92 protein-coding genes and 4 pseudogenes (2 of these 96 only partly in view) are annotated in these 115,343 nt (G+C 69.8%); 44 read left to right on the top strand and 52 right to left on the bottom strand.

Features of this window, described 5'->3' with window-relative positions:
* The 4 genes from ACN28I_RS46265 to ACN28I_RS46250 all read left to right on the top strand — a co-directional run.
* A protein-coding gene (locus tag ACN28I_RS46265; protein ID WP_420948242.1) for a bifunctional metallophosphatase/5'-nucleotidase crosses the window boundary here: on the top strand, positions 1–3,166 show its 3' portion. Its footprint begins 1,205 nt before the window's first position; only the last 3,166 of its 4,371 coding nucleotides appear in the window; the start codon falls outside the window, past its left edge; it ends in the stop codon at positions 3,164–3,166.
* A gap of 96 nt (positions 3,167–3,262) precedes the next feature.
* Entirely contained in the window at positions 3,263–4,786 is a 1,524-nt protein-coding gene (locus ACN28I_RS46260; protein ID WP_420948854.1) for a hypothetical protein, read from the top strand.
* A 145-nt stretch (positions 4,787–4,931) separates the two neighbouring features.
* Positions 4,932–7,037 (top strand): neutral/alkaline non-lysosomal ceramidase N-terminal domain-containing protein, encoded by a 2,106-nt coding sequence (locus ACN28I_RS46255; RefSeq protein WP_420948241.1) that lies wholly within the window; start codon positions 4,932–4,934, stop codon positions 7,035–7,037.
* A 27-nt stretch (positions 7,038–7,064) separates the two neighbouring features.
* On the top strand, positions 7,065–7,436 hold the full coding sequence (locus tag ACN28I_RS46250) for a VOC family protein (RefSeq protein ID WP_420948240.1): 372 nt from the start codon (positions 7,065–7,067) through the stop codon (positions 7,434–7,436).
* Between the two features lie 69 nt (positions 7,437–7,505).
* Here ACN28I_RS46250 and ACN28I_RS46245 read toward each other — a convergent pair whose 3' ends face one another.
* From ACN28I_RS46245 to ACN28I_RS46215, 7 genes are all read right to left on the bottom strand, one after another.
* Positions 7,506–8,843 (bottom strand): TldD/PmbA family protein, encoded by a 1,338-nt coding sequence (locus tag ACN28I_RS46245; RefSeq protein WP_420948239.1) that lies wholly within the window; start codon positions 8,841–8,843, stop codon positions 7,506–7,508.
* Between the two features lie 11 nt (positions 8,844–8,854).
* Positions 8,855–10,411 carry a TldD/PmbA family protein gene (locus tag ACN28I_RS46240; RefSeq protein WP_420948238.1) on the bottom strand — a complete coding sequence of 519 codons (1,557 nt, stop codon included), beginning with the start codon at positions 10,409–10,411 and terminating at the stop codon, positions 8,855–8,857.
* Between the two features lie 179 nt (positions 10,412–10,590).
* Positions 10,591–12,438 carry a GspE/PulE family protein gene (locus ACN28I_RS46235; RefSeq protein ID WP_420948237.1) on the bottom strand — a complete coding sequence of 616 codons (1,848 nt, stop codon included), beginning with the start codon at positions 12,436–12,438 and terminating at the stop codon, positions 10,591–10,593.
* Positions 12,439–12,534: 96 nt separating this feature from the next.
* Positions 12,535–13,266, bottom strand: a complete 732-nt coding sequence (locus tag ACN28I_RS46230; protein ID WP_420948853.1) for a uroporphyrinogen-III synthase — start codon at positions 13,264–13,266, stop codon at positions 12,535–12,537.
* 133 nt (positions 13,267–13,399) lie between these two features.
* Positions 13,400–14,626, bottom strand: coding sequence for a DUF1624 domain-containing protein (locus tag ACN28I_RS46225; RefSeq protein WP_420948236.1), 1,227 nt, complete (start codon positions 14,624–14,626; stop codon positions 13,400–13,402).
* Between the two features lie 68 nt (positions 14,627–14,694).
* On the bottom strand, positions 14,695–15,735 hold the full coding sequence (locus ACN28I_RS46220) for a diiron oxygenase (RefSeq protein ID WP_420948235.1): 1,041 nt from the start codon (positions 15,733–15,735) through the stop codon (positions 14,695–14,697).
* Positions 15,736–15,824: 89 nt separating this feature from the next.
* On the bottom strand, positions 15,825–15,947 hold the full coding sequence (locus ACN28I_RS46215) for a hypothetical protein (RefSeq protein ID WP_420948234.1): 123 nt from the start codon (positions 15,945–15,947) through the stop codon (positions 15,825–15,827).
* 35 nt (positions 15,948–15,982) lie between these two features.
* On the opposite strand from ACN28I_RS46215, the gene ACN28I_RS46210 reads away from it, so the two are divergent.
* Positions 15,983–17,032 (top strand): MFS transporter, encoded by a 1,050-nt coding sequence (locus tag ACN28I_RS46210; RefSeq protein WP_420948233.1) that lies wholly within the window; start codon positions 15,983–15,985, stop codon positions 17,030–17,032.
* Between the two features lie 33 nt (positions 17,033–17,065).
* Here ACN28I_RS46210 and hemC read toward each other — a convergent pair whose 3' ends face one another.
* From hemC to ACN28I_RS46190, 4 genes are read right to left on the bottom strand one after another with little or no spacing between them, the layout of a single operon-like run.
* Positions 17,066–18,007, bottom strand: a complete 942-nt coding sequence (gene hemC / locus ACN28I_RS46205) for a hydroxymethylbilane synthase (RefSeq protein ID WP_420948232.1) — start codon at positions 18,005–18,007, stop codon at positions 17,066–17,068.
* Positions 18,004–19,314 carry a glutamyl-tRNA reductase gene (gene hemA / locus ACN28I_RS46200; protein WP_420948231.1) on the bottom strand — a complete coding sequence of 437 codons (1,311 nt, stop codon included), beginning with the start codon at positions 19,312–19,314 and terminating at the stop codon, positions 18,004–18,006. The genes hemC and hemA overlap by 4 nt, the downstream gene beginning before the upstream one ends.
* 2 nt (positions 19,315–19,316) lie before the next feature.
* Positions 19,317–20,126, bottom strand: coding sequence for a cytochrome C assembly family protein (locus ACN28I_RS46195; protein ID WP_420948230.1), 810 nt, complete (start codon positions 20,124–20,126; stop codon positions 19,317–19,319).
* A gap of 29 nt (positions 20,127–20,155) precedes the next feature.
* The gene (locus ACN28I_RS46190) at positions 20,156–20,530 is read right to left on the bottom strand and encodes a hypothetical protein (protein ID WP_420948229.1); all 375 of its coding nucleotides are present in this window, start codon (positions 20,528–20,530) and stop codon (positions 20,156–20,158) included.
* Positions 20,531–20,720: 190 nt separating this feature from the next.
* On the opposite strand from ACN28I_RS46190, the gene trxA reads away from it, so the two are divergent.
* Entirely contained in the window at positions 20,721–21,050 is a 330-nt protein-coding gene (gene trxA, locus ACN28I_RS46185; RefSeq protein WP_420948228.1) for a thioredoxin, read from the top strand.
* 67 nt (positions 21,051–21,117) lie between these two features.
* Here trxA and ACN28I_RS46180 read toward each other — a convergent pair whose 3' ends face one another.
* Entirely contained in the window at positions 21,118–21,798 is a 681-nt protein-coding gene (locus ACN28I_RS46180; protein WP_420948227.1) for a PilZ domain-containing protein, read from the bottom strand.
* Positions 21,799–21,890: 92 nt separating this feature from the next.
* Here ACN28I_RS46180 and mgtE point away from each other — a divergent pair, with 92 nt between their 5' ends.
* Complete coding sequence (gene mgtE / locus ACN28I_RS46175) at positions 21,891–23,270, top strand: magnesium transporter (protein ID WP_420948226.1); 1,380 nt, start codon at positions 21,891–21,893, stop codon at positions 23,268–23,270.
* 22 nt (positions 23,271–23,292) lie between these two features.
* Here mgtE and rodA read toward each other — a convergent pair whose 3' ends face one another.
* The 4 genes from rodA to mreC are packed head-to-tail and all read right to left on the bottom strand — an operon-like array spanning position 23,293 to position 27,798.
* The gene (gene rodA, locus ACN28I_RS46170) at positions 23,293–24,444 is read right to left on the bottom strand and encodes a rod shape-determining protein RodA (protein ID WP_420948852.1); all 1,152 of its coding nucleotides are present in this window, start codon (positions 24,442–24,444) and stop codon (positions 23,293–23,295) included.
* The gene (gene mrdA / locus ACN28I_RS46165; RefSeq protein ID WP_420948225.1) at positions 24,428–26,428 is read right to left on the bottom strand and encodes a penicillin-binding protein 2; all 2,001 of its coding nucleotides are present in this window, start codon (positions 26,426–26,428) and stop codon (positions 24,428–24,430) included. Before mrdA ends, rodA begins: the two co-directional genes overlap by 17 nt.
* Complete coding sequence (locus ACN28I_RS46160; RefSeq protein WP_420948224.1) at positions 26,425–26,934, bottom strand: hypothetical protein; 510 nt, start codon at positions 26,932–26,934, stop codon at positions 26,425–26,427. Before ACN28I_RS46160 ends, mrdA begins: the two co-directional genes overlap by 4 nt.
* Entirely contained in the window at positions 26,935–27,798 is an 864-nt protein-coding gene (mreC, locus tag ACN28I_RS46155) for a rod shape-determining protein MreC (RefSeq protein ID WP_420948223.1), read from the bottom strand.
* A 224-nt stretch (positions 27,799–28,022) separates the two neighbouring features.
* Between mreC and ACN28I_RS46150 the strand changes: the two genes are divergently transcribed.
* Complete coding sequence (locus ACN28I_RS46150) at positions 28,023–29,588, top strand: peptidylprolyl isomerase (RefSeq protein WP_420948222.1); 1,566 nt, start codon at positions 28,023–28,025, stop codon at positions 29,586–29,588.
* A gap of 39 nt (positions 29,589–29,627) precedes the next feature.
* Here ACN28I_RS46150 and ACN28I_RS46145 read toward each other — a convergent pair whose 3' ends face one another.
* Positions 29,628–30,503, bottom strand: a complete 876-nt coding sequence (locus ACN28I_RS46145) for a LysR family transcriptional regulator (RefSeq protein WP_420948221.1) — start codon at positions 30,501–30,503, stop codon at positions 29,628–29,630.
* An 84-nt stretch (positions 30,504–30,587) separates the two neighbouring features.
* Here ACN28I_RS46145 and ACN28I_RS46140 point away from each other — a divergent pair, with 84 nt between their 5' ends.
* Both ACN28I_RS46140 and ACN28I_RS46135 read left to right on the top strand, forming a co-directional pair.
* A complete protein-coding gene (locus ACN28I_RS46140; protein ID WP_420948220.1) occupies positions 30,588–31,190 on the top strand; it encodes a cysteine hydrolase family protein in 603 nt (200 codons plus the stop codon).
* Between the two features lie 187 nt (positions 31,191–31,377).
* Positions 31,378–31,893 carry a sigma-70 family RNA polymerase sigma factor gene (locus tag ACN28I_RS46135; RefSeq protein WP_420948219.1) on the top strand — a complete coding sequence of 172 codons (516 nt, stop codon included), beginning with the start codon at positions 31,378–31,380 and terminating at the stop codon, positions 31,891–31,893.
* Positions 31,894–32,772: 879 nt separating this feature from the next.
* Here the strand turns inward: ACN28I_RS46135 and ACN28I_RS46130 are convergent.
* Positions 32,773–34,041 carry a diguanylate cyclase gene (locus ACN28I_RS46130; RefSeq protein ID WP_420948218.1) on the bottom strand — a complete coding sequence of 423 codons (1,269 nt, stop codon included), beginning with the start codon at positions 34,039–34,041 and terminating at the stop codon, positions 32,773–32,775.
* A 46-nt stretch (positions 34,042–34,087) separates the two neighbouring features.
* On the opposite strand from ACN28I_RS46130, the gene ACN28I_RS46125 reads away from it, so the two are divergent.
* Both ACN28I_RS46125 and ACN28I_RS46120 read left to right on the top strand, forming a co-directional pair.
* Entirely contained in the window at positions 34,088–34,711 is a 624-nt protein-coding gene (locus tag ACN28I_RS46125; protein WP_420948217.1) for a Maf family protein, read from the top strand.
* Positions 34,708–35,373, top strand: a complete 666-nt coding sequence (locus tag ACN28I_RS46120; RefSeq protein ID WP_420948216.1) for a YggS family pyridoxal phosphate-dependent enzyme — start codon at positions 34,708–34,710, stop codon at positions 35,371–35,373. The genes ACN28I_RS46125 and ACN28I_RS46120 overlap by 4 nt, the downstream gene beginning before the upstream one ends.
* A 22-nt stretch (positions 35,374–35,395) precedes the next feature.
* On the opposite strand, the gene ACN28I_RS46115 is transcribed toward ACN28I_RS46120, so the two are convergent.
* A complete protein-coding gene (locus ACN28I_RS46115) occupies positions 35,396–35,602 on the bottom strand; it encodes a hypothetical protein (protein ID WP_420948215.1) in 207 nt (68 codons plus the stop codon).
* 301 nt (positions 35,603–35,903) lie between these two features.
* On the opposite strand from ACN28I_RS46115, the gene ACN28I_RS46110 reads away from it, so the two are divergent.
* From ACN28I_RS46110 to ACN28I_RS46100, 3 genes are read left to right on the top strand one after another with little or no spacing between them, the layout of a single operon-like run.
* Complete coding sequence (locus ACN28I_RS46110) at positions 35,904–36,713, top strand: DUF3108 domain-containing protein (protein WP_420948214.1); 810 nt, start codon at positions 35,904–35,906, stop codon at positions 36,711–36,713.
* Between the two features lie 29 nt (positions 36,714–36,742).
* A complete protein-coding gene (locus tag ACN28I_RS46105) occupies positions 36,743–38,425 on the top strand; it encodes a DUF4091 domain-containing protein (protein ID WP_420948213.1) in 1,683 nt (560 codons plus the stop codon).
* A gap of 28 nt (positions 38,426–38,453) precedes the next feature.
* Positions 38,454–39,347 carry a DUF3108 domain-containing protein gene (locus ACN28I_RS46100; protein WP_420948212.1) on the top strand — a complete coding sequence of 298 codons (894 nt, stop codon included), beginning with the start codon at positions 38,454–38,456 and terminating at the stop codon, positions 39,345–39,347.
* Here ACN28I_RS46100 and ACN28I_RS46095 read toward each other — a convergent pair.
* The gene (locus ACN28I_RS46095) at positions 39,337–39,705 is read right to left on the bottom strand and encodes a hypothetical protein (RefSeq protein WP_420948211.1); all 369 of its coding nucleotides are present in this window, start codon (positions 39,703–39,705) and stop codon (positions 39,337–39,339) included. The two genes, ACN28I_RS46100 and ACN28I_RS46095, sit on opposite strands and share 11 nt — an antisense overlap.
* Before the next feature lie 276 nt (positions 39,706–39,981).
* Here ACN28I_RS46095 and ACN28I_RS46090 point away from each other — a divergent pair, with 276 nt between their 5' ends.
* Entirely contained in the window at positions 39,982–40,602 is a 621-nt protein-coding gene (locus ACN28I_RS46090; protein ID WP_420948851.1) for a MarR family winged helix-turn-helix transcriptional regulator, read from the top strand.
* On the opposite strand, the gene ACN28I_RS46085 is transcribed toward ACN28I_RS46090, so the two are convergent.
* Entirely contained in the window at positions 40,488–40,988 is a 501-nt protein-coding gene (locus tag ACN28I_RS46085; protein ID WP_420948210.1) for a hypothetical protein, read from the bottom strand. The two genes, ACN28I_RS46090 and ACN28I_RS46085, sit on opposite strands and share 115 nt — an antisense overlap.
* Between ACN28I_RS46085 and ACN28I_RS46080 the strand changes: the two genes are divergently transcribed.
* Entirely contained in the window at positions 40,978–41,493 is a 516-nt protein-coding gene (locus ACN28I_RS46080; protein ID WP_420948209.1) for a hypothetical protein, read from the top strand. The two genes, ACN28I_RS46085 and ACN28I_RS46080, sit on opposite strands and share 11 nt — an antisense overlap.
* Positions 41,494–41,803: 310 nt before the next feature.
* Positions 41,804–42,085 (top strand): hypothetical protein, encoded by a 282-nt coding sequence (locus tag ACN28I_RS46075; protein ID WP_420948208.1) that lies wholly within the window; start codon positions 41,804–41,806, stop codon positions 42,083–42,085.
* A gap of 301 nt (positions 42,086–42,386) precedes the next feature.
* Here ACN28I_RS46075 and ACN28I_RS46070 read toward each other — a convergent pair whose 3' ends face one another.
* From ACN28I_RS46070 to ACN28I_RS46055, 4 genes and pseudogenes are all read right to left on the bottom strand, one after another.
* A complete protein-coding gene (locus ACN28I_RS46070; RefSeq protein WP_043403067.1) occupies positions 42,387–42,905 on the bottom strand; it encodes a DUF507 family protein in 519 nt (172 codons plus the stop codon).
* A 140-nt stretch (positions 42,906–43,045) separates the two neighbouring features.
* Positions 43,046–44,984 (bottom strand): annotated as a pseudogene (gene uvrC / locus ACN28I_RS46065) (excinuclease ABC subunit UvrC).
* A 9-nt stretch (positions 44,985–44,993) separates the two neighbouring features.
* Positions 44,994–47,135, bottom strand: coding sequence for an excinuclease ABC subunit UvrB (uvrB, locus tag ACN28I_RS46060; protein ID WP_420948207.1), 2,142 nt, complete (start codon positions 47,133–47,135; stop codon positions 44,994–44,996).
* 79 nt (positions 47,136–47,214) lie between these two features.
* Positions 47,215–48,519 carry a M20/M25/M40 family metallo-hydrolase gene (locus ACN28I_RS46055; RefSeq protein WP_420948206.1) on the bottom strand — a complete coding sequence of 435 codons (1,305 nt, stop codon included), beginning with the start codon at positions 48,517–48,519 and terminating at the stop codon, positions 47,215–47,217.
* A 79-nt stretch (positions 48,520–48,598) separates the two neighbouring features.
* Between ACN28I_RS46055 and ACN28I_RS46050 the strand changes: the two genes are divergently transcribed.
* Both ACN28I_RS46050 and ACN28I_RS46045 read left to right on the top strand, forming a co-directional pair.
* Positions 48,599–48,901, top strand: coding sequence for a hypothetical protein (locus ACN28I_RS46050; RefSeq protein WP_420948205.1), 303 nt, complete (start codon positions 48,599–48,601; stop codon positions 48,899–48,901).
* 111 nt (positions 48,902–49,012) lie between these two features.
* Positions 49,013–49,744, top strand: coding sequence for a class I SAM-dependent methyltransferase (locus tag ACN28I_RS46045; RefSeq protein ID WP_420948204.1), 732 nt, complete (start codon positions 49,013–49,015; stop codon positions 49,742–49,744).
* A gap of 72 nt (positions 49,745–49,816) precedes the next feature.
* Here ACN28I_RS46045 and ACN28I_RS46040 read toward each other — a convergent pair whose 3' ends face one another.
* Positions 49,817–51,277 carry a peptidoglycan DD-metalloendopeptidase family protein gene (locus ACN28I_RS46040; protein ID WP_420948203.1) on the bottom strand — a complete coding sequence of 487 codons (1,461 nt, stop codon included), beginning with the start codon at positions 51,275–51,277 and terminating at the stop codon, positions 49,817–49,819.
* A gap of 229 nt (positions 51,278–51,506) precedes the next feature.
* Positions 51,507–52,973 carry a cysteine--tRNA ligase gene (gene cysS / locus ACN28I_RS46035; RefSeq protein WP_420948202.1) on the bottom strand — a complete coding sequence of 489 codons (1,467 nt, stop codon included), beginning with the start codon at positions 52,971–52,973 and terminating at the stop codon, positions 51,507–51,509.
* Between the two features lie 306 nt (positions 52,974–53,279).
* Between cysS and ACN28I_RS46030 the strand changes: the two genes are divergently transcribed.
* Positions 53,280–54,536: an FHA domain-containing protein gene (locus tag ACN28I_RS46030; protein WP_420948201.1), complete on the top strand. Its 1,257-nt coding sequence runs from the start codon at positions 53,280–53,282 to the stop codon at positions 54,534–54,536.
* Between the two features lie 69 nt (positions 54,537–54,605).
* On the opposite strand, the gene ACN28I_RS46025 is transcribed toward ACN28I_RS46030, so the two are convergent.
* Both ACN28I_RS46025 and ACN28I_RS46020 read right to left on the bottom strand, forming a co-directional pair.
* The gene (locus tag ACN28I_RS46025; protein WP_420948200.1) at positions 54,606–55,289 is read right to left on the bottom strand and encodes a hypothetical protein; all 684 of its coding nucleotides are present in this window, start codon (positions 55,287–55,289) and stop codon (positions 54,606–54,608) included.
* Between the two features lie 60 nt (positions 55,290–55,349).
* The gene (locus ACN28I_RS46020) at positions 55,350–55,844 is read right to left on the bottom strand and encodes a CarD family transcriptional regulator (protein WP_011552697.1); all 495 of its coding nucleotides are present in this window, start codon (positions 55,842–55,844) and stop codon (positions 55,350–55,352) included.
* Positions 55,845–56,179: 335 nt separating this feature from the next.
* Here ACN28I_RS46020 and ACN28I_RS46015 point away from each other — a divergent pair, with 335 nt between their 5' ends.
* Together ACN28I_RS46015 and ACN28I_RS46010 are read left to right on the top strand one after the other, a co-directional pair.
* On the top strand, positions 56,180–58,528 hold the full coding sequence (locus ACN28I_RS46015; protein WP_420948199.1) for a DNA internalization-related competence protein ComEC/Rec2: 2,349 nt from the start codon (positions 56,180–56,182) through the stop codon (positions 58,526–58,528).
* 4 nt (positions 58,529–58,532) lie between these two features.
* A complete protein-coding gene (locus ACN28I_RS46010) occupies positions 58,533–58,787 on the top strand; it encodes a hypothetical protein (RefSeq protein WP_420948198.1) in 255 nt (84 codons plus the stop codon).
* A gap of 3 nt (positions 58,788–58,790) precedes the next feature.
* On the opposite strand, the gene ACN28I_RS46005 is transcribed toward ACN28I_RS46010, so the two are convergent.
* On the bottom strand, positions 58,791–59,804 hold the full coding sequence (locus ACN28I_RS46005) for a carbohydrate-binding family 9-like protein (RefSeq protein ID WP_420948197.1): 1,014 nt from the start codon (positions 59,802–59,804) through the stop codon (positions 58,791–58,793).
* A 351-nt stretch (positions 59,805–60,155) separates the two neighbouring features.
* On the opposite strand from ACN28I_RS46005, the gene ACN28I_RS46000 reads away from it, so the two are divergent.
* Positions 60,156–61,022: an FHA domain-containing protein gene (locus tag ACN28I_RS46000; RefSeq protein ID WP_420948196.1), complete on the top strand. Its 867-nt coding sequence runs from the start codon at positions 60,156–60,158 to the stop codon at positions 61,020–61,022.
* Positions 61,023–61,025: 3 nt separating this feature from the next.
* On the opposite strand, the gene ACN28I_RS45995 is transcribed toward ACN28I_RS46000, so the two are convergent.
* The 4 genes from ACN28I_RS45995 to ACN28I_RS45980 form a co-directional block, all read right to left on the bottom strand.
* Positions 61,026–61,388, bottom strand: coding sequence for a PH domain-containing protein (locus ACN28I_RS45995; protein ID WP_420948850.1), 363 nt, complete (start codon positions 61,386–61,388; stop codon positions 61,026–61,028).
* A 188-nt stretch (positions 61,389–61,576) separates the two neighbouring features.
* Positions 61,577–62,887 carry an adenylosuccinate synthase gene (locus tag ACN28I_RS45990; RefSeq protein ID WP_420948195.1) on the bottom strand — a complete coding sequence of 437 codons (1,311 nt, stop codon included), beginning with the start codon at positions 62,885–62,887 and terminating at the stop codon, positions 61,577–61,579.
* Between the two features lie 72 nt (positions 62,888–62,959).
* Entirely contained in the window at positions 62,960–66,559 is a 3,600-nt protein-coding gene (locus ACN28I_RS45985) for a UvrD-helicase domain-containing protein (RefSeq protein ID WP_420948849.1), read from the bottom strand.
* Between the two features lie 37 nt (positions 66,560–66,596).
* Positions 66,597–69,848, bottom strand: coding sequence for a PD-(D/E)XK nuclease family protein (locus tag ACN28I_RS45980; RefSeq protein WP_420948194.1), 3,252 nt, complete (start codon positions 69,846–69,848; stop codon positions 66,597–66,599).
* Positions 69,849–69,918: 70 nt separating this feature from the next.
* Here ACN28I_RS45980 and ACN28I_RS45975 point away from each other — a divergent pair, with 70 nt between their 5' ends.
* The 3 genes from ACN28I_RS45975 to ACN28I_RS45965 all read left to right on the top strand — a co-directional run bounded on the left by ACN28I_RS45975 (position 69,919) and on the right by ACN28I_RS45965 (position 72,017).
* Positions 69,919–70,809 carry a phosphatase PAP2 family protein gene (locus tag ACN28I_RS45975; protein ID WP_420948193.1) on the top strand — a complete coding sequence of 297 codons (891 nt, stop codon included), beginning with the start codon at positions 69,919–69,921 and terminating at the stop codon, positions 70,807–70,809.
* A 137-nt stretch (positions 70,810–70,946) separates the two neighbouring features.
* Positions 70,947–71,393 carry a hypothetical protein gene (locus tag ACN28I_RS45970; RefSeq protein WP_420948192.1) on the top strand — a complete coding sequence of 149 codons (447 nt, stop codon included), beginning with the start codon at positions 70,947–70,949 and terminating at the stop codon, positions 71,391–71,393.
* Positions 71,394–71,432: 39 nt separating this feature from the next.
* Positions 71,433–72,017, top strand: coding sequence for a hypothetical protein (locus ACN28I_RS45965; protein WP_420948191.1), 585 nt, complete (start codon positions 71,433–71,435; stop codon positions 72,015–72,017).
* A 34-nt stretch (positions 72,018–72,051) separates the two neighbouring features.
* Here ACN28I_RS45965 and ACN28I_RS45960 read toward each other — a convergent pair whose 3' ends face one another.
* The 5 genes from ACN28I_RS45960 to ACN28I_RS45940 all read right to left on the bottom strand — a co-directional run bounded on the left by ACN28I_RS45960 (position 72,052) and on the right by ACN28I_RS45940 (position 78,548).
* Entirely contained in the window at positions 72,052–72,402 is a 351-nt protein-coding gene (locus ACN28I_RS45960) for a glycosyltransferase (RefSeq protein WP_420948190.1), read from the bottom strand.
* Positions 72,395–73,360 (bottom strand): glycosyltransferase, encoded by a 966-nt coding sequence (locus ACN28I_RS45955; protein ID WP_420948189.1) that lies wholly within the window; start codon positions 73,358–73,360, stop codon positions 72,395–72,397. The genes ACN28I_RS45960 and ACN28I_RS45955 overlap by 8 nt, the downstream gene beginning before the upstream one ends.
* A gap of 8 nt (positions 73,361–73,368) precedes the next feature.
* Positions 73,369–74,280, bottom strand: coding sequence for a metallophosphoesterase family protein (locus ACN28I_RS45950; RefSeq protein ID WP_420948188.1), 912 nt, complete (start codon positions 74,278–74,280; stop codon positions 73,369–73,371).
* A 123-nt stretch (positions 74,281–74,403) separates the two neighbouring features.
* The gene (locus tag ACN28I_RS45945; RefSeq protein WP_420948187.1) at positions 74,404–77,370 is read right to left on the bottom strand and encodes a choice-of-anchor D domain-containing protein; all 2,967 of its coding nucleotides are present in this window, start codon (positions 77,368–77,370) and stop codon (positions 74,404–74,406) included.
* A gap of 281 nt (positions 77,371–77,651) precedes the next feature.
* Entirely contained in the window at positions 77,652–78,548 is an 897-nt protein-coding gene (locus ACN28I_RS45940) for a DMT family transporter (protein WP_420948186.1), read from the bottom strand.
* A gap of 185 nt (positions 78,549–78,733) precedes the next feature.
* Here ACN28I_RS45940 and uvrA point away from each other — a divergent pair.
* Both uvrA and ACN28I_RS45930 read left to right on the top strand, forming a co-directional pair.
* A pseudogene (gene uvrA / locus ACN28I_RS45935) lies at positions 78,734–81,618 on the top strand (excinuclease ABC subunit UvrA).
* 89 nt (positions 81,619–81,707) lie between these two features.
* A complete protein-coding gene (locus ACN28I_RS45930) occupies positions 81,708–82,394 on the top strand; it encodes a hypothetical protein (RefSeq protein WP_420948185.1) in 687 nt (228 codons plus the stop codon).
* 63 nt (positions 82,395–82,457) lie between these two features.
* Here ACN28I_RS45930 and ACN28I_RS45925 read toward each other — a convergent pair whose 3' ends face one another.
* Positions 82,458–82,586 (bottom strand): hypothetical protein, encoded by a 129-nt coding sequence (locus ACN28I_RS45925; RefSeq protein WP_420948921.1) that lies wholly within the window; start codon positions 82,584–82,586, stop codon positions 82,458–82,460.
* On the opposite strand from ACN28I_RS45925, the pseudogene ACN28I_RS45920 reads away from it, so the two are divergent.
* From ACN28I_RS45920 to ACN28I_RS45910, 3 genes and pseudogenes are all read left to right on the top strand, one after another.
* A pseudogene (locus tag ACN28I_RS45920) lies at positions 82,528–82,764 on the top strand (carboxypeptidase-like regulatory domain-containing protein); the annotation flags it as partial. The gene ACN28I_RS45925 and the pseudogene ACN28I_RS45920 sit on opposite strands and share 59 nt — an antisense overlap.
* Before the next feature lie 142 nt (positions 82,765–82,906).
* A complete protein-coding gene (locus ACN28I_RS45915) occupies positions 82,907–83,857 on the top strand; it encodes a hypothetical protein (RefSeq protein ID WP_420948920.1) in 951 nt (316 codons plus the stop codon).
* Between the two features lie 20 nt (positions 83,858–83,877).
* On the top strand, positions 83,878–85,362 hold the full coding sequence (locus ACN28I_RS45910) for a TonB-dependent receptor domain-containing protein (protein WP_420948848.1): 1,485 nt from the start codon (positions 83,878–83,880) through the stop codon (positions 85,360–85,362).
* Between the two features lie 30 nt (positions 85,363–85,392).
* Here ACN28I_RS45910 and ACN28I_RS45905 read toward each other — a convergent pair whose 3' ends face one another.
* Positions 85,393–86,679: a patatin-like phospholipase family protein gene (locus ACN28I_RS45905; protein WP_420948184.1), complete on the bottom strand. Its 1,287-nt coding sequence runs from the start codon at positions 86,677–86,679 to the stop codon at positions 85,393–85,395.
* A 197-nt stretch (positions 86,680–86,876) separates the two neighbouring features.
* On the opposite strand from ACN28I_RS45905, the gene ACN28I_RS45900 reads away from it, so the two are divergent.
* Positions 86,877–87,680, top strand: a complete 804-nt coding sequence (locus ACN28I_RS45900) for a hypothetical protein (RefSeq protein ID WP_420948183.1) — start codon at positions 86,877–86,879, stop codon at positions 87,678–87,680.
* A gap of 439 nt (positions 87,681–88,119) precedes the next feature.
* Positions 88,120–89,034: a hypothetical protein gene (locus ACN28I_RS45895; protein ID WP_420948182.1), complete on the top strand. Its 915-nt coding sequence runs from the start codon at positions 88,120–88,122 to the stop codon at positions 89,032–89,034.
* A gap of 64 nt (positions 89,035–89,098) precedes the next feature.
* On the opposite strand, the gene ACN28I_RS45890 is transcribed toward ACN28I_RS45895, so the two are convergent.
* The 5 genes from ACN28I_RS45890 to ACN28I_RS45870 all read right to left on the bottom strand — a co-directional run bounded on the left by ACN28I_RS45890 (position 89,099) and on the right by ACN28I_RS45870 (position 98,154).
* On the bottom strand, positions 89,099–91,090 hold the full coding sequence (locus tag ACN28I_RS45890; protein WP_420948181.1) for a hypothetical protein: 1,992 nt from the start codon (positions 91,088–91,090) through the stop codon (positions 89,099–89,101).
* A gap of 196 nt (positions 91,091–91,286) precedes the next feature.
* A complete protein-coding gene (locus ACN28I_RS45885) occupies positions 91,287–95,786 on the bottom strand; it encodes an ATP-binding cassette domain-containing protein (RefSeq protein ID WP_420948180.1) in 4,500 nt (1,499 codons plus the stop codon).
* A gap of 105 nt (positions 95,787–95,891) precedes the next feature.
* Positions 95,892–96,821 carry a hypothetical protein gene (locus ACN28I_RS45880; RefSeq protein ID WP_420948179.1) on the bottom strand — a complete coding sequence of 310 codons (930 nt, stop codon included), beginning with the start codon at positions 96,819–96,821 and terminating at the stop codon, positions 95,892–95,894.
* Positions 96,818–97,744, bottom strand: a complete 927-nt coding sequence (locus ACN28I_RS45875) for an ABC transporter ATP-binding protein (protein WP_420948178.1) — start codon at positions 97,742–97,744, stop codon at positions 96,818–96,820. The genes ACN28I_RS45880 and ACN28I_RS45875 overlap by 4 nt, the downstream gene beginning before the upstream one ends.
* Positions 97,741–98,154, bottom strand: coding sequence for a GntR family transcriptional regulator (locus ACN28I_RS45870; RefSeq protein WP_420948177.1), 414 nt, complete (start codon positions 98,152–98,154; stop codon positions 97,741–97,743). Before ACN28I_RS45870 ends, ACN28I_RS45875 begins: the two co-directional genes overlap by 4 nt.
* Positions 98,155–98,610: 456 nt before the next feature.
* Here ACN28I_RS45870 and ACN28I_RS45865 point away from each other — a divergent pair, with 456 nt between their 5' ends.
* From ACN28I_RS45865 to ACN28I_RS45850, 4 genes and pseudogenes are all read left to right on the top strand, one after another.
* On the top strand, positions 98,611–99,915 hold the full coding sequence (locus ACN28I_RS45865; RefSeq protein WP_420948176.1) for a hypothetical protein: 1,305 nt from the start codon (positions 98,611–98,613) through the stop codon (positions 99,913–99,915).
* Between the two features lie 167 nt (positions 99,916–100,082).
* Positions 100,083–100,217 (top strand): annotated as a pseudogene (locus ACN28I_RS45860) (helix-turn-helix domain-containing protein); the annotation flags it as partial.
* Between the two features lie 61 nt (positions 100,218–100,278).
* A complete protein-coding gene (locus ACN28I_RS45855; RefSeq protein WP_420948919.1) occupies positions 100,279–100,407 on the top strand; it encodes a hypothetical protein in 129 nt (42 codons plus the stop codon).
* Positions 100,404–100,805 (top strand): DUF4180 domain-containing protein, encoded by a 402-nt coding sequence (locus ACN28I_RS45850; RefSeq protein ID WP_420948175.1) that lies wholly within the window; start codon positions 100,404–100,406, stop codon positions 100,803–100,805. The genes ACN28I_RS45855 and ACN28I_RS45850 overlap by 4 nt, the downstream gene beginning before the upstream one ends.
* A 320-nt stretch (positions 100,806–101,125) precedes the next feature.
* Here the strand turns inward: ACN28I_RS45850 and ACN28I_RS45845 are convergent, their stop codons facing one another.
* Entirely contained in the window at positions 101,126–101,860 is a 735-nt protein-coding gene (locus ACN28I_RS45845) for an Imm52 family immunity protein (protein ID WP_420948174.1), read from the bottom strand.
* A 282-nt stretch (positions 101,861–102,142) separates the two neighbouring features.
* Between ACN28I_RS45845 and ACN28I_RS45840 the strand changes: the two genes are divergently transcribed.
* Entirely contained in the window at positions 102,143–102,946 is an 804-nt protein-coding gene (locus ACN28I_RS45840) for a hypothetical protein (RefSeq protein ID WP_420948173.1), read from the top strand.
* Positions 102,947–103,124: 178 nt separating this feature from the next.
* On the opposite strand, the gene ACN28I_RS45835 is transcribed toward ACN28I_RS45840, so the two are convergent.
* Positions 103,125–103,970, bottom strand: coding sequence for a hypothetical protein (locus tag ACN28I_RS45835; RefSeq protein ID WP_420948172.1), 846 nt, complete (start codon positions 103,968–103,970; stop codon positions 103,125–103,127).
* A 228-nt stretch (positions 103,971–104,198) separates the two neighbouring features.
* Here ACN28I_RS45835 and ACN28I_RS45830 point away from each other — a divergent pair, with 228 nt between their 5' ends.
* From ACN28I_RS45830 to ACN28I_RS45810, 5 genes are all read left to right on the top strand, one after another.
* Positions 104,199–105,092, top strand: a complete 894-nt coding sequence (locus ACN28I_RS45830; RefSeq protein ID WP_420948171.1) for a hypothetical protein — start codon at positions 104,199–104,201, stop codon at positions 105,090–105,092.
* A 476-nt stretch (positions 105,093–105,568) separates the two neighbouring features.
* Positions 105,569–106,345, top strand: coding sequence for a 2OG-Fe(II) oxygenase (locus ACN28I_RS45825; RefSeq protein WP_420948170.1), 777 nt, complete (start codon positions 105,569–105,571; stop codon positions 106,343–106,345).
* A gap of 257 nt (positions 106,346–106,602) precedes the next feature.
* Positions 106,603–107,019: a hypothetical protein gene (locus ACN28I_RS45820; RefSeq protein ID WP_420948169.1), complete on the top strand. Its 417-nt coding sequence runs from the start codon at positions 106,603–106,605 to the stop codon at positions 107,017–107,019.
* A 119-nt stretch (positions 107,020–107,138) separates the two neighbouring features.
* The gene (locus tag ACN28I_RS45815; protein ID WP_420948168.1) at positions 107,139–108,026 is read left to right on the top strand and encodes a hypothetical protein; all 888 of its coding nucleotides are present in this window, start codon (positions 107,139–107,141) and stop codon (positions 108,024–108,026) included.
* Positions 108,027–108,150: 124 nt separating this feature from the next.
* Positions 108,151–109,668 (top strand): POT family MFS transporter, encoded by a 1,518-nt coding sequence (locus ACN28I_RS45810; RefSeq protein WP_420948167.1) that lies wholly within the window; start codon positions 108,151–108,153, stop codon positions 109,666–109,668.
* A 93-nt stretch (positions 109,669–109,761) separates the two neighbouring features.
* Here the strand turns inward: ACN28I_RS45810 and ACN28I_RS45805 are convergent, their stop codons facing one another.
* The 4 genes from ACN28I_RS45805 to ACN28I_RS45790 form a co-directional block, all read right to left on the bottom strand.
* The gene (locus ACN28I_RS45805; protein WP_420948166.1) at positions 109,762–111,153 is read right to left on the bottom strand and encodes a peptide MFS transporter; all 1,392 of its coding nucleotides are present in this window, start codon (positions 111,151–111,153) and stop codon (positions 109,762–109,764) included.
* A 100-nt stretch (positions 111,154–111,253) separates the two neighbouring features.
* On the bottom strand, positions 111,254–114,169 hold the full coding sequence (locus ACN28I_RS45800; protein ID WP_420948847.1) for an ATP-binding protein: 2,916 nt from the start codon (positions 114,167–114,169) through the stop codon (positions 111,254–111,256).
* A gap of 5 nt (positions 114,170–114,174) precedes the next feature.
* Positions 114,175–114,966, bottom strand: a complete 792-nt coding sequence (locus tag ACN28I_RS45795; RefSeq protein WP_420948165.1) for a class I SAM-dependent methyltransferase — start codon at positions 114,964–114,966, stop codon at positions 114,175–114,177.
* On the bottom strand, positions 114,963–115,343 hold the 3' portion of the coding sequence (locus ACN28I_RS45790) for a hypothetical protein (protein WP_420948164.1). It continues 99 nt past the right edge of the window; the window shows 381 of its 480 coding nt (coding positions 100–480); the start codon falls outside the window, past its right edge; it ends in the stop codon at positions 114,963–114,965. Before ACN28I_RS45790 ends, ACN28I_RS45795 begins: the two co-directional genes overlap by 4 nt.

The raw sequence follows: 115,343 nt of genomic DNA, 5'->3' as shown, positions 1-115,343 counted from the left end.
CGCGAAGTGCCAGGAGCAGGAGGACCGGGAGACCACGCACCTGCTGCAGCCCTTCCTGCTGGGCATGGACTTCAACATGCAGCTCACGTCCATCTTCTCCTACGCGCCGCGCGACGTGGCCCGCCGCAACACCTCCACGGGCGGTGACTCGCCGCTGGGCAACATCTCCGCGGACTCCATGCGCAAGCGCCGCGCCGTCGAGGCGGAGATGGCGCTGACCAACTCGCTGGGCATCCGCGACAACCTCTACGCGGGCGTCGTCTCCCAGGAGTCCATGTTCAACGTCTTCCCGTTCGAGAACACCATCAACATCATGTACCTCTCGGGCGTGGAGATTCAGGAGATGCTCGACTTCGTCGCCGAGCGCTCCTCCGAACGCGGCTGCGTGAGCCAGGCGCAGATCTCCGGCGCGCGCTTCACCATGGACTGCGCCCAGGTGCAGCTCAACGACCTGCGCATTCCCTGCGAGCCCGCGAACGGGGGCGAGGACTGCCCGCAGACGGGCCGCGAGGGCCATGCGCCCTGGCAGTGCCTGCAGGACCAGGACGGCGCCCGCTGCTACGCGCGCCCCGCCACGGACGTGGTCATCAACGGCAACCCGCTCAACCCCAACGGCATGTACCGCGTGGCCGTCAACGACTACATCGCCAAGGGCGGCTCGGGCTTCAGCGTCCTCAAGCGCAACACCACCCGCCAGGAGACGGGCATCTCCCTGCGCGACTCGCTCATCGGCTACATGCAGGGCTTCTGCACCTGCGATGACATCAACGCGGGCCGCGAGACGTCCAAGACCGGCGAGCGCTGCGGCACGCTGACGAACGGCCGGTGGGTGGTGGACGATCAGCTCATCAACTTCTGCAAGCAGACGCAGGCCTTCGAGGACGCACTGGCCAGGAAGCTGGGCGACTGCACCTGCGGCGAGCTTCCTGAAGCTGCCCGCCGACGCGGCCAGCCGCTGCAACGTGGAGGGCCTCACGCCGGAGCTCATCCGCACCACGTGCAACGTGCCCCAGGGTCCGTACACCGGCCGCTGCTACTGCCGCGACGCGCTGGCCGGCGCCCAGGAGTGCGGCTCGGTCACCCGGCAGCTCGAGACCTTCTGCGCCAACCCCACCGAGATGCCCATCGCCAACGCCGCCGAGGACAACCGTATCGGCCGGAGGGTGAAGTAATGAAGAAGCAGTGGCTCCTCATGGCCGCGGCCGCGGCCTCCCTGTCCGGCTGCTACGACGTGGCCTCGAACCCGGCCCAGACCGTGGGCTCGTTCCGCGTGGTGGTGCAGAGCATCTCCGCGGTGAGCGCCGGCGGCAGCCTCCAGCCGCTCGACGTCCTGCCCTCCTGCACCGGCCCGCGCGGCACGAAGGACTGCCGCTATGCCATCCCCGGTGGCCAGGTGGAGCTGCTGCTGGACGTCATGGCCCTGGACAGGACGGGCAAGCCGTTCGACTTCAACGGGCCGGTGACCTTCAAGGTGGTGCCGGGCGATGTCTCCGACGACTACGCCTACACCTGGACGAAGCTCAACCGCGGCCGAGGCACCGGCAAGGTGCGGGCCCGGAACGTCTACGGTGAGGTGCGCGTCTGGGCCGTGGACGAGCCCGTGGTGCTGCACTACACCGATGGCGGCGTCGCGGGCACGCCCCCACCCGAGCCCGACGCGGGCCGCACCTATGCCGCCGGCTCCTCCGAGACGCTGTACTTCCAGGAGCCGACGCTCTCCGCCATCCAGTCGCCGCAGGGCTATGACAACCGCTCCTCGCCCTTCGTGGGGCAGTTCGTCACCATCGGCCGCGCCCCCGAGTCCGGCGCCGTGCAGTACCAGAACTGCCCGGCTCGCGACCTGGACGGCGATGGCCAGCCGGATCCGGAACCGGCCAAGCCCGTCACGCTGCTGGTGACGGGGACGGATCCCTCCGGCTTCTTCGTCACCGACATCACCGCCTGCCCCGTGCGCGAGGACACCAGCTCTGCCGCGCAGGTGCGCGCCCCCGAGCCCGGCGGCTACCTGCCCGGCTCGTTCGGCTCCATGTTCGTCTACAACTACAGCTTCCCCGAGGGTCTGGACCCGGGAGATCTGCTGTGGACGCTCTCCGGCTCCATCCAGGAGTTCACCTCCACCACCCAGCTCACCTTCCCCTCCTGGACGGTGCGCGAGCGCGTGCGCGAGCTGCCGCCGGATCAGTGGAACAAGTACCTGGATCTCAACCCGCCGGTGGAGCTCAACCTGCGCCACTGCGGCCTGGACAACACGCTGGCGCCCTTCGTCACCGACACCACGTGCGGCCACAACCGGCGCAACATGAAGATGGAGAGCCTGGAGTCGGGCCTGGTGAAGCTGCGCCGCATCCGTTTCCCGCAGGTCTTCAAGAACTGCGACCTCAACGGTGATGGCCAGCTCCCCATGTTCTGCGAGACGACGATCGACGGCGTGTGGACGTGGGCCGGCTGCGCCTTCCCGGCGCCCGCGGTGGATCCGGACGCCGAGGAGCGTCAGTGCAGCATCGACTGCACCACCGGCTCCGGCGCGTACCAGAACACCCGCTGCTCCGAGCGCTCCCAGTTCACGGGCTTCGGCCAGTTCGTCGTGGAGCTGGCCGGTCCCGGACCGCGGGAGGCCGGCCTGGATGACACGCTGGCCAGCCGCCAGCAGTCGGTCGTCCTGTCCGACACCACCTCGAAGAAGCTCGCCTCGGGCTACGAGCCGGGCGCCGCGGTGAGCATCTGGTGCGACGTGGACACCTACCTGGCCTTCGGCGAGGGCACCGTCACCGCCACCAACGAGGACGAGCTGCTGCCGGCCAAGACGCGCAAGGACGTCATCATGCGCTCCGGCGAGAGCCTCGTGGCCTTCCTGGCCGCGCAGCCGGTGGCGGTGACCCCGGCGCCGCGCTGCTCCGTGGCGCGCAACACCCATACCCGCGTGCTCCTCATGACGAAGGACGCCGTGCCGGACCTGAAGGTGGACTGCGACGAGAGCAACCCGGACGCGGCGGCGGCCCAGCAGTGCCGCTACCTGCACGGGGCCACCTTCGACGTGGTGGGCCACCTGCGCCACGTCCAGGCCGCCCGGCCGCGCTGGATGGTGCTGCCGCGCGACCAGGACGATCTCTGCTGCTACCCGGGCCCCGGCATGGAGTGCCCGCGGCCCATCAAGCCTTGTCAGTGATGTCGCTGTCTTGAACGAAGTGAGCGCCCCATTCCCAGGGGCGCTGGGAAGGAGCGGCGCCCCCACGCCGCGCCTGGAGGGAATTTGAGAACGCTGCTGCGCACGCTGGCCCTGACCGGGCTCACCCTTTCCGCGCCCGCATGGGCCGGAGACTTCGTCGACACCCGCTTGTCCTTCGCCTTCGCGGACGACAACGTCTTCGCCAATGCGGGCGAGACGACGCCCAACAGCCCCACGGCCCGGTTCGGCGGCGGACTGCAGAACACCCAGTTCTACGACAACTTCAACACCCGCTTCTCCGGCTTCGAGACGCTGTCCAACATCGTCCTCTACAAGCGGATGCCGGCCTTCTTCGAGGGCCTCACCACCGAGGCGGCCCTCACGGTGCTGATGCTCGAGCGGCCCTCGGGCGGCATCGAGCTGCGGGACAACTCCAGCTACATCCGCCTGCACTACCGGCCTCAGGGCTGGGGTGAGAACGAGGGCCTGTCGCTCACCGGCTTCCCGGTGTCCGCGGACCGCTTCCGGCTGGGCTACGCCTACCGCATCTCCTGGGGCGGCAGCGGCGTCTTCACCACCCGCGCCGCCGCGGCGGGCGTGCCGGGCGCCCGGCTCCAGCTCACGCGTGACCGGTGGTACGCGTACGCGGGCGCCAAGACGGCCCTGGTGCTCAACGATCTCATCAAGGAGCAGGAGACGCTCTACGGCTTCATGGCGGGCGCGGGCGTGGACGTGTTCGAGACGCTGCGCCTGGAGGCCGGCGGCGGCTACTTCCAGAAGGGCATCGTCCCGGGCCTGGCCGCGCTCGGTGTCGAGGCGCCGGTGAACTCGGCGGGCGTGTCCGCGCAGGCCGTCTACCATGTGGGCGTGCCGGTGGGCACGAGCATCGACTTCCGGCTGTACCGGAACGATCCCGAGGTCTACCAGCGCTTCTTCGCCCCGGAGCAGTACCCGGGCGGCCTGTCCTACTCGATGTCGCTCGAGGGCAGCTACCTGGTGCAGACGCTGTCGGATCCGGACGTGTTCGGCCGCACGGTGCCGCAGGAGGCCAAGGCGGTGGCGCTGCAGGCGCGCGCCAAGTGGAACTACTGGCGCTTCCACGTGCTGGGCCTCTACCGCGACCTGTCCTTCATCCAGTTCGAGGTGCCCGGCCTGCCGCCCTTCAACGACTTCCCGGATGGCACCGAGGTGAAGCCGGAGATGTTCGTCGCCGTGGGCGCGGACTACCACATCCCCGCGCTGCACTTCACGCCGGGCTTCATCGTCGGCGTGCAGCAGCCGGCGTCGTTCCGCAGCCCGGATCCGCTCTTCGGCGGCAACAACCCGCCCCCGGGCCTCACGGGCACGCGCACCGTGGTGGTGCGTGACGTCAACGTGCTGAGCATCCTCCCCACCACGTGCGGCGACGACAACGCCATCTGCCGCGCCGATCCCATCATCTCCGCCAAGGGCACCTTCCGGTGGGATCTCTCCGAGAGCGTCTCCGCCGTGGGCGAGGTCTATTACACCTACGACCGCAACCGGACGACCTTCCGGGACGACGTCTTCGGCGTCGCGCAGCCCAGCTTCGAGGATCCGCACGCGCTGGGCTTCAACATGCTGCTCCAGGCGCGCTTCTAGTCTCTGGCGCCTCTCCCGCCCCTCGCTCTCCCTCTCGGGGAGAGGGGTGGCGGGCGGCCGGGCCTCGGGGAGGCGCTCCCTCACATCCCGCGGCCCGCCTCTCCACCCCATTGTCATGGGCTCGGAACGAAACGACACGCCGCTGATGAACGCTCCCCCTCGGGTGATCGAGGTCCAGCGGCGCGCACCGGAGCCGCTCCCCTCCACGGGCATCCTCCAGGCGGGTGCCTCCCGGGTGGACCTCACGCCCGGCTTCCAGTCGTCGCTCGCGGGCTGGGGCCCCACCCTGCTGGGGTTGCGGCGCACACGGGGCGCGTGGGGCCGGCTCTTCGCGCGCGTGCTCGTGCTGGATGACGGACAGGGCGAGCGGGTGGCCCTCCTCGCGGTGGACCTCCATGCGGGCACGCGCTACCTCACCGAGCGGTTGGCAGAGCACACTGCGGCCCTGGGTCTGCACGTGGGCCGCCTCTTCCTCGCGGGCACGCATACGCACAGCGGGCCGGGGAACATCTACGCCAACACGTACTACGACACCTTCGCGCCCACCGAGCCGATCCTGAGGATACGGGGGCTGGATCAGGTCATGGTGGACTACCTCGTGGCGCGGATGGGGCTGGCCGTGCGCGAGGCCTGCGCGCGCCTGCGCCCGGCACGTGCCGGTCACGGCGCGGCCCGGCTCTGGGGGTACTCGCGCAACCGGAGCCTCGCGGCCCTGCGCGAGAACTTCCCCGGCCTGGACGAGGCGGCCCTCCGTCAGCGGGTCTCGGTGCTGGGCTTCCCCTCGGGCGCCTCGCCCTCCGTGCCCACGGGACTCCCGGTCGATCAGGTCTGTGTGGATCCGCGCATCCAGGTGCTCTGGGCCGAGGAGGCCGAGGCACCCCACCGTCCCATCGGCGCCTTCGGCATCTTCGGCGCCCATGCGTCGCTGCTCGCCAAGGAGCACCCCCTGTGCTCGCCGGATCTCTTCGGAGTGGCCACGCGTCACGCGGAGCAACTGCTGCGCGGCACGGCGGGAGGGAGCGGGCCGGTGGTGGGGCTCGCCGCTGGCGCCATCGGTGACGCCGATGCGATGCGGCCCGGCCTGACACTCGAGGCGCTGAAGAAGAAGCGCGAGGACCGGGCGGACAACCTGTCGCTGGTGGATGAGGTGGGCCATGAGGTGGGCCGCCAGCTCGCCCGGGCCTGTGAGGACGCGCGCGCCCACGTGAGCTCCTCGCTGCGCATCACCGCCCTCTTCGGCGAGCCCACGATTCGCGACGCGACGTTGAAGGATGGCAGGCGCCTGTCGCCAGGGGCCCTGATCGGCGCGCCGACGCTCCGGGGCTCGGAGCTGGGCGAGGGCGTGCCCTTGTTCAAGGAGGGGGATCGGCTGGAGGGGGTGCCTGCCGGCGATCCGCAGTGGCCGAAGGCTCCTCCCGGTGCGCTGGTGCGGCACATCCGGGACTTCCTCAAGTACCAGCCCCACACCCTGCCCCTGCGGCTGCTGAAGGTGGGCGGCCTGTGGCTGATGGGTTGTCCCGGAGAGCCGACCTCCTGGCTGGCGCATGAGCTGGCCCAGGCGATGCGCGCGCGCGGCGCCCAGGAAGTCATGGTCGCGGGCGTGTGCGGCGACTATGCCGGCTACTTCACCACCGAGCGCGAGTACAAGGCCCAGCACTACGAGGGCTCGAGCACCCTCTGGGGACGGAACACGGAGCACTGGCTCCTCGAGCACTTCGAGGCCCTGGCGATGAGCGCTTCGACGGCCATCCCGTCGGGTGCGGCTCGCTTCACGACGAACCCAGGCTCGCACCCGGCCCTCACGGAGCCCCGGCCGCCCAACGCCAGGCCCACTCCGCTCTGGCCCCGGACGCCGGAGATCGACCCGCCCCGGCTCAGCGACAATGGACGGCTGGTGCTCTCGGGCCGGTGGTTCGCCTGGGCCCCGCAGGAGCGGAGCGAGCTGGGATGGGGGGCGTGGATCCGGCTCGAGGACGCGGCCACCGGCGAGGTGCTCCGGAGCGCGAACCAGCCGCTCGATGATCAGCACCACACCTTCCTGCTGGAGTTCGTCAAGGCGCCCGGCGTCCTGGAGTGGCGGTGGCAGGTCGCGCTCGACGACTGGCGGCATCTGCTGGGCCGGAGGATCCGCTTCCGCACCCAGGGGCCCAGGGGAGTGAGCGTCCAACCCCCTCCTGGCAAGCAGTGGCCCGAGATACGCCTCAGCGCGGGCGAGGCGCGGCTGCCCGGCTCCATGTCCGTGGGCGGCTGAGGCGGCCGCATGTTACAGACGGCGCGTATGGATAACGAACAGCTGTTGTCGTCCTTCGTGAAGGTGCTCGTGTCGGACCCCGAGCGCTCGGCGAAGTTCTACGAGGCGCTCGGATTCAAGCGGACCCAGGCCGCCCCGCCCTTCATCCACCTGCAGTGGGAGAAGCAGGCGGAGGTGTACCTCGTCGCCCTGCCCCCCGTGGTGAAGCTGGAGGGCCAGCGAGGGCTGGGCGTGCTGCTGGGCTTCCGCATCGGCGCCGTGGAGCTGGAGGAGGTGGCCTCGCGGGCCCGGACCCAGGGGGCCCACGTCGAGGGCCCCACCGTGCAGCCGTGGTTCACGCGGGAGATCATCGTCACGGATCCCGACGGCTACCGGCTCAACTTCATCGAGCCCGCGTAGCCCGGGGACGCACCGCGCTCCCCGGCCATCCACCGGGGAGCGGGCGCTGTCCACCTCGGGGGCCCGCGGCTACATGCCCGCGAACTGCACGCCCTCGAAGACGAGGGTGGGCGTGCGCATCGCGCTGTTCACGTAGGCATCGTTCCCCACGGCGACCAGCCGCTTCCACAGGTCCATCTGGTTGCCGGAGATGTTCATCTCTCCGATGGGCTCGGCGACCTTCCCGCCGCGCACGCGGAAGCCCTGGACGCCGAACGAGAAGTCACCCGTGACGCCGTTCGAGTTTCCTCCGAGGAAGCTCGTCACGAGGATGCCCTCCTTCAGGTCCCCCAGGAGCGCGCCCTGGTCCTTGCTCCCGAGCTTCCAGGAGAGGTTCGAGGCACTGCCCGTCGTCGGACGCGCCTTGAGCTTGCGGCCGTAGTAGGTGTCGATGAAGTAGGTGCGGAGCTCGCCCGCCTCGAACAGCGGCATGGGCCGGGCGGTAATCCCCTCGCCGTCGAACAGGCGCGAGCCGAGGCCCCGCTTCACGTGCGGCTCATCGGTGAGCGAGAGCAGCTCGCTGCCCACCTTCTGACCGAGCTTCCCATCGAGGAAGGAGCGCTTCTGCTGGATGGCGCCGCCCGACATGGGCCCGAGGAGCATCGACACGAGCCGGCCCGCGGCCCGGTTGTCCACGGCCATGGTGAGCACGGCCGAGGCCCCCTTCGTGGAGCCGATGCGCCCCAGCGCCCGCTCTCCGGCACGGCGGCCCAGGGAGGCCGCGTCGGGCAGGTTCTCGAAGAAGCGCGCCACGGCGTAGTCGCTCTCCTCCGGCCGGCGCCCGTCCGGATCCTGCGCGCTCACCTCCGCGGAGGCGACGAACTGCGTCCCGCGCACCCCGCCCTCGAAACCGTTCGAGCTGACCCGGAAGATCTCCCGGTGCGAGTCCGCGAAGGCGGTGGTGACGGAGAGGATGACGCCCTTGCCATCCGCCGCGCGCGCGCCCGCCTCCAGCTCCCGGACGAACCGCTGCCGGTCATCGGAGGTGAGCGTCGCCTGGCGCGGATCCTCGATGGACAGGTCCACCGCGCTCCGGCCCGCGTAGAGCTCGGGCTCCGGCAGCCGGCGGTGCTCGTCCCGCGCCAGCACGCGCGTCATGGCGACGGAGTCGGAGATGAATTGCGCCAACGCCTCCGGACGCAGATCACTCGTGGAGACCGCGGAGTAGCGCCCGTCGACGTAGAGCTGCACCGAGAGGCCCCGGGTGGTGGCCTCGGAGACCTTGTCCAGCCGGCCATCGCGCCACTGCATCTCCACATCGCGCATGCGGCTGGCCGTGGCCGCCGCCTCGGAAGCGCCCTTCTGGCGCGCCAGGTCCACCGCCTGCCGCGCGACATCCGCCAGATTCGTGGTGTTCGTCGTGCTCATGCCCGCCTCCCTCAAGCGTTGCGTCCGCCCACGGTGATCGACGCGACCCGGACCGTCGGCATGCCCTGGGACACCGGCACGCCCTGGCCGTCCTTGCCGCACGTCCAGCCTCCCTCGTCGATGACGAGGTTGTCGGCCACCATGTCCACCTTCTCGAGCACCTTGGGCCCGTTGCCGATGATGTTCACGTCCTTGATGGGCCGGGTGAGCTTGCCGTCCTCGATGAGGTAGCCGTTCTTCACGTAGAAGGTGAAGTCGCCCGCGCCGATGTTCACCTGCCCGTTGCTGAAGTTGGAGCAGTAGATGCCCTTCTTCACCGAGGCGATGATCTCCTCGTGCTTGTGCGGGCCCGGGAGCATGTACGTGGAGCGCATGCGCGGCAGCGGCGCGTACCGGTAGCTCTCGCGGCGGCCGTTGCCCGTGGGCTTCACCTTGTAGTGCTTCGCGGAGATGGAGTCGTGCAGGTACGTGGTGAGGACGCCGTTCTCCACGACCGTCGTCTTGCCGGGCACGTTGCCCTCGTCGTCCACGTTGATGGCGCCGCGCGCGTACTCGTTCGTGCCGTCGTCGACGATGTTCACGAAGGGCTGGGCAATCGGCTTGTTGAGCTTGTCCGCGTAGATGGACGTGCCCTTGCGGTTGAAGTCCGCCTCCATGCCGTGGCCGATGGCCTCGTGCAGGAGGATGCCGGACGAGCCCGCCGCGAGCACCACGGGCAGCTCACCGGCGGGCGGCTGGGTGGCCTCGAAGAGGATGGTGGTGCGGCTCACCGCCTCGCGCACCACGCGCTCCAGCCGCTCGGGCGAGTAGAAGTCCAGCCCCGCGCGGCCCGCGACGCCGTAGGTGTTCTGCTCGCGCTTGCCGTTCTGCTCGGCCACGCAGGAGAGGTAGAGGCTCGTCATCGGCTGCACGTCCTCGACGAGCCGCCCGTTGCTGTCGGCCACGAGCACCGCGCCGTGCTCATCCGAGAACGAGAGCGTCACCTTGGAGACGCGCGGGTCGGCCTTGAAGGCCGCCGTGTTCAGCCCCTCGAGGATGGGCAGCTTCTGCTCGGGGCGCACGGCGTCCCAGCCCAGCTTGAGCACGTAGCGCTGCGGCAGCTCCTTGTAGATGTGGAGGCGCTGCGGGCCGGGCCGCGAGGGCCCATCCGCGATGGCCGCGGCCGTACGGGCGGCGCTGCGCATCGCCTCGAGCGTGAGCTCCTCGGTGTAGGCGTAGCCCGTCTGGTCGCCCTTGATGACGCGCACGCCCACGCCGAGCTCCACGGTGGTGAACGCCTTGTTCACCGCGCCGTCCTCGAGCGCCATGGAGGTGGACACCCGGTGCTGGAAGAAGAGATCGCTGTAGTCCCCGCCTCGCGACAGGGCGGCGGCCAGCGTCTCGCGGATGAGGGTCTCGTCCACGCCGAACCGCGCGAAGTACCCGATGGAGTGGGAGGGTCCGTCCGAGCCGCCCCCGGGGCCGCCCGGGCCCGCCCGCTGCGTCGTCGCACAGCCGGACAACAGCTCGCCAGCTCCCGCCATCGCCAATGCCGTCGTGCCGTAGCCGACGAAGTCACGTCGCGTCATTCCGGTCTTTCCTCCCGCCATGGCTCTCCCTCTTCAGTGAAGGTCACCGCGCATCCAGAGGGTAACCCCACGGCCAGGCGGGTATTCCGGAAATCCCACATGCCCCCCCATCCGTGGGCTACCCAACAGAGAACGGGCCGGGCGCTCGGTTGTCGCACCGGCCCTGGCGGGGGGGCGGCTCAGGCCACGGACGTCATGCGCACCACCTCGTCGAAGGAGGTGAGGCCCATGGCCAGCTTGCGCACCGCCGCCTCGCGCAGGGTGCGGGTGCCGCCCCGGCGCGCCGCGTCCAGCATCTGCTGGTGGTTGCCGCCGCGGGAGATCTGCTCGCGCAGATCGTTGTTGAGGTTGACGATCTCGAAGGCGCCCGTGCGGCCCCAGTACCCCGTGCCACGGCAGCGCGGGCACCCGGCGCCCTTGACGATGTTCACCCCGGTCGGCAGCAGCGGAATGGGCGCGCCCAGCAGGGTCAGCTCGTCCGGCGTGAGCGTGGTGGGCTGCGCGCAGTGCGGGCACACGCGCCGCAAGAGGCGCTGGGCCATCATGCCGATGAGGCTCTGCGCCAGCAGGAAGGGCGGCACCCCGAGGTCCTTCAAGCGCGCCACCGCGCCGATGGCGTCGTTGGTGTGCAGCGTGGAGAGCACCAGGTGGCCCGTGAGCGCGGCCTGGACGGCGTTCTCCGCCGTCTCCGCGTCACGGATTTCGCCCACCATGATGACGTCCGGGTCCTGGCGCAGGATGCTGCGCAGCGCGTTGGCGAAGTCCAGCCCCACCTTGGGCTGCACCTGCACCTGGTTGAAGCCGTCCCACACCATTTCGATGGGGTCTTCGATGGTGACGACGTTCACGTCCGGACCGGCCACCGCCTTGAGCGCCGAGTAGAGCGTGGTCGTCTTGCCGCTGCCCGTGGGGCCCGTGACGAGGATGATGCCGTGGGGCTGATCAATCCACGACTCGAAGACGCGCTTCTCGTCCGGGTCGAAGCCGAGCTGGGCGATGTCCTGCACCAGCGTCTCGGGGTCGAACACACGGATGACCACCTTCTCGCCGAAGGCGGTGGGCAGCGTGGAGACGCGGAGCTCCACCTCGCGGCCATCGCGCTCGGTCTTGATGCGGCCGTCCTGGGGCTTGCGCTTCTCGGAGATGTCGATGCGCGCCAGCGTCTTCACGCGCGAGACGATGGGCGGGTGCACGCCGGCCGGCAGCGTGTACACGGGGTGCAACACGCCGTCGATGCGCAGGCGCACCAGCGAGGTGTTGCGCTTGGGCTCGATGTGGATGTCCGAGGCGCGGTTGTCGAAGGCATACCGCAGCATGTAGTCCACGGCCTGCACCACGGGCTGGTCCGCCGCGTCCAGCTCCTGGCGGCCGCTGAGCGTGACGAGCTGCTCGAAGTTGCTGATCTGCGGCGAGTTGTGGGAGTTGGAGGTGAAGTCATCCGCGGCCTTCGCCAGCGTGCGCTTGAAGCCGTAGACGTCCGCGATGGCCTTGAGGATGTCCGCCTTCGAGGAGAACACCGGCTCGATGGGCATGCCGGTGAGCACGTGGATGCTCTCGAAGAGCTCCTTGTCGAAGGGGTTGGCCACCGCGACCAGCAGCCGGCCGTCCTGGGCCGTCTCCAGCGGCAGCAGCACGTGCTTGTGCGCGAAGGGGCGGGACACGGTGCGGGTGGCCAGGGCCATGTCCAGCTTGAGCGGATCAATCTTCTTGTAGGGCAGGCCGGCGGCGCGGGCGACGAGCTCGGTGACCCGGTCCTCGTCGAGCGACCCGCGGCCATCGGCCAGGGGCACCTGGAAGGCGGCGACGATCTCCACCGGCGAGACGTCGTAGCGGGCGGCGTCCGTGCCGACGATGCCCTTGTTCTTGAGGACGCGGGCGCGGGCGGCGGGCTCCTTGGTGGCGATGTTCTGCGCCTGATCAGCGGTGAGGACGCGCTGCGAGACGAGCGCCTGGAGCACGAAGGAGAGGGTGAAGTCGGTCTTGCTCCGGCTCGGCGGAGCAGCAGGCGGGGTCACAGGCGCTGACAACGGCGTCTCCTTGTTGCGGCCACGGGGGACAAAACGGAGGCGCCGGGCCATCCCGGCGGCTCCAGGGCGGAAGCCGTCCCCTCTGGAGGCGACAGTCTACCCGCGAATCGCCCGGACAGTGGCCTCGACAAAGGCCTCCGGGGTGGGCCGCTCGGCTACCGAGGCCACCGGCAGCCCCAGGTGCGTCAGGGCCGCCGCCGTGGTGGGACCGATGGCCACCAGCCGGGCCGAGCCGAGCCGCTCACGCCCCACGGCCTCCAGGAAGGCCTCGGCGGTGCGCGGCGAGGCGAACAGGGCCACATCCGGCGGGGCGCTCTCGAGCAGCGCCTGGGAGTCGGGCGGCAGCGGCGCGGGCCGGGAGCGGTACGCCGTCACCCGCGTCACCCGCGCGCCATGCTCGCGCAGCGCGTCCTCGATTTCGCGGCGTCCCTCCTCCGCGGCCGGCAGCAGCACCTCGTCCTCCGGATCCAGCCCGGGGCGCATCACCTCGTAGAGCGCGGCGCCCGTCCCCTCGGGGGACTCGACGGCCACGGTCAGTCCGTAGCCCTCCACGGTGCGCGCGGTGCGCGGCCCCACCACGGCGATGCGCACCCGCGACAGCATGTCCACCGTGCCCGCCTCGCGCAGCGCCTCCATCAGCGCCTCCACCCCCGAGGGGCTCGCGAACACCACCCACTTGTAGCGCTGGATGGCCTCCGCGGCCGCCACCAGCGGGCGGGGGTCCTCCGGAGGCAGCAGCTCCAGCAGCGGCACATGCAGCACTTCCGCGCCCTCGTCCTCCAGGAGGAAGCACAGCTCCTCCGAGCGTTCACGGGGTCGCGTCACCAGGATACGGATGCCTTCGAGTCGCCTTTCCACGGTCGCGCACTCTAGGCCATTTGAGCCGGTGTCATAGCGTCCTCTTCGAGTCCGATTCCGGAGACGGGTCATGCCCCCGGGCGCGACCTGGGAGGTCAACGGCTCACAGGTAGCTCATCCAGGGGCTGCGGGTCCGCGCCTTGAGCCGCATGAACCAGCGGCAGGCGAACCACAGCGGAAGCGAAACGAGCGCGGCCAGGGCCCAGAGCCAGGGAACGTCCGGGACGCTGAAGAGTGCCCCCTGGTTGGGACCGGCGAGGGCGAGCGCCACGCCGTTGAGTGCGTGCAGCAGATAGAGGTGGACCAGATAGAAGAACAGGGGGGCCGCGCCGAAGGTGGAGAGGAGCGTCAGGAGCTTGGACGGCACATGGTCCAGCGCGGCGAGCAGCAGCGCCCCCGCCCCGAGCGTCAGCAGCAGGAAGTCCAGCGACGGCGGGTACTTGGTCAGGTTCAGGAAGGAGATCAGGGTGAGGAGTGGCGTCGAGCCGCTCGTCCAGGGGACGGGCTCGCCATACCCATTGGCCAGCCGCACCAGGAGGAACAGCGCCAGCGCCGCGAGCCCCACGGCATACAGCCGGATGCGGCGGGCCTCCGGGCTCACGTGAGCGGCGAACCAGGGGCCGATTCCATAGCCGAGCGCGATCACCCCGATCCAGGGCAGGAGCGGATAGGACGTGCGCGCGCGGGCGCCCCAGGGCAGCTCGATGAAGCCGCGCTTGTGGAGGATGGCCCAGAGGGTGGCGCCGGGCGTCCCGGCCTCGAACGAGACGGAATCGAGCAGGTTGTGTCCGGACACGATGGCCAGACCCACCCCCAGCACCGCCGGCCCCGGCAGCCATAGGAGCCCGGCCAGGGCGATCATCGACAGGCCGATGGCCCAGATTACCTGGAGGAAATACGTGGGCGGGACGAGCGCGAACGTCCAGGCGAAGTTGACCAGCGTCAGTTCCAACAGGACGAGGAACAGGCCGCGCTTGAGCAGGAACTCGGAGGTGGCGCGCTTTCCGCCCCGGCGCTGGCCATGGAGCCATGCCGAAAGCCCGGTCAGCGCGACGAACACGGGCGCGCACAGGTGGGCGGAGAGCCGGGTGAAGAAGAGGCCCGGCGGCGTGGTGGCCACGTCGACAGGGTCGCTGACCTGCGCGTGCATGTAGAAGAACTCACGCGCGTGATCGACGAGCATGAGCAGCATGACGAAGCCGCGCAGGGCGTCGATGGTGGCGATCCGTCCCCCGGCCGCGCGCCTTCCTGGCAACTGGCCATCCACTGGAGCGGCCGCCGTCTGCTCCTTCGCTATCGCTCCTGTTGGCACGTCTCGCCCCTTCGGCATGGGAATGCATCGGCACTACCCATGTAACGAAGTTGCGTCAAGCAGCCGGGCCCGAGCATGACCGGGGCTTATCCGGGGCTTCTGTTCCTCTGGTACGGGGCGCCGCCAGTGCGGGCAGCGCTCCTCAGTGGCGCACTCGCGGTCAAACGATCCGCTTGCCGTTGACCAGGTCCATGGGCCTGTCTCAGTTGCAGTAGTACTGGGGGGCGAAGCTCGAGGACGCGCTGCTCGGCCACGGGGGAGAGAGCGCGCAGCCGGGAGAGGAAGAGCGGGGCCTTCATCCCCATGCCGATGAAGGACCAGACGTACGAGCGCTCCTGAGCCTTGAAGAGCTCATCGCGCTCGGCCTCCGTGAACGTCCGCCCCGAGGCCTTCTCCAGGGTCTGCAGATCCAACGTGAGCTGCGCGTTCAAGGTGCCCCGGAGCGCCTGGAGCAGCTCGGCGTACTCGGTCATGGCCGCATCCACGCCCCCGGGCTCCACGGCGAGGATCTTCTGGGCCTCCAGGAAGTCCAGACGGGTGTGCTGCGCCTCCTCGAGCCAGTGGTGCTTGAGCAGGTTGCAGAACAGCGGGTCGAGCGACTCGCGCTCGTTGTCGCGGATGGTCTCCACGTAGTGCTGCTGCGTCATCAACTCCATGTGGAGGTTGAAGATCAGCACGCCGAGGTTCGACTTCGCCATGATGGCCTTGGCCACCTGGACCTGGTTGTCGAGGAGGCCTGGGACGACCTTGAACCCGCGAGCGAACGCGGCGGTGTACCGAGCGAAGAGCTGCTGGTGCTTGATCTCCTCCTCGGTGAAGCGCAGGAGCGCGCGCATGTGGGTCGGGTTCTTGTGGAGCTCGAGGCCGGCGCGCTGCGCGGCCAGGGCCACGGCGTACTCCTCGAGGAACAAGAACAGGTGGGCGTAGCTGTTGGAGCGGATCTGATTGAGCATCAGCTTCTCCTCCGCGCTCAAGCAGTTGATGCCTTCAGTGCCCGTGAGCGAGTCCGAGAGAATGCGCCGGCTGAAGTCGATGACGGTGTCCTTGGGCAGCAGGTCGTCGAGCCGCCAGGAGACACGCTCGGAATTCTGGATGCAGGACTGGTACTCAGAGTCGTGTTGGGTCATGCGCTCGAGGTCACAATCATTCAACTACCCGTGTCAATGTAGGGTCCTGGAGGGATTGTGTTGAGTCAGACGAGACACGTCCAGCGCACCTATCTGCTGCTGACCCTGCTGTCGACGCTGGCGGCCTCCTTCATCTGGGGCATCAACACCTTGTTCCTTCTCGATGCGGGGCTCAGCAACGCCGAGGCCTTCGCCGCCAATGCGTTCTTCACCTTGGGACAGGTGCTCTTCGAGCTTCCCCACCGGGGTGGTGGCGGACACCTGGGGCAGACGCACCTCGTATCTGCTCGGCACCGCCACCTTGCTGGTGTCGACGCTGCTCTACCTCGCCATGTGGCAGGTCCATGCGCCGATGTGGGGCTGGGCCCTTGCTTCCATCCTCCTGGGCCTCGGCTTCACGTTCTTCTCGGGTGCCACCGAGGCCTGGCTGGTCGATGCGCTCACCTTCTGCGGGGTCAAGGACACGCTCGAGCCGGTGCTCGCCCGGGGCCAGATCGTGGCGGGTGCGGCCATGTTGGCCGGCTCGGTCGCGGGGGGCGTCGTCGCCCAATGGACCGACCTGGGAGTGCCCTACCTCCTCCGGTCGCTCCTGCTCGGTGTCACGCTGGCCGTGGCCTTCTTCTCGATGAAGGATCTCGGCTTCATCCCCGAGCGCGGCAAGGGCGCGTTGGACAGGGTGAGGACGGTGGTGCGCGGGTCGCTCGACCACGGCTTGCGCAACCCCCCGGCACGATGGCTGATGTTGTCGGCCCCCTTCACCATGGGGGTGGGAATGTTCGCCTTCTACGCCCTGCAGCCCTATCTGCTTCAGCTCTACGGCGACGAGCGCGCGTTCTGGATCGCCGGTCTGGCGGCGGCCATCGTCGCCGGGTGCGAGATCGTCGCGGGGTTGATTGCCCCTCATGTGCGCGGGTTGTTCAGCCGGCGCACGCACGCGCTGCTCATCGCCACGGTCATCGGCGTCGGCGGTCTGGCCCTCATCGGCTGGACGACGAGCTTCTGGGTGGCGATCTCGGCGCTGGTCGTCGCGGAGCTGGCCGAAGCGGCCAGCAGGCCCATGAGGCAGGCGTATCTGAACGGCGTCATCCCCTCCGGACAACGCGCGACCGTTCTGTCCTTCGACAACCTGATGGCCTCCGCCGGAGGGGTGGTGGTGCAACCCGCCCTGGGACGTGTGGCCGATGTCGGCGGCTACGCCTCGGCCTACGTCGTCGGCGCCGTCATCCAGGCCGTGTCCCTGCCCTTCCTGTTACTGGCCCGGCGAGAGGCCGCGCCCGCGGATCGCATCGAGCATTGATGGCCGAAGGCGGGTGCGGACCTCAAAGCCCCGTCAGGACTCCGGCACGGGCGAGGCGCGGCCGAAATCCCGGAGGATCTCCGCCGCGCCGCGCGAGAGCAGCTCCTCGGCGAGCGCCTCGCCCACCGCGAGCGCCGTCTCCACCGGGCCGCTGCGCTCGCCCTCCACCACCTTCGTGCCGTCCGGCCGTCCCACCAGCCCACGCATGTGGACGGTGCCGCCCTCCACGGTGGCGTGTCCGGCCAGCGGCACGGTGCACCCGCCCTCCAGGCGGGCCATGAAGGCGCGCTCGGCCGTCACCGCCACGCGCGTGGTGTCGTCCTCCAGCGCCGCCAGCAGCCCACGCACCCCGGCGTCCTCGGTGCGGCACTGGATGGCGAGCACCCCCTGCCCCACCGCCGGCAGGCTGAGGCTGGTGGGCAGCACCTCGGTGATCTCCGTCTCCAGCCCCAGGCGCTTGAGGCCCGCGTAGGCGAGCACCGCGCCGTGCAGCCCCAGCTCACGCGTGCGCGCCAGACGCGTCTGCACGTTGCCGCGCAGGCTGATGATCTCCAGGTCCGGCCGCCGGGCGCGCAGGATGCAACTGCGGCGCAGCGAGGACGTGCCCACGCGCGCCCCCTTGGGCAGCATCTCCAGCGAGAGCCCCGCCGGGCTGCAGAGGGCGTCGCGCGGATCCTCGCGCTTGGGAACGGCCGCCAGCAGCAGGCCCGCGGGCAGCACGGACGTCATGTCCTTGAGGCTGTGCACGGCCAGGTCCGCGCGGCCATCGAGCAGCGACTGCTCGATCTCCTTCACGAACAGTCCCTTGCCGCCCACGGTGGACAGGGGCGCGGAGAGGAACCGGTCCCCCGCGGTGGACATCTCCACCAGGGAGCACTCCAGTCCGGGGTGCAGCTGGGTGAGCAACGAGGCCACGTGCCGGGCCTGCCAGAGCGCCAGCGGGCTCTGCCGCGTGGCGATGCGTACGGCCTTCATCCCTTGCCTCCGTTGGCCACGACATTGGGACCGGCCGTCCCCGTGGACCCAGGTGCTTCCTCGAGCCCGAAGGCCTCGGCGGCGGCACCGGCGAGCCGGTTGCCCTCGTGCTCGGGACCCACCGCGCGCAGCCGGGCCGTGGGCTCGTGGAGCAGCTTGTTGACGATGGCACGCGCCATCGCCTCGACACTCTTGCGCTGCTTGTCCGTGAGGCCGTCACCGATGGTGGACAGCGTGCGCTCCACCTCGGCGCGGGCAATGGCCTCGCCGCGCTGGCGCAGCTGGGCGAGCACGGGCACGCCGTTGCGCACGGCCCGGTCCCGCACGAAGCGGGCTACTTCCTGGGCCACCAGCACGCCCGCCTTCTGCGCCTCCTCGGCGCGGGCGGCGGCGTTGTCCGCCACGAACTTCTGGATGTCGTCCACGTCGTAGGCGTGCACCCAGTCCAGCTCCCCCACCTCGGGGGCGATGTCGCGCGGCACCGCCAGGTCCACCATGAAGAGCGTCCGGTGCTTGCGCGCCTTGCCCACCGCGCTCACGTTCTCCTTGGTGAAGATGGGCACCGGCGAGGCCGTGCTGCACACCACCACGTCCGCCGCGGTGAGCAGCGTGAACAGCTCCTCGTAGGGACGCGCGGTGGCACCCACCTCGGCCGCGAGCGCCTCGGCGCGCGCCAGCGTGCGGTTGGCCACCAGCAGCTTCGTGGCGCCCGCCTGCTTCAGGTGACGCGCGGCCAGCTCCGCCATCTCGCCCGCGCCCACCAGCAGCACCGTCTTGTCCCGCAGCCCGTCGAACACCTTACTCGCCAGCGACACGGCCGCGCTGGCCATGGAGGTGGCGGCCCGGCCGATGGCCGTCTCCGTCCGCACCCGCTTGGCGCAGCCGAACGCCGCGGCGCACACCCGCGTCAGCTCGCCGCGCACCGCGCCCACGCCCTGCCCCTTCTCGAAGGCGTCCTTCACCTGGCCGAGAATCTGCGCCTCGCCCAGCACCATGGAGTCCAGGCTCGCCGCCACCCGGAAGAGGTGCACCAGCGCGTCCTCGCCGCGGTGCTCGTACAGGTGCTCCAGCGTCTCCGGGCCGCCCAGCGCCTGCAGCTCGTTGCGGGCGCTCTCCCGCACCCGGTTCATGTCCGGCGCGGCCAGGTACAGCTCCACCCGGTTGCAGGTGGACACGAGGAACGCCTCGTTGGGCGACTGGGCCAGCCGCTGCAGCAGCTCCACCTGCCGGGTCTCCGGCAGCGCGAGCCGCTCACGCACTCCGAGCGGCGCCGTCCGGTGCGATAGACCGATGCACAGGAACTCCATGGCTAGCGCCCCCCCCCGCTCGCCTGGAGGAAGTCATACGACGACAGGAAGGACACCAGCAGCAAACCAAACCCCGTCATGGTCAACAGCGCGACACGCCGGCCGCGCCACCCGCCAAAGGAGCGGGCGCCCACGAGCGCGGCGAAAACAGCCCAGGCCACCAGGGTGGCGATCTGCTTGGACGTCCACGTCCAGAAGAAGCCCGGCGCCGCGTTGGAAAAGAAGGCCCCGGTGACGAGCGTCACCGACAGGGCGATGAAGCCCAGCACCACCAGTTGGCGGTTGAGCGTGTCCAGGAACTCCAGCGAGGGCAGGCGCGCGAAGAGCAGGCCGAAGCGCTTGCCCTTCACCTGCCGCTCCATCAGCAGGTACATGCCCGCCACACCCGCGGCCAGCGCCGAGGCCGCCACGCCCAGCAGGGCGATGGTGATGTGCACCGGCAACAGGGGCCGCTGCACGTCCGGGCTCAGCACCTGTCCCCGGTCCAGCAGCAGGCCCGGCAGCAGCACCGCCACCGCCAGCGGGGTGATGAAGGCGCCGATCACCGGCCGGCGGTAGCGCACATCCACCACCAGGAAGATGGCCAGCAGCAGGAAGGCGAAGGTGGAGAACCCCTGGGCCAATCCCACCGGACGGCCTCCCTGGGCCCCGAAGAGGCCGAAGAGGGCCACCCCGTGCAGGCCCAGTCCCGTGCCCACCAGCACGCGGCCGGCGGTGGCGAGCGCGTCCAGTTGCCGGACGAGGTAGACGAGGTAGACCAACGCCGCGACGACATAGGCGTGGCAGGCGAGGGAGACCAGCGCGTGGTTCATGGCGGAGACAACCTACAGGACCGAGTGCGTCAGCCCATTTTGTTCAGAAGAAAGGCGGCGAGGAGATCCGCCTCGGAACCCGGCTTGCCGTCAGCCGACCCGGCATCCGAGGGAGAGAGGGGGACCTCGGCCACATAACCGGGGACGACCTCGTATGCCGTGTCACCGAGCAGGACCGAGTCGGCCATCTGCTCGGCCCCCAGGGATTGGAGCTGGGCCTCGGTCTTCACCCTGGCGACCAGATCGTTCGCGTCCTCTCCGGTGACGAGCTGCACGATGTGCACCGCGGGTGTCACCGGGTACACACCTTCCTCTCCGGCCACCACCAGCACACCGTCCTTCACGTCCGCTTTGTCTTCCAGTGCCCACTCTTCGAGCTGGGCCTGGGGAAGGAAGAGCTTCATCACCACTCCAGCTTACACCTCTCGGCTCCCGGCCGAAGCGTCATCTACAGAAGAGTGAGAACGGCTTGCGACACTCTCGCCCCGTCCGCATCTAAGCAAGCAAAGGACCAGGAAGCCGGTCCTTGCAGGCTCATCGGGCACGTACTAGAGCACGCGCCCCTCTGCTTGGCTGCACGCCGAAGGAGACACCATGGCAGGCGCTGACGTGATGAACATCGGGGATGCGGATTTCGACAAGGAAGTGCTCAAGTCCGACCAGCCGGTGCTGGTGGATTTCTGGGCCACGTGGTGCGCCCCGTGCCGGGCCATCGCTCCGGCTATCGAGGAGCTGGCCACCCAGTACAAGGGCAAGGTGAAGGTCGCGAAGATCGACATCGACAACAACCAGCAGGTCGCCGAGCAGTACGGCATCCGTTCCATCCCCACCCTTCTCATCTTCAAGAATGGTGCGGTGGCCGGGACGATCGTCGGCGCCCTGCCCAAGGCGAAGATCGAGGCGGCGATCCAGAAGGTGATGTAGGCCCCGCCCCGACCCGCGCGGAGTGCCCCTGGGGGACTCCGCGCGGGCGGCTCACTCGCCGCGCCAGCTATCCGTGGGGTTGTTGGCCTTGAGGAGCTTCCCACGCGGCCAGGGCGTCCACCACCCGCTCCAGCTCGTTGGGCAGGCCGCGGGCGCGGTTGGAGCGCAGGTACTCCTCGGCGAAGGTGCGCAGCCGCGTGTCCAGGAAGAGGCGCGCCAGCGACACCTCCGTTTGTCCGTAGAATTCCTCGAAGCGGATGCCGAAGCCGGTGGGGTCGTCCTCACGGCGTGGACGCTGCTCGCGCACGATGCGGGCCCGCGCCTCCACCGGCGCCGCCCCGGGCTCCAGCGAGAAGCGCACCCGCAGCTCGGTGTCCATGGGGAGGAAGAAGGAGCTCTCCAGGAAGGCCCCGCCCACGCTCACGTTGGACGAGCGCAGGGTGGCGGTGAAGCGCCGCTCCCCCTCCTCGTCGATCCACAGCTCGAAGCTGGTGGCGAGCCGCGCGCGCGGGAAGTGCCGGTGCTCGGATTCCTCCTCGGACCCCACCTCGATGATGGGGGAGAAGAAGCTCCGGGGAGCGGCCGGGGCCGCCGGAACCGGGGCACGCCCGGGCAGCCCGGGCGCGGGCCTGGAGGGCGTCACCGTGGGAATCGGCCGGCGGGCCGGCTCGGCACGCGGAGCCGTCTCCGTCCGCTCGGTGTCTTCTGCCTGGCCGGGAGCCTTCTTCCGAGGGTCCTTCCTGTCCATCTTCTCCTCCGGGGGAACGGACTCAGATTTCCATACCCCAACCGGCGGGTTTCATACACCATGCGCGCCCTCGTCCGCGCGCGGAGATTGTGATGCTGGGAAACCTCCTGAAGCCCGAGTTCGACGCGCTCATCGCCGCCAAGGACTGGAGCGCGCTGCGCGATGCCTTCTCGGACATGGACCCGGCGGACATGGCCGAGGTCATCGAGGATCTGCCGGCGGACGAGAGCGGCATCATCTTCCGGCTGCTGCCGCGAGACACGGCGGCGCTCGTCTTCGAGTACCTGCCGCCGCACCAGCAGTCGGAAATCGTCGTGACGCTGGGCCGGGAGCAGCTCAAGAACCTGCTGGACGAGATGGCGCCGGATGACCGTACGCGCCTGTTGGAGGAGCTGCCGGCCGAGGTGACGAAGCGGCTGCTCACCTCGTTGTCGCCGGAGGAGCTGAAGGTCGCCCGCAACCTGCTGGGCTACCCGGAGAAGAGCGCCGGCCGGTACATGACGCCGGAGTACCTCACCATCCCGGGCAACCTGACGGCGGGCGAGGCCCTCGCGTACGTGCGCTCCCACGGCCAGGGCCGCGAGACGATCCACGTGCTCTACATCGTGGACGAGAAGGGCCGGCTGCTGGACGACGTGCGGCTGGCGTCGCTGGTGCTGTCGGATCCGAACACGAAGGTGACGGACATCCACGACAGGCAACTGGTGAGCATCCCGGCCACGGCGGACCGCGAGGAGTTCATCAGCATGTTCGAGAAGTACGACCGGGTGGCGCTGCCGGTGACGGACTCGCAGGGCGTGCTGGTGGGCATCATCACCGTGGACGACGTGCTCGACGCGGCCGAGGAGGAGGCCACCGAGGACATCCAGCGCATCGGCGGTATGGAGGCCCTCGAGGCGCCCTACATGGACATCGGCATCACCGGCATGCTGCGCAAGCGCGTGGGCTGGCTGACGGTGCTCTTCGTGGGGCAGATGTTCACCGCCACGGCCATGGCCCACTACCAGGACGCCATCACCCAGGCGGTGTTCCTCAGCGCCTTCGTGCCGCTCATCATCTCCTCGGGAGGCAACTCGGGCTCCCAGGCCACCTCGCTCATCATCCGCGCGCTGGCGGTGCGCGACGTGGAGCTCAAGGACTGGTGGAAGGTGGCGGTGCGCGAAGCGGCCAGCGGCGTCGCGCTGGGCCTCTTCCTGGGACTGCTGGGCATCCTGCGCATCCTGATGTGGCCGCGGGCCGCGGACGTCTACGGCCCCCACTACGCGTGGGTGGGGCTGGCGGTGGGCCTGAGCGTGGTGGGCGTGGTGATGTTCGGCACGCTGTGCGGCTCGATGCTGCCCTTCCTGCTGCGGCGCCTGGGGCTGGATCCGGCCACCGCCTCGGCGCCCTTCGTGGCCACGCTGGTGGACGTCACCGGCGTGGTCATCTACTTCACCGTCGTCACCACCATCCTCACCGGCCGCGCGCTGTAGGCCACGGCCGGAGGACGGCGGCTCAGAACATGTGGCGGCGCATGCTGATGTTCACCAGCAGCCCGATGCTGAGCATCACGCTCACCAGCGAGGAGCCGCCGTAGCTGAGCAGCGGCAGGGTGATGCCCGTCACCGGCAGCAGGCCGATGACCATGCCGATGTTCTCGAACACCTGCCAGAAGAGCATGGCCACCACCCCCACCGCGGTGAAGGCCCCGAATCTGTCCCGGGCATTGAAGCCCACCCCCAATCCGAAGGTGAATATCAACCCGTAGAGCACCAGCAGGAGCACGCACAGGATGAAGCCCTGCTCCTCGGCCCACACGGAGAAGATGAAGTCCGTGTGCTGCTCGGGGAGGAAGGACAGACCCGTCTGCGTCCCCTCCTTCCATCCCTTGCCGGACATGCCTCCGGAGCCCACGGCGATCTTCGACTGGGCGGCGTGGTAGCCGCTGCCGCGCAGATCCGACTCCGGATCCAACCACCCGGAGATGCGCTTGCTCTGGTGGGGCTTGAGGTGGTGCCGGACGATGGTGGTGCGCGGCTCGGGCAGCTCCCGCACGTAGTCGTTCCAGATGACGATGGCTCCGGCGAGGATGCCCGCCACCATCACCGCCACCAGGTACCAGCGCACCTTGCCGAACAGGATGACCGTCAGCGAGGACAGGAAGATCATCAGCGCGGTGCCCAGGTCCGGCTGCACCAGCACCAGCGTGAAGGGCACCATGACGATCAGCACCGGCTTCACCAGGCGCTTGAGGCCGTAGGAGCCGTCTCCGGGCTTGAAGTCGTCGTGGTACACCTTGGCCAGCATCAGCAGCACGCCGATCTTCATGAACTCGGCGGGCTGGACACGGATGGGGCCCAGGACGAACCAGCTCTCGGCGCCCTTGGCCTTGTGGCCGATGAAGCGCAGCGCGATGAGCGCCAGGATGTTGGTGATGTAGATGGGCAGCGCCATCCGGTGCAGGACGCGGTAGTCCACCAGGCACACCACCATGCCAATGGCGAGGCTGACGCCCAGGTAGAGGGCCTGGCTCGTCCACACCGGATTGGACTGCGCGCGCGAGGCCGAGGCCAGGTTGTAGATGCCCAGCCCCGACACCGCGAGCACGCTCAGCAGGAGCCCCCACGGAATGTGGGGCACCATGCGGCGCTCAATCCGCAACTGCATCATCACCTCCAGCGGCCACCCGGGTGAGCACGTCCTGCACGCTCGGCGCGTCCGGCAGCGTCGAGACGTAGGGCGTGTTCTGACGCGGCGGCGGTTGGGCCGCGTCCTCCTTCTTCAGGTCGAAGTACTTCTTGATGACCGCCATCGCGGTGGGCGCGGCGTCCGCGCCACCGTGGCCACCGTGCTCGTTGATGACGACCACGGCGATCTCCGGATTGTCCGCGGGCGCGAACCCGGCGAACCACGCGTGGTCGCGCTGGAAGAAGTCCATCTGGTGCGTCTTGAGGCGCACCGCGCCCAGCGAGGCCACCTGCGCGGTGCCCGTCTTCCCCGCCACCGTGACGTCCTTCAGCCCCGACTGCACCATCGCCCTGTAGGCGGTACCACCCGGCACCATCGCCGTGGCGACCAGCCCCTCCAGCACCGCCTTGCGGTGCGCCTCCGGAATCTCCACCGTGTTCACCACCTGCGGGTCGAACTGCTGGAGGAACTCGCCATCCAGGCCCTCGATGCGCTCGACGAGCTGCGGCTTGTACAGCGTGCCGCCATTGGCGATGGCCGCGTACACCATGGCCATCTGCAGCGGCGTCACGTTGTCGTCGCCCTGGCCGATGGCGCTGTTGAGCGCCATGCCCTTGGTGTAGCCACCCGGGGAGGCCTTGTTGTGGTACTCGGTGCTGGGCATGATGCCCGGCACCTCGGCGAGCACGCCGATGCCCGTGGGCGACCCCAGGCCCAGCGCCTTGCCCATCTCGGCGATCGGATCCAACCCGAGCGTGTCCGCCACCTTGTAGTACCAGGTGTCACACGAGTACTGCAGCGCCGTCCTGCCATTCACCGGCCCATGGCCGCTGTCCTTGTGGCAGCGCCACACGCGCGAGCCCAGCCGGTAACCACCCGGGCACGTCACCACCGTCTCCGGCCGGAAGAGGCCCGACTTGTAGGCCGCCAGCGCGGTAACCACCTTGAAGGTGGAGCCCGGGCTGAAGTGGTCCGCGGAGATGCGGTTGATCATCGGCTGGAGCGGATCCTTCGCCAGCGAGGCCATCTGCGACGGGGTGATGCGGCCGGTGAGCAGGTTGGGATCGAACCCCGGGCGCGACACCACCGCGCGGATGAGGCCCGTCCTCACGTCCACCGCCACCACCGAACCGGCCGCGCCCGGGAAGGCGCGCTCGGCCTCTTCCTGCAGGCGCATGTCGATGGAGAGCACCAGGTTGTTGCCCGGCCTCGACGGCACCACCGCGTCCGCGCCCAGCTTGTCGCTGAACTCCTCGAGCACCCGGCCGCGCGCGTTGACGACTTCCTTGCGCACGCCGTCCGTCCCGCGCAGCGTCGACTCGAAGTAGCGCTCCAGGCCACGCCGGCCGATGTAGTCCCCCAGCGCGTAGCGGGCGCCTTCCGCCCTGAGGCGCTCCAGCTCCTCGGTGGTGATCTCGTTCATGTACCCGAGCACGTGCGACAGCACGCTCGAGGTGCGGTAGTTGCGGTGCGGCACGGGCACCACGTCCACACCGTCCAGGATGTCGCGCCGGGCGTTGATGCGGTCGTACTCGTCGCGCGTGAGATCGATGCGCACCGGCAACGGATGGAAGGGCGCCGTGCGGCGCGCCGCCTTCACCTGATCCTCCACCTTCTTGCGCGTGGAGTCGTCCCAGCCGAGCAGCTCGCCCAGGTGCGGCAGCACCTGGTCCGCGCAGTTGGTGCAGAAGGCCGGGGTGACGAAGGCGTCGAAGGACGGACGGCTGTCCACCAGGATGGTGCCGCGCCGGTCCTTGATGAGACCGCGGTCCGCGCGCAGGCGCACCTCCTTCACGAAGTTCGCCACGCTCTTGGCGGCGTACTCCTCGCCCTGGGTGATCTGCAGACGGTAGAGCTGGACGGCGAGCGCCACCATGCCGGCGACCATCGCCAGCCCCACCCACACGAAGCGGCGCTTGAGATCGCGCCCAGGAGTCGTCTCGGACAGCGTCTGAGGCGTCAACGCAGCAACCCCGCGGAAGAGGTACGATCCTGCGACGCCTCGAAGCGCCGCAGCAAGGGATACAGGAACACCGCGGCCACGCCCGTGAGCGCCACCTGCAGCGGCAGACCCGGCAGCAGCGCCGACACCGAGCCACCTTCCTTGGTGGTCATCCACGTGAAGAAGCTGGTGAGCAGCCCATGGCCCACGTCCGCGCCCATGGCGAAGAGGACGAAGGCCGCGCGGCCGCGCACTTCCACCAGGCTCACCACCAGCTTGCCCACCAGGAAGGTGAGCACGGCCAGGAAGGTGAAGAGGCCCGTGGGCTGGCCGCTCATCAAATCGAGCAGATAGCCCACCGAGAAGGAGGAGATGGACCCCTCCAGCGTCGTGGCGCGCACGGCCAGGAAGGCCACGAGCACCACCGTCACGTCGATACGGCTGATGGCGAGGCCCAGCTGCTGCACCACCACCGACTCCAGGGTGAGCAGCAGCAACGCCAGCCCGAGGGTGACCAGGAACTTCATCTAACGCTCACCTCCGGAACCACCCGCCGGCCCCTGAACCAGGGCCCCGAACGGGCTGCCCATCACGAGCACTTCCTCCAGCCGCGTGGTGTCCACCGCGGGCACCACATCGCCACCCAGGAACATGCCGTGCTCCGTCTTCTCCAGGCGCGTCACCTTCCCCACCACCAGCCCCGGCGGGTACACCCCGTCCGTGCCGGAGGTGATGATCAGGTCGCCCTCCTGGACGTCCTCGGTGCGCAGCATGTTCTCCAGCCGCAGCGGACCCTTGCCCGCCCCGGCCGCCGTGCCCCGCGCCCGCGAGCGCTGCACCCGCACGCCCACCCGGCTCTGGAGGTCCGTCACCAGGGCCACATCCGCCCACCCACCCGTGGTGCGCACCACCTGGCCGATGATGCCGTCCGGCGTCACCACGGACATGCCGCGGAACACCCCGTCCGACTCACCCCGGTTGATGCGGACCGACAGCAGCTTGGCCACCGGATTCACCCCGATGACCCGTGCCGGAATCTCCGGCCCCGGTGCCGCCTCGGCATAGCCGAGCAGGCCTCGCAGCCGCTCGTTCTCCGCCCGCGTTTCACCGAGGGCCTGCACGGTCGCCCGCAACTGCAGGTTCTCCGCGCGCAGCTCCTCGTTGGCCTGCCGCACCTCGCGCAGGTCGATGTAGCCGTACACCACGGCCTTGACCCCATCGATGAGGCCAATCAGTCCGCGTTGCAGGGGGGCGGACAAGCCAATGACCGCCCGGTCCACGAAATTGGGGTCCCGCCCGCGCCGGCCCGTCGTCAGGAAAGCCCCGAACGGGTAGAGCAGCAGCACACCCACGATAAGCAGCGTTCGGTAGCGCTTGAGAAGCGACAGCACTTCGTGAAGGTCCGTGTAGGAGAGAGGGAGCGGCAGCTACGACAGGGGGGCTCGCTAACTACTCTGAATCGCTTGCATTTTCCGGGGTGTTGCTCTACGCAGTCAAGGTCTTCACGGAGGGTGGCGATCCATCGTCCACCATCCGACCGGGCACCCAACACACGCGCGCCGAGAATCCTTCCACGGGAGGGAAACACCCGGCGCGCCGTAAGGCAAAAGGCATCATGAAGGACGCTCTCGAGCCGCGGAAGGTCTTCGTCTACCTCTTCATCATCGCGATCGCGGTGGTGTTCACCCTCCAGTTCGGACCTGGCAGCTCGGGGTTCGGCGCCGTTCCGGCGGGGGCCGCTCCCTCGGCCGCCGCGGTGGTCAACGGCAAGGAAATTCCGCTGATGGAGTTCCGCCGGGAGTACGTGAATCAGCTCCAGTACCTGCGCTCGCAGGGCCAGCCGGTCTCCGAGGCGATCGCCCGCCAGTTCGGCCTCCCCCAGTCGGTGCTGGAGCGGATGGTCAACACGGAGCTGCTGGCCCAGGCGGCCGAGCGGCACGGGCTGAAGGCCTCGGATGAGGAGATCGTGAAGATTCTCCAGAACCGGCCTGACTTCCAGAAGGACGGCCAGTTCGACCTGGCCACCTACCAGCAGATCCTCCGGGACTACTACCGGCAGACGCCGGCGGACTTCGAGGAGGACATCCGCCGCCAGCTCACCGCGCAGAAGATGCTCGGTGTGGTGCAGAGCGGCGCGGTGGTGTCGGACGACGAGGTCCGCACCCGCTTCGAGAAGGAGGGGAACACGGCGCGCATCGTGTTCGCCCGCTTCCTGCCGAGCATGTACGCCGCCAAGGTGCCGGCCCCGAGCGCCGCGGACTTGGCCGCCTTCCGGCAGGCCCATGAGAAGGAGATCAAGGAGTACTACGAGGCCAACCGCTTCGTGTACCAGCAGCCCGAGCGCATCCGCGCGCGGCAGATCCTGGTGAAGGTGGCCCCGGACGCGGCGCCGGAGGCGAAGGCCAAGGCGATGGAGCGCGCCCAGGCGCTGGCCAAGGAGATCGCGGGCGGCAAGGACTTCGCCGAGGTGGCGCGGGCCAGCAGCGAGGACGCGGCCACGAAGCCGGGCGGCGGAGACCTGGGCTGGGTGGAGCGCGGCAACTGGGATCCGGCGCTGGCCAACGCGGCCTTCGCGCTCGAGCCGGGCCAGGTGACGCAGCCCATCGAGACGAAGTTCGGCGTGCACCTGGTGAAGGTGGAGGAGAAGAGGCCGGCGCAGGACAAGACGCTGGAGCAGGTGCAGGACGAGATCGCCACCACGCTCTACAAGCAGGACAAGGCCAAGGAGATGGCGCGCGCCGAGGCCGAGAAGGCGCTGGCCACGGTGAAGGGCGGCAAGAGCATCACCGAGCTGTACCCGCCGGAGAAGGAGCAGCCGGCGCTGCTGCGCTTCGAGACGGAGACGCGTCCGGAGGCGGTGCAGACGGACACCTTCAACGCCGCCAGCATCAACGTGCCCCACCTGGGCCCGGCGCCGGACCTGCTCACGGCGGTGTTCGCCAGCAAGGGTCCGCAGGTGCTCGACAAGGCGTTCCCCGTGGGCGAGGGCTTCATCATCGCCCAGGTCACCGAGCGCCAGCTCGCGGATGACACCCACTTCGCCCAGAAGAAGGACGAGCTGCGCAAGCAGGCCGTGCAGGCCAAGCAGTACGAGGTGGCCGACTCCTTCGTGAAGTCGCTGCGCAAGAGCGGCAAGGTGGAGACCAACACCGCGGCGCTCGACCAGGTCACCGGCGGGTAGCCGTCCCGAGAGGCCCGGCCTCTCGTCCTGAGGGAGCCGTCATGGGCGGCCGGGGCCGAGCCGCTCCTGCTCCTCCTCGAACGCCGCCACCACGGCGTCGATGACGGCGCGCACGCGCGGGACATCCTTCAGGTCGGGGTGCACGACCAGCCACGCCTCACGCAGCGGAGGCGGGGCGGGTGGCGGCAGGGCGATGAGGCCGCCCTCCTCGTCGGCGAACCAGCGCGGCAGGAGCGCCTTGCCGAAACCGGCCCGGGCTGCCGCGAGCTGCCCTGTGAGCGTGTTGGCGCGCAGCACGAGACGCGCGCCGGCCGCGTGCCGGGCCAGCCATTGCGCCTCGGGGAGGTGGGCGAGTGAGTCGTCCAGGCCGATCCACGCGGACGTGTCCCCGTCCGGCGCCGCGTAGACGCCATAGGCAAGGCGAGCGAGGCGGCGGGTGACCAGCTCCCCCTCCCGCGGGCGCGCAATCCGGACGGCCAGGTCCGCCTCGCGCTTGGCGAGGCTGAGCGAGCGGGGGTCGCTCACCACCTCCAGGGAGATGCCGGGGTGACGCCGGTGGAGCGCGGCAAGGCGCGGGATGAGGAAGCGCTCGGCGAATGGCTCTGGAGCCGTCAGCCGCACCGTGCCCGTGAGCCCGGCCTCCTGGCCGGCGCGGCGCAGGATGCCCTGCGCGCGCTCCTCCATGTCCGCGGCCAGCTCCAGCACCCCCGCCCCTTCGGCGGTGAGCACGTAGCCGTCGGCGCGACGGTCGAACAGGGTGCGGCCGAGCGACTCTTCCAGGGCGGCGATGCGGCGGCCCACCGTGGCGTGGCTGACCCTCAGCTCCCGGGCCGCCGCCGACAGGCTGCCCGCGCGCGCCAGGGCCACGAAGACGCGCAGGTCGTCCCAGTCCAGCGGGCCTGACCGTTTTTGCACAGCCATTGCTCGAGGATAGCGGATGGATGCGCAGAAATGCGCGGGTTACCAAGGGGTCTGTCAGCAACCCCAACGGAGACCTCCATGAACACTCCCCGCACCCTGCTCTCCCTCGCCGGCGCCCCGGTCCACCCCTCCCCGTTCGACCGCGCGGCGCTCGTCATCGTCGACGCCCAGGCGGAGTACCTGCCCTCCGGAAACCTGCCGCTGCCCGGCGTCGACGCCGCAGTGGCCGAGACCGCGCGCCTGCTCGAGCTGGCCCGCCGCCACGGCACGCCCGTCTTCCACATCGTGCACCACGGCCCTGCTGGCAGCCCCATCTTCGACCCGCGGGGGCCGGGGAGCGCCATCGTTCCCGCGCTGACCCCCAGGGACGGCGAGGCGGTGGTGGCCAAGGCGCTGCCGAACTCCTTCGCCGGCACGGACCTGCACGCGCGCATCGCGGCGACCGGCCGGACGGGCTTCATCGTCGCCGGCTTCATGACGCACATGTGCATCTCGGCCACGGTCCGCGCGGCCCTCGACCTCGGCTACCGCAACACGGTGGTGGCCGCGGCGACCGCGACGCGCGACCTGCCCGACACGCTGGGTGGCGTGGTACCGGCCGCCGAGCTGCAGCGCAACGAACTCGCCGCGCTGGCCGACCTCTTCGCCGTGGTGGTGAAGGACAGCGGAGCCTGGGCGTAGGAGCAGGCCCCTCCTCGCCGGATGATTGCGGCGCACCGCCCGCCGTCGAAGCGGGCGCCCTCCTGGATGGCGGCTCCTCGCCGAAACACGACAACCGGCTCTACATCTCCTCCATATGAGCGCCTTTGAAAAGCAAAAGCCCTCGCACCCGGCTCCCGGCAGCCCCGCGGCCGATGGTCGCGTGGGCATGTTGCTGAGCAACCAGGCGGCCTTCCTCTCCTTTTTGGAGCGTCGCGTCGGCCGTCGCGACGTCGCGGAGGACCTTCTCCAGGAGGTGCTCGCGCGCAGTATCGAGCGCCTCAGCACCCTGCGAAGTGAAGAGGCCGCCGTGGCGTGGTTCTACCAGGCGCTGCGTAACGCGGTGGTGGACTACTACCGTCGGCAGGGCAGCTCCGCGCGGGCACTGGAGTCGCTTGCGCGCGAGCTGGAGGGCGGCGACGCGGCCACGCCCGAGGTGCAGCATGCGGTGTGCGAGTGCGTGGGCCGCCTCGTGGCTTCGCTGAAGCCGGAGTATGCCGCAGCGCTGCAAGGCATCGAGGTGGAGGGCACCTCGGTCAAGGGCTTCGCGGAGGAGGTGGGCATCACGGCCAATAATGCCGCGGTGCGCGTGCATCGGGCCCGCACAGCGCTCCGCCAGAAGGTAGAAGCCACGTGCGGCAAGTGCGCACAAGAGGGCTGTCGGGACTGCAGCTGCGGCAGGTAGCGGCGCTCCACCTGCCCAGCATCCAGGGTGACCTGAGGAAATGCGGGCCGCTGTAATGCCGCCCTCCCCTGCTGCGTCCTCACGGATGTCCCATACACGAGGATCTCCCATGAACCGCATCAAGCCCCGCCTCAGCCAGGCGCTCATTCACCTCACGCTGGTGGGCGCCGTCTGCGCCCCCGTCGGCGTCCTTGCCGGCACGACTGCCGCGCGCGCCGACGTCACCGCGAGCTCGCACGCGCACCACGCCCAGGAGGGCACAGACATGTACCGTACCCACTTGCAGATGCACCCGGCACCGGCCCAGGCCGGCCAGCCGGTGATGCTCACCCTCACCGTCCGGGATGGCGAGGGGCGAGCCGTGTCGCGGCTCACGCCGTCGCACGAAAAGCCCATGCACCTGTTCGTCGTCTCCAAGGACCTGCGCCACTTCGCGCACGTGCATCCCTCCCTGGCCGGCGACTCCTTCCGTGTCCAGCACACCTTCGCGGCGGCAGGGGAGTACACCCTCTTCGTCGACTACCAGCAGCCGGGACGTGGCCAGGTGGTGGACCGGCACAACGTGCACGTCGAGGGCACCGCGCGCCCGGTGGCCGCGGCGCTGACGGAGTCGCCCAGGACGCAGCGCGCGGATGGACTCGAGGTGACGCTGCACAGCGACGCGGAGATTCGCGCGGGCGAGGCCGCCATGCTGCACTTCGACGTCACCGATGCGGCGACGGGCAAGCCGGTGGTGGACTTGGAGCCCTACCTGGGCGCGATGGCGCACTTCATGGTGCTGAGCGCCGACGGGCAGGACTTCGTCCATGTGCATGCGCTCGACACCCGCAGCAGCGCCTCGCGAGTGTCGGCGCATGCGGTGTTTCCGCGCCCGGGCCTCTACAAGCTCTGGGCGCAGGTGCAGCGCCATGGCGCGGTGGCGACGGTGCCATTCGTCGTGCGTGTGGACGGCGCCGGGGCACGCCCCAAGGCTGGGTCCGCCTCGGGGCCAGGTGGGCACGCGCAGCACCAGCACTGAGCACGTTCCCGTCCGGGCCTGCAATCGTCCGGCACCGGCCTACTCTTGCGGGGCATCATGGCCGCGCCGCCCGGCAGGTCCGCGTGCGGCACGGCGAGGCACACGTCATCCCGGCCCCGCGCCTTGGCCGCGTACATGGCGAAGTCCGCCGCCCGCACCAGGTCCACCGACGACAGCGCGTGCTCCGGGTAGGTGGCCACCCCCAGGCTCGCCGTCACCTGCAGGTCCAACCCCGCCTCCTCCTGGAAGCGCCGGTTGCGGAAGGTGTCGCGGATGCGCGTGGCGCTCGTCATCGCCCCGTCCGTGCCCGTCTCCACCAGCAGCAGGGCGAACTCGTCCCCGCCGTACCTGAAGACGTAGTCGAGCTGCCGGCAGCAGGAGACGAGCAGCTCGCCCACCTCCTTGAGCACCGCGCTGCCCACCAGGTGGCCATGCGCGTCGTTGATGGCCTTGAAGCGGTCCAGGTCCAGGAAGATGAGCGACACCGGGTGGTGGAAGCGCTGCGAGCGCCGCACCTCGTGCTCCAACTGCGCCCGCAGGTGCCGGGCGTTGTAGACGCCCGTGTGCTCGTCGGTAATCGTGAGCTCCTGCACCCGCCGGAAGTTGCGCGCGTTCTCGATGGCGATGGCCGCGAAGTCCGAGATGGCCGTCAGCGCCATCAGGTCATCCTGTGTGAAGGGCCGGTCCGTGGCCCCGTTCACCAGCTCGATGACGCCCAGCACCCTGCCCCGGGCAATCAGCGGCACCGCCACGATGGAGCGGGTGCGGAAGGCCGAGACCTCATCGAAGCGGGAGGCGAACAGCGGGTCGCGCGTCACGTCCTCCACCAGCCGGGCCGTGCCCGTGGAGAAGACCGCCCCGGCGATGCCCTCGCCCGGGGTCAGTTGCAGCCCCTTGAGCACCTCGGCGCCCTCCCCCACGGCGATCTCGAAGTAGAGCTTGCCCGTGCGCTCGTCCTGCAGCAGCAGCGACCAGTTGCGGGGCCGGAGCAGGCTGCGCACCTTCTCCATCATCAGGTTCAGCACCTCGCGCAACTCAAGCGTCGAGGTCAGAGCCTTCGCGATGTCGTTGTAGGCGGCCAACTGCTCCACCGTGCGCGTCATGGCCGCGAGCAGGTCCGCGGGATTCATCCAGGGTCCACTCCAGGGCGCAGTTCTGCTAGAGGCGAGCCGTAACATGCACACCTCAGTGGGTCAAACCCGGCTCGTTCTCGCGTCCGCTTCGCCGCGGCGGCGCGAGTTGCTCGGCCAGCTCGGACTGGCTTTCGACGTGTCCGCGGCGGACATCGACGAAACCCCCCACCAGGGCGAGGCCGCTACAGCCTACGTGCTGAGGCTGGCCCGGGAAAAGGCCAGAACGGTGGCCGACCGCACTCCCGGGGCCTGGGTGTTGGCCGCCGACACCACCGTCGTCCTCGGCGAGGAGCTGCTCGGCAAGCCCCGCGACGAGGCCGAGGTCCGGGAAATGATGGGCCGACTGTCGGGTAGGACACACGAGGTCCAGACGGGCGTGGCCCTCGCCGGCCCTGGGGCCGAGCACCCTGGCGAGCTCCCTGGCGAGCTCTCCATGGTGGTCCGCACCCGCGTCACCTTCCGCCCCCTGAGCGCGGGGGAGATCGCCTGGTACGCCAGCACCGGCGAGTCCCTGGACAAGGCGGGCGGTTACGCCATCCAGGGCAAGGGCGGCTTCCTCGTGGCGGGCATCGAGGGCAGCCCCACCAACGTCATCGGTCTGCCCCTGGGCGAGACGCTGGAGCTGCTCGCCCGGGCCGGCGTCCCCCTTCCCTGGAGCAAGCCATGAGCGGTATCGCCGAGCGGTTGGCGGACATCCGGTCCCGGGTGGCCGCGGCGTGTGCCCGTGCGGGCCGGGAGCCCGGCTCCGTCACCCTGGTGGCCGTCTCCAAGCTGAAGCCGGCGGCCCTCATCCGCGAGGCGTACGCGGCGGGCCAGCGGGACTTCGGGGAGAACTACGCGCAGGAGCTGCGGGACAAGGCCGCGGAGCTGGTGGACCTGGAGGGCCTGCGCTGGCACGCCATCGGGCCCCTGCAGACGAACAAGGTGAAGTACGTGGCCAGGGCCGCTCTCTCCTTCCACGCGCTGGACCGGTTGGAGGTGGCGCAGGAGCTGTCGCGCCGCCGGCAGGACGCGCCCATTCCCTGCTACGTGGAGGTGAACGTGGGCGGCGAGGCCAGCAAGAGCGGGCTGGCCCCCGAGGCGCTCGGGCCCTTCCTGGAGGCCGTGCGCGCACTGCCGGGGCTGCGGGTGGAGGGCCTCATGTCGCTGCCCCCGCCCACCGAGGACGAGCAGGTGGCGCGCGGCTACTTCCGCACCCTGCGGGAGCTGGCCCGCCAGCACGCACTGACGGGCCTGTCCATGGGCACCACCCACGACTTCGAGCTGGCCATCGAGGAAGGGGCCACCCTGGTGCGCGTGGGCACCGCCATCTTCGGCGAGCGCACCTGAGCGCGGGGCCCCCGCCCGGGGCTCAAATCTCCTTGAACTTGAAGCGGCCGTTGTCCTGGGCCTTCACCGAGAACTCGCAGCCGCAGTAGTTGCAGAGCAGCTCCTGGCCATCCGCGAGCGCCTCCTCGAGCGGATTGTTGGCGTTGCACTCGGGGCAGTCGAAGTCCTTCCGGCCGTTTTTCGAGCCCGAGTCCTTCTCGTCGTCGTCGTCGTAGTAGTCCAGCGGCATCGCGTCCCTCCTGGGCCGGGCACGGGCTCCACGCCGGCCGGGCGCCACCCAGGCTAGCAGCCTCGCGGGGGGAAGGGCTCCCCCACTCCACCGCGCCTCCGCGGGACACCCACCCGCCCCTGGCCGCATGCCCACCAGCCGGGTTCCGGACGCTTCCCATCCGGGCGCGCACGACAGGGGGAATTCTGCTGTTGAATGGCGCCCACGGCCATCCGTCCATCAGGATGCAACCGGGGAATCGCGGGCTGGCGGTGCGGTTGGCACCCCAGGATGCGGCTGCCTACCTTGCCAGGAGCCATTGATGCGCATGCAGTCCAAGGGAATGTTCACCGGGATGCTGTTGAGCCTCCTGCTGTCAGGGGCTGCCCTCGCCCAGGGTGGGACGTCGTCCGCCTTTGGCCCCGGTGAGCAGTCGCGCTACCGCATCCAGTACCTCGGAGTGACGGCGGGCACGGCGCAGGTGACGGTGGGCGCCCCCATGAAGCAGTGGGGCAAGGAAGTGTGGCCCATCGTGTCGCTGGCGAAGTCGGATGCCATCGCGGGCGTGTGGCCGGTGAAGGACAAGTACGTCTCCTATTGGGACTTCGGCTCGCAGCGGGTGCTGGGCTCGGACATGCACGAGGACCAGAACAACAAGCGCCGCCGCGTGCGCGTGAAGCTGGGCGAGGATGGCAAGTCCGCCCACGTGGTGAAGCAGAAGGAGGGCGAGCAGCCCCGCGAGTACACCCATGAGCTGGCCGAGGGCACCCTCGACGTGGCCGGGGCCACCTTCGCGCTGCGCAACCGCGTGCTGGAGGTGGGCCAGGAGTACGCCTACCCCGTCTTCACCGGCTCGAAGAGCTTCATGATGAGGGCGAAGGTGGAGGCCCGCGAGACGCTGGACACGAAGCTGGGCAAGCAGGACGTGTACCGGATGCGCGTGTACACGGACTTCTCCGGCAAGCTGGCCTCCAAGCGGGACATGCTGGCCTGGTTCACCGCGGACGCGCGCCGCCTGCCGGTGCGCATCGAGGCGAGCTTCGCCCTGGGCTCGCTCGTCGCGGAGTTGATGGAGTACCAGCAGGGCAAGGTCATCGCGCAGGCCACGGCGACGGCCCGGAACGGAACCTAGAGCGGCCCGAGGCCGCGGAGGGGGGCGAGATGGGGGCGGGTTGGGCGATGGGGTGGTTGCTCGCGGAGCTGCTGGCCGCGGCACCCGAGCCCCGGGTGGTCTCCGCGCTGGAGAAGGTGCGGCCCGGAGTCGAGCTGAAGGGTGAGAAGGAAGCCCGGTTGAGCCTCGCGCGCGGTGAGTGCGAGGCCGCCCAGGTGGTGCTCCCCCCGGGCAGCACGCGCGTGCGGGTGAAGCCGCTGGCGCTGCGCGGGCCCGAGGGCAAGACGCTGGAGGCCTCGGTGTGGCGCGAGGCTTTCCTGGACGTGAAGACGCCCTCCAACTCCCAGGGCGGCACGGGGTTGTGGCCGGATCCGCTCGTGCCGGTGGAGTCCTCGCCGGGGCCGGAGGGTGCCCCCCACGTGCTCTACGTGGAGCTGTGCGCGCCGGAGGCCCAGGCGCCGGGCACGTACCAGGGCGCGCTGCACGTGGAAGCGGGAGGCAAGGCGCTGGCGCCCGTGCCCTTCACCGCGGAGGTGCAGCCCTTCGTCCTGCCCGCCACCTCCTCGCTGCCCAACAGCTTCGGCATCTCGCTCTACAGCATCGCCAAGGCGCACGGGCTCCAGCCCGAGTCCCCGGAGGCCCGCGAGCTGCTGCGCGACTACGTGGGCGCGCTGCTGGCCCACCGCGTCAGCGCCCACGGCATGAGCATGAGCCCGCCGCCGGTGCGCTTCGAGGGCGGCAAGGCGGTGGTGGACTTCAGCGCGTACGACGCGGAGCTGGGCCCCTTCCTGGAGGGCTCGGCGCTGAGCTCGGGGGCCCGCTTCACCACCGTGGACGTGCGCGACAGCAAGGCGGCCCGCACCGACGCGGAGAAGTCCGCGTACTACCGCGCCTTCGCCGAGCACTTCCGCCAGAAGGGTTGGAAGGCCCGCCTCTTCTTCTACGCCAAGGACGAGCCCAAGCCCGAGGACGTGGCCCTAGTGCGCTCCCAGGCCCTGCGCGTGCGCGCGGCCAAACAGGACGTGCCGGTGCTCGTCACCGCGCCGCTGGATGACGCGCTGCGTGGCTCGGCGGACATCCTCGCCCCCACCCTCAACTGCTTCTTCCCGCGTCCCGGGCCCCAGACGTGCCGCAACGTCGTCCCCTTGCAGAAGCTGCGCGGCAAGTTGGATCCCCACGTGAAGGTGTGGTGGTACCAGAGCTGCAACTCGCACGGCTGCAACGGCGGCCCCACCGAGGACGCCGCCGCCGAGAAGGTCTACAGCGGCTGGGCCTCCTACATGGTGGACCACCCCACCCCGCTCAACCGGGCCATGGGCCCGCTGGCCTTCGTCGCCGGGGTGGATGGCGAGCTCTATTTCGACACCGTCTTCGCCTACAACACGAAGGATCCCTGGAAGGACATCTTCGAGTTCGGCGGCAACGGCGACGGCACCCTCTTCTACCCGGGCACTCCGGCGCGGCCGGGCTTCTCCCGCCACCAGCCCGTGGTGTCCTTGCGCCTCAAGCACATCCGCGATGGGCTCGAGGACTACGAGTACCTGCGGCTGCTGGAATCGCTTGGTGAGCAGACCTTCGCCCGGGAGGCCGCGCGGCGGCTCACCCGCTCGGGCTATGAAGTGGAGACGGATGCCCGGAAGTGGGAGCAGGTGCGCCGGGAGATGACCCTCCGTCTGAGGAAGCGATGGGAAGCGTCCGAATACACGAAGCGTTCGGGCGTCCGTCCCAAGTGAATTGGAGACCTCTCACCTGGAATCAAGGATGACCGCCATGCGCACCGCCCTCGCAGCCCTCCTGCTCGGCTTCTCCTCCGCTGCCTGGGCGCAACTGCCCGACGCGGACGGGCCCGAGGACAACAAGGCCCCCGCTGCGGCCCAGGCTCCGGCCGCCAGGACGGCCGTGCCCGCCTGCCCCCAGCGCCTGCCTGGCCTGCGCACCCCGCTGGCCTTCGCTCCGGGCGAGGAGCTCGAGTTCGACCTCGATGCCATGGGCGCCACCGCCGGCAAGATGACCATGGCGGTGCAGAAGAAGCAGGACGGCTCGCTCCCAGTGCAGATCAAGGTGCAGACCAACTCCTTCTTCTCCAAGGTGCGCCGCGTCAACGCCACCGCGATGAGCTACATGCACCCCAAGACGCTGCGGCCCTCGCGCTACACCGAGGAGGCCACCGAGAACGAGCAGCACCGCACGGTGGACGTGGCCTTCAACGCCAAGGACCGCAGCGTCCGCATCAACTACGTCGTGAAGGGCAAGCCGGGCAGCAGCAACTACTCCTACGACCACGAGGGCATGGACGTGGCCGGCGCCATCTACATGCTGCGCCAGCTCCCCCTGAAGGAGGGCCTGCCCGTGTGCTTCGACGTCTACGGCGTGCGCCGCATGTGGCGCATGACGGGCACCGTGGTGAAGCGCGAGCACGTGTCGCTGCCGCTCGGCGAGTTCGACGCCTGGCACCTGGAAGGCACCGCCGTGCGCCTGGACAACCCCAAGATGAAGCGCGAGGTGCACGTGTGGATCACGGACGACGAGCGCCGGCTGCCGCTCGCGGCGGTGGGCACCATCGACCTGGGCGCCGTGCGCGCCACCCTCACCTCGTACTCCCGCCCCGGCGAGAAGGCCAGGCAGGCCCAGGGCAAGGAACAGCTCAAGTGGTAGTCGTCTGACGCATCAACCCCGCCGCCTGCGACAGCCGGCGGCGCACCCGCGTCACCACGTCCATCAGCAGCTCCAGCCGCTGAAGCACGAGCTGCTCGTCCCCCGCCTGCAGCATCCCCAGCGGGGAGAGCGCGTCCGGATGGAGGGCCTCGAGCACATCGGCGAAATGCGCCTCCACATCGCCCAGCGCGTCGAGCCCCTCGCGCAGGTCATCCTCCAGGAAGTCCAGGAGCACGGTGGAATCGGCACGCACTGGCAGCACGTGGCCGAGGTGCTCCATCGACTGGCGGAGCGGATCGGCCCCCGAGCGGCGCAGCGTCGCGGGAGCGGCAACGAGGGCGGCAGCGGGTGTTGTCATGTGCGACAAGCTACAGGCCAGTAGCAGGGGGTCAATTTTTCGCTCGGCCTCCGGCCCCGCGGCGGAAATGCACTGACAGCGGCATTTCGCAACGCGGGGACGTGCGCTTTGCCAGCCTCGGAGGCTTTGACGCACCATCCCATCCAGGGAAGCGGGAGCGGCACAGGCCTTGCTTATTTGGCGGTGCAACTGGTGCCGTGCACCACCCTCCCTCCCCCGAGGAATCCCCATGTTCCCCCTGCCCCGCGAACCGGCCCCGAGCGTCCCATGGTCTCCATGAAGGAGATGGGTGAGGCCGTCACGCCCTCCGCCGCGAACGAGAACGCGGCGCCACGGTTGGACGCGGTGATGGAGTTCCTGCGCCTGTTGTGGGCGGTGGACCAGGGCCTGCGGTCCACCTCCAAGTTCATGGAGACCACCATGGGGCTGACGGGCCCCCAGCGGCTGGTGGTACGGCTCGTGGGCCAGTACCCCGGCATCACCGCGGGCGGGCTCGCGGAGATCCTCCACGTGCACCCCAGCACGCTCACCGGCGTCATGAAGCGCCTGCAGAAGCGAGGGCTCGTCGAGCGCAAGTCGGATCCCCTCGACGCGCGCAAGGCGCTGCTCTTCCTCACCGCGGCGGGCAGTGCGGTGAACGTCCCCTCCGAGGGCACGGTGGAGGCCGCCGTACAGCGGGCGATCTCCCGCGTGCCCAGGGCGCGGCTGGAGGGGGCCCAGGAGGTGCTCCTCGTGCTCGCCGAGGAGCTGGGCGTCGGCAACTCGCCGCTCTCGTTCGACGGTCAGGGCGAGGGCGCGGCTCCCCCCGGCGCCGACACGGCCGGAGTGGTCACCGCGGGACTCCCGCCCGCGTTGGGGTTGGCGGGCACCAGGCCCGGCACCGAGCCGGCTCCCTGAGTCGTCGTCGGCGCGGTGGCGCCGGGCGGCGTGCCGGAGACGGGTTGCGAGTTGAGCGGCGGTGGCGCGGCGATGAGCGGCACCGCGGGCTGCGCGTTGAGCGGCTGCGGAGAGGCGACGAGCGGCACCGGCTGCTGCGCGTTGAGCGGCCGGGGCGTGGCGACGAGCGGCACCGCAGGCGACTGCACCTGCCCCGGGCTCGGCGTTTGAATCACCCCGGACGTCACCCGGGTCCCACCGAAGGCGAACTCCGGCCCGGCCACTCCGGGCACCAGCGGCACCACGGAGAACGAGCCCTGGGTGGACAGGAAGCCGGACTGCTGCGGTGACGTCGTCTGCGGCACGAAACCGTTGAGCTGGGGTTGGGGCAACTGGTTGCCGCTCAAGCGCGCGGGGTTGTTCTGGAAGGCCTCCGGGATGATGGGCGTCCGCTGGCCGGGAAACTGCGAGTCGAGCTGGCCGGGCGCCCCGGGCTCGTTCGCGTTGAGCGCGACCCGCCCCGGGAAGCTCCGGAGTCAGGAAGGCATTCGGAACGATGGGCGTGGTCGAGAACCCGGGCGACGTCACATCCGGCTGATTGGGATCCTGTGTGGCGGGCGACACCCGGCCCGCATCCAGGAAGGGATCGATGACGCCCCCCTGCTGGGTCGCGGGCCCCGGCAGGGTGGTGTCGGCCACCGGCGCCAACTGCTGGGTCCTCGATGGATCCGACAGGCCATCCACCGCACCGAATTGGGTCTGCCCGGCGCCGAACTGGGTCTGCCCGGCACCGAACTGATCCTGTCCGGCTCCGAACTGGCTTTGCCCCGCACCGAACTGGGCCTGTCCCGCACCGAACTGGCCCTGCCCCGTGCCGGCCACACCGGAGCCCCCCACGCCTTGCTGCTGTGACAGCGCGCTGTTGGGAACGGAGCCCAGCGAGGCGCCCCCCGGCACCGGCGAGCTCGGAGGCGCCACCCCGGCGAGGTTCCCCGCCGTGGGCACCACCGCGACCGCGGGCAGGTCCGTACCATTCACGGTGATGGCCACGTTGTCGAAGTCGAACTGGATGAAGCCACGGGGCTCGGCCTCGCGGGGCAGGTTCCACGCCAGCACGGTCAGCTCGGTGTCTCCCGGGCGCGCCACCGGCAGGGTGCGGAACGTCTCGTCATCCGCGTGAGCCCCCCGCTCCAGCGCGGCGGCATGAATGAGGGCCGCATCCGTGAGCAGCTCCCCGTTGCGCCAGACACGGCCCACGCCCCACACCGCCGCCGCCGCGTGCACCCGCGACGTGTTGGAGAAGCCGAGCACCGCGCCCCCGTGCATGTCCTGGCCGACCACCACCCCGCCCCCGATGGGCTGGGCCGGGGCTCCCGGCAACGGTCCCATCACGGGCCTCCCGGCCATGGCCTGGGCCGGCGGGAAGCCCGCCTGGTCCAGCTCCACCCGGTACGAGTCCCCCGCGATGTCGAAGGTGGCCACCAGGGTGCCGGCATCCCCGTAGGTCGCCCGCGGGTCCGCGATGCGGTCCCTCACGGACAGCTCGGCCCAGCCGGTGCCCCGTTCGAAGAGGTCCGTGAAGGGGATGGTGCCCTGTGTGAAGAAACCGACGTTCCCCGTCGTCCGCGCGGACACTTCGGGACCGTCGAAACTGAAGCTCCCCGGGCCGGCTGCGAGCAGCCCGGTGAGCACGAAGCTGGAGAGGAATCCCGCCATCGACGCTGCCTCCTCCAGGGAGGGTAGGCAGCGGAGGCGGTGGTTGGCTGCCCCAAGCGGACGGGCGGACGAGCGTCCGCCCTGCCCGCCTAGATGAGGCCCCGCGCGCGGCGGATCTGCTCCACCGTCTTGTTGTACTCGATGTCGAAAGCGCTGGTGCCCTCCTGCAGATGCTTCAGCCGGGAGCGCGCCTCCTTGTCGATCTCGTCATCCACGTCCAGGTGCTTCTTCATCACCACGTGGATCTTCTGCCGAAGCACGTTGTCGGCGGCATACACCTCCTCGACATTGCGGCTGATGAGGAGGAATTCGATCATCTGGTTGATGACGTACTCGATGCCCTCGTCCCCCATCTTGAAGCCGCGGACGTCGGCCATCTCACGCTTGACCTGGTTGAACTTGGAGTAGTCGTAGCCCCGGCGCTCCAGGGCCTCGCGCGTGGCTTGATTCACGCGCTCCTCGTTCGCCAGGTACTCCCGCATGATGGCGGACAGGTCCATCTCGGCATCAGCCACGCGCATCGGCTCTACCTCGATATCCCCGTCCTGCATCAGCCTCTGGACGACCTCCCGGGAGATGATCGGAATCACCTTCGGATAGAGCCTCATAATCGGTCCCTCGCCCCTTGAAGACGTCTCGACTGGACGTGTCCGCTATAAATCAGCGTCAAGCCCAGCCGCAATGAAAAACCCCAGGAACATCGCGGATTCAGCGCTCTTTGCCGCATCCGCTTTCGACCGGAAATTAATCACGGCGAGCCGGGTGGCGACCCTTCTTCTGACTTTTCGTCCACCAGGGCACCCGCATCCGCCAGGGAGGCTTCGCGGATGGGATCCTCCGGGTCCTCTTCGGGGTGGCCATGAAGGGCGGCGTGAACCCGCTCGGCCAGCGTGGGCCCGAGCACCTCGGCGAGCTCCTCGATGGTGGCCTCGCGCACCCGCTTGAGAGAGCCGAACTGGCGCAGGAGCTGCTTCTTGCGCGTGTCCCCCACTCCCGGAATCTCCTCCAGGACGGAGTGGAAGTTTCCCTTCCGCATGGATTTTTGTTGGAAGGTGATCGCGAAGCGGTGGGCCTCGTCGCGCAAGCGGGCGAGCAGGTAGAGCTCCGCCGAGTTCTGCCGCAGGACGATGGGATCCTTGCGGTGGGGGATGAAGACGCGCTCGGGGCTGCGGTTGCTCTCCTCGTCGCGGTCATGCACCTCGAGGTCCCGGCTCTTGGCCAGGGAGATGATGTCCACGCCCTCCACGCCCAGGTCCTTGGCGGCGGCGAGCGCGCTGGCGAGCTGTCCCTTGCCACCGTCGATGACCAACAAATCAGGCAGGTCCCCCTCCTCCTGGCCGCGTTTGAGCCGGCGGGAGATGACCTCGTGCATGCTGGCGAAGTCGTCCTGCTTCTCCAGCGTCTTGATGCGGTAGCGGCGGTAGCGCGACTTGTCGATCTCCCCGTCGGTGGCGGCCACCTGGGAGGCGACGATGCTGGAGCCCTGGAAGTGCGAGATGTCGAAGCATTCCACGCGGCGCGGCAGGTTGCGCAGGTGGAGCCGCTCCTGGAGGCGGCGCAGCACCACCTCGGTCTCGTCCTTGGTGCGGCGGCGCTCGATGACGGCCTGCTCGGCGTTCTTCTGCGCCATGTCCACCAGGTCACGCTTCTCGCCGCGCTTGGGCACCATCACGCGCACCCGCTCGCCCTTGCGCTCGGTGAGCAGCGCCTCGAGGCCCTCGCGCTCCTCGATGTCCAGCGGGAGGAGCACCTCCTCCGGCACGAAGTTGCCCTGGTCGTAATAGAGGTTGACGAAGGAGGGCAGCAGCTCCTCGTCGGGGAACTCCTGGCTGCCGAGCGGAAAGGCCTGGCCGCCGTTGAGCCGGCCCTGGCGCACATAGAGGACGTAGACGAGCAGCCGGTCCCCATCGCGGTGGGAGGCGAAGACGTCCTGGTCCTTGAAGTCGGTGGTGGCCACCTTCTGGCGCTCGAGACTGCGCTCGATGGCGAGCAACTGGTCGCGGATGCGCGCGGCCTCCTCGAACTTGAGCTCGCCGGCGGCCTGCTTCATGCGCGAGCGCAGCCCGTCCACCAGTTCTCCCGCCTTGCCCTCGAGGAAGAGGACCACCTCGTCCACGCTCTTGCGGTAGTCCTGCTCGGGGACGGGGTAGACGCAGGGCGCGGGGCAGCGGCCGATCTGATGGAGCAGACAGGGCCGCTTGCGGTTGGCGAGCACGTGGTCCGTGCAGGTGCGCAGGTGGAAGTAGCGGTTGATGATGCGCAGCGTCTCGCGGATGGCGCTGGCGCTGGAGTACGGGCCGAAGTAGCGCGCGCCGTCCTTCTGGTACCTGCGCACCACCTCCAGCCGGGGATAGGGCTGGGTCCGGTCGAGCCGCAGGGAGATGTACTGCTTGTCGTCCTTGAGGAGGACGTTGAAGCGCGGCTTGTGCTTCTTGATGAGCTCGTTCTCGAGGAGGAGGGCTTCCTTCTCGTTGTGGACGAGCACCGTCTCGATGTCGCCGAGGAACTGGTCGAGCAGCGAGACGAAGGCGCGGGTGTCCCCGGTGCGCGTGAAATAGGAGGCGCACGCGGTTGCGCAGGTTGACCGCCTTGCCCACGTAGATGATCTCACCGCGGCGGTCCTTCATCAGGTACACGCCGGGCTCGGTGGGCAGCGACTCCAGCTTGGCTTCGAGCTTCGCGTCCATACAGGGCTTCTAGCGGCTCTTCCTCGGTCCGATGCCCGTCTTGCCGTGAGGCGGGCCACCGCCGCCCTTGCCTCCGCGCCTGCCCTTGGGACCGGGGGTACCGGGCTTCCTCTCGTCGGACGGCTTCGGCGGGGCCTTGAGCAGCGAGCGGCTGGGCGGCTTGAGTCCCAGCTCCATGTCCTTGAGCAGGACGATCCGGTCGCGGATCTCCGCGGCCTTCTCGAACTGCATCTCGTCGGCGTAGTGCTGCATGTCCTTGGTGAACTCGCCGATGAGGCGCTTGATCTCCTTGGGCTCCAGCACGTCGCTGGCCGAGTCGGCCGCCATGGGCAGCGCGGACGGGTCCGCGTCGTAGAGGTGCTCGGACAGGTCGAGGATGTTGCTCTTCACCGCCTTGGGCGTAATGCCGTGCTCGGCGTTGTAGGCCTTCTGCACCTCGCGGCGGCGGTTGGTCTCCTCGATGGCGAGCTTCATCGAGTCCGTCAGCGACTCGGCGTACATGATGACGCGGCCGTTGAGGTTACGGGCGGCGCGGCCGATGGTCTGGATGAGGGACACGTGGCTGCGGAGGAAGCCCTCCTTGTCCGCGTCGAAGATGGCCACCAAGGACACCTCGGGGATGTCGAGGCCCTCGCGCAGCAGGTTGATGCCCACCAGCACGTCGAACTCGCCCTTGCGCAGGTCACGGATGATGGCCATGCGCTCGATGGCGCCGATGTCCGAGTGCAGGTAGCGCACCTTGACGCCCACCTCGGTGAGGTACTCGGTGAGATCCTCCGCCATGCGCTTGGTGAGGGTGGTGACGAGGACGCGCTCCTTCTTCGCCACGCGCTTGCGCACCTCCTCCAGCACGTCGTCCACCTGGTTGCGCGCCGGGCGGACCTCCACCTCGGGGTCGATCAGGCCCGTGGGGCGGATGATCTGCTCCACCACCACGCCCTTGGACTTCTGCAGCTCGTACTCGGCGGGAGTGGCCGAGACGAAGACGGCCTGCTGCACCATGTCCTCGAACTCGGTGAACTTGAGCGGGCGGTTGTCCAGGGCGCTGGGCAGACGGAAGCCGTGCCCCACCAGCGTCTCCTTGCGCGAACGGTCTCCCCGGTACATGGCGCCGATCTGCGGCACCGTCTGGTGGCTCTCGTCGATGAGCACCAGCATGTTGCGCGGGAAGTAGTCCAGCAGGCACGGCGGGGCCTCGCCCGGCATCCGCCCCGAGAAGTGCCGCGAGTAGTTCTCGATGCCGTTGCAGTACCCCACCTGCTCGATCATCTCGAGGTCGTACATCGTGCGCTGCTCCAGCCGCTGGGCCTCGAGCAGCTTGCCCTCGCGCTTGAACTCCTGGAGGCGCTCGGACAGCTCGTCGCGAATGGTCTGCAGCGCGCTCTTCCGGGTGTCCGACTGGGTGACGTAGTGGCTCGCGGGGAAGATGACGACCTTGTCCAGCGCGCCCAGCGTCTCGCCGCGCAGCGGATCGAACTCGGTGATCTTCTCCACCTCGTCGCCGAAGAAGCTCACGCGCACGGCGCGCTCCTCCTCGTAGGCGGGGAAGACTTCCACGGTGTCGCCGCGGGCGCGGAAGGTTCCGCGGTGGAAGTCGAGATCGTTCCGCTCGTACTGGCTCTCCACCAGCTTGCGGATGAAGCTGTCGCGGCCCAGCTCGGCGCCCACGTTCACGGTGACGGCCATGTCCACGTACGAGCGCGCGGTACCAAGGCCGTAGATGCAGGAGACGCTCGCCACGATGAGCACGTCGTCGCGCGTGCGCAGCGAGTGCGTGGCCGAGTGGCGCATGCGCTCGATCTCATCGTTCACGGAGGAGTCCTTCTCGATGAAGGTGTCCGTGGTGGGGATGTACGCCTCGGGCTGGTAGTAGTCGAAGTACGAGACGAAGTACTCGACGGCGTTGTGCGGGAGGAGGGACTTGAACTCCCCGTAGAGCTGGGCGGCGAGCGTCTTGTTGTGCGCGATGAGCAGGGTGGGACGCTTCACGTTGGCGATGACGTTCGCCATGGTGAACGTCTTGCCCGACCCCGTGACGCCCAGCAGCGTCTGGTAGCGATCCCCGCGCAGCAAGGCCTCGGTGAGCTCACCGATGGCGCGCGGTTGGTCGCCCTGGGGCTTGTAGTCGCTGACGATCTGGAACTCAGGCATGGCTCAGAGGTTTAACACCCGGAGTGCGGGGATGCCGGGTCCAAATCGTCCATCCGCCCGAGAGAGGACGGAGCGTGAGCTACTTCGCCCCCTCGCCCTTCAGGGCTTCGAGCGCCCTGAGGCGGGGGGCCTCGAACTCATCGCCCTTGTTCCAGCGGGGCAGCTCACGCGTCCGGGCCACGTGGGCGCCGAGGAAGAAGAAGAGCCGCACGTCCTCCACCGCGCCGGAGAAGTCCCAGTCGGGGCCCAGCTCGTCCGAGGGCTGGTGGTAGTGAAGGGCCTCCCACTTCTCGCGGCGCTCCTTGCCCCACCCCGCGGGCCGGCCGATGAAGTCCATGCCGCTGCTGAAGTAGGCGGCGGGGATGCCCAGCCGGGCGAAGTTGTACTGGTCCGAGCGGTAGAAGAAGCCCCGGTCCGGCAACTGGTCCGCCTTCACGATGCGGCCCTGGGCCCGGGCCAGCGCCGTCAGGGGCGCGTCCAGCGAGGACTTGCCCAGCCCGATGACCGTGATGTCCCGCGTGCGCCCGTGGATGTTGAGCCCGTCGATGTTGATGTTGGCCGCCACGCGCCCCGGGTGCACCGGCAGGTGCTCGGCGAGGTACTGCGAGCCCAGCAGCCCCTGCTCCTCGGCCGCCACCGCCGCGAAGAGGATGGAGCGCGGCGGCGCCTTGGCCAGCGCGGTGAAGGCCTCGGCCGCCTCGAGCATCGCCGCCACGCCGGACGCGTTGTCCACCGCCCCGTTGTAGATGGCGTCCTCGCCCGGCTTCGCGTCCTCCTTCATGCCCAGGTGATCATGGTGCGCCGTGTAGAGCACCACTTCCTTGGAGAGCTTGGGATCGCTCCCCGGCAGCAGGCCCAGCACGTTCGCCGTGGGACGGCGGCGCACCCGGTTGGCGAAGCGCGTGGAGACCCTCACCCCCAACGGCACCGGGCGGAACTCCCGCTTCTGGGCCGCCAGGCGCAGCGAGTCCAGCTCCTTGTCCGACAACCGCAGCACCCGGCGCGTGGCCTCGTCCGTCATCCAGGCCTTCATCTGCAGGCGCGGCGTGTCCTCCGAGGCCGGCAGCTCGAACTGCTCGCCCGACCAGGACGTTTGCACCACCTGCCACGCATACCCCGCGCTCGGCGTGGTGTGCAGGATGATGGCCCCCGCCGCCCCCACCTTCGCCGCCTGCTCGTACTTGTAGTCCCAGCGTCCGTACCGCAGCCGCGCCTTGCCTCCGAAGAGCTTCGGGTCGTCCTCCGGATCGTTGTTGAGGATGAGGAGCGTCTTGCCCTTCAGGTCCATCCCCTTGAAGTCGTCCCACTGGTACTCGGGCGCCTGGATGCCGTAGCCCACGAACACCAGCTCCGAGTCCTGCAGCACCGCCTCCGCCGTCTGCACGCCCGAGTTCGCGATGAAGTCGTCGTGGAACCGGAGCCTCCGTGTGGCCCGAGCCGCTGGTGAAGGTCAGGGTCTCGGGGTGGCCCGACATGCTCACCAGCTCGAAGGGCTGCAGGTAGCCGCCGTCCGCACCCGCGGGTTTCAGGCCCAGGAGCTGGAACTGGGTCGCCAGGTAGTGCTGGGCCAGCGCGTCGCCCCGCGTGCCCGGGCCCCGGCCCTCAAGCAGATCCGACGCCAGGAAGCCGATGTGGGCCCGGAGGTCTCCGGCCTCGATGGTCTGGGCGGCGGACTTCTCCGCCGGGGTCGTGAGCTGGGCCTGGGCGGCGAGCGGCAGGGAGAACAGGGCGGCGAGGTGCACCAGCGTTCGCTTCATGGCTCGTGAGCCCCTACCATGACCGGACCGCGGGGGCAGGAGTCTTCTTCGCCTGGATGGTTGAACGGTGGACCCTCTCCCCCCCTATCGTTCCGTCCGACCCGGGACCCGAGGACCCCCATGATCAACCAGTACGACGTGCTCGCGAAGATAACGGAAGCCACGGCGGAGGCGCCGCTCCGCAAGCACTTCGAGGAGTTCACCTTCTTCCAGGCCCTGGGAGACATCACGGGGCGCTCGGTGCTCGACGTGGCGTGTGGCACCGGGGTGTACAGCCGGCGCATCAAGCAGCGGGGGGCGGGCCGCGTTGTCGGCGTGGACTCCTCGGAGGGGATGATCGCCTACGCCCGCCACCTGGAGCACCAGGCGCCACTGGGCATCGAGTACGTCGTCCAGGACGCGGCCTCCGGCAGAGCGCTCGGCGTCTTCGACGTGGTGACGGCCACGTACCTGCTGCACTACGCATCCTCGATTCAGCAGATGCAGGGCATGTGCGCCACGCTGCGCCGCTCCCTGGCTCCGGGGGGCCGGTTGGTGTCCATCTGTCTGAACCCGGACGCCCGGGTGACGGAGCCCGCCTACTACCGGCCCTACGGCTTCGAGCTCCGCTCGCGGGGCCAGGAAGGGGATGAGGCGAAGCTGGTCAGCGTGCTGCCCGAAATGCCCTTCTCGGTCACCGCCTGGTACTGGTCGCGGCGCACCTACGAGGCCGCGCTCCAGTCGGCCGGATTCCGGGACATCGTGTGGTGCGCACCGGAGATCGCTCCCGAAGGACTCGCGGCCTTCGGCGCGGAGCACTGGCAGGACTATCTGCGCGCTCCCCACGCCGCCGTGTTCACCTGCACGGCCTGAGCCCGGCCCCAAAAACGAGGAGGGCCGAGCCCCGAGGCCCGGCCCTCCGTTCGCATGTTCCGCGCCGTGCGGCTACAGCTCGATGGCCTTGGCGTTGTCGACCTGGTAGGTCATCGCGCCTGCGGGCGTGTTCTTGACGGCGTACACGTAGATCTTGTTGATCGTCTTCGTGCTCGCCGCGACGGCCACCGGCATGACGATGCGCTTCCAGGCACCGCTCGAGAGCGTCGTCGCCGGGGCGACCGAGCCCCAGGTGGAGGTGCCATCGGTGTAGGAGATGCGGACGCGGACATAGTCGAGCGTACCCGCGCCATACACGTCGACCACGCCGCTGATGTAGCGCGCGCCGGTGAGGCTGAGGGCCGCACTCTCGTAACGGGCGCCCTCGGTCGACGTCGAGCCCGCGTTCGCCACCTTGACCGCGTAGTTACCGTTCACCGACACGCGGGAGAGCGTCGTGGACGTCTGGTTCGCGAGGATGCTGCTCAGGCTGGAGTCCGCCGTCGGGTTGGCGAGGCGGTTGGTGTACGCCGTGGTCTCGGCCATCCAGGTGGAGGCCGACCACCCGCGGCCGTAGCGCGTGTCCCACTGGTACCAGGTATAGCCGTCCGCCGACACCGGGCCGCCCACCATCACGCCCCGCGTGCCGTTCGGCAGGCCATCGTGGAGGATGGCGCCCGAGGCGCTCGCGGAGGCGCGCAGGCGCACGCCGATATTGTTCGTGTACAGCACATCGCCGATCACCCAACCCGAGCTCGGGATGGGCGTCGGGCCCGTGGAGGTCTTGCAGCCACCGGCCGCCACGAGGCTGCAGAAGTTGCCCGCGACCCAGCCGACCACGCCGTTGGCGTTGATCTGGTACCAGGTGTAGCCGTTGGCCGACTGCGGGCTGCCCGTCACGCACATCTGCGTGCCCGTGGCGAGCTCCGCCACGAGGGCCCCGGAGGTGCTCGGCTGGCTGCGCACGTTGAGCGGGCCATCGAACACCTGGATTTTGTCGCCCACCGCGAAGCCCGACGGCACCGGCGTTCCGGTGCCACTCAGCACGGAAACGGGATTGATCGCACAGGTGCCGGAGCGCCGCTCGAAGTGCAGGTGGGGACCCGTGCCATCCGGCGTCGAGCAGCTTCCGCTCACCGTCTGCTCGCCGGAGTGCCCCAGGAGCGTCCCGCGCTCGACGCGCTGGTTCAACACCACGGAGTTCGACTGCAGGTGGCCATAGATGTGGACCTCACCGCTGTCGGTCCGGACGTGGACGGGCCTGGGCCGGAAGTATTGGGAACAGCCCATCTGGATGACCGTGCCGCCCGTGGCCGCATAGATGGGCGTGCCGTTCGGCATACCGATGTCGATGCCGGGGTGGTGGTCGTACGCCATGCAGACATCGGCCGCGTAGGAGTAATAGCCCGGCGCGTACTCGTTGTAGGCCTGGGTGACGAGCCGCGAGCTGTTCCCCCAGACGACGCTCGAGAAGTAGGTGCCCGTCTCGCCGAGCCCCTCTTCACTCACTCCGATGTCCCCCTCGCCCTCCATCGAAACGTCTTCGTCGAGGCCCGGGCCGCAAGCAGCCAGGGCGAGGAGGGCCGAACTCAGGAGGGCCAATCTGGGGAAACGCCGGGGGCGGGGGGGCATGGGGGGCCTTTTGTTCAGAGTGACCGCGCACGTGCGGTACTCGGGGCCCCACCTATTACCTGGATTTTCCCATTTTCTCAACTCACCTGATTTCCGCAGCTTTCAATCTGGTGCGGTCTTCCCTCGCGAGCTACGCCTGCGGAGCCACCTTCCACACGGTGCCCGCCGCCGTGTCGAGGATCTCCACTCCCAGCGCCTTGAGCTCCTCGCGCAACCGGTCCCCCTCGGCGAAGTTCTTCGCCTTGCGGGCCTCGCCACGCGCCTGGATGAGCGACTCCACCTTCGCCACGTCGATGCCCCGCTCCTTCACCGCCCGCTCGCGCCGCCTCAGCAGCCACTGCGCCGGCTCGTCCTCGAACAGGCCCAGCACCCCCGACACCTTGCGCACGTCCTCGCGCAACGCCTGCAGCGTCCGGCCCACCTGCGCCTTGTCCTTCACCGGCGGCTTGTCCGTCAGCTCGTTGAGCTGCGCGAACAGCCCCGACAACGCGCCCAGTGCTCCCGCCGTGTTGAAGTCGTCGTCCATCTGCGACTCGAACTCGGTGAGGAACCTGCCCGGCTCGCCGTACAGCGGCCCCTTGCCGAAGTCCTTCCCGCCCACGCGCTCGTCCACCTTGCGCAGCGTCTCGTAGAAGTACTCCATCCGCTGCTCCGCGTCCGCCAGCCCCTTGTCCGCGAAGTTCAGCGGGTGCCGGTAGTGCGTCGACACGAAGAAGAAGCGCAGCGCCTCCGGGTCCACCTTCCCCAGCGCGTCCCTCAGCCGCACCACGTTCCCCAGGGACTTGGACATCTTCGCCCCCTCGAGATCCAGGAAGCCGCAGTGCATCCAGTAGCGCGAGAACGTCTTCCCGCTCGCGCCCTCGCTCTGGGCAATCTCGTTCTCGTGGTGCGGGAAGATCAGATCCAACCCGCCCCCGTGGATGTCGAAGGTCTCCCCGAGGTACTTCGCGCTCATCGCCGAGCACTCGATGTGCCAGCCCGGCCGGCCCTTGCCCCACGGGCTGTCCCACGCGGGCTCCCCCGGCTTCGCCGCCTTCCACAGCGCGAAGTCCAGCGGCTCGCGCTTCTGGTCGCCCGGCTGCACCCGCTCGCCCACGCACAGGTCGTCCACGTTGCGCTTGGACAGCTTCGCGTACTCCGGGTAGCGCTTCACCGAGAAGTACACGTCCCCCTGCGACTCGTACGCCAGCCCCTTGTCCACCAGCTTCCCGATGATGCCGATGATCTCCGCCAGGTGATCGCTCACCTTCGGTGACACGTCCGGCTCCAGCAGGTGCAGCGCCCGCGCGTCCTCCCGGAAGGCCTCCACGAAGCGCGCCGCCAGGGCCACCGCCTCCTCACCCGTCTCGTGCGCCGCCTTGATGATCTTGTCGTCCACGTCCGTGTAGTTGCGCACGTACCTCACCTCGAAGCCGCGGTAGCGCAGGTAGCGCACCACCACGTCGAACGAGGTGAACGTCCTCGCGTTGCCGATGTGGACGTAGCTGTAGACCGTCGGGCCGCAGACGTAGACCCCCAGCTTGCCCGGCACCGCCGGCTCCAGGGGCTCCTTCTGCATCGTCATCGTGTTGAAGAGGCGAATCGATGCTGCGGCCACGTGAACGAACCTCCGCTCGAGGATCCGGGGTTGGAAAGCCGGACTCTAGGACTTCCCCACGTCCCGGACCACAAATGCCTGACAGTGTGAGACAACTCTGATGCCCGGTGGGCACTCCAGGCCGCCGAAAAAGGACTATCCTTCCGCTCCCCTGCCCGCCCCCATCTCCGTCGGCCATCGAATCTGGGAGAATGCACCCCATGAGTCCTCCCAATCCCAAGCGCCCGCCCCGCTCGCCCCGCCCCCCGGGGGATCCGGCGTCGCGCCCGGAGCCGGAGGTCGAGCTTCCCCTTCGACGATGACGAGGTGGCTCCGCTCCAGGCGGATGACCCCCGCCCCCAGCGCGTCCCCCAGTTCCCCGCCGGCCCCCGCCGCCGGCCTCGCCGCGGCCCCGCTGGCTCCCCTCGCGAGGGCCGCGACCGCGAGCTGCCCGCCCGCTTCAGCTCCGGCGAGTACGAGGACCCCGGCCACTCCCCCGCCTTCCTCTACGTCGAGCGCGGCCCCGGCGTCGGCCAGCTTCTCCCCATCAAGCAGGGCGTGCTCGTGCTCGGCCGCGCGTCCACCTCGGACCTGCGCCTGCAGCACCCCTCCATCAGCCGCCGCCACGCCCAGCTCACCCGCCGCGGGGACCACCTCACCCTGAAGGACCTCGGCAGCCAGAACGGCACCTACGTCAACCGCGCCCGCCTCACCGGCGAGATTGAATTGCGCTCCGGGGATGAGCTCGCCCTCGGCAATGCCCTCCTCCAGCTCCGGGGGCCCGGTCCCACCCCCCAGCGCCCCCGCTCGGCCTCCAGCCGGCCCGCCACCTCCCTCCGGGTCGGCCTGGGCTCCCGCCGCCTCATCCTGCTCGCCGCCGCCACCGGCTCCCTCGTGGCCGTGTTCCTCACGCTCGCCGTGGTGCGCTTCACGCGCCTGCGCCAGGAGCCGGACCACTCCGGCGAGGTGGAGGCCGGGCAGCTCGCCGAGGCCCCGCCCGCCGTCGCCCCCGAGGAGGGGGCCGAGCCGCCCGTGCCGGTCGAGGCCGCTCCCCCTGTCGAAGAGGTTGCTCCCGCTCCCGTGCCCGTGGCTCCGGCCACGAAGGTGCGAGGTGCTTCGAGAGCGCAGCCGCTCAGCGCCCAGGCCATCGCCGAGTCCGGAGGGAGGACCGAGGCCCCTCGGGCGTCCGTGTCGAAGCCGCGGGAGCCCGGGGTCCGGGTGAAGGCCGGGGGTGGGAAGGCGACGGTGAAGCCCGCCGCCGCCGAGCCGATCTCCGCTGCCGCCTCCGACCCGGAGGCCGAAGCCGAGGCCATCGCCCGCTATGAGGCCGGTAACGTCGAATCCGCCCTCGCCCTCGCCCGGCGCGCGCACCTGGAGACCCTGGCCTCCACGCTCGCTCGCTTCCAGGAGGAGTGGCGCGCGGGCAATGCCGCCCTCGCCGAGGGAGAGTCCACCTCCGCCATCCGGCACCTCTCCGCCGCGCTCGAGCTCGATCAGCAGATTTCCAAGGGCTGGGGCTCTCTTGCGCCGAAGATCCGCAAGGCCCTCGCTCAGGCGCACCTGCAGGCGGGGAACAAGCCGTAGACCCTCACCCCAACCCTCTCCCAAAGGGAGAGGGGGCTTACACCGGCGCAACCCGGGACCCGGGCACCCTCACCCCGTCCCTCTCCCGGGGGGAGAGGGGAAATGTCTCTGGAAACGGCTCTTCTCGAGGCCCCGGTAGAGCAGCACGGCGTTTCCCACCATGAACAGCACCAGGACCAGCGCCGCCAATAGCACTCCCTTGTCCGCCCCCGGCCGCTCCCCTTCCACCACCAGCCACAGCCTCCCGTCCCTCGGCTGCACCTCCCCCATCTCCCTCAGCAGCTTGAAGCCCTCCCGGTAGCGCTCCGCGTCCTCCTCCGCCAACAGGCGGCCCCTGACCCCGAAGGGCCGCGGATCAGGCCTCGGCGGCACCCGCCCCGGAGACCACTCCTCTCCCGGTAAGGCCTTCCGGCGCACCAGGAACGGGGACTCGCGCAGCCCCACCACCACGTAGACGTCCTCGCCCTCGCGCCCGTAGGCCCCTCGCAGCGTGGGCACCCCGTGCAACTGCACGTAGCGGTTGGACTCCAGCGCCTCGTACCGGTACTCCCCCTCCGCCCCCAGCGTCAGCGGCGTGCGCGCGGAGAAGAAGTACGCGAGGTCCTTCCACAGCAGCCCCAGCAACACCCCGCCCACCACCAGCGCCAGCACCGCCACCGGCGCCTTCACCCCCACCCCGCGCCCCCGCAGCCGCTCCTCCAGCTCCGCGATGCGCTCGTCCCGCTCCTGCTGAAGCTCCGAGTCCTTGGACATGAAAAAACCCCGGCCCCCATCATCGGGGAACCGGGGCTTTCTACCTCTGCCTGAAACGGATCAGGCCAGGTTGAAGATCTTCTTGAGGTCCGACTCGATCTCGTCCTCGGAGCAGTCCTTGGCCAGCGACAGTTCCTTGATGAGCAGCGAGCGCGCCGTATCCAGCATCTTGCGCTCACCGAACGACAGATCCTTGTCTCCCTTCAGCAGATAGAGATCGCGAAGCACCTCGGCGATCTCGAACACGGAGCCAGTCTTGATCTTCTCCATGTACTCCCGGTAGCGACGGTTCCACGTCGTGGAGTCGACCGAGATGTCCTTCTCCTTCAGGATGGAGTAGACCTGCTTGACGTCCTCCTCGCTGATGATCTCCCGGAGGCCCACCGAGCCGACCTTGTTGATGGGGATCATGATCCGCATCCCATTCTCCAGGATGCGCAGCACATAGAAGGACTGCCGCTGCCCGGCGACCTCGGTGTGCTCAATCCCCATCACCTCGCCCACACCCTGCCCAGGGTACACAGCCTTGTCGCCGGTCTTGAAGCTCGTCTGCACTCTTACCGCCTCCTCTAGGATGGCTTGGCTCGACTCGACACCCGGCCCAGAAAGCCGCTCACAAATACCACGATTCACCCCTTACAGCAACATTGCAGTCTTGACCCGCCCGGAAATACCTGACTAGCCTGCGTGCCTTTTCGTGTGTGCCGTCGCCCGGTAGGGCGATGCAGCACGACGAGACGGATCGGGTTGCTGGGTGGTGGGGGTGGGGCGTGGGCCGTTATTCGTGGCGCGATCTGACCGGGCGTCCTCTGTTCTTCCCTGCTGTGAGCCTGATGCTCGGTGCGGGGTTGGGTCTCGGAACAGACGCCTTTACTGGATTATTTCAGCTAATGGCCGCGGCGTTCCTGGGAGCGGCCTCCCTGGCGCTCGCTCGCCTGCCCGGTGCCCATCTGGGCGTGCTGCTTTGTCTGGGTTTCACGGGTGCGGGCCTCGCCAGTCTGGAGGCGGGGACGGATGTGCCGCCCGCGCTCGTGCACGGAGGCGCCGCGGTGCTGGAGGGCGAGGTGGAGCGCGTGGACCGCTTCGAGGACTCCACCCGCGTCCTGCTCGCCGTGGCCCGCGTGGGACAGGGCGCCGGCAGCCCCGCGCGCTTCCACGCGAGTCTCTATGCCCACGGGGCCCCGCCCTCGCTGCTGCCCGGACAGCGCATCCGCGTGGAGGCCCGGCTCAAGCTGCTCGAGCCCGCGTCGAATCCCGGAGAAAAGGACTTCTCCGCAACGCGGCGGCGGCAGGGGCTCGCCTTCACCGGCAGCTTCCAGAGCGCGGGCATGCTGGTGCTCTCCCCTGCCCCTGGCTGGCGCCAGCAGTTGGTGCGTACGCAGGAAGGCCTCACCCAGGCGGTGCAGGCCGTGGCGCCCTCGGCCGAGGCCGCGGCCCTCTTCCTCACCCTGGCCGCCGGACAGCGCGCCGCGCTCGATGACGAACTGGAGGAGGACTTCTCGCGCAGCGGGCTGGCGCACGTCCTCAGCGTGAGCGGCCTGCATGTGGCGGCGCTCGCGCTCATGACGCTGGCGCTGCTGCGAAAGCTGCTCGTCCTGGCTGGCGCCCGCGTGCACGGCCTGCGGCGCGTGGATGCCCGGCGCCTGGCCGCCCCCTCCTCCGTGCCCTTCGTCTGGGCCTACGTCGTCTTCACCGGCAACCAGCCCCCGGCGGTGCGCTCGGCCGTCATGGCCACGGTGGTGCTGCTGGGGCTCGCGCTCTGGCGGCGGGCCGATGGGCTCAACAGCCTCGCCGCCGCCGCGGCCCTGCTCGTCGCCTGGGTGCCCTCCAGCGTCGCGGACCTGTCGCTGCAACTGTCCTTCCTCGCCGTCTTCAGCCTGCTGCTGCTCACCCCCGCGCTGCGCGAGGCCCTTCCCATCGCGCCGCCCGATCCCCAGGAGTCCCACAAGCTCAAGCGCCTGCTCGCGAGCACCCGGGAGACGGTGCTGGAGACGTTCTGCGCGAGCGCCGCGGTGACGGTGGCCAGCCTGCCCCTGGTGGCGGGGACCTTCGGACGCGCGAGCCTCGCGGGGCTCGTCTCCAACATCGTCTGCATGCCCCTGTGCGGCCTGCTCACCGGCTTCGCCGCGGGAGGGGCGGCCCTCTACGTCGTGGCGCCCGTGCTGGCCACCCCGCTGCTGTGGGGCGGCGCGTGGGCCTCCCAGGTGCTCCTGTGGCTCACCCGCTTCTTCGCGCACGTGCCCCTGGCCACGATGGACCTGCCCTCCTTCGGCCTCGCGGCCTCCCTGCTCTACGCCGCGGGGCTCGCGTGCTGGGCCCTGGGCGAGCGGCGCACGCGCCTGGGGGGCCTCCTCGTCCCCGTGGGGCTGGCGCTCGTCTTCCTCGTGCCACGGCTCGTCCCCGAGCCCGGCCTGCGCATCACCTTCCTCGCCGTGGGCCAGGGAGATGGGGTGGTGCTCAGCTCCCGCGGGCACCATGCGCTCATCGACGGCGGCGGTGTGCCCGGCGGCGCGGATCCGGGCCTCCGGGTCGTCGTCCCCTTCCTGCGCGCCTCCCGCATCGAGCGGCTCGACCTGGCCGTCCTCTCCCATCCCCACCCGGACCATGCGCTCGGGCTCATCTCCACGCTCGGGCAGGTGCCCACCGAGCGCCTCTGGCTCGCCGCGGACAGCGTGGATGGGCACCTGTCCAAGCAGCTCATCGCCGCGGCCACCGGCGCGCACGTGGAGCAGGTGCAACTCGGCCACCCGTCCTACCGGTTGGGCGAGGCGACCCTGGAGGTGCTCGGCCCGCCCGAGGACCGCGAGTTGATGGAGGGGGTGAACGACAAGAGCGTGGTGCTGCTCGTGCGCCATGGCGATGTCACCGTGCTGCTGCCCGGCGACGTGGAGGAAGAGGGCGAGGCCGCGCTGCTCGCCAGCGGGAAGCTCGGGCCGGTGACGGTGCTGAAGGCGGCGCACCACGGCTCGCGCACCTCGTCCACGGAGGACTTCCTCACGCGGCTCCGTCCCCGCTTCGCCGTCTTCTGCGTGGGCCGCCGCAACCGCTTCGGCTTCCCCCACCCGGAAGTGGAGGCGCGCTACCGCTCCCTGGGCACCGAGTGTCTGCGGACGGACGTGCACGGCGCCATCACCTTGGAGAGCGATGGGCGTGACGTCCGCCTGAGCACCTTCCTGCCCGCCGAGCCTACGATTCCTCCGGTCCCGGTTGCCCCGATGGCCACCCATCACCAGCCTTGAGGCGATGATTTCCGACGACCTGGACCTTCGTCAGCTCACCGTTGACCTCAAGCGCATGCTCGCCCCGGGTGAGCCCGTGGGCTACCTGCGTGGCAAGTCGCTCATGCGCAACCTGCTCGTGGAAACAAAGGGCTTCTCGGAGCTGGAGGCCGAGGAACTCATAGACACCCTCGAGATCCGCGGCTTCCTCCGCTTCCTCGGGGACCCCACCGAGCGTTCCGTCGCGGACGCCCAGTGGGAAATCTCCCCGCACTCGTAGCCGCTACTCGAAGACGAGCCAGCCGAAGCGCGGCAGCGCGTGGAAGTCCCCCACGAAGAGGGGTGAGAAGGACTGGCCTTCCACCTGCTGCCGCCTCACGTGCTCCAACCGGTAGAGGTTGAAGCGCCAGCGCTCCCCCTTCTTCGGCGGGACGTTCGGCACCTCGGCGAGCCGGGCGAAGGGAATGCGCATCTCCACCCGCCAGCCCTCGTCGCGATCCTCGGGATTGTCCAGCGTGCCGCGCACCTTCACGGCCGTCTGCATCCCCGAGTCCCAGCTCAGGTCCATGCCCTGCCGGCGCGCGGGGAAGTACGCGTCGAAGTTGACGTTGTGCGGCGACACCTGCATCTCGTTGTAGGTGCGCCCGTCCGCGTTGGCGTCGAGGAAGATCTCCACCACCTCCTGCTCGTAGATGGGCGCATCGCGCTCGCGCAGGGTGCCCCAGACGTCCGGGTCCTCCACATCGAAGGCCACGTAGAGGTACTGGTCGTCGTAGGCCAGGCGCGCCTCGGTGCGCAGCGACGGCTCACGGCCATCGAAGCTGCCACGCAGCACCACCGGGGCCGCGGCCTTCCACACCGCGTCGTCGAGCTCCCCGTCGATGACAGGCGCCTTGGCCGCGCGGCGGGCGGTGTACTCGGGCAGCGGCGGAGGGCCTCCACCGAGCTGCGGGCCCAGCACCCGGTTGTCCCCCAGGTGCGCGTTCGGGTCGTCCACCGCGAGGCGCTCGTCCCCCTGCCAGAAGCCGAGCACCACCCGGCCGGGCGCCGGAGGCATCGGCACCGTGTGGACGTCCTCCACCACCTTGCCCACGGGCCACGTGCCCAACGGGGCCGCGCCCCCCGCGAAGTCATGGTCCGCGTTGACCATCATCTGCCCGCTGGCGGGGTCCACCACGTGCACGAAGAACTTCCAGCCCCGGGGCACGGCGCGCACGGCCTCGAAGTAGTGCTCGAGCTTCACCGCCTGCCCGGGCACCGCCACCGGCGGGGTGACCCGCGTGCCGAGGTAGCGCACCGCGCCTCCGCCAAACGTGGCCCCGCTGCGGTACGTGCAGCTCCGCCGGTGCGGCGTCCAGCACACGCGCCTGGACGGGCGGAGGCAGGGCCTTGGCACGGGGTTTGGGACCGGCCTGCTCGTCGCGGCAGGCGGTGGCGAGCAGCGTGAGCGTCAACAGCGTCAGGAGGCGGGAGGCGGGGCGCATCGGGGCCGCGAATCCTAGGCCCCCCTCCCCCGGATGTCTCGGAGAAGGGCTCCGGGCCCGTCCGCTCACGTGGACGATGGGCCGGAGATGAGACGGCCCGGAGACGGCAACCCCCCGCGATCCCACCCGTCCGTCCCGGCACCCGGTTTGCCTCGGCCAGGGCCATGCACTTCGAATTCGAGCACCTGGGCACCGCCACCCCCTTCGAGCTTCCCGAGGGCGTCCACCTGCTGGGGGGCGCCGCCGGGGACCAGGTCCGGCTGGAGGGGCTCCCCCCGGGCCTGCTGACGCTGCGCATCGAGAGCCACCGGCTGATGGTGGAGGCCACCCACACCTTCACCGTGGGGGGCGTGATGGTGCCACCGGGAGTCCCGCGCCTCGTGCTGCCGGGAGAGGTGGTGGGCCTGTCCGAGGAGATGCGGCTGCGGGTGAGGGAGCCGGACGGAGACGCCGAGCGGCAGGTGGGCACCGTGGCCGTGCTCAAGCACCTCCTCATGGACCTGGAGGAGCCACCACCCTCGCGGGCCGCCACCCTGCGGTGCCTCATCGGGGCGGACGTGGGCCGCACCTTCGCCCTCGCCGAAGCGAGCACCGAGCTTGGCCGGGGCAAGGAGGTGTCCGTGCGCCTGCGGGACATCGCCGTGTCACGCCACCACGCCCGCATCCGCCACCAGGACGGCGCCTTCGTGCTGGAGGACCTGGACAGCCCCAACGGCGTCTATCTCAACGGCAAGCGGGTGGACGCCCCCTCCCCGCTCCACGAGGGCGACGTCATCGAGCTGGGCCGGACGCTGCTGCGCTTCCAAGCACCCATGGGCACACCCGAGCCGGAGACACCGCCGGAGCCATCCCCCACCCCGGTCGAGACACCCGCTCCGGCCGAAACACCCCCCGCGGACGAAACACCCGCGGCGCTCTCCGGCGAGGACATGCCGGAGCGCCCGCAGGTGCGGTGGGAAGGGTGGCTCATCGGCCTCGGGGCGGCACTGGCCCTGGTGGGGCTGCTCGCCACCTACGCCCTGACGCCCTGAGCCTCAGGCGCGCAGCGGCAGGAGACCGGCCCGCTCGACGAGGATCTTCGCCAGACGGCGGTGGTCCGCGAAGAGGCTGGTGAAGTGCACCAGACCCCGGCCGGCGCGCACGGCGTACACCGTCACCGGCCCGGGCAGCACGTCCACCTTGCGGATGTCCGCGAAGGTGAAGCGCCGCGTCCGCACCAGTCCCCGGTACGTGATGCCTCCCGAGTCCACGATGATCCGCGTGCGGCCGTAGTACGTCACCGACACGGCGAAGAAGAGGACGAAGAAGACCGCCGAGAGGAATGTCTGGATCGGCACCCCGTCGAACCGCAGGAGGTACACCAGGACGCCCAGCCAGAGCAGGGTCGCGGCCCCCATGATGGCCGCGAGCACCGCGTGTGGGCGGAACACCTGCCTGCCTGCCTTCGCATCGCCCCTGTCCATACGAAAAAACTAAGGCGGGGGCCTGACATCCGCCACCCGCTCCCTCGCTTTCCTGGCGGGGGAGTCTGGGGGCTCACTTCCGGGGAACTCCGAGTGTCCGGAGTTCCGCAGCTCCGGGCGGCTCAGCTCCGGAAGGGGTTCTGCAGCAGCACCGTCTCGCCGCGGTCGGCGCCCACGGAGATGCACACCACGGGCACGCCGGAGATCTCCTCCACGCGGCGCACGTAGCGCTTGGCGGCCTCCGGCAGCTCGTCGAAGGTGCGCACCCCGGCGATCTTCTCGTCCCAGCCCGGCATCGTCTCGTAGATGGGCTTGACGCGCGCCAGGTCCTCGTAGTCCCCGGGCAGCTCGGTGATGCGCTTGCCGTCCAGCTCGTAGGCGTTGCAGATCTGCAGCGTCTTGAGGCCGGAGAGCACGTCCAGCTTGGTGAGCGCCATGCCCCACAGCCCGTTGACGCGCACCGCGTAGCGCAGCACCACGCCATCCAGCCAGCCGCAGCGGCGCGGACGGCCCGTGGTGGCGCCGAACTCGTCACCCACCTTGCGCAGCTTGTCGCCCGTCTCGTCCGTCAGCTCCGTGGGGAACGGACCGCCGCCCACGCGCGTGGTGTAGGCCTTGCTGATACCCATCACCTTGTCGATGGTGGTGGGGCCCAGGCCCGAGCCCACCGCCGCGTTGCCCGCCACGCAGTTGGAGCTGGTGACGAACGGGTAGGTGCCATGGTCCACGTCCAGCAGCGTGCCCTGGGCGCCCTCGAAGAGGATGCGCGCCCCGCGCTGTACCTGGCCCGCGAGGTAGAGCGACACGTCCGTCACATGGACCCGCAGCCGCTCACCCAGCGCGGCGAACTCGTCCTGGTACTTCTGCGCGTCCAGCTCGGGAGCCGTCTCGTTGGCGGCGCGGCACAGCTCGCGCAGCTCGTCGCGCACACCCGGGAGCCGCTCGTCGATGCGCTTGCGCAGCCGCTCGGAGTTGAGCAGGTCGCGCACGCGGATGCCGCGGCGCGCCACCTTGTCCTCGTAGGCCGGGCCGATGCCACGCCCCGTGGTGCCGATGGCGCTCACGCCACGGGCCTTTTCCCGGTAGCTGTCCAGCAGCTTGTGCCACGGGAAGATGACGTGCGCGTTGTCCGAGATGAGGAAGTGCGAGTCGTCCTTGAGGAAGCCGCGCTCCTTGAGGGCGTCGAGCTCCTTCACCAGCACGGCGGGATCCAACACCACCCCGTTGCCGATGACACAGGTCTTCCCCGCATGGAGGATGCCCGAGGGGATCAGGTGCAACACCGTCTTCTGACCACCCACCACCAGGGTATGGCCCGCGTTGTTGCCGCCCTGGAAACGGACGACGACCTGGGCGTGCTCGGTGAGCAGGTCCACGACCTTGCCCTTACCCTCATCTCCCCACTGCGCTCCGATGACGACGACGTTCGGCATATTGCGGCCCGCTTAGCACGCTTCCCCACGGGCCGTCATCGGCTTGGAGTAGGAAGTGCCGCGAGAAGAACCCTACTGGCTCGAATGACAATGGCCGGCGTAGCCACAGGCCAGCGTCTGACACACGGACGGCTCCCGGCCCGGCCAGCGGCCCCGGACGTCCGCCTCCACCAGGCCCCGAGCCGCTTCCCGCAGGCGCTCGGTGATGGTGTCCATGTCCACGGCGGACGTGGGGAACTCCGGCTCCGGCAGGTCCTCGCCCAGGAAGGCCACTCCCACTTCCACGGGCACGCCCTCGCGCACCAGCCGCCGCGAGGCCAGCAGCACCGCCGCCAACGACCCGGCATGCGCCTCCACGCCCCGAGGCGACCGCTTGCCCGGCTTGAAGATGACCACCCGCGCCTCGCCCGCGGGTGTCTGCCACAGGAGATCCACCTCGCCCTCCAGGGCCGCGGGTGCATCCCCCGGCAGCGACAGCACGAAAGGCAACGCGCGGTGCACGCTCGACGCGGGAACGGTGGCCAGACGCCGGGCGAACGCCGTGCCCAGGAAACGCTCCACCGTGGCGAGCGCCTCCTCCACTCCGTCCTCTCCCACGTCCCAGCCCACCTCGCGCACCAACGCTTCCAGACGGCCCCGCCGCTCGGTGGCCGGAGTCCCGGCGAGCCGGAAGTCCACCACGCGCAGCAGCGCCAGCACCCGGTCCGAGGCACTCAGCGCCGGCGCGCCCCACGCATCCCGCTCGATGTACAGCGGTGACACGCGCGGCGGCGTCTCCCAGGGCGCTCCCTCCGCGCGCAGCCCGAGCTGGTGCACGTAGCGGTAGCGGCGCGGACACACCATGAAGTCCTGCATGGCCTCGGTCCCCACCTCCGCCACCTCGGGCATGGCCAGCGCCGGGGTCTCGTGCACCCGCTGCAACGCCGCCTCGAGGCGGGCCTCCTGCTCCGATGGGTCCACGGCCTCCGGCTCGTCCAGCTCCGGGGGCGCGGGCAACGTCTCCACGTCCAGATCCTCGACGAGCCCGCGCAGCCGCGTGTCTTCTCCCAACCGCTCGTCGAGCAGACACCACCACGAGTCGGACGCGCCGCGCTCCTCGCCTCCGGAGAGGATGAGCCGGTCCCGGGCGCGGGTGAGCGCGACGTACAGCACGCGCCGGTACTCGGCCGTCTCGCGCCGCTTCAGCTCGTCCTTCACCTCGTCGTAGCGGGGGGAGCGGTACTTGTCGAGGCTGTCCGGCAGCCACGGCCGCAGGCACAGGCCATGGGTGCGCTCGAAGAGGGCCCGTCCACTGGTGAACCGCCGCAGGCTGCCGAGCGCCGGCACCATCACCACCGGCCACTCCAGGCCCTTGGCCCGGTGGATGGTGAGCAGTTGCACCGCGCGAGGGTCTCCCGCTTCCAGCAGATCCGCCTGGGCCTCCGTGGGCTCCTCGTTGGCCAGCCGCTGCAGCTCACGGGCGAAGGTGACGCAGCCGCCCGTACCCCGCTCGTCACGCCGTCCCGCCAGCGAGAGCAGCTTCTCCACGTTGGCGCTCGCCTGCTCCGCGTACGGGGTGCCCGCCAGCGCCTCGCGGTAGCCCGTCACCTCCATCGCGGCTTGCAGCAGCGCACGCACGCCGAGCCGATCCCTCTCGCGCCGCAACGACGGCAGCGCCGTGAGGAAACGCTCCAACCGCACCCGCTCTCCCTCGGGCAACCCCTCCAGCGAGGAGGAGCCTCCGCGCTCCACGGTGGGCAACGACAGGCCCGCGGGCCCGGCGAGCCGGAAGAGCGAGGCGTCCGACAGGCCCACCAGCGGCGAGCGCAGCACCGCCGCGAAGCCGAGCGCGTCCTCGGGGTCCGCCAGCAGCGACAGCAGCGAGGCCAGGTCCAACACCTCCTGCGCGCCGTAGAAACCACGCCCGCGCAGCACCCGGTGCGGAATGCCGTGGCGGATGAGCGCCTGCCGGTACACCTCCAGGTGCGTGAAGGTCCGGAAGAGCATGGCCACATCGCCGCCACGCACCGGCCGCGGGCCTTCCTTGTCCTCACGCTCCACCAGGGGCTCCGCGCCCGGGGCCAGCATCACCTTCAGCCGCTTCGCCACCGATTCCGCGTCCGCCGCGCGCAGCTCGCCCGTGGAGAGTTCCTCGTCGTCCAGCACGAGCCGCTCCACCACCGGCGCGGGCACCAACTCCGGGCGCACCGCCGAGAGATCGTCCTCCTTCGGGACGTACACCACCTCGTACGGACGCGCGCCTCCCTCGCCTCCCACCAGCACGCCCGCGAAGGCGTGGTTGAAGAAGTCGAGCAGCGGCGGCACCGAGCGCCGGTTGTGCTGGAGGAAGTCCCGCACACCGCCCTCGGATTCAATCTTCTTCGCCAGCACCTCGAAGACGGACACGTCGGCGCCGCGGAACTCGTAGATGGACTGCTTGCGGTCACCCACCGCGCACAGGAAGGCGGGCTCCAAGGGGAGCGCGTCCACCAGGCTCTCGTCCGGACGCAGCGGGCGGGGGCCCCCATCGCGCTTCTCGGCCAGCAGCAGCACCAGCTCGAGCTGCAGACGGTTGGTGTCCTGGAATTCGTCCACCATCAGAGCGCCCAGGCGCTCCTGCACCTGGCGGCGGTAGTCCGGGATGTCCCGCAGCAGGTCCCGCGTCTTCACCAGCAACGCGGTGAAGTCCAGCGCGTTGCGCCGGGCGAACTCCTCCTCGTGGCGCGCCTCCACCTGCGAGAGCAACGCGCGGAACGAGGACTCGAAGGGCGCGGTGCGCCACCCGGCGTATGCATCCTCCAGGCGCATCACCGAGCCGTCGCTCTTCCCGAAGAAGGCCCAGTACAGCTCCTTCATCGAGTTGCCCGGCTCCTTCTTCAGCCGGCGCACGTCGCGGCCGTCCTCCAGGAAGGCCGCCTTGAGCAAGGGCAACCGCTCGGGCTCGAAACAGTTCTCCGGCGTGAGACCGTCCAGCGCGGCCTCCAGCTTCTCGCGCAGGACACGCCACTCGCCCTTCTTGTCCAGCTCGCTCACGGTGGCGCACAGGTCCCGGCACCGCCCGGCGAGCGCCTCGAAGCCCGCACGCATCTCCTCCGCGCTGGAGGTGCGCACCTCGGCCGCGCGTAGGCCCTCCTCGCGCAGCTTGCCGTAGGTGGCGGACAGCGAGGACACCAGGCCCTCGGTGAAGTCCGAGCCCGAGAACGTCAGCTCCTGGCACAGCTCGCGCACACCCGCGTCATTGGCCTCCAGCGCGTCCAGCACCACGCGCTCGCACACGTCCAACACCAGCGTGCGGGCCTCCAGCTCGTCGAGCACCTCGAAGGACGCGTCCACCCCCGAGCCCGGAGGCGCACGGCGCAGCAACTGGCCGCACAGCGAGTGGAAGGTGCCCACCGAGGCCGAGCCCAGCTCCTCGCGCAGGGCGCGCCAGGCGTCCTTCGTGGGGAAGGGCTGCCCCAGCCGCTCGAGCGAGGCCCGCAGCTCCGGCTCATCCGTGGCCTTGGGTTCCTCGTGGACGAGCTTGTCCAAGCGCACCCGGACACGCGCGCGCATCTCCGCGGCGGCCTTGTCGGTGAACGTCACCATGCACAGCCGCGAGGGACGCAGGGGCTTGGCCCCCTCGCGCGCCCCGGCCAGCAGGTGCAGCGTCATCGTCACCAGGCTGTACGTCTTGCCCGCGCCGGCACCCGCCATCAGGGCGAGGTTCTTCTCCAGCGCCAGGTGGAAGGGCCTACTCACGGGCACCCTCCTCCTCCACGAGCCGCCGCTCGGTGATGCGGCACACGGCGCGGTAGCCGCAGCTCCCGCAGTCCTTCGGTCTCATGGCGAACTGCCCTGCCCTCACGGTGTTCACCAGCGCCTCCACCGCATTGGCCAGATTGGGCTTCGCCTCCGCCGCCATCCGCGCCCGCACCTGCGGCTCGGTGGACAGCAGCTCCTCCAGCTCGACCGCGTCCTTCTCCAGCACGTCGGACAGGTAGATGACGTCTCCCGTGCGCAGCGAGAACCACGCGGCATTGCGCGTGTTGCGATGGCCACTCGCCCGCGCCGCGTACAGGTACAGCGGGAGCTGGAAGTCCGAGTCGAGCAGCTTCTTCTTCAGCTCCGACTTCGACAGCTTGCCGGACTTGTAGTCGATGACGCCCACCTCGCCGCCCGCCATGTCCAACCGGTCGATGGTGCCCTCGAAATGGATGACGTCCTCGCCCACCTGGAGCGTCACCTCGTTCCACCCCTCCGCCGGGTTGCGAGGCCCGAAACGCAGCTCGAAGCCCGCGGGCTCGAAGCGCTCGAACGGCAGGCCCCGCCGCTCGTCCATGAGGATGCGGCGCACCATGTTCTTCGCCCGCTCGCGCGCCAGGCGCCAAAGCGCCGGGTGGCCCACGTAGTGGCGTTGCTCGAAGTGCTCCCGCACCTCGTCCAGCACCGTGTCCAGCAGCGTCTCGGGCAACTCCTCGAGGCCCCGGCCCAGCAGCTTGCGCTCCTTGAGCCGCTTGAAGAACTCCTCCAGCACCCGGTGCCAGAAGACGCCCTGCCCCCGGCGATCGAACTCCTCGCCCGGCTGCTCCGGCTCGGGCACCTTGAGCCCGTAGGACAGGAACCCCTGGAAGCCGCAGTTGCCGAAGCGCGCCAGCGCCGAGGCCGACAACGGCCGCTCCTTGTCGAAACGGAACGCGTCGCGAATCGCCTCGCCCAGGGCCGGGTCCTCCACCGCGCCGGTGTAGCGGCCCGCGCGCTTGCGCGTGTCCCCGAAGAAGTGCAGGCGCTCGATCTCCACCTGCACCATCTCCTTCGCCGAGGCGAGCCACGGCGCCTCCTCGAAATGCCGCTGGAGCACGTTGCGGGCGGGGTCCGGCGTGGAGACGCGCAGCCTCGGAAGCGCGAGCGACTCCAGCACCACACGCCGGCGCAACTCCGCCTCGGTGAGCACCTCGTCGAGCGGCGCGATGGCCGGCAGCGAGCGTGCCTCCCACGTGGCCCCCGTCAACCGCCGCACCTCCTCCAGGAAGGTGGAAGGCGCCTGCTCCTGGCCTCCCTGCCCCTCCACCGCGAAGGACAGGCTCACCGTCTCCCCGGCGGCCGCCAGGACGCTGGCGAACAGGAGCCGGTCCTCGGTGAGGCGCCAGGGCGCGCGGTCCTCGAACTCGCCGCCCGTGAGACGGAAGATGTCCCGGCCCAGGTGCTTGTTGAGGGCGATGCGCTCGGTGTCACCCAGCAACGGATTGGGCGCCTCGCGGCCGGGGAAACGGCCCTCGGCCAGTCCTCCGAGGAAGACATGGGCGAAGGTGCGGCCCTCCAGCTCGTGGACGTCCAGCACCTCCACGGCCCCCGCCGCGGGCCCGCGCGCGGGCAGGTGCACGTCACGCATCATGTCCTGCAGCCAGCGGCCGAAGGTGCGCCGCTTCAGCCGGGGCCCTCCGCCCACCGCCGCGAGCGTCCGCTCCAGCTCCCGAACCCGCCCGGCGAGCGCCGCCCGCGCGGCATCGTCCCGGGCGCGGGCATCCAGCGCGAGCGCGCCGAGGCCATCCTCCGAGGCGGCATCCAGCGGCCCCTCCGAGTCCAGCAGCCCCAACCGCCGCACCACCTGCCACCACGCGGCGAGCAGCTCCGAGGCCCGCCCCTGCTCCGGAATGCGGCGGCAGGACTCCAGCAGGAAGAGGCACCGCTCGCGCAGCACCCGGGCGCCATGGGCGCGCTGCTCCTCCTTCTTGCGCACCTGGCCCGGCAACGGCTCCAGCCGCTTCGCCAGGGCCTCCAGGCGCAGATCGTACGCGCCCTTGCCCCGCGTCGCGCCCAGCCGGTCGTCCCGCACGGCCGCGAGCGTGAGGAGCGTCGCCGGAGCCTCGGGCGCCCCCCGGGAGAGCATGGGCGCATAGCGGCTGGAGACCAGCTCGGCCACGCGCTCGGCGGGGAAGCCGTCCTCCACCAGCAGCGGCAGGTCCAACGCCAGGCGCACCGGGCCGGCCAGCGCGAGCGGCTCACCCCAGGGCAGGCGCACGGGGACACCCAGCTCGCCGAGCGCGTCGGCCACCCAGCGGGCCTCGGGCCCCAGGTCGCGCCACGCCACGGCGATGCTCCCCGGCGGCACGCCGTCCGACACCTTGCGGCGCACGTCCCGGGCGATGAGCCGGGCCTCGTCCCGGGACGAGCCCGCGCTCCACATCCGCAGGCCGTCCACCGCGTCCTTCAGCACGTCCTTCGGCGCCTGGGGCGAGAAGAGATGGCGGCCGAGCTCCACCATGGGACGGGACTCGAAGGTGACGTCCGCCTTGAAGAGGTCCACGTGGGGCAGCGTCTCGCCGCGGTTCTCGAAGGCACGGAAGAGGGCCGCCAGGGCCGCGTCCGCCACCGGCGAGCCACCCACCGGCGTCTCCACCCGCAGGCCCACCCGGCGCGCGTCGCAGGCGGCCGCCAGGGCCATCAACAGCTCCAGCCCCGAGGGCCGCACGTCGTAGATGCCGTGCAGCACGATGCTGCCCACGTCTTCCCAGGCCGAGGGCCAGGCCTGGCGCTCCAGGGCCTCGCGAGCCCCGCGCACCACGTCCTCGCGGTCCGCCAAGGCCAGCTCGGCCATCTTCTGCTCGTAGGCGTGGTGCAGCAGGGCGAGCGTCCGCGCCCGGTTGCGCCGCTCGGGAGGGAGCACCTCCAGCGCATCCTGCAGCTCGCGCGGGGAGAGCCGGCCGGCCTTGAGGTCCAACAGCACCTCCAGCGCGGCCCGGGCGAAGGCGGGCTCGTGCACGAAGTCGCCGAAGGGGGTGTCGCTCAACCCCTGGGCGAGCGAGGCCACCACGGTGCGCGCCACGAGGGGTGGGCACGGGCGGCGGCCCAGCTCACGCGCCCCACCGAGGGCCTCGAGGAAGCCCTCCCAGGTGAGGTAGGAGTCTCCACGCACGACTCCCGCATGGCCGCGAGCCGCGCGCAGGGCGGCTTGACGGCGGCCATTGTCGGGGAAGACCTGGAGGGTACGGCGAGAATCGGTCATACGGGGGGGTGGAGTGTAGAACGGGGCGCGGGGCGTATTTATGCTCGCCGATATGCCAACCGCCCTTTGTTTGCTAGCGCTTGCTTCCCTGGCCGCCTCTTCTCCCGTCCCCACCGAGGCCCTGCCCTCGGCGGCGAGGCAGGGCTCGGACGCCCCCACGGTCCAGGCGCTCGACTTCAACTGGACGCGCGATGGAGCCATCACCGGCGTCGCCGGGCTGCTTTGGATTGGAAGCGAAGCCGTCTTCAAGAAGGACCTCGCCCCGAAGACCTGCCGCTGGTGCGACCGCTCGGCGGACGGTACGGACACCCTCAACGCGGTGGACCGGTGGGGCCGGGGCGTGATGGCGGACACGGCCGAGGGCCGCGAAACCTGGGACTTGTGGAGCAACATCGGGGGCTTCGGCGTGCTCCCGGTGGGCGTGCTCGGAGCGCAGTACCTGTTGGCCTCGGGGAGTGGCGCGCCGCTGCGCTACTACGCGCAGGACACCACCATCATCGTCGAGTCGGTGGTGGTGGCCTCGCTGGTGAACCAGTTGGTGAAGTTCTCCGTGGGCCGGGAGCGCCCCTTCGTCCACCTGCTGCCCGAGGATCAGAAGGGCCTCACCAGGCACCCCACCGACAACAACCTGTCCTTCTACAGCGGGCACACCAACATGGCCTTCGCGCTCGTCACGGCGGCGGGCACGGTGTCCGAGCTGCGCGGCTACAAGCACCGCTGGCTCATCTGGGCGGTGGGCCTGCCCGCGGCGGCTTCGGTGGGGCTGTTGCGCATGGGCGCGGGCAGGCACTACCTCACGGACGTGCTGGTGGGCGCGGCGGCGGGCACCCTCTTCGGCGTGGGCATGCCCCTGCTGCTCCACGGCCGCCAGGAGGAGTCGCAGGCCCAGTCGCGAGCCGCGCGCATGTCCATGAACGTGTCCGGTGGCCTCGGCGGCGTGATGTTCTCCGGGCAGTTCTGAGTCCGCCCACCCGCCGCAAGACCCTTTCACAGGCAATCGCCTCAAAGTAACAAAAGCACAAACATGTCGGACCTCCCCCTCAGCATGTCTGTCGAAGGGGAGGTCTCATACACATTCGACTCTCACTCACTGGACGAGTGGTCCTGCTGTGGCTGGCGGCCTTTGGCGCCTGTCAGCTTGCTTGTGTCGGCGGCCATATCCCGCCGTCCATGTTCCAGTTCACCAACATCGTGCCCTATACCGGTCCAAATGGTGGGGGATGGAAGGTCGCCCAGGTGCTCATCCTGCTGGGCAAGATTTCCCCCATGTTCTCTTCAGCCGCGACTTGCGACATCGAGGTGGGCGTTCCGGAAAGGAACATGAAAGGGTGGGTTCTGGATGAGTTCGCACAAGTGGAGGCCGCCAAGGCAGCGGACAAGGCCGCACGTCTCGTCCTGCGCGAGCAACAGCCGACGGCCATGGCGTGTGAGCAATTCAGGAAGCACATGCAGAGCATCCTGACGGAGCCGGTGTTCGGACCCATTCCTGGTGCCAAGGTCACCGGCTTTCGGGAAGTAGGAGTCCCCAGGGCGACGTTTCCGTAAAGACGGAGCCACCCACGAGTCTCGAACAAAGAAGAAAGCATGAATCCGGAATTGACGGCCGACGCACTCCTCCAACTCGTTCACCGCTACTACCCGGCTGGCCTCCGCAACGATGACCCTCGATACGATGCGTCAGAGGAAGGCCAGCGCCTCGAAGCGCTGATCCAAACCCACGTGAAGCCTTCGCCGGCCTGGAAGGGTTTCATCCAGCAGCTCGATGAGGAGTTCCCCGATTGCCATCTCTGGGACACGACCATCCCTCACCATGACCCCTGTTACAGCGTCCGCATCTCCCTCCCGGGGTTCGTGACGGGAGCCCCCCTCTACGACTGCATCGTATGCCTGCTGAGCCAGCTCGCCCCGGTGTATGCCCTCTACGCATCACACACGGAGAAGAAGGGCCCCGATCAGGGAGACTATTGGCTTCGTTTTCCGCCATTTCCCCCCGAGTTCCAGGCGCAGGAGGCGAAGCTCTCCGGCCTCATCGGGTCCACATTCGGCTTCACCCGCCTGTCCAACGACATTCTCTTCACCCCCGTGCCGGACCTCGTCCCGCGCACGGCCAATGACGGACCCGGCCACGCGCAGCTCATCGACTGCCTCTTCACCTGGCACCGCTGGTGACACGGAACGACCGGAGGCGCTGGCGCATCGCCGCTCAGCCGCGCGCTTCCTTCAGGTGCCGCTCGATCTCGTCCGCGGCGAGCACCTCGGCCCCCTCGTTGCTGGCGCGAGCTCCCAGCGCCCTGGCCCGCTCGGCCACGTGCGGCTGAGCCACCTCCCGGATCGCCGCGGCCAGGGAATCCACGCGCAGCTCGCGCCGGGACAGCATCGTCCCGATGCCCTTGCGGCGCACGATGTCTCCCCACACCTCCTGCGCGAAGAAGGCCGGGACAATCACAGAGGGCACGCCCGCCGTGGCCACGGCCCCCGTCGTCCCCGCCCCTCCGTGGTGCACCACCGCCTTCACCCGGGGAAAGAGCCAGTCGTGCGGCAGGTTGTCATCCACGTACACGTCCGCCGGAAACGTGCTCCGCCCGTCCACGGTGTTGCGGTGCAGGACTCCCCGGTGTCCCGTGACGCGCAGGGCCTCGAGCAGGAGGCTCCGTCACCACCGTCTTGTCGTGCACGCCCCAGCTTCCGAACCCGATGTAGACGGGGGGCGCTCCAGCGGCCATGAACTCCTTCAACCGCTCTCCCGGCTGCTGCTGCGCCGAGAGGCGCCACCGTCCGGTCTGCGCGAACCACTCCGGCCAGTCATCGGGCCGCTCCACCAGCTCCGGGCTCCACGCCACCAGCACCGGCAACCGGAAGAGGAGTCCGGGGCGGTGGGTCTCGCCGAGCAGATCCATCGGCAGGCGGTGCTCCCTCCGCCACGCGTTCACCAGGTCCCACGTGAACAGCCCGCTGGCGAGGTTCTTCACGCGTGTCGTGACGACATTGCGCAGCGCGTTCCCCTCGTGGATGCGGTTGTCCGAGACGCAATACCGCCGCGTCGGGATGAAGCCCGGATCGAAGAAGGCCTGGAAGATGGGCACGCCGCGCCGCTCGGCGACGTGGAGCGCGGGGCCCGTGAAGGCGGCGTTGTTGATGAGGACGTCGGCCCCCTCCGTGGCCTTCCAGAACTGCCGGAACTGTGACGGCACCATGCGCCGCTGCCACGTCACGAAGAGCTTCACCCCGTCCGGCCCGCCGTCGCTGCTCGCCAGGGAGTGCATCAACTCCTCGGTGCCGTCCTCCTCCAGCTCGAAGAAGTCGAGCCCGTGCTCCTCGACGAACGAGCGGAAGGGCGCTCTCGCCGCGAGCACGACCCTGTGCCCCCGGCGCACCAGCTCCGCTCCAAGCGAGACGAAGGGCTGCACGTCCCCTCGCGAGCCCCACGTGAGCGCCGCGAAGCGGAAGGACGGCTTGCGCTGGAACGAGCGCAGGAACTCCCGCGGCCAGGGATTCGTCTTCGGATGGTTCATACCCGCCGTCAGTACCCCGTCGTTTCGAGGGCCTCGGGTCCCGCGGGCGCCGGCAGCACGCCCAGGCCCCACGGCTGCCCGGCCCGCCATGACACCTGGCCGGAGAGGCCCCACCCGGCACACACCGCCTCGCGGCCCCGGAACTCCATCCAGAACACCGCTTCCTCGGGCCGCGCCGCCTGGTCCAGGCACGCCACGCGCGTGGGAGGCCTCGTCGCATTGCCCCCGAGCGTCACCGCGAAGGCCCGGTGCGAGTGCCCGCACAGCACCCACTTCGGGTGCACCGTCTCCACCAGCCGCCGGGTGATGGGGTTGCCAATCCAGTACGACGGCAGCGTCCGGCCCGGCGGCGGCACCTCCCGCTCCTGCGCCCGCTGCGGCAGGCCCCTCGGCCACTCGTGCACCAGCAGCAGATCCATGTCCCGCAGCGCCGCCACCTTCTCCACCTCGGGCGCGCGGAAGTACCCGGCCTGCTTCGCCGTGTCGAGCGAGCGGGGCCGCTTCAGCGGCTGCTCGTAGAAGCGCGGCGCGTGGATGCCCGACAGGTACCCCACCCGCAGCCCGTGCAGCTCCTTCAGGCCCGCACGCCCCAGGTAGTGCACGTTCGGCGCGAGCTGGAGGCCGTCCGGCGAGTCGTGCAGCGCCTCGAAGTCCTCGTTGTTGCCGCCAATGAAGTACAGCGGCCGCTTCATCTCCCGGACGCCGTCCGCGTACTCGGCGAACTCCGCGGGCATGGCGCGCTTGGCCGCCTTGCGCCGATGGTCATCCGCGTGACGGAAGGCCTCCACGTCCCCCACGGCCAGCACCATGTCCACCGGGCGGCCTCGCGCCTCCGCCAGCGCGTCGAGCCATGCCTCCACGCGGCGGAACCGGCCATGGATGTCTCCCACACCGGCGACCAGGAGGGATTCTGCAGCCATCGTGCCTACCAACCTGCCCCGCCCCTCTCGTCCTGTCGAGTGGGATGACCGCGCGGTGTGTCAAAAAGGAGAAGGGGCGCCCCTCGTTGGAGCGCCCCTCTCCGGCCCGTCACACTCCCAGTGCTAGCAGCCCACCGGGTAGGTGATCTCCACGGTCGCCCCGGGCGGCGGCGCCTTGTCCGCGTCGAAGATGACGGAGTTGGTGGCCGGATCGTACGTCCACCCGTCCGCCACCACCACGCCATCCACGCGCACCACGATGCGCGAGGTGTCCGCGGGCGTCTCGCTGAGCTTGAAGGCGCGGTTGGGACCGAAGGCGCTCTCCGAGATGCGCTCCAGCGAGGCGGCCCAGTTGGGCGTGCAGATGCTCTCCACCACGCCGCCCGTGGCCTGGGCGAGCTGGATGTAGCGGGTGCCGGAGCTGCTGGCGCGCGGGCAGGAGCTCAGGTCGCTCGGCCCGGCGATGGCGGAGAAGATGACCTTGGAGCGATCACCCCCCTTGAGGCCCAGCAGGAACGTCTCGTAGGCGGCCACCGGCTGCGGCGAGAAGTCCTCCTCGTCGGTGACGGCGATGATGGCCAGCTTGGCCTCCTCGCGCAGGAAGCCGGCGTTGCCGTCCATGGCCAGCGGCGTGCGCGGGTCATCCACGTCGAAGACGAGCGGAGCCGACAGGGCGCGGTACATGGCCTCCAGGCCCTGCTCGTTCCAGTGGCACACGCCCACCTGGGTGTTGCGCGCGAAGACGGACTCGGCCGCGGGCGTGGTGGGCGAGATGATGCGGGGCGCCGAGTTGTCCACGGGGAAGAAGCGCCCGTTCTCACCGCCCTCGGCGCCACCCGGGCACACCGCCCAGCCGCCCGAGGAGCGCTCCAGGCCCGTGGTGGTGACGGCGATGTGGTAGTCCACCCCGGCGGCGGCCGCGTGCGAGAGGAAGGCCGAGAAGTTCGCGCCCAGGCTCTGCTGCTCGTCCATCATCGAGCCCGAGTTATCCACCACGAAGAGCACGTCCACCTTGGCCTGCGACTGCTGGGTGAAGACGTCCGTCTGCTCGTTCTTGAGCACCGCCTTGCCGACCAGGCCCACCGTGTAGGGCGTGCCCGTGCCCAGGTTGAACCGGAGCGCGGCCGCGTCGTCCCCGCCGTCCACCGGCTCGTACGTCACCTTCACGGAGGTCTTGCTCCCAGGCGCGAGCGTCGCGGGGAACGTGAAGCCGTGCGCCACCTTGAAGTCGGCGGCGTCGCCCTCGAGGCCCAGGCCCACGAGCGTGGTGGGGCCGGCGCAGTCGTTGTAGACGATGAGCTCGCGCTCGCGCGGGCCGCAGGAGAGCCGGACGGTGCCGAAGTCCAGGGTGGTGGGCTGCACCGAGAAGCAGCCCTGCACGCCCTCGCCGTGCAGCGGCACCAGCACGTGGCCGGCGCTCGGGTGGTTCACCCAGCCCTCCGCCATGCCGGAGAACGTCCCTTCCGAGCCCGGCTTGAAGCGCACCAGCAGCCGGGCACGCTGCCCCGGCAGCAGCACCTGGTTGCCGAGCGCGTCCGCCGTGAAGGCGTCATCCGAGCCCTCGGCCACCGCCAGCCCCGTCAGGAAGCACTCGGAGGTGCCCACGTTGCGCACCGCCGCGCCGAGCGTCACCTCGGAGCCCACCGGCACGTTGCCGAACTCCACCACCGCCGGCTCCAGCGCGTACTTGCAGGGCGCGAACACCTTGCCCGAGCCCCGCACCTGCACCACCTCGGTGGAGGTGCTGGTGCCGTTGAGGATCTTCACGGACAGCTCCGCCTCCCCCGCCCCCATGCCGGCGCGCGGCATGAAGGTGATGGGCACGGCGGTGGACTGGCCCGCGGAGATGGGCAGGCTGGAGGGCGCCGTCGCCAGCAGGAAGTAGCCGCCCTTCTTCGTGGCGAGCTTCAGGTCGCTCAGCAGCACGTCGTTGCGGCAGCGGTTGATGACCTGCACGTCCCGGGTGGCGCTCATGCCCTCGGCCACCACGCCGAAGTCGAGCGGATCCGGCTGCAGCACCACGCACGAGCTACCGCCCTCGCCCTTGAGCGACACCTTGGGCCCCGGCTTCGTGGTGCCCACGGGCCGCACGTCCAGCTCCAGCCGCGCCTCGCGCACCGGGCCCACCACCGTGGGCGTGAAGGCCACGCGGATCTCCGCCACCGCGCCCGCGGGGAGCACGCCCCCCACCATCGGCGGCGCGCTCACCACGCGGAAGGCGTTGCTCGCGTTGTCCAGCAGCTTCACCCCGCCGTACGCCATGGGCTCCGTGCCCAGGTTGCGCACGATGACGCGCTCCTCGGCCGTGGCCCCCAACGCCACGCGGCCGAAGTCCACCCGCAGCGGCGTCACCTCCAGCAGCGTGGCGATGCCCGTCCCCGACAGCGCCACGACGGTGGGCTCGCACGTGGGGCACTCCACGCCCACGCGCAGCTGCACCAGGGCCGCGCCCAGCCGCTGCGGATTGAAGGACACCGGCAGCCGGCGCTCCTCCCCCGGCTTCAGCACGAAGGGCGCTCCCGCTTCGCTGGAACCGAACTGGTCCGCGTCCGCCCCGTCGAAGGCCACCCGCACCGGGCTCTCCACCTTCGTGGGGTTGCGCACGACGATCTCCCGCATCTCCACGTGGCCCAGCTCCACGTTGCCGAAGTCGAGGGTGCGCACCGGCACCTCCACCCACGCCTTCACGCCCTGCCCATCCAGGCCGAGCTTCGCCACGCCCTCCTTGCCCACGTTGTCGGCGTCGGTGAGCACCTCCAGCACGCCGGCCACCTCGCCCTCCACCTCGGCCCGGAAGCGCACCTCCACCTCGCGCTCACCGCCGGCCTTCAGCTCGAAGGAGTCGAAGGGCACCACCTCCACGTTGGGCAGGTTGGCCCGGGCCCCGTGAACCATGAACGGCGCGCGGCCCCGGTTGGACAGCCGCACCTTCATCGTCTTGGTCACGCCCACCGCCGAGAGGCCGAACTCCAGCTTCTCGGGCGATGCCCCCAACCCCGACGGAGCCCGATGCGACGACGGCCGATCGCAGCCCGCCCCGACCAGGGCCATCAGGCACGCGGCCACGCACACCCAGCGCATTCCCACCATTGAAGCCTCCCCGGACCGGCGGGCGCACGCACCGCCCGCGCGATCACCAGCCACACCTTGGGTGGGGGCTCTTGCAACCCCGGGGCCCGCGGCACCGCGCTACCCAGGGTTGTGACAAGTCGAGGGACTACGGGGAAAAGTATTGGACTCCAGTGGGCACACACCTGCCCTACCGGTCCCCCCTTGCTGAAAAGATTTCCAGAGTGCTCGGCAGGTGACGGGAAAAAACAGGAAGACACCGGGGCAAGAAAGGGAAACACGAACTCCCCCGGACTCCCCGCTCAGGGTGAGGGTTTGGCGGCCGGGATGAGCAGGCGAGGAACCAGCCCCGTCCCCCACAACACACCACCCATACACACCAGGGAGCCCACCATGGCGAGCGGGAGGAGGGGCTCGCCCAACAGCAGCGCGCCGAGCAGCCAGGAGAAGGCCGGGGTGAGCTGGGTGGTGATGCCACCGGCGGCGGCCGTCACGTAGCCCATGGCGTAGGTGAAGATCATCTGCCCCGCGACGGAGGCCAGGCCCACGCCGAGCAGCGGCAGCATCATGTCCGCGCTCACGGGCCGCCAGTCCTGCACGGCGAAGGGCACGCCGACGAGCAGCCCGAAGAAGCAGAAGGAGAGGAAGATGGAGGCGGCGTCGGTGTCCCCGCGCAGGGCGCGCAGGGCGATGACGGCCGCGCCACTGAGGACGGCGGAGAGCGCCCCGGCCCACGCCCCCACGCCCAGCGTGAGGCCCAGGCCTCCCTGCACCGTGCTCCAGATGACGAGCCCCGCGCCGAAGGTGGTGGCCATGAGCCCGGTGGCCAGGTAGCCGTTCACCCGCTCGCCGAGGATGAAGATGCCGAGGATGGCGGCGCAGATGGGCCAGCAGGAGTTGAGCAGCGTGGCGGGCCCCACCGCCAACCGGTCGATGGCCACGAAATAGAAGTAGACGGAGCCGCCGCCGAAGATGCCGCGCAGCGCCCACAGCCCGGGCCGTCCCATGCGTGGACGGGTGCCGGTGAGAGGGAAGTAGAAGGCGAGAAAGACGAGGCCGATGACGAAGCGGGCGCACACCACCTGCCCCACCGACAGCCGGCCCGCCACCGTGCGCGCGCAAAAGGCCATCACGGCGAACATGAAGCTGGAGACGACGAGCAGCGGCGAGCCGCGCAGGCGCTCGGGGATGGGGGGCATGGGAGCGGCACCCTAACGCGGAACCGCTCGCCTCGCAGTCTCCCTCGCCTGCCCGCCCACCGCCCGGGCGTCGGAGGGATTCGCATTGAAAATCCGGGCGTTCAGGATCATTCAACCCCCCGGCAACCCGTGCGCGCCCACAATCCCCCTACCTGCGCGCCCTTTCAGTGGTAGATCGCGCCCCCATGTCCGAGCCCGACGTCATCTCCATCCGCGGAGCCAAGGAGCACAACCTCAAGAACATCTCCCTGGAGATTCCGAAGAAGAAGCTGGTGGTGTTCACCGGCGTCTCCGGCTCGGGGAAGAGCTCGCTGGCGTTCGACACGCTCTACGCCGAGGGACAGCGGCGCTACGTGGAGAGCCTCTCCGCGTACGCGCGGCAGTTCCTCGGGCAGATGGAGAAGCCCAAGTACGACACCATCCGGGGCCTGTCGCCCACCATCTCCATCGAGCAGAAGGCGGCCAGCAACAACCCGCGCTCGACGGTGGGCACCGTCACCGAGGTGCATGACTACCTGCGCGTGCTCTTCGCCTCGGTGGGCGTGCAGCACTGCCCCCAGTGCGGCAAGCGCGTGGGCAAGCAGAGCGCCCAGCAGATCGTCGACACGCTGATGGAGTCGCCCGCGGGCACCAAGGTGATGGTGCTGGCGCCCGTGGTCACCAACCGCAAGGGCGAGCACAAGGACATCCTCACCGAGGCGCAGAAGCGCGGCTTCTCCCGCGCGCGCGTGGACGGCAAGGTGAAGAGCCTGGAGGAGCGCATCGAGCTGGACAAGAAGTCCAAGCACGACATCGCGCTCATCATCGACCGGCTGGTGCTCAAGCCGGAGATCCGCACGCGGCTCACCGACGCGGTGGAGACGGCGCTGCGCGAGGGCAAGGGCATGCTCATCCTCACGGATGAGACGGGCAGCCCCGCGAGCGATCGCATCATGAGCGAACTCAACGCCTGCCACGCGTGCGGCCTGTCCTTCGGCGAGCTGAGCCCGTCCTCGTTCTCCTTCAACAACCCGCTGGGCATGTGCTCGGACTGCAACGGCCTGGGCACCAAGGCGGAGATGGATCCGGAGCGGATCGTCCCGGACCCCACGCGCAGCCTGCGGGACGGAGCGGTGGAGCCGTGGGCCAGCGGCATGAACAAGGGCGAGGGCTGGACGGCGGACTTCGTGGAGAGCCTGGCCGAGACCTTCGACATCGACCTGGACGCGCCGTACGGGAAGCTGCCGGCGAAGGCGAAGAAGGTGCTGATGTACGGCGCCGAGGGCAAGCGCTTCACCGTGAAGTGGGGCGACGGCGGCCGCTACGAGATGGAGTGGGAGGGTCTGGTCAACAGGCTGATGCGCGGCTTCAAGACGACCACGTCCGAGGCGATGCGCACCTACTACCAGAAGTTCTTCAGCGACAAGCCGTGCCCCACGTGCGACGGGGCGCGCCTGAAGCCGGAGAGCCGGGCGGTGAAGGTGCACGGGCGCTCCATCGTGGAGCTGAGCCGGCAGACGATCGGCGAGGCGCTGCGCTGGCTCAACGGCCTGCAGCTCACCACGACGGAGCGGAAGATCGCCACCGAGCTGCTCAAGGAGATCCGCAGCCGCCTGGGCTTCCTGGAGGACGTGGGCCTGGCGTACCTGACGTTGGATCGCACGGCGTCCACGCTGTCCGGCGGCGAGAGCCAGCGCATCCGGCTGGCGTCGCAGATGGGCAGCGAGCTCACGGGCGTCATCTACATCCTCGACGAGCCGTCCATCGGCCTGCACCAGCGGGACAACGGCAAGCTGCTGGCCACGCTCAAGCGGCTGAGAGATCTGGGCAACTCCGTCGTCGTGGTGGAGCACGACGAGGAGACGATGGAGGAGGCGGACTGGCTGGTGGACTTCGGGCCGGGCGCGGGTGAACTGGGCGGCCAGGTGGTGGCCGAGGGCACGCCGGCGCAGGTGATGGCCAACGAGAAGAGCTCCACGGGCGCGTACCTCTCCGGCCGCAAGGAGATCGAAATCCCCGAGCAGCGCCGCCCGCCCGGCAAGGCGAAGGTGGTCATCCAGGGGGCGAAGGAGAACAACCTCAAGGACGTCACGGCGGAGATTCCGCTGGGGCTCTTCGTGGCCGTCACGGGCGTGTCGGGAGCGGGCAAGTCCACGCTCATCAATGAGATCCTCTACCCCGCCGCGGCGCGCGCGCTGTACGAGAGCCGTGAGGTGCCGGGCAAGCACAAGGCCATCACCGGGCTGGAGCACCTGGACAAGGTCATCGACATCGACCAGCGGCCCATCGGGCGGACGCCGCGCAGCAACCCGGCCACGTACACGAAGCTGTTCGACTCCATCCGCGACGTGTTCGCGATGACGCCGGAGGCGCGGGCGTTCGGGTACACGCCGGGACGCTTCTCCTTCAACATCAAGGGCGGGCGCTGCGAGGCGTGCGAGGGCGATGGCGTGAAGCTGGTGGAGATGCACTTCCTCGCGGACGTGTACGTGCCGTGCGAGGTGTGCAACGGCAAGCGCTTCAACGAGGCCACGCTGCGGGTGAGGTACAAGGGGAAGAACATCGCCGAGGTGCTCGAGATGAGCGTGCGCGAGGCGATGCAGCACTTCGGCGCGCACAAGGACATCATGCGCGTGCTGCAGACGCTGGAGGACGTGGGACTGGGCTACATCCGGCTGGGGCAAGCTCGCCCACGCTGTCGGGAGGCGAGGCGCAGCGCATCAAGCTGGCGCGGGAGCTGGCGCGCGTGGCCACGGGCCGCACGCTCTACATCCTCGACGAGCCCACCACGGGTCTGCACTTCGAGGACATCCGCAAGCTGCTGCACGTGCTCAACCGGCTGGTGGAGGCGGGCAACACGGTGTTGGTCATCGAGCACAACCTGGACGTCATCAAGAGCGCGGACTGGGTGCTGGACATGGGGCCCGAGGGCGGCGCGGGTGGCGGCCAGCTCCTGGCCACGGGGACGCCCGAGGAGGTGGCGGAGGTGAAGGAGAGCCACACCGGGCGCTACCTCAAGCACGTGCTGACGAAGTCGCGGAAGAATCGCGTGGGCCGCAAGCCCCCCGAGACGGCGGCTCCCGCGGCGTGACGGGGTGCGGCACGGCGTTCTTCACTTGCGCCCCGCGCCCCTCCTGGGCTGGCATCACGGGCTCCACCACTCTCGCAGGGGGGAGCACCGTGTCCGAGCCATCTCTCGCCGCACCGCAGCTCGTCATCAACAGCCGCATGCTGTACTCGAGCTGGATTCCCGCGGATCCGCGGGCCGCCGCCGCCCTGCTGCCCAAGGGTCTCCAGCCCGCCGCCAACCGCGCCATCTACATGAACCAGTACGTCGTCGACTCCGAGGATCAGACCTCGAGCTTCGGCGCCTACTCGCTCACGTACCTGGGGCTGGACCTGGCGGGCCGCACCGCGCCGGATGGTGTGACGCCCGCACGCTTCTTCACGAACTACTTCAACTCCTCGGAGCGCGTGCGCGCCTACGTGCGTGAGCGCGGCGTACCCGCCTCCGCCGGGACCACGACGCTGGAGCTCAACGGCGGCGAGCTGGTGGCCACCACGCGCGTGGATGGCACCCCCATCATCCGCACCGTGGCCCGGGTGGGCCCGAAGATCGCCTCGGTGGCGCGCGGGCACCTCACCTACGTGACGCAGGTGAATGGCAAGCTCGTGGCTGGCAACTACCCCTACGTGGGTGAGCTCGCCTCGCCCTTCGAGCTGGTGTCGCTCGAGTTCCTCGCCAAGGACCACCCCGTCTACGCGCTGCGGCCCTCGAGCCCCCTGCAGAAGGTGGAGGGCTGGTGCTGGTACGCCCCGCGCGACTCCTTCGTCTACCCGGGCGGCGAGTACGAGTACAAGCAGTAGGCCCCCACCCAGAAGGCCGCATGAGGATGCCATGATGAAACCGTGAGCCAACGGGCCGCGGGCTCATGGCATCTTCTCCTCCATGAGGGGGATTTCCAGCATGTACCCGCAGTGGATGCGCCGGATGGCGGGAGTGGCCGTGGCCGTGGGCTTGTCGCTCGCGGCGGCGGCCCGGGCGGACACCGCCATCATCGGAACGGTGATCAACGCCCAGACGAAGGAGCCGATTCGGGATGCGGTCGTGACCGCGAACTCCGCGGCCCTCCAGGGCGAGCGGATCGTGGTGACGGACGCCCAGGGCCAGTACCGGATTCCCGAGCTGCCACCCGGTGTCTACACCCTGCGCTTCGACAAGGAGGACTTCGATCCGGTCTCGCGCTCGGACATCTCCCTGCGCCCGGATCGCACCGTCCGGGTGACCGTGGCACTGGTCCCCACTTTCCCCGAGAGTATCTTCGAAGTACCAATGTGCGGAGGACCCACCCTCGACGTGAGCCTCCTCGAGCACGGGGATGAGCGTCGAACAGGCGTTCATCCAGCACCTGGCGCTGAACCGGCCCACGGACAAACGAGGCGCGGCACGCTCCTTCGAGAGTCTCGTCGAGCTGGCCCCGGGTGCGCGGAACGAAGCGTATGGCGTGTCCATCAACGGGGCCTCCTCCTTCGAGAACGCGTATCAAGTGGACGGCCTCTCCACCAACGACCCGGTTCTCGGCGTCAATGCCCTGCCGCTGAGTGTCGAGTTCCTCCGGGACGTCTCGGTCCTCACCGGTGGATACATGCCGGAGCACGGCCGCGCCACGGGAGGCATCATCCGCGTCGAGACGCACTCGGGCTCCAACGAGTTCCACGGCTCGGTGTTCGGCAACTGGGTCCCGGGTTTCCTGGGAGGAACGCCCGCCCCCGCTTCCGGGCCCACCTGGACCATCACCGGGCAGAACGCGCTCCGGCTCCAGGCGGATGCCGGTGCCACCCTGGGAGGCCCGATTCTGAAGGACCGGCTGTGGTTCTTCGCTGGCGTGGCCCCGGCGCTCACCCGCGTGCAGCACACGCGCAACCTCAGTGCCCGCGTGCCCGGCCCGGACGGCGTCAACGTCAGCACGCCGATTCCTGGCACCTCACACCTGTTCTACGCCGAGGAGCGCGGCCTCCAGGCGATGGGCAAGCTGACCTGGCTGATCACCGAGCTGCACAACGTGTCGTTGTCGGTCATCACCACGCCCACCCGCTCGGGCGGAGAGGGCATGCTCACCGTGGACCCGCTGACCGGCGGCGTCCGGGAGTTCATCAACGCGAGCCCCACCTCCCTGCTCTATCGTGCAGCCTCGACGGCAACTTCACGACGGCCGCCTTCAAATACAGCGGCGCGCTCATGGACCGCCGGTTGCGCGTCGACGCCCACTTCGGCTGGTCCCGCCAGACGGCCTCCGACACGCCTTACAGCACGGGCCTCTCCCCCCTGATGTTCCCGCAGAGGAGGCCCGTGACGTACTACGAGCCCTCCGTGCCGGACGCGGCGCTCTACTGCGGCACCACCGAGGCCGAGCAGCTCGCGCGATGCCCCGTCCAGTTCTACGAGGTGGGCAGCGCGGGCATCGGGTCCCTCGGAACGGTGGACCGCTACCAGGCCAACGCCCAGGCCACCTGGGTGCTGGACCTCCCCAGCGTCCTCGGCTTCAACGTGTTGAAGGCCGGTGTGGACGCGGAGCACCTCGACTCCGAGCAGGTTCGAAGCCTCTTCCGGAACAGCGGGAACTCCCCCATCGAGCGAAAGTCCCAGTACGGCCGCGACACCCTTGGTGGCTTCGTGCAGGACAGTTGGACCCTCGCCAACCGGGTCACGCTGAACGCCGGTGTCCGCTACGACGCCCAGTGGCTGAACACGCCCATGGACCCCCGGACCTTCGTGCTGGGCCAGCAGTTCTCGCCGCGCGTGGGACTGGTCGTGGATCCGCTGGCCACCGGCTCCATGAAGTTCTTCGCGAACTACGGGAAGTACCGCGGACAGATGCCGCTCGACCTGCTGAACGGGATCTTCCCTACCTTCTCGGGCCTCGAGTCCGTGGACCCCGGCCTCCTTCCCCCCTCGTCCAGCGAGCTCGTCGTGGGCGCCGGATTCGAGGTGCGGCCACGCCTCCGGCTGTTCGCCACCTATACCCACCGCGAACTGGATTCGGTCATCGAGAACCTGGACCGCGGCGACGGCATCAGCCCCAGCTTCCTGGGCAACCCGGGTCTGGGACTCGCCAGGGACTTCCCGAAGGCGGAGCGCACCCATGATGCGGTAACGGTGGCGCTGAGCCGCACCTTCGCCGATGGGTGGTTCGCCCAGGCGAGCTACACCTGGTCGCGCCTGTACGGAAACTACGCGGGCACCTTCCGGCCCGGCCTCGGCTGGGGAGAACCGGTGCTCCGCTCCGACTTCGATTTCCCCTCCTCCCTGGCGAACCGCACGGGTCCGCTGCCCAACGACCGCACGCATGCCGTCGAGGTCTTCGGCGCCAGGCAGTTCTCCTTCACCCGCGAGCTGTCCGCCAGCCTCGGCCTGTCCTACCGGGGCCTGTCGGGCACTCCCATCAACTACCTCGGCGCCCACCCGCGCTCCGGCATGGGTGAGACCTTCGTGCTGCCGCGCGGCTCCACCGGGGAGCGCACCCCGTGGGTCCACACCGTCGACTCCAACCTCGGGGTGAGCTACCGGCTCGCCGGCCAGAAGGTGGTGTCCCTCACCCTGGAGGCGTTCAACGTCTTCAACTTCCAGGCGGTGACGCGCGTGAACGAGCACTACACCTACGCCCACGTGCTGCCGCTCGAGGCGCGGATGGCACCCGGCGCCCTCACCCCGGACAGGGTCCAACGCACCAACGGCACGCCGCTCACCGCGAGCGACGTCAACCCGGAGTTCCTGAAGCCCACCCAGTACCAGCCCCCGCGGCAGGTCCGCATCGGCCTGCGCTACACCTTCTGAGCCACGCGGGAGGCCCGCGGCGCCACGGGCTCAGGCGGCACTGGCCGCGCGGGGAATCGTGGCCCGCTCCGCCACCGTCTGCGGCTCGTCCGACCAGAAGCGCAGCCACTCGTCGCGCAGCACCCGGGCGTCCTGCCGCCCCAGCTCGATGAGGATGTCCGCGAAGCCGCCATCGAAGAGCAGGTAGGACGCGAGGTCCGCCTCGTGCGCGGCATCCCGGTCCACCAGCCGGAGGATCGCCTTGTGCGCCAGGCCATGGCTGCGGCGGCGGAACTCGGGCGTGCGGACGTACTCGGAGGCCAGTGCGCCGATGTCCTTCGAGGGCCGCACCAGCAGCTCCCGCACGTAGCGCAGGGGCTGGCTGCGGTGGTGCCCCAGCACTCCGCTGAGCGTTTGAGCGAAGTCCGGCCCGTAGGCCACCGTCCCCGCCTCGAGGATGCTGTTGAGCCGCCGCAGCCGGCCGAGGTCCTGGTCGGTGCGGTCCATCATCAACGTGTTGAGCATCTTGCCCGCGAGGAAGGGCGCGGTCGCCAGGGCCTGCTCGCGCTCCTGCTCGGTGATCCCCTGTGGGCCCGCGGGCTTCTGGGCGCGCAACGCCTCGTGCCGCAGCGAGATGACAATCACCCGCTGGGCTCCCAGCCGCAGCGCCGGGCTGAGTGGCACGTTGAGCCGCAGCCCTCCATCCACGTGCAGCCCGCCGCTCAGGCGCACCGCCGGAAAGACGACCGGGATGGCCGCCGAGGCCAACGCGTGGTGCGGGGTGATGCGCGTGGCCTCGGCCTGGTACGAGGGATCATTGCCCCACGTGGGGATTCCGCCCTCGCGCCGCTGGACGAACACCGAGGCCCGTCCGCTGCCCACGTGCGTGGCGCTCACCGCGAGCGCATCGATGTGGCCCTTGCGCATGTTCCGGGCGATCCCCAGCCAGGGAATGCCGCGGCTCACGATGGCGCGGAGCCCTCGGGGGTCCACCAGCCCGCCGTACTGGAGATCGCGCGGATGGGGCGCCGGTTTGCCGAGCGCCTCGCGCAGCACCCGGAAGACGTCTCCCACGCCCACCCGGAGCACCTCCTCCACCTTCATGCCCGTCCAGTGCGCCCGCATGCCCCGGCCCTGCGCGGCTGGCTGGTCACTCGTCGCGGCGAGGTAGCAGGCGTGGATGGCGCCCACCGACGTGCCCGCCAGGATGTCCAGCCTCAGCGGCCTGCCGAGCTCCGGCTCCAGCTCCTCGCGCAGATAGGAGAGGACTCCAGCCTCATAGGCGCCTCGCGCGGCACCACCCCCCAGCACCAGCCCCGTCTTCAGCCCGGACATCATCGCGCTCACCTCTCTCCGAGGGAGTCTACGGCGGATGACGCCGTGACAGCGAGGGCGCCCCCACCTACAGCGGCCCACAGCCCTGGCGTCGTGACGGTGGACGCCCATGTGCTCCGGTGGGGGGGCGTTGAGCACCCGATACCCACCGGCCTATCGTGGCGCCCTCTTTCCACTTCGGCATCCCGGGGGAACACACGGTGAGCAACGCACCCATGCAGGACGAGCAGATCCAGCCGTTGGACACGCGCCGCAGGGCGGCCGCCGCCGGAAAGCGCGGCTCGTTGCGTGCGATGGGCCCCATCACCGGGGCCATTGCCTCCGCCGCGGCCACCGTCGGCTCACGGGCGCTGGGGCTCGGAGCCGCCGGCTTCGTGCTCGGAATCGTGGCCTTCTTCGTCGAGAAGCTCACCGGGCTGCTCGAGTACCCGTCGGAGCACTGGGGCGTGATCGTCTACGGCCTGCTGCCCGTCTACATGGCCGCGGGCGCCATCGGGCTCGGGACCGCGGGGTTGTGGCGCGGCATTGGCCGCGTGGCGATGAACCTCGTGCAGCAGCACAAGCTCTGCCAGCGCATCGTCGAGCGCGTCTTCGAGCGGGCCGCCAGCCTCGCGGACGGCGCGAGCACGCCGGACATCCTCCACAAGCCCCTGCCCATCCAGAAGCTGCGGGAGCTGCTGAGCCAGGCCATCACCGCCTACGCCACGAGCGATGATGACGAGACGGGCCTCAAGGGCTTCTCCCGCTCCATCTTCCGGCGCCTCAAGCTCCGGGTGTGCCTCCAGATGGAGACGAAGCTCATCGAGCTCATCGGTGAGGAGGCTCGCGACCAGAGCACCGTGGAGCTGACGCTCGACAGGCTCCAGGAGCTCGCCGAGGAGAAGCTCGATGAGCGCGTGATGGACGCGCTGGATGGCGCCCGCAACCAGCAGGCGTTCGTGTGGGGCGGGCTGTTCGCCGCCGTGCTGGCGCTCCCGCCCATCGCGCTCGCGCTGCTGCGCTAAGCCAGGAGGGGTAAGTCCTGTCAGGGGGGAGGCTCCGGCCGCGATGGGGAGCAACTGGTCCGATTGTTGGACCAATCGCCAGGTGGCCTCGAGCCCCCGTGATTGACGGCCAGGTCATGGACCCCCTGTCATCTCGGGTTGTGCTCCCAGCGCGCAGGAGCCATGGCCAGAAGGATCCATATGCCGCGCTCGGCGGTCCTGTAGCAGGCCGCACTGTGGACGTGAAATTGATGGGTCAGGTTCGGCGCCTGATAGAGGATCTGGCGGCAGGGCGGTATGCGGAAGCTCGCAGCGGATGGCCGAGCAGGGCGCCTGACCGAGGCGGAGTTGAGAACTGCTGTCGAGCAGTACGGGCGGACTCTTGTTCCCTTACGAGTATGGTCTCCCTCCGGTCCACATGGGATGGTCGCGCGCTGCGCGCTGCCCAAGAGACGCTGAAATGAAGAACCCCCAGGAGCCGGCCCCAGCCGTCGTCTATAACGAGATGCCCACCAGGTGGTTGGCGCTCATCATCCTCAACCTCGTTTGCCTGGCCTGGATCGCGGCGGGTTTCGTCTGGGACTTCAGCCTGGGCGAGTTCGACGTCTTCCCCTGGGCCCTCCCCGTCACCACGCTGGTGCTGACGATCGCCGGCTGGAGGCGAATCGAGGTGGGCCCCTCGGGGATTCGGGTCTTCCGGCGCGGACGGCTGCACCTGGAGCGGCCGCTCGCGGACTTCTCCCACATCCAGCCGGGCATGTTCGGCATCTCGGCCATCGTCCTCCGCGGCGGCCCGAGGATCTGGGCCCCGGTCATGGGCGAGGGCTCCAGGCTGTTCGACTACCTGGCCACGTTGCCGCGGGAGTCCTCCTCCGGGCACGCGCACGGCGGTCAGGAGCGGCCCGATGAGCTGGAGCTGCTGATCACGGCCGTCCACCTGGACATGAAGTTCTGCGTGGGGTGCGGGATGGCGTCGGATGGACCTGTCGAGCTCGATGCGAGCCACGGGATTGATCTCTTCTTCGTGAGCTGGTCGCTCCACCGCTCCGTGATGCTTCCTGGCTGTGCTGCCTGCAGGCGGAGCCGCCGGCTGCTGACGTTCACGCTCTACGTCCTGTCCATCGTGACGTGCTTCCTGGGCATGATGGGTCCCATTGTGTTCAAGGGCTTCGGTGGCGCGCCCCTGTGGGGGACGGTGCTCCTCAGCTCCTTCGGGGCGTTGTACTTCCTGAACAACTGGGGCGCCCAACTCGTGGACGACTGCGTACTGGGAATCTCCGCGCGCTCCCTGTCGAAGGACGGAACGCGCGTCGTCCTGCGCGTGCGCAAGCCCGGCGTACTCCGCGAGCTCGAGCGGGGTCTTCACCCCGGCTGACGAGGAGCGGGGGGAGTGGAGGCGGCGGGAATCGAAGCCGCCGCCTCTTGGTCCCGGATAGGGATTATGGGCTGTTGTTGACGGCCGAGAGACCCCCGACCCACGCCAGCAGCGCGTCCTTCTTGTGGTCCGGCAGTCCCCGGAGCGCCTCGTTGATGAAGCTCCCGCTGATCTCTTCCATGGTGTCGAGATCCTCCTGGAGGTCGCCGTTGATGAAGTCCACGATCCACTTCTGGCCGGCGTCGAGCGCATGGCCCGCCACGAAGGACCCCGCGGGCCCGGTGAATTCGCCGGCCGCGTTGGTCGCCGGGCCCTTGATGGCGCCCCACGCCATGTTGACCAGTGCCTCGCGTGCTTCCTGGGTGTCCTTGTTCTCGGCCGCCGCGGCCTCGTAGCCCTCGCCGATCGCGCCGAGCAGGTAGCCGATGTGCCGACCAGCGTGGTCGTACACGGCCGGATCGTTGGACGACATCATCTCGCCCCTGTACTCGCTCATCAGGCGGTTCATCTCCATCACCACCTCCCCCTGCGGGTCGGGGTTCTCGAAGACCGCCTCCTGGAAGAAGATGCCCAGCGCCTTGCCCCGCGGATCCTCCGCCGGGTTGGGAATCTGGTGGGTGGGGTCATCCGGCCGCGTGCCGCTCGCCATCCACTCGGTGATGGCGCGCGAGTCGGACATGAATAGCTCCTCCATCCCGCTCACCAGGGCGGGGTTGTCGCCGCCCGACTCCTCGAGCGCGTACGCCGCGGTCTTGAAGACGTTGGTCTTGGTGAAGTCCGCGTCCGGCCCGTCGTAGTGGGCCATCATCCCCACGACCTGCTCGAGCCCCTCGTCCCGCATCGAGGACTGGGTCGAGTTCCACGCCGCCTGGGTGTAGTCCTGCTGGCTCAGGCCCGTGTCCAAGATGGTGGTGAAATCGGAGCCCCAGCCCCCGGCCGAGGTGGGCGCGGCATACCGGTTCACCAGCTCCTGGCTTCCCGCCAGCGCGTTGCCCACCGCACGGGCTGCCTCGGGATCCGTGAGCGCCTGCTGGTGCAGCGCCTCGGCGAAGGCCGCCCGCGCCGGATCCAGCGCGCCCGGAGCCGCCGCGCTGCCGGACGGCTGGCGGAACACCAGGGACATGTCCAACAGCCCCTCCTGCGCCGCGTGCGTGCCCACCTGCGTCTGGAAGTCCGCCGGCATGGCGGCGAGCGAGGTGCCCAGCGTGTTCAGGATGCTCGCGGACGACTCGTTGCTCTGGAAGGCCTGGTGGTTGTCGTTGTAGAGGCCGAGCTCCACCGTCTGCTCGATGAGCTGCGCCGACTCCTCGGGCCCGAGGGTCTCGTAGACCTGGGGCAGCTGCTCCGGGTGGTGGGCCGCCAGCCACACCATGTCCCGGGCGCGCTGTTCGGGGTTGAGCTGGTAGAGCTCGTTGTCCGGGTTGGTGATCCGGTCCACGGCCTCCTCGGGCGACTCCGGCACGGCACCCAGGTACTGGTCATCCACCCCCGTGGCGGGGGGGATGTCCGAGGCGGCCACCTGGCCTGTCCCGGAGCCGGTACCCGGCGTCCCGGTCGCGGTGACCGTCGCCCCATCGGCCGCGGTGACCGGCGCCTCACCGGCCGCGGTGGTGTCCGCGACCTGCTGCTGCTGAGCGCCGGCTACCAGCGGCGCACCGGAGGCCACGAAGCGCATCAGATCCCCCACGGACATGGACTGCCCCTGCGACGAGGCCACCGGGCCGCTCTCGCTCTCCGACGAGAGCGTGGAGGCGGCCGCCGGCGTGATGTCGAAGCCGTCCTGCACCGTCAGGGGCTGGGAGACCGCCTGGGTTACCGCCGGGGTCCCCGCGGCGTTGTTCCTCGCCGGGTTCTGGAGGGAGGTGGTCTGCTGCTGCTGAAGGGGTCCCCGAATGGAGGAATCCTGGTCGAACCCGTCCTGCACCGTCAGGGGCTGGGAGACCTCCTGGGTCACCGCCGGGGTCACCGCGGCGTTGTTCCTGGCCGGGTTCTCGGGGGGGGTGGTCTGCTGCTGCCGCACGGGACCCCGAATGGAGGAATTCAGCTTCACGGTCATGAAACGGACACCTTCCTCCCGCGGGACGCGGGGGCCTGGAATTGTTCTGCGGATTATCGGGCGGTCTCGAAAAAAGTTGTTCGAGGCCTTCTCGTCGGCTCGGAAGTCAGGAAGACGCCGAGCCACCGCGCCGGAGGCTTGCAAAGCGCGAGCGCGTATGCTTGCCGCGTGCGGAAGCCCATGACCCAGGAGCGGTTCAGTGCCGGCCAATCAAGACCGCGTCTTCGGTCTTCGTGTCCACGGTGTTGTCCTCGGGGTTCACGTCCATGAGGAGATGGCGCGGGTCGATGCCGGCGCGCGCGGGCCGCTTGGGCACCGTCACGGTGAGGCGCTGCTCTCCCGAGCGCACGCGGGTCATGCGCAGGTGCAGGGGCTCGCCCTGCCCTTCCCCCTCTGCCGCCGCGTAGACGCCGAGCTCGACGGGCTCGTCCATCGGCACCTCGGTGAGGTGGCCCACCTCGTCCACCACCACCTTGCGCGCCACCACGTCGAGGCTCACCCGCCAGGCGCCCCCCTCCGCGGGCTCCACCGTGGCCCGCTTCGTCTTCAGCTCCCAGTAGGTGTTGGCGGCGAAGAGGTCGTGCAGCAGTCCCTGCTGCTCCGGCGGGGTGACGGCCCGCAGCTCGCGGTACAGGTCGAGCGAGGTGGGCAGGGGCGGCTGCCCGGCGCCGTACTTCTCCAGCATCGTGCGCAGCGCCCCGTTCACCCGGGCCTCCCCCACGTACTCGCGCAGCGCGAACATGGCGAAGGGGCCCTTGCGGTACGCGTGGAACCACTCCACGGTCTGCAACAGCGGCACGCCGGCGCGCGCGCGGGGCGTGAGGTACTCGAGCCGCATCACCGCCAGCAGCCGCTCCAGGTGCGCGCGGCCGTAGGTGCGCTCCACCACCCCCAGGGCCGAGTACCAGGACAGGCTCTCGTTGAGCAACGGCGAGCCCACCACGGGCGCGGGCTTCAGCTGGTTGCCCCACCACTTGTGCGCCACCTCGTGTGCCGCGACCGCGAAGGGGAAGTCCACCTCGCGCGGGTCGGCCTCGGGCTGAAGCTGCGAGAAGCCCTCCCTGTACGAGACGTTCACCGGCGCGGAGTGCAGCCCGATGCCTTCGCCTGCGTGCTCCACGAAGCGCAGCTGGCGGTGCGGGTAGGGGCCGAACTGCTCGGTGTGGAAGTCGAGCGAGGCCTGCATGCTGTGCAGGATGCGCTCCACGTTGCCGGGGTGGCCCGGGTGGTGGAACACCTGCAGGGCCACGTCCCTCCAGCGCGCCTCGCGCACCGCGTACGCGGCCGAGTAGAGCGCGTAGTCGTGGGAGATGGGCACGTCGGTCACGTAGTGGAAGTAGCGGCGGCCGCCCTCCGTCCACTCCCGGCGCAGGGCCCCGGGGGCCACGGCCACCTGGCCCACGTCGGTTCCCACCACCGCGTCGAAGGCGATGCGCCCGGCCCCCTGCTCCCGCAGGCCTTCGCTGTCCTCCAGCGTGGGGATGGGGGGCCGCGGCGCGAGGCCGTGGGCACGGCGCACGCCTGCCTCGTTGAGCTCCCGGCTCTGCTGGTACCCGATGGACGGCAACCAGCGGCGCGGCAGGACGTAGGTGCCATTGCGCACGACGGACGCGTCGGCCTGGCCGTGGGTGAAGCCCCGGGGCGCGAAGCGCACCTCGAAGCCCAGCTCCAGGGCCTCCCCCGGCTGCAGCGGCGGCTGCAGCGTGTAGACCGAGTGGCCGAGCTCCGCGTCCACGTGTGAGGGCGTGGCGGCCCGGTCGAAGCGCAAGGGGCCCGTCTCCACGCCCTCGGCGAGGCCGACGTGCAGGGTGGCCATGGCCTCACGGCCGCGGTTGACGAGCGTATAGGTGCCGCGCAGCTCCGCCCGGCGGTGCTGAGGGTGCAGCTCCACGTGAAGCTTCACGGAGGTGAACTGCGGCTGCGGCAGGCGCGCGTACTGGCCGTAGCGCCGCTCGTACTCCGCGCGCGCCTCTTCGACCTGGGCGCGGGTGCGGAACGGGTGGAGGACGTGCGTGTTGTACGCGATGAAGCCGCCCACCCCGAGGACGGCCGCGCCGGCCAGCGCCCCGGTGAGGGCCACGGGCCGCGTGAGCCGGCGGCGCGCGAGCAGGAGCCGCTCGCGCGGGCCCGACACCCGGCCCCGCACCCACAAGAGCCGCGCGGCCACCGCGAGCAGCAGCGCCCACGCGGCCCAGTACGCCTTGAACCAGGCCCAGGCCGTCAGATGCGGGCCGAAGCCGCTCAGGTCGTTGTACTCCCAGCCCGGGTCGGACCCGTACACCCACAGGGGGTCCTCGAGCCCGAGCGCGGGCCCGAAGAAGCGCAGGCCGTAGACGATCAGCAGCACCGCGTGGCCGGCGTGCTTCTGGTCCACCAGCACGTGCACGCCCAGGCCGAGCAGCGCGAAGAGCAGGTGGTCGGCGAGCTTCAGGCCGAAGAGGACGGACAGGTACACCCGCGGCTCGAAGGCGGCATGACCCAGCCCCACCTGGATGAGCAAGGACGTCGCCGTCAGCGCCGCCTGCAGCAGCACGATCATCAGCGCGAGCCCCGCGAGCTTGCCGAGGAAGGGGACCCAGTCTGGCGTGGGCGCGGCGTCCGCCAGCTCGCTCACCCCCGCCTCCCGCTCGCGCCACACCAGGCCCCCGGCGCAGAAGATGACGAGCAGCGGCATCACCATGCCCAGCAGGTCCCCGTTGGCGCTGATGAACCCGGTGAGGAGCCGGGTGGAGGGCGCCTTCGGCACCCCCATGTGCTGCATGATCTCGGGAGCGACGAGCAGCAGGAACAGCGGCATGAGCACGAGCGCGACGCCGCCCGGGCCGGCCATCAGGGCGCGCAGCGACTGCGCCGCGACCGCCCACACCTGGCGCGTCCGGGCCACGGCACCCGGAGCGGGCCGCACCGGGGGCACGGTGATGGGACCGATGCGGGCCGGCGGCGGCAGGACGGCGGCTGCGCGCCGCCCGCGGCCCGCATCGACGCCCGGGTGGGCGAAGCGGAAGCGCAGGTGGGTGAAGGCGAGCGCCGCTGCCGCGAGGGCGAGCCACAGCAGGCGGTTGGCGGCCAGCGCCTCGGCGAGATCGAGCAGCCCCGTGTTCTTCTCCCCGGGCGTCCAGGACGTCGACAGCTCGTTGAGCACGGTGAAGCCGAGGGGGTCCACGAGCTTGCCGGCCCCCCAGTGCCGCAGCGCGCCTGCCACGTAGATGCGCCCCGCGAGGGTGGTGGCGAAGAGCAGCACCGCGACGAGGTAGGCCGTCATCGCGCGCCGGCTCAGCACCGCGAGGCTGAACATCAGCGCGCAGGCGACGAAGGCGTTGGGCAGGGTGATACAGAGGTAGACGCCGACGTACGCCGCGGGCCGCAAGGGCCCCATCAGCTCGGGCTCGGGGCCCGGCGCGTAGGCGGCGAGCAGCAGGCCCAGGGGCACCGCGAGCACCACGAGCGCCGTCAGGGCGAACGCGGCGAGGAAGCGCCCGCCGAGGTAGGCCGTCCTGCCCACCGGCGTGGTGTAGAGGAGCGGATGCATGCGCAGCTGCACGTCGCGCGCGGCCGCGTCGCCGGCGAGGGGTGCTGGGACCAGCAGGCCGATCAGGCTGCCCAGCACGGAGACGACGGCCAGCGCGAAGGGCGAGTTGAAGAGGTAGCCGCCATCACGCGCTTGCTCGATCTGGGCCTCGTTGGCCACCTGGTAGACGAACCCGAACAGCAGCACGAAGGAGAGCCAGGGCGTGACGCGGCGCGCCTGCAGGCCGAGCTCGTAGCGGAAGATTTCGCGCAGCATCATGACGCCACCTCGAGCCGGGGCTGCACGGCGCGGGAGCCTCCGTGGCCCCCCATCACGCGGAAGTAGACGTCCTCGAGGCCGGGCTCCGCCGGCTCGAACCCCGCGCCCGGCAGGGCCTCGGCGTACACGCGCACCACGGTGCGCCCGGCCAGCAGCCGGGTGGAGAGGACCGCATGGGTGCGCTCGAGCGCCTCGAGCCTCGCCGCGGGGCACGACCTTGCGCCAGATGCGCCCGCGCAGCTCCTCCACCGCGCGCAGCGGCTCACCCTCCAGGAGGATGGTGCCGCGGTCGATGATGGCCATGCGACTGCACAGCTCCGCCACGTCCTCCACGATGTGCGTGGAGAGGAGGACGACGCTGCGCTCGCCCAGGCCGCTCAGCAGGTTCAAGAAGCGCACCCGCTCGGCGGGGTCGAGGCCGGCGGTCGGCTCGTCGACGATGATGAGCCGCGGGTCGCCCAGCAGCGCGACGGCGACGCCGAAGCGCTGCCGCATGCCCCCCGAGAAGCCGCCCAGCTTCTGCTTGCGCACGTCGTGCAGGTTCACCTGGTGCAGCAGCGCGTCCACCGTCTCGCGCCGCACCCGCCGGTCGGTGAGGCCCTTGAGCACCGCGAAGTGCTCGAGCAGCCGCTCCGCGCTCTCCCGCGGGTACACGCCGAACTCCTGCGGCAGGTAGCCGAGCGACTCGCGCGCCCGCTCCTTGTCCTTCAGCACGTCCACGTCCCCCAGGTGGACGCTGCCGCGGTCGGGCTCCTGCAGCGTGGCCAGCGTGCGCATCAGTGTGGACTTGCCCGCGCCGTTGGGGCCCAGGAGCCCATACATCCCGGCGGGAATCGTCAGCGACACGTCCTTGAGCGCATGCACGCCGTTGGCGTACGTCTTGGAGAGGTTGCGAATCCGCAGGTCCATGGGTGCACCGGGGGTGAGGGGCAAGGCGGGGGCGGCGTCGTCCCCGCGAGCAGTGCGGGGACGGAAAGGAACAGGACGGTGCTGCGTCTCAGGGCGCGGCGGTGCTCAGCGGCGCCGCTGCTCCCGGTGGCGGGAGGCGGCGGCCCACAGGAGGGCGAGCGCCGCGCCCGTCCACAGCAGCGTGGCGAGGGCCCAGTCCCCGACGTCCGGCAGGCCCCACCATGCGTTGACGACCTCCCCGCCCGGCAGCCGCACCTCCCCGCTGAGGGACTCGGTGCGCGCGGAGAGGAGCGCGTCCAGTCCGTAGCGGCCGACGAAGAGCGGGGCGAGGTCGGGTGCGAATTCATCGAAGAACCAGTTCACCCTCAGCAACTGGGCCAGGGTGACGGTGAGGACGATGCCGGCGACGAACCCGACCACCCAGCGCAGCGGGTGGCGCAGGCCCAGCGCCATCGCGCTGCCGAAGAGATAGAGCGCGCTCGAGGAGGTGAAGGACACGAGCCACAGCACCGGCCGGGGCTTCCACTGCACCGTGCGCAGGGTCTGCGGGACTTCGCCCACTCCCGGGACGTCGAGGGTGCTGTCCACCAGGCGCAGCGTCACCTCGCCCAGCACGTTGCCGCCCGTCAGCAGCGTGAGGCCGAGCATCCAGAGGAGGAAGAGCGCGACGGCCGCCATCAGCCACAGCCAGCCCGCGAACACCTTGGTGAGGGCGTGCTGGCGGCGCTCCACCGGCAGCGTCCAGAAGAAGGCGGGGCCGAAGCGCGGCTCGCCCTTCCAGACGGCCAGGGGCAAGAGCAGCCCCGCGAGGCCCGGCAGGAGGGTGAGCTCGGGGCGGAAGTCGAGCGGCTCGCCCGTGTCCAGCCGGTGGCGCAGGGTGAGGGCGGTGGCCAGCAGGAGCAGCGCGAGCGCGCCGAGGGCGGGCACCCGCAGCGCCAGGCCCACCGCGGACACCTGCTCGCGCAGCACCGCGCCGGCGGCCGGCGTGGCGTGCAGCGTCGGAGCACTCGTCGGAGCACTCGTCGGAGCACTCATTGCGACACCTCCTCGGACAGGAAGGCGAGGGCCGCGTCCTCGAGGCCCAGCGCCGTCACCTCGCGCACGCGGGCGCCCGTGCCCGACAGTCGCTCCACCACCTCGCGCTCCTCGCCCACCAGCGTCCACTGCAGCTCACGCCCGGTGCCCGCGCGCCGCAGCGCGCCCGCCAGCAGCTCGGGCGGCGCGGTCCAGCGCTCGGGCACCTCCACCCGGTAGCGGCGCACGGTGCGCTGCAGCTCGTGGCGCGGCAGCTGCGCGACGAGCCTCCCGGCGCTCAGCACGCCCACGTGGTCGGCGAGGCTCTCCAGCTCGTGCAGGTGGTGGGTGGAGACGACGAGCGTGGTGGGCGAGTCGGCCAGGTGCTCGGCCAGCAAGGCGAGCGTGCGGTTGCGCACCACGGGATCCAGGCCGTCCGTCGGCTCGTCGAGCAGGAGCAGCGCGGGCCGGTGGGCCAGTGCGAGCACCAGCTGCAGCCGCCGCGCCTGGCCCTTGGAGAGGGCGGACACCTTCCGGTGGGGCTCGAGGCCGAGCGCCTGGCTCAGGCGCTCCGCGTACGCGGGCTCCCACGCCGGGTAGTAGGCGGCCGCGTGCCGCAGGAGGCGGCCGCACGTCATCCAGCCGTACGCGGGCGTGTGGTGCTCGGGCACGTAGCCCACCTGCGCGCGGACCCGCGGGCCGTGGCTCGCGGTGTCCAGGCCCAGCACCTCGGCGTGCCCCGCGTCCGGGCGCTCCAGGTTCATCAGCACCTTGAACGTGGTGCTCTTGCCCGCGCCGTTGGCGCCGACCAGGGCGTACACCGCGCCCTCCGGCACGCGCAGGTCCACACCGGCGAGCGCCGTCTCGCGCCCGTAGCGCTTGGTCAGCCCGCGGGTGGCGACCGCGGGGGCGCCACCTTCCGGCTCGGGGATGGTGCGGCTCATTCCTTCTCTCCCTGCCCTGCGGCGTCACCGGAGGGCTCACCCTCCTCCTGCGCCACCTCGCGGATGCTCTTCACCAGCTCCTCCATGCCCACCCCGTTGCGCCACGCTTCGCGCAGCGCCCGCCGGGCCACCTCGCGCGACAGCGCGCGGCGCTCCTTGCGGTCGGGCTGCGCGTCCGGGGACACGAAGGTCCCCTGCCCCCGCCGCACGTAGACGACGCCCTGGCGCTCCAGCTCCCCGTAGGCCTGAGACACCGTGCGCGGGTTCACCACCAGCTGCGCGGCCAGCTCCCGCACCGACGGCAGCGGGTCCTCCGGCCGCAAGCTCCCCACCACCAGCGCGCGGCGCACCTCGTCCACGATCTGCAGATAGAGCGGCCGCCCGTCCTTCGGGTCCAGGGTCACCACCATGGCGGCGTCTGTGTAGCGGTGTTGCGCACGACTACAACACTGCACCAGTTCGCGCGCCTCCGCAAGCGGGGGTGCGAAGTGGAGCCGGTCGATGTCGGCGCGCTCGATCTGCCCCTGTCTTGGCTCCAAAAGCGTGCGCGCGTACTTCCCCAAGCAGGAGAAGAGGGAGCGGGCCCGGCACCCCGGGCAGCCGTCAGCAAGGAGCCAAAGAAGGAGAGGACACCGCGAGTGGACTTTCGCGCAGTGGCTGCGCGGGGCGGAAAGCGTTGGTCGTCTTCACCGCCCCCTCGGTTCCTGCCCTCCTCCTCAACAGCTCCCCTCTCCCGCCTATCCGCCGCGCGTCCAGGGGCCCCCGCCTTATTCATTCTCGAGCACGAATCGTCTGCATCATTTTCCACATCGTCGGCTCCTACTCCGCGAGGGAATCATCCCTTTCGACTGAGTTGGAGAAACGTCATGCTTCGCCCCTCCTGGAAGACCTTCATGCTCACCACGAGCCTCGCCGCGCAGCTCGCCTGCGGGGGCGCGGGCTCCGACTCCACCGAGACCCCGGAGCAGACGAAGGGCACGGCCCTGGCGGGTCCTCACGCCGTCCGGCGGATCGACGCGGCCCCGCTCCTGAAGCACGTGGACGTCACGGCGCTCGTCGCGTCAGGAGTCCACGCGTTCGTGGGGGAGCCCACCCTGCAAGCCAATGCCCTGTACTCCGAGGGCAGTGCCAGTTCCATCATCCAGACGAGCGATGGGGGCTATGCCTTCACCGGCACCACCAACGTGCTGGGCGACAACGACATCCTCCTGGTGAAGACGGATGCCTTCATGAATGTCCAATGGGCCTACGCCTATGGCACCACCACCGACGACTCCGGGGTCGAGGTCCGCGCGACGAGTGATGGCGGGTTCATGCTCGCTGGACAGAACTACCAGAACAACAACTTCGACTACTTCGTCGTCAGGACCGATCCCACCGGCGCCATCTATTGGCAGGGGCCGTTCGGCTCGACGCTCCAGGAGTATCCCAGGGGCATGGAGGTCACCCCGGACGGAGGGTGCATCATCGTCGGCAAGACCCAGAGCAACCTGGGCTACCAGAACGCCCACATGATGAAGTTCTCCGCCACGGGAAGCGTGCAGTGGGAGAGGTCGTTCTCCAGCGGCGCGGATGGAACCTACGAGTTCAATGGCGTCGCCAACGCTCCGGGCGGAGGCTATGTCGCCGTCGGTTCCCGGCAGGTCAAGGTGTCCTCGACGACGTGGGAGAGCTATGGCTACGCCGCGAAGGTGAGCAGCACCGGCTCCACGCTCTTCCAGATCAGCTCAGGACGGTTCGCGGACCTCGAGGCCGTGGCCGCGACCTCCACCGGCTACGTGGCCGTGGGCTACATCTACACGAACACCTCGACGTTCGACGCCGACTTCTACGCGGTCCGCCTCAACCCCACCACCGGCGCCGTCACCACCGGGTGGCCCCGGACGTTCAGCGGGGGGACGCGCGGGGATTATCTGAGCGACGTCCAGGTCGCGACGGATGGCAACTACGTCATCACGGGCTCCATCACCCCGTCCGATACCCAGCGCAACATGCGCCTCATGAAGCTGAACACCAGCGGGACCGTGCTCTGGAATTACCCCCCCTATCCCAGCGACAACACGTATGGGTTGAGTCTGGCCCGAACCAGTGATGGGGGCTACATCGTCAGCGGCGGCTACACCAACCCCAGCAACACCACCTATCTGCTGCTCAGCAAGTTCTCGCCCTGAGCACACCCTCATTCCCTTCAACGGCGAGCGCTGAGCGGGTTCGAGGATGCGGGTCGGTATCACCGGGTCGAACTCGAACCTTCGGCTGCCGACCTTGAAGTTCTCTATCCCTCCCTGTTCTGGTTCCGGGCATGGGCTGAAAGGTTTGTTTGCGTCATGATGAGCCCATGTCCCAGGACCTCTATACGGCGGAACAGGTGGCCAGCATTCCGGACCTGCATGTCCGCACGGTCCGCGCCTACGTCCGCGAAGGGCGGCTGAAGGCAACGCGTATCGGCAAGCAGTACCGGCTCGCCCGCGAGGCCATCGAGGCGCTCACCGGCCGGCCGATGTCCCCGCCCGAGCCCGTGCGCCGCCGGAGCCATGTGCCTGCGCGTCGACACCCTCTACGACCCGAAGCGCGAGCGCTTGAAGCTCATCGTGACCGGACCGCTCGGGGCCAGCACCCGTCTGCTGCAACTCGTCGCCGTCTACCTGGAGAGTGAGCCATGACCGGAGTCAACGCGCCCGAAGCCTCGTCGACGGAGGCCCGTCCGATGACGGGGCGGACCCTGGAGGTGAACGGTGTGCGCATCCTCGAGCTGTCGCCGGAGGGGCCGCGGGTCCGGGATGCCGCCGAGCTGCTCAGCCTGGCGTGGGAGCATGAGGCGACGCTGGTCGCCATCCCCGCCGAGCGGCTGGGGGAAGCCTTCTTCAAGCTCGCCACGGGCGTGGCGGGCGAGTTGGCCCAGAAGTTCGTCAACTACCGCATGCGTCTGGCGATCCTGGGCGACATCTCAGCCCAGGTGGCGAACAGCAAGGCCCTGCACAGCTTCGTCTACGAGTCGAACCGCGGGGCCTCGCTCTGGTTCGTGAAGGACCGCGAGGCGCTCGTGGCGCGCCTGTCCTGACCTTCTTCGGCGTGCGTATAGGCGGGAGAGAGGCCATGTGGAGGGTGAGGGCTGGAGCGCAGGGGCCGAGGAGGGCCGCTGACGGGGGCCGCCCGAGCAGTGCGCCAGGCGGGTGGACAAGCCGCGCAGCCCCTTGAGGTACTCGCCTGCCCAGGCCGCCATCCCATGAGCTGCGCGGCAGGTGCCTGGCTCTCTTGCCTGGGGCGGCTCGAGCGTCTCCCCCATGGCCATGAAGGCCGCATGCGAGAAGCTCCAGGACCCGATCGAAGACCTGTAGCCGACCGCTCACCCCAGGCCATCGGACGAGTCGTGAGCCCGGCTCAGGCCTTCCGCCTGGAAGCTGGCGAAACCATCAACCGGAACAGCCCCCGCTCCTCAAGCGCCCTCTGCACGCGCCAGGCGAGCGCCACGTGCTCCGGGTTGCTTGGGGTGAGGCGCTCGGGGGTGAGGGTGACGAGCGTGCCCTTGTCACCCACGGGCTCAACGCGAGCCGGCGACGGCAGCTGTGGCACCTCACCCCGTTCCAGCGAGAAGTACGTCATCCATCCCACGAAGCAGCCGAGCCGACTGCCTCCGGAGAGCTCGTCCCACAGCCCGTCCGCCGTCGCGACTGCCCACTCAGGCTCCCACACCACCGCAATGGCACGCATCGCGCCGACGACAAGGGAAGCCGTCAGCACACGCTCCTCGCCCAGGGCCTCCCTGGGCAAGAAGAGCCCTAGGTTGTTGGGCGCCACCTCCCCCTTCGAGCCGCACCTGAGCATGACCATGGCGCCGTGGTCATCTGCCTCATGACCCGTCCATGCGCCGAACCTGAAGCCATCCTTCCCGCTCTGGTACTTCTCCCGGCCGAAGAATTTCAGGAACGTTTCGCGGGTGGGCTCAAAGCCGAGCTGCAGCGCCTCCCGTTCCGAGTTGATCTTCTCGTACCAGCGGGCGAAATCGGGGTGGCACGCCGCGAGGAGCCGGAAGAACAGCTCCGCCCGGCGCGCGCACTGCTCAGCCGACTCAGGCCTGTGGCCCCAGTAGGCTTTTATTCCGTACATCTCGCTCATGCGTCGTGGCCCTCACTACAGGGGCTGAGTGTAAACAACGTCCATGGGCTGGAGGCCGTTCGCGTCGAAATGCTTCCTGGGCTTGCACCTCTCGCGGCCGACGTGTGCGAGAGGGGCAGCGGGTGCCCTGCCAGTCGGTGGGGCGGACAAGTCGTATAGGGGAGCGTCCCCGTGAGTAGGCCCCCACCTGACGCACCGGGTACCTCCTGGAAGTCGGGTCCGGACCATGCCAACAAGAGCACCTCGCCACCCGCATTTGGGTAGGCCAGGTAAGGAGCACGCATGGACGAGGAGAAGAAGTCCGAGGCGAGCGGGGAGGAACCGGAGCGGTTGGGGCCGTACCTGCTCCAGGAACAGGTGGAGCAGTCCCATGACAGCCAGGTGGAGCTCTACCTGGCCACGCACGAGACGAGCGGAGCCACAGCCCTGGTGCGTAAGCACGCCGACGAGGAAGGCGCGGCACCGCGCAAGGACTGGCGGGTGTTCCTCGGCTCCTGGGCCTCACGAGGCTACTCCGCCATGGAAGTGGAGCACACCGGCTGGGCCAGGGCCCAGGACAGGCAGTCAGCGGAGTCGCTGCTGCTCACGTTGGAGAGTGTGCTCGAGGAAGTACGTCGCATGGCCCGCGCCGTCCCCGACCCCCACGAGCCCCGCCTCCGGTGGCGCCTGGGGATGGGCGTGGTGAATGCCGCCACGGTGTGCGCCCTGCTCCTCGCGCTGGTGCGTCTGGCCTCCGTGTCCCAACCCCCGAGCGCCCCGGAGCCTTGGGCGAGCACCCCTCCCGCGCCCATGCGCCACGAGGAGCCCACAGCGGGCGGCGAAAATCCGGACACGCCCACCCATGGCGGGCTCGTGAACACCGAGGACGCGGGACAATCCGTACTCGCCCGTCCGCTGCCGCGCGCGCCCTTCAAGGGGCAGAAGCGCCCGCCCTGCACGCGTTACGCCGAGGTCGAGCTCGTCGGTGCCTGCTGGTTGCCTCACGAGCTGAAGGCCCCGTGCCCGGACGTGCTCTACGAGCACCAGGGCAAGTGCTACTCGCCCGCCTTCAGCGCCAAACCCCCGCCCTCGTCGCTCGGGCAGTGAGTGACGCGAGCGCTCTCGGGCCTCACCTCTCCAAACGTCCACTGGAGCTGGTGGGGGAGCACGGGTGGGAGTACCCGAGATGGTGTCAATGGACTCGAACCGCCAAGAACAAGACTCGGCGTAGACGGGTAGCCGACGGCCCCGGCCCGAGCACCTCAAGCGCAGCCCGCGCGCTGGGTCACCGGCGTCGTGAGCGCGAGGGCGGATCTCGGTCGCCATAAAGGGCGAAGGAGGGGCTGAGGGGCAGGGGGGCGTGCGGGATGAGCGTCTCGACAAGGAAGCCATTGTCGCAGAACTCCGCGGCCTCGCCGCCGAACACCAGGCGCACTGCCTCCGCCTTCACGTCCCCGCTCAGGAACGAGGCGTCCTGGCCAGCCACCATCGCGAGCACCACGTGGGCCGGGTGGGCGCGCCACCGGGTGAGGAGCCCTCCAGGGTACTGGCGCGTGAATGTCTCTCCGCCCACGGCCGCGAGCCAGGCTCGGAGCGCCTCCTCCTCTGGCCCCGAAGAGGCTATCTCTGACACCCACAGCTCCGGCCAGCGCTCCCGAGCGAACCGGGCTGCGGGGCCCGGGTCGACGCGTCGGAAGCACACCTCCAGCCGCTCCATGGGCGGCTCCGCTCCTCGCCACAGGCGCTGCCAGTTGTGGCTGCCGCCCAGGCCCGACTGCTCGAAGCCCCCCTGCGCATCCGCCTCGAACAGGAACTCCGCGGTGCTATCGTAGAGGTTGTACTGGAAACCCACCGTGCCGAGCTGCTCGGTGAGGCGCGCGAGGAGCGGTGCCTCCCCTTCCATGAGCAGTTCGTAGGGCGCGCTTCGCAGGGCGCACCAGCTCGGCGAGGCGAGAAAGCCCGCGAGGCCCCAGCGGGGGACGTCCTCGCCATGCCCGTACTGCATCGGATCGTAGGGCTCGGGCGTGCGCGGCGGGGGACGCACCTGGTGGCGCCCGGCCTCCTCGAGCAGCCGCTCCACCGCCGCTTCGAGCCGCCCGAGATCCGCCGTCTGCACGAAGGCGACGTTCATCCATTTTCCCATGGGACACCTCGGCTTTCCCCGGCCGCCTCACCCGCCGGGCCGGGGACCAGGAGTCTGGCGTCAACAGACCGGAGAGTGGAAGAGGCTTGGGGGCTCAAGTCAGGTGAGGAACCGGTCGCGTCTGGGTGCACTCACCACCAATGACTGGACTGGCGAAGCTCCTCACCACCCGGCGGAAGGATCTCCTGCGACAGTTCGAGGAGCGCGTCCGCGCCCATGTGCTCTTCGGGGAGCCCGCCCACCCCGAGCTTCCTCGACACGATTCCGGGACTCCTCGAGGAGATACGGCGCTCGCTCCACAACCAGGCCGAGGGCCGGGAACATCCCGCGCCCCCAGCACCCGAGGTCCCGTCACCCGCAGCGCACCAGGCGCGGCGATTCCCTCCCGGCGTCAACCTGGACCGGCTCGTCCGCGAGTACGGTCTCCTCCGGGAGTGCATCCTGGAGCTCATGGCGGAGGGCAGCGCCACCATCGACGTCCAGGAGTCGCGGGTGCTCGGGCGTTGCCTCGACGCCGCCTTGAAAGACACGGTGACCCGGTACGAGCGCCAGCGGGACTTCGAGCACGAGGAACGGCAACGGCAGACGCAAGAGCTGGTGGGGAGCTTCTCGATCGCTTTCGATCACCTGCGCTCCCACCTGCGCATCATCCGCCTCATGGTCTCGCTGCCGCGGCCCGAGGAGGACCCTCCCGAGCGCGTCCAGAAGCGCTCCCAAAGTCTCCAACGGCTCGCGGAGGACATGGAGCGGGTGCTCGGGTGCGTGGCCGAGCTCGAGCGCATCGAAAGAGGCCTCGACCCCTCCAGGACCGCGGTGCCCTTCGACCTGGGCCCACTCCTCGACGCGATACTGGCGCAGCTGCGGGAGGACTTCCCGACACAACCCTTGCAGCTGGAAACGGCGGGCACCCTCCACGGGGAATGGGAGCCGGAGAGTCTTTCCGTGCTGCTCGACTCACTCTCCAGGCTCGCGTGCGCTCTCAACCCGCCAGGCAGTCCGCTGACAGTGGCCCTCCGGGAAGAAGGGGACCGCATCCGCATCGATGTGGGGAGGGGGGAGAGCTCCTGCTCAAGGAGCCGCTGTCCGAGTCGGCTTGCCTCTTCCGGATAGCGCCGGTCGATCGTTCAACCGACCGCATGTCGATGTTGCGGCTTCGCGTGGCTCAGCACCTCACCTCGGCCTACGGAGGTACGTTCGAGAGCCGCGCGAGCCGTCGGCAAGGGGTGGTGTTCACGGTGGGGTTGCCCAGGGCCCGCGCTACCAGGGTCCTCGCCACGCTGTAGCTGGCGGGTGGACAAGCCGCGCAGCCCCTTGGGGTACACGCCTGCCCAGGCCGCCCTCCCAGGAGGTGCGCGGCAGGGCTCTGGCTGTCCTTGTCTTCCGAGACGCTGGTGCTCCAATATGGCCCACGAGTTCCGCGGGGCAGCGAGGTGCGCCAGCACGCGGAGTCCACCGCCACAGGGGAGGCAGGCGAAGACGTCCAGCGCGAAAGCGCGCGGGCTCGAGTGGGTGCACACCCACCCGCCTGCTCCATCCCCTGGCCGACCGCCGACCCGACGCCTGCGCGTCAACCGAGGAAAGGGCCGATGAAAGAAGTTCTCTGCGATGACCAACTGCTGATCTGGGACGAGGTGCTTCCCGCGGCGGCTTTCGAGGAGCTCTGGAAGACGTTCACCAACGGCAGCTTCCGGCCGGTTCACAGCGAGGGGATGGAGGCCGTGTTCCGGCCCTCGGATGGCAATCCGTTGCTCGGGCACGCGTATGCGTGGACGCCCCGGCCGGTGGAGGAGCTGTTGCCGCCCGGCCTCGGCCGGGACGAGCTGGGGCTGAACTTCCACCCCACCCACGGCCCGGTGGATGCGGTGCTCGAGGCCATTGTCTCCGCGTCGGAGCGCGCCCCGCACCTGACCGGCACGGTGGGAAAGGACTGGCTGGCCCTGAACGGCTCGTTCTGGGCCTACCCCGCCGGAACCGGACTGTCCTGGCACACGGACGCCGTCCGCTACTCCTGCGCCTTCATCTACTACTGCCACCGGCATTGGGACGTGGCGTGGGGTGGCGAGCTGCTGGTCAGCTCCTCGACGCGGGACGCGGAGTCGCTGCGCGGTGCGAAGTACACCTTCGAGGCGTCCGAGTCCGAGAACCGGGTGCTGCAGCGTGAGGGCCTGGGACGGTACGTGATGCCCAAGCCCAACCGCCTGGTGATGCTCAAGGGGGGAATCCCCCATCGGATCTCCCCCGTACAGCCAGGCGCGGGCAACAGCGTGCGCGCCAGCCTGGCCGGCTTCTTCGTCAGCCCCAAGGGCGTCGAGCTGATGCTGGAGGCGCACCTGGCCCAGGGCACCTCCGGCAAGGGCCGCTGAGCGCGGTCTTCCCTCCCGGAGCGCCCGCGGCTACTCCCCGCGCTGCTGGCGCTCGTGGAGCACTTCCACGTCGTCGCGCAGCACGCGGAAGGAATCGCTGTCGTAGACCTGGGGGCCGACGGTGGAGACGTGCTCCTCCTGGGGGGCCCTCGCGCCGGGGCCAGCCCATCGCTGCCCTTCCTGGTGCTGGCCCGTCGAGAGCGCGCGCCCGCGGATCGTATTGAAGGAACATAGGTACCCGGAGCAGAGTCGCCGCGATGGACACCCTCTTCCCCCTGCTCGAAGTCGCGGCTCCGCTCATGGCCGGCGCGCTCACCGGAACGCTGTTCAAGACGTTCGTATTTCCGAAGGTGCTCTCGAGGCTGGGGCCATGGGCCGAGCTGGTGAACACCCCAGCCAACCGCCTGTTGAGCCTCTTCTTCGCCGCCGCGTTGCTGGGCCTAGCGGTGCTCTGCCATTCCTCGAACGCCGAGGAGGCGCTCGCGTGGCTCCGGGCGCATCCCGGGCGACTGCCCTTCCAGCCCACACCCTTCCTGCTCCAAGTCACATTCCACGGAGCCGCCTTCTTCTGTGCATACCAGCTCGCCGCCTTCCCGGACCCCTCTCCACAGGAGGACGGTGATGCCGGAGTGAAGCGCGAGGGAGCACCCGCCGGGAATCGCCGTTCCAGTTGATGGGCGTTGCCCCTGCATTCACGGCTCGCCGGGAGTATCTTGTCCCGGCGCGTGTTGCGCTCCGCGCAAGGGCAACCGGACCTCCCTCTCTTCACCGCCGGTTGCACGGGAGTAGGACCATGTGGAAACAAGGCTTCGCCGCACTGGCCGTGATCCTGATGGGACTCGGCTCCGGAAGTGCCGAGGCGCGCTTCGGCAAGCGCCCGCGCGACTCATCGCCGCCCCCGTCATCCCCCTCGTCGCCCTCGTCCCCGGGCCCCTCGCATCCGAGCAGCGGCGTGGGCAGGCCCCGTTACAACCCCTCCTACGGGTCTGGGTACTACGGGTTCTACAGAGACCCCTGGGTCCGCTACTACTACGACCCCGCGTGGGCCTGGCCGTACATGGGCCCGGGCCGTCCGTTCCTCTACGGCAGGTATTACGACCTGGCGTGGCGCCGCCGGCTGATGCCACCCCCGAGCACCGCGCCCACCGGGCCCACCCAGCCCACCCAGGTGAACCTCACGGCGGACGCGGGCTTCGTCTCGCGGGGCTACGCGATGGGGTTGGGGCTGCAGGTGGATGGAGATCAGCTCGCCTTCGGCTCGCGGCTGAACGTGTTCAACCTGGCCACGGATGATGGCTCGCCGGGCCGGGACACCATCTCGCTGCTGTCGCTCAAGCCGGGCGTGATGCTGGTATCGCGTGAGGATCTGCGCGTGCGCCTGCTGGCCGGAGTGGACGTGGCCTTCTCCCCGGATGCCATCTTCATCGGACCCGGGCTGGGCGCGAGCACCTTGATGCGCGTGACGGGTCCGCTCAAGCTGGAGGCCAGCGCCCACTGGACGCCCCTGCCCTTCACCCAGTTGAGCGCGGAGGCCGGGCTGGCGCTGGAGCTCGGCCCGGTGCGGATGCGGGGGGGCTACCGTGCCACCTACCTGGACGATCAGGGCCGCCTGGACCCCAACCGCGTGCCCAACCGTGACCTCTTCGCGGGCCCCTACGTCGGCGTGGCGCTGGTGCAGTGAGCGGTCCGCGGGCTGGGGCCGCGGCACCTCGCGGCCCCGCCTGCCCGCCCGTGGGTTGTGCTCGGGGCCACCCCTGGGATAGGCAAGCCGGTTGGAACCCCAACCGACGAGGATGTCCCCGTCCATGGCCAGCACCGCCCCCACGCGCGAACGGTACCCGCCGCAAATCAAGTACATCATCGGCAACGAGGCGTGTGAGCGCTTCAGCTTCTACGGGATGCGGAACATCCTCACGGTGTTCCTCATCCAGTACCTGCTGCTCAACCACGTCCCGGACGAGGCCGCGCGGCAGGCGGCGGCCAAGGCCGTGTTCCACGACTTCGTCTCGCTCGTCTACCTCTTCCCGCTGCTGGGCGGCATCATCGCGGACCGCTTCTTCGGCAAGTACCGCACCATCCTCTGGCTCTCGCTGCTCTACTGCGTGGGCCACCTGCTGCTCGCCCTCTACGAGGACAACCGCCAGGGCTTCTACGCGGGCCTCTTCCTCATCGCCCTGGGCTCCGGCGGCATCAAGCCGTGTGTCTCCTCCTTCGTCGGCGACCAGTTCACCGAGCAGAACAAGGGCCTGGTCAAGGGCGTGTTCTCGCTCTTCTACTGGATCATCAACTTCGGCTCGTTCTTCGCCTCGCTCTTCATCCCGCTCACCCTGCGCAACTTCGGGCCGGCGGTGGCCTTCGGCATCCCGGGCATCCTGATGTTCATCGCCACCGTCATCTTCTGGGTGGGCCGGCACCACTACACGGACGTGCCGCCCACGCGGTGTGATCGCGAGGGATTCACCGGCAAGCTGCTCTGGGCTGCTTTCGGCCCCCGGCACGGCTTCGTGTGGGTGGTGAGCGCCGCGCTCTTCCCCAAGCAGAAGGTGCCCGGCGCGAAGTCCTGGTTGGATCACGCCGCCTCGGCCGGCCACCCGCCCGAGGCCATCGAGAGCGCCCGCGCCGTGTTCCGCGTCATGGGCATCTTCGCGATGATCCCCGTCTTCTGGGCGCTCTTCGACCAGAAGGCCTCCACCTGGGTCATCCAGGCCACGAAGATGGACCTGATGGTGGGCAGCTTCGAGCTGGCGCCCTCGCAGCTCCAGGCGCTCAACCCCATCATGGTGATGATGCTCATCCCCCTGAACAACTTCGTCCTGTTCCCGTGGCTCGAGCGCAAGGGCGTCCAGATCACCCCGCTGCGCCGCATGGCCACGGGCATGTTCATCACCGGCTTCTCCTACGTGATGGTGGCGCTCATCCAGCTCCGCCTGGATGGCGGCGCGAAGCCCTCCGTGCTCTGGCAGGCGGGCCCGTATCTGGTGCTCACCCTCGGCGAGGTGCTCGTGTCCGCCACCGGCCTTGAGTTCGCCTACAGCCAGGCCCCCCGCCAGGCCAAGGGCACCATCATGAGCCTGTGGAACTTCACGGTGACCATCGGCAACCAGCTCGTCTCCCTGGTCGCCCGGCTCAACGTCTTCACGGGCATGGCCGCCACGCTCTTCTTCTACTCCGGCCTCGTGTTCGCCGCGGCGATCGTCTTCGCGCTCATCGCCTCGCGCTACAAGGTCCGCGACTACTACATGCCCGCCACGCCCGCACCTGCCGGTGCCGGCGAGCACGCCATTCCCCCCGTCTCCGGGCTGGGCGAGAAGAAGGCGCTGTAGGCACCAGGCGGAACCAAAAACAAAGGGCCCCGGGCGCGGACGCTCGGGGCCCTTCTGTCACCCTCTCCCAAAGGGAGAGGGAGTTGACTCGCTTCAGGCGAGCTGCGCCTTGGGCTCCGACTCCTCGGCCGGCTGCACGGGCGTCGTCTCGTCCGCGCCGTGCATCATCCGCTTGAGCATCGGCGCCAGGGCCAGCAGCACCACGCCCGCCACCGCCGTGGCGATGGTGATGGCCAGGAAGAGGTCGAACTCGCCCAGCTTCTCCGCGAAACCGCCGATGAGGCCCGCCAGGTAGTTGGCCACCGCGTTGGCGATGAACCACACGCCCATCAGCAGCGAGGCGAACCGCGTCGGCGCCAGCTTCGTCACCATCGAGAGGCCCACCGGAGACAGGCAGAGCTCACCCGCCGTGTGGAAGAAGTAGGCCGCCACCACCCACATCAGCGCCGCCTTGCCCGCCATCTCGCTCTGCTTGGACGCGCCCAGCATGAACACGAAGCCGAACGAGAGCAGCAGCAGGCCCATCGCCATCTTCGCCGGAATGGACGGGTCCTTGCCCTTGCGGCCCAGCCCCGTCCACATCTCCGCGAAGATGGGGCCCAGCAGCATGATGAAGAGCGGGTTCACGGCCTGGAACCACGTGGTGGGCACCTGCCAGCCGAACACCCCACGGTCCACCTTGGCGTCCGTGTAGAGGTTCATCAGACCACCGGCCTGCTCGAAGGCCGCCCAGAAGAAGACGACGAAGAGCGCCAGCACGAGGATGACCACGATGCGGTCCCACTCCTGACGCGTGAGCGCCACCGGCGCCGCGGCCGGGGAGGAAGCGGTCGCCTTGCTCTTCACATGCGTCGGCTCCTTGCCCACGTTGCCCAGGAACTTGTTGCCGAAGACCAGGAAGACGAGCACGCCCAGCGCCATGCCCACGCCCGCCGAGCCGAAGCCGTACATCCAGCCGTACTTCTCGCCCAGCGTGCCGCACACCGCCGAGGCCATGAACGCGCCCACGTTGATGCCGATGTAGAAGATGGTGAAGGCACCATCCCGGCGCGGATCTCCCGGCGCGTACAGCCCGCCCACCATGGTGGAGATGTTCGGCTTGAAGAAGCCGTTGCCCACCACCAGCAGGCCCAGGCCCGTGTAGAAGAGCGCCTCCGAGTTGCCGGGCATCGCCAGGACGAACTGGCCCAGCATCATCAGGATGCCGCCGAGCGTGACCGACAGCCGCTGCCCCAGGTACCGGTCCGCGAGGTACCCGCCGATCACCGGCGTGGCGTACACCAGGCCCGTGTAGAGGCCGTAGAGTTGCAGCGCCTTGGCCTGGCTCCAGCCAAAGCCGCCCTTGTCGGTGGCGCCCACCATGTAGAGCACCAGCAGGGCGCGCATGCCGTAATAGCTCATGCGCTCCCACATCTCGGTGGTGAACAGCAGGTAAAGGCCCTTGGGGTGACCCCTGGTCGGGGCCGCGGCCGGACTCTGTGCCATGCGAAGGTTTCCTCGCGGGTAGGGAGAAAAAGAAAAAAGGCTCCTGGTTGTACCAGAAGCCCGCCCTACCCGTAAGAACGGTGACGCCCGCCAGCCGAGCCTACGTGCGCCAATGCGGCTGCACCGGCTTCCCCCCGGAGAGCAGCGGCGGGAGGATGCGGTCCGGGTTGGCCTCCAGCGGCAGCCGCACCTCCACGCGCGTGCCCTTGCCCAGCTCGCTGAAGACGCGGATGCGTCCGCCCTGGCGCAGGATGATGCGCTGGCAGAGCGCCAGGCCCAGGCCCGTCCCCTCGCCCGCATCCCGGGTGGAGAAGAAGGGCTGGAAGAGCCGCTCCATGTGCTCGGGCTTGATGCCCACGCCGTTGTCGATGATGGACACCACGGCGTCCTCGCCGTCGCGCGACGTGGCCACCTTGACGACCCCGTCCGGCCCGAGGGCGCGCACCGCGTTGTCCAGCAGGTTCACCCACACCTGGTTGAGCGAGCCCGGGTCTCCCCACACCGGCTCGGGGAGCCGGTAGTCGCGCTCCACCTTCAGGCCGGGCGGCAGCCGCCACGAGAGCGCCTGCACGCTGGCATCCAGCGAGGCGCCCAGGTCCACCGCCACCGCCTTGCTGCTGGTGCGCACGAAGGACAGCAGGCCCTCGGCCAGGCCGCGGATGCGCTGCCCGCACTCCTCGATGAGATCCAACATCGCCACGGCCATGGCCGTGTCCGGCGTGCCGCTGGTGAGGCTCTCGCGCAGCGGCAGGAGCGCGTTCATCAGGCCGTTGAGGGGGTTGCGCACCTCGTGGGCGAAGCCCGAGGTGAGCAGGCCCGTGGCCGCCAGCCGCTCGTTCTCCGCCGCGCGCACCGCCGCGTCCCGCAGGCGCAGCTGCGCCTCGATGCGCGCCAGCATCTCGCGCGGCGAGAAGGGCTTGCCCAGGTAGTCGTTGGCGCCCATGGACAGGCCTTCCACCTTGGCGTCCACCTCCTGGCGCGCGGTGAGCATGATGATGGGCGTGTCCACCGTGTCCGGCGAGCTGCGCAGCGCCGCGAGCATCTGGATGCCCGACATCACCGGCATCATCACGTCCGAGACGATGAGGTCCGGCCGCTCCTTCTGCGCCGTCCTCAGGCCCTCCTCGCCGTTGGTGGCCTCCAGCAGCCGGTAGTAGGGCTTGAGCACCTGGCGCAGGAAGGCGCGGATCTCCGGCTCGTCCTCCACCACCAGCACGCGCGGCGCGTCCGGGCCGGCCTCGGCGTCCGGCGAGGTCAGCGGCAGCGCCTCCACCGCGGGCGTGGCGATGGCGCCCGGGCCCTCCGGCTCCGCCATCGCCGCCATGTCCGAGCGGCGCGTGGGCCGGAACGTCGGCTCCCCGTTGCCCTCGCGCAGCTCCTCGCGCACGTGCCCGGTGCCCTTGGGCAGCCGCGCGTGGAAGTTGGAGCCCTTGCCCAGCTCGCTGGACACCTCGATGCCACCCTTGTGCAGCTCCAGCGTCTCCTTCACCAGCGCCAGGCCGATGCCCGTGCCGCCAAAGCGCCGCGTGCCGCTCGAGTCCGCCTGGGCGAAGCGATCGAAGATGACCGACAAGTCCTGCGCGGCGATGCCCACGCCCGTGTCGATCACCTCCACGTGCACCCACTGCTCGTCCTCGCGCAGGCGCACCGTCACCTTGCCCTGCGTGGTGAACTTGAGGGCGTTGGAGATGAGGTTCTGGAAGACGCTCTCCAGGCGCACCACGTCCACGTGCACCGGCGTCTTGACGTCCCCCGCCAGCTCCAGCTCCACGCCCTTCTTGTCCGCCAGCACCTCGAAGGGCACCAGCAGCGAGGAGAGGAAGCCCTGGAGATCCAACGGCTCGTAGCGCAGCTTCGTCTTGCCCGCCTCGAGCTTGGTCAAGTCCAACAGGTTGTTGATGAGGCGCAGCAGGCGCGCGGCGCTGCGGTTCATCGTCTCCAGGTGCTGGCGCACCGGCGGGGCGAACTCCTCCGGGCCGCGCTGCAGCAGCGAGTCCAGCGTGAGGAGGATGAGCGTGAGCGGGGTGCGCAGCTCGTGGCTGACGTTGTCGAAGAACTCGCTCTTGAGCCGGTCCAGCTCCTTCTGCTTGGCGAGCGCCGCCTCCAGCCGCACGTTGGCCTCGGTCAGCTCGCGCGTGCGCGCGGCCACCCGGTCCTCCAGGGCGACGTTGATGCGGAACATCTCGTCGTAGCGCTGCTGGAGCTCCTCGAGCGAGCCCATCATTCCCTGGGCCTGCTCGTTGAGCGCCTCGTCCTTGCGGCGCATCTCGCGGCGCAGGTCCAACCAGCTCCCCAGCGACACGCCGGCCAGCGACATGGACGTCACCGTGAAGGCGGGATGGCCCAGGCCCAGCATGCTGGCCCCCACCCCACCCACCGCGCCCACCAGCAGGCCGGTGTAGCGGCCCCACATGGGCAGCGGATCCATCCAGCGCAGGTGGTAGCGGCAGCAGTCCGCGCCCTGCACCTGGCACTGGCTCTCGCTCACCTCCGCGGGCGGCAGCCCCCAGATGGTGGGAAACGAGGCGAACTGGCCCATGCGCAGCTCGCAGATGTGCCGGCCGCTCTCGGGCACGGTGCTGCGGTAGGCCAGCACCAGCCGCTCGCGCTCCAGCTTCTCGATCTCGAAGCTGCCCACCCGGTTGAAGCTGGCGCTGTGCTCCACCGTCTTGCGGAAGCAGATCTCCAGCGAGCCGAAGGCGCGGACCATGTAGTACACGAACCCGAGCGCCTCGGGGCTCGCGGCCAGGGAGATGCCCGCCCTGCGCATGAACTGCGGATCCCCCGACTCCTTCACCAGCACCTCGGAGAGCTGCTCCAGGAAGCGCAGGGAGATGAAGTTGGTGGGGGTGCGCAGGTACTCCAGCGACAGGCTGAAGGGGTTGTCGCGGAACACTTCCGAGAGACGGGACGCCCCGTACTGCCGCTCGAAATAGAGCAGCAGCGTGGACGTGGTGCGCACGCTGACTTCCGGAGCATTGTCCGGATGCGGCGCCGTCTCCTCTTCCGCGACCATCTGGTTCAAGGGCGGGTTCCTTCCGTCACCAACAGAACCGAGTACTTCAAAGCGTCCGGATCCGCCAGTAACTGGAGGTACTCGCGGCACATGGCCCGGTAGGAGTCCAGGCCGCCAAGCGCCGCGGCCACCACCGGCTCCAACGTGGAGAAGCGCGTCTCCCAGTCGAGCATCATCGCCATGTCGGCCGCGCCGGCGATGACGTGCTGCGGCAAGAGGTGCACCCGCACGTTGCCCAGGCCCATCCGGCGCATTTCCGTGAAAATCTTCCGTCCCACGAAAATGTCGAAGCCGGTGGTGCGCGTCACCACCTCGACGAAGCGCTCGCTCCACTGCCGCAGGCCCTCGGGGAAGGGCCAGTTGAGCAGCCCGAAGCCGTCGAACTCGGAGATGACCACCTTGCCGCCCGGACGGGTGACGCGCACCAGCTCCTGGAGCGCCGCCGGCCGGTCCGCCACGTACTGCAGGACGAACTGGCACCAGGTGAAGTCGAACGAGGCGTCCGCCAGCCCCGTGCGGCGCACGTCCCCCTGGCAGAAGCGCACCTGGGGACGGCGGCGGTTGATCTGCCGCGCCTCCGCCAGCCGCTCCTCGCTGAGATCCATCCCCGTGACCTGGCCGGACGGGCCCACCAGCTCGGCGATGGTCTCCGTGATGCCGCCGGGGCCGCACCCGGCATCCAGCACGCGATCCCCGGGCTTGAGGCCCGAGAGCAGCAACGCCTCGCGCGCATTGCCCGTCCTCTCCTGGACGAGCAGGCGGCGCGTCTCGTCGCTGGACTCCATGATGTATCTCACTCCCCAGCCTCCTCGGTTTCCCAGTCGGGAGCAGGTGTCCCGCCCAGGCGCTCGAATACGGAGCGCCACAGCTCACAGCCCCGGCGGATCATCGACCGGTGGAAGATCCACTCGGAGAAGCGGCCCAGGCTCTCGAAGCCCGCCTCCTGGAGCGGCTCGATCTCCTCGTCATCCACCAGGGCGATGGCGGACGGGCGGCCGCGCTCCCGGGCATGCTCGATGCAGCGCTGGATGAGGGCCTGGGTGGCCGCGCGCGCCTGGGGGTGGTTGCGGTTGGGGACGATGAGCCAGAAGGCGTTCGTCTTCTCGATGAGGTTGAGGCCCGGGGTGGCTTCCTCGGAGAGGGCCACGGCCAGCGGGGTGTACTCCCCATCCAC

The sequence above is a fragment of the Archangium gephyra genome (assembly GCF_049060025.1).
Lineage (GTDB): Bacteria > Myxococcota > Myxococcia > Myxococcales > Myxococcaceae > Archangium > Archangium gephyra_A.
Note: the sequence above shows the minus strand (reverse complement) of the source record. Positions and strands in the feature narration are given on the sequence as shown.

Bases quoted from the DNA above. Each gene is read 5' to 3' on its own strand.
- ACN28I_RS45855 (WP_420948919.1), top strand. From the start codon at position 100,279: ATGTGCCTGCGCGTCGACACCCTCTACGACCCGAAGCGCGAGCGCTTG.
- ACN28I_RS46180 (WP_420948227.1), bottom strand. From the start codon at position 21,798: ATGGACAGGAAGGACCCTCGGAAGAAGGCTCCCGGCCAGGCAGAAGAC.
- ACN28I_RS46140 (WP_420948220.1), top strand. From the start codon at position 30,588: ATGAACACTCCCCGCACCCTGCTCTCCCTCGCCGGCGCCCCGGTCCAC.
- ACN28I_RS45880 (WP_420948179.1), bottom strand. From the start codon at position 96,821: ATGAGTGCTCCGACGAGTGCTCCGACGAGTGCTCCGACGCTGCACGCC.
- ACN28I_RS45830 (WP_420948171.1), top strand. From the start codon at position 104,199: ATGTGCTCTTCGGGGAGCCCGCCCACCCCGAGCTTCCTCGACACGATT.
- ACN28I_RS46250 (WP_420948240.1), top strand. From the start codon at position 7,065: ATGGATAACGAACAGCTGTTGTCGTCCTTCGTGAAGGTGCTCGTGTCG.
- ACN28I_RS45985 (WP_420948849.1), bottom strand. From the start codon at position 66,559: ATGGCGGGTGCCGGCGCGGGCAAGACGTACAGCCTGGTGACGATGACG.
- ACN28I_RS45820 (WP_420948169.1), top strand. From the start codon at position 106,603: ATGGACACCCTCTTCCCCCTGCTCGAAGTCGCGGCTCCGCTCATGGCC.
- ACN28I_RS45850 (WP_420948175.1), top strand. From the start codon at position 100,404: ATGACCGGAGTCAACGCGCCCGAAGCCTCGTCGACGGAGGCCCGTCCG.
- ACN28I_RS45940 (WP_420948186.1), bottom strand. From the start codon at position 78,548: ATGCCCCCCATCCCCGAGCGCCTGCGCGGCTCGCCGCTGCTCGTCGTC.
- ACN28I_RS45885 (WP_420948180.1), bottom strand. From the start codon at position 95,786: ATGGACCTGCGGATTCGCAACCTCTCCAAGACGTACGCCAACGGCGTG.
- rodA (WP_420948852.1), bottom strand. From the start codon at position 24,444: ATGCAGTTGCGGATTGAGCGCCGCATGGTGCCCCACATTCCGTGGGGG.
- ACN28I_RS45925 (WP_420948921.1), bottom strand. From the start codon at position 82,586: ATGATGGCGGTGTCCGCCCGGGCCGCCGCCGCGAGCGACAAGCCCACG.
- ACN28I_RS46010 (WP_420948198.1), top strand. From the start codon at position 58,533: ATGATTTCCGACGACCTGGACCTTCGTCAGCTCACCGTTGACCTCAAG.
- ACN28I_RS46125 (WP_420948217.1), top strand. From the start codon at position 34,088: ATGCACACCTCAGTGGGTCAAACCCGGCTCGTTCTCGCGTCCGCTTCG.
- hemA (WP_420948231.1), bottom strand. From the start codon at position 19,314: ATGGAGTTCCTGTGCATCGGTCTATCGCACCGGACGGCGCCGCTCGGA.
- ACN28I_RS45805 (WP_420948166.1), bottom strand. From the start codon at position 111,153: ATGGCACAGAGTCCGGCCGCGGCCCCGACCAGGGGTCACCCCAAGGGC.
- ACN28I_RS46115 (WP_420948215.1), bottom strand. From the start codon at position 35,602: ATGCCGCTGGACTACTACGACGACGACGACGAGAAGGACTCGGGCTCG.
- ACN28I_RS46110 (WP_420948214.1), top strand. From the start codon at position 35,904: ATGCGCATGCAGTCCAAGGGAATGTTCACCGGGATGCTGTTGAGCCTC.
- ACN28I_RS46040 (WP_420948203.1), bottom strand. From the start codon at position 51,277: ATGGAGGGCGAGGGGGACATCGGAGTGAGTGAAGAGGGGCTCGGCGAG.
- ACN28I_RS46025 (WP_420948200.1), bottom strand. From the start codon at position 55,289: ATGTCCAAGGACTCGGAGCTTCAGCAGGAGCGGGACGAGCGCATCGCG.
- ACN28I_RS45865 (WP_420948176.1), top strand. From the start codon at position 98,611: ATGCTTCGCCCCTCCTGGAAGACCTTCATGCTCACCACGAGCCTCGCC.
- ACN28I_RS46095 (WP_420948211.1), bottom strand. From the start codon at position 39,705: ATGACAACACCCGCTGCCGCCCTCGTTGCCGCTCCCGCGACGCTGCGC.
- ACN28I_RS45845 (WP_420948174.1), bottom strand. From the start codon at position 101,860: ATGAGCGAGATGTACGGAATAAAAGCCTACTGGGGCCACAGGCCTGAG.
- ACN28I_RS46190 (WP_420948229.1), bottom strand. From the start codon at position 20,530: ATGAAGCTCTTCCTTCCCCAGGCCCAGCTCGAAGAGTGGGCACTGGAA.
- ACN28I_RS45980 (WP_420948194.1), bottom strand. From the start codon at position 69,848: ATGACCGATTCTCGCCGTACCCTCCAGGTCTTCCCCGACAATGGCCGC.
- ACN28I_RS46045 (WP_420948204.1), top strand. From the start codon at position 49,013: ATGATCAACCAGTACGACGTGCTCGCGAAGATAACGGAAGCCACGGCG.
- ACN28I_RS45995 (WP_420948850.1), bottom strand. From the start codon at position 61,388: ATGGGGGCCGCGACCCTGCTCTGGCTGGGCGTCCTGGTGTACCTCCTG.
- ACN28I_RS45810 (WP_420948167.1), top strand. From the start codon at position 108,151: ATGGCCAGCACCGCCCCCACGCGCGAACGGTACCCGCCGCAAATCAAG.
- ACN28I_RS46240 (WP_420948238.1), bottom strand. From the start codon at position 10,411: ATGACGCGACGTGACTTCGTCGGCTACGGCACGACGGCATTGGCGATG.
- ACN28I_RS46195 (WP_420948230.1), bottom strand. From the start codon at position 20,126: ATGAACCACGCGCTGGTCTCCCTCGCCTGCCACGCCTATGTCGTCGCG.
- ACN28I_RS46225 (WP_420948236.1), bottom strand. From the start codon at position 14,626: ATGCCGAAGGGGCGAGACGTGCCAACAGGAGCGATAGCGAAGGAGCAG.
- ACN28I_RS45870 (WP_420948177.1), bottom strand. From the start codon at position 98,154: ATGGTGGTGACCCTGGACCCGAAGGACGGGCGGCCGCTCTATCTGCAG.
- ACN28I_RS46090 (WP_420948851.1), top strand. From the start codon at position 39,982: ATGAAGGAGATGGGTGAGGCCGTCACGCCCTCCGCCGCGAACGAGAAC.
- ACN28I_RS46245 (WP_420948239.1), bottom strand. From the start codon at position 8,843: ATGAGCACGACGAACACCACGAATCTGGCGGATGTCGCGCGGCAGGCG.
- ACN28I_RS46100 (WP_420948212.1), top strand. From the start codon at position 38,454: ATGACCGCCATGCGCACCGCCCTCGCAGCCCTCCTGCTCGGCTTCTCC.
- ACN28I_RS45890 (WP_420948181.1), bottom strand. From the start codon at position 91,090: ATGACCGTGAAGCTGAATTCCTCCATTCGGGGTCCCGTGCGGCAGCAG.
- ACN28I_RS45815 (WP_420948168.1), top strand. From the start codon at position 107,139: ATGTGGAAACAAGGCTTCGCCGCACTGGCCGTGATCCTGATGGGACTC.
- ACN28I_RS46105 (WP_420948213.1), top strand. From the start codon at position 36,743: ATGGGGGCGGGTTGGGCGATGGGGTGGTTGCTCGCGGAGCTGCTGGCC.
- ACN28I_RS45990 (WP_420948195.1), bottom strand. From the start codon at position 62,887: ATGCCGAACGTCGTCGTCATCGGAGCGCAGTGGGGAGATGAGGGTAAG.
- ACN28I_RS46255 (WP_420948241.1), top strand. From the start codon at position 4,932: ATGAACGCTCCCCCTCGGGTGATCGAGGTCCAGCGGCGCGCACCGGAG.
- ACN28I_RS46130 (WP_420948218.1), bottom strand. From the start codon at position 34,041: ATGAATCCCGCGGACCTGCTCGCGGCCATGACGCGCACGGTGGAGCAG.
- ACN28I_RS46150 (WP_420948222.1), top strand. From the start codon at position 28,023: ATGAAGGACGCTCTCGAGCCGCGGAAGGTCTTCGTCTACCTCTTCATC.
- ACN28I_RS45875 (WP_420948178.1), bottom strand. From the start codon at position 97,744: ATGAGCCGCACCATCCCCGAGCCGGAAGGTGGCGCCCCCGCGGTCGCC.
- trxA (WP_420948228.1), top strand. From the start codon at position 20,721: ATGGCAGGCGCTGACGTGATGAACATCGGGGATGCGGATTTCGACAAG.
- ACN28I_RS45965 (WP_420948191.1), top strand. From the start codon at position 71,433: ATGAATCCGGAATTGACGGCCGACGCACTCCTCCAACTCGTTCACCGC.
- ACN28I_RS45835 (WP_420948172.1), bottom strand. From the start codon at position 103,970: ATGAACGTCGCCTTCGTGCAGACGGCGGATCTCGGGCGGCTCGAAGCG.
- ACN28I_RS46220 (WP_420948235.1), bottom strand. From the start codon at position 15,735: ATGACCCAACACGACTCTGAGTACCAGTCCTGCATCCAGAATTCCGAG.
- ACN28I_RS45955 (WP_420948189.1), bottom strand. From the start codon at position 73,360: ATGAACCATCCGAAGACGAATCCCTGGCCGCGGGAGTTCCTGCGCTCG.
- ACN28I_RS45825 (WP_420948170.1), top strand. From the start codon at position 105,569: ATGAAAGAAGTTCTCTGCGATGACCAACTGCTGATCTGGGACGAGGTG.
- mgtE (WP_420948226.1), top strand. From the start codon at position 21,891: ATGCTGGGAAACCTCCTGAAGCCCGAGTTCGACGCGCTCATCGCCGCC.
- ACN28I_RS46135 (WP_420948219.1), top strand. From the start codon at position 31,378: ATGTTGCTGAGCAACCAGGCGGCCTTCCTCTCCTTTTTGGAGCGTCGC.
- ACN28I_RS46070 (WP_043403067.1), bottom strand. From the start codon at position 42,905: ATGAGGCTCTATCCGAAGGTGATTCCGATCATCTCCCGGGAGGTCGTC.
- ACN28I_RS45915 (WP_420948920.1), top strand. From the start codon at position 82,907: ATGAGCGTCGAACAGGCGTTCATCCAGCACCTGGCGCTGAACCGGCCC.
- ACN28I_RS45800 (WP_420948847.1), bottom strand. From the start codon at position 114,169: ATGGTCGCGGAAGAGGAGACGGCGCCGCATCCGGACAATGCTCCGGAA.
- ACN28I_RS45895 (WP_420948182.1), top strand. From the start codon at position 88,120: ATGAAGAACCCCCAGGAGCCGGCCCCAGCCGTCGTCTATAACGAGATG.
- ACN28I_RS45945 (WP_420948187.1), bottom strand. From the start codon at position 77,370: ATGGTGGGAATGCGCTGGGTGTGCGTGGCCGCGTGCCTGATGGCCCTG.
- uvrB (WP_420948207.1), bottom strand. From the start codon at position 47,135: ATGCCTGAGTTCCAGATCGTCAGCGACTACAAGCCCCAGGGCGACCAA.
- ACN28I_RS46015 (WP_420948199.1), top strand. From the start codon at position 56,180: ATGGCCGCGGCGTTCCTGGGAGCGGCCTCCCTGGCGCTCGCTCGCCTG.
- ACN28I_RS46000 (WP_420948196.1), top strand. From the start codon at position 60,156: ATGCACTTCGAATTCGAGCACCTGGGCACCGCCACCCCCTTCGAGCTT.
- ACN28I_RS46160 (WP_420948224.1), bottom strand. From the start codon at position 26,934: ATGAAGTTCCTGGTCACCCTCGGGCTGGCGTTGCTGCTGCTCACCCTG.
- ACN28I_RS45905 (WP_420948184.1), bottom strand. From the start codon at position 86,679: ATGATGTCCGGGCTGAAGACGGGGCTGGTGCTGGGGGGTGGTGCCGCG.
- ACN28I_RS45840 (WP_420948173.1), top strand. From the start codon at position 102,143: ATGGACGAGGAGAAGAAGTCCGAGGCGAGCGGGGAGGAACCGGAGCGG.
- hemC (WP_420948232.1), bottom strand. From the start codon at position 18,007: ATGAAGGCCGTACGCATCGCCACGCGGCAGAGCCCGCTGGCGCTCTGG.
- ACN28I_RS45950 (WP_420948188.1), bottom strand. From the start codon at position 74,280: ATGGCTGCAGAATCCCTCCTGGTCGCCGGTGTGGGAGACATCCATGGC.
- ACN28I_RS46120 (WP_420948216.1), top strand. From the start codon at position 34,708: ATGAGCGGTATCGCCGAGCGGTTGGCGGACATCCGGTCCCGGGTGGCC.